This is a genomic window from Kitasatospora sp. NPDC093679, assembly GCF_040683455.1.
GTDB classification, from domain to species: domain Bacteria; phylum Actinomycetota; class Actinomycetes; order Streptomycetales; family Streptomycetaceae; genus Kitasatospora; species Kitasatospora arboriphila.
Genome location: NZ_JBFBDW010000013.1, coordinates 89,582 through 173,238 on the forward strand (window position 1 = coordinate 89,582; position 83,657 = coordinate 173,238).

At 71.6% G+C, this 83,657-nt stretch carries 76 protein-coding genes; 16 read left to right on the plus strand and 60 right to left on the minus strand.

Going from position 1 to position 83,657, the window contains the following annotated elements; all coding sequences use genetic code 11:
* The 3 genes from AB0O09_RS14130 to AB0O09_RS14140 all read left to right on the plus strand — a co-directional run.
* A partial coding sequence (locus AB0O09_RS14130) for a WD40 repeat domain-containing protein (RefSeq protein ID WP_363541888.1) occupies window positions 1–942 on the plus strand: 942 nt, incomplete at its 5' end.
* 621 nt (window positions 943–1,563) lie between these two features.
* On the plus strand, window positions 1,564–3,588 hold the full coding sequence (gene ligA, locus AB0O09_RS14135; RefSeq protein WP_363541890.1) for an NAD-dependent DNA ligase LigA: 2,025 nt from the start codon (window positions 1,564–1,566) through the stop codon (window positions 3,586–3,588).
* A 180-nt stretch (window positions 3,589–3,768) separates the two neighbouring features.
* The gene (locus tag AB0O09_RS14140; RefSeq protein WP_363541891.1) at window positions 3,769–3,969 is read left to right on the plus strand and encodes a hypothetical protein; all 201 of its coding nucleotides are present in this window, start codon (window positions 3,769–3,771) and stop codon (window positions 3,967–3,969) included.
* An 874-nt stretch (window positions 3,970–4,843) separates the two neighbouring features.
* Here the strand turns inward: AB0O09_RS14140 and AB0O09_RS14145 are convergent.
* The 3 genes from AB0O09_RS14145 to AB0O09_RS14155 are packed head-to-tail and all read right to left on the minus strand — an operon-like array spanning window position 4,844 to window position 9,207.
* Window positions 4,844–5,749, minus strand: a complete 906-nt coding sequence (locus AB0O09_RS14145) for a hypothetical protein (protein ID WP_363541892.1) — start codon at window positions 5,747–5,749, stop codon at window positions 4,844–4,846.
* A gap of 15 nt (window positions 5,750–5,764) precedes the next feature.
* Window positions 5,765–6,127: a hypothetical protein gene (locus AB0O09_RS14150; protein WP_363541893.1), complete on the minus strand. Its 363-nt coding sequence runs from the start codon at window positions 6,125–6,127 to the stop codon at window positions 5,765–5,767.
* A gap of 11 nt (window positions 6,128–6,138) precedes the next feature.
* Window positions 6,139–9,207 (minus strand): CHAT domain-containing protein, encoded by a 3,069-nt coding sequence (locus tag AB0O09_RS14155; protein ID WP_363541894.1) that lies wholly within the window; start codon window positions 9,205–9,207, stop codon window positions 6,139–6,141.
* 892 nt (window positions 9,208–10,099) lie between these two features.
* Between AB0O09_RS14155 and AB0O09_RS14160 the strand changes: the two genes are divergently transcribed.
* Window positions 10,100–11,299 carry a ParA family protein gene (locus AB0O09_RS14160; protein ID WP_363541895.1) on the plus strand — a complete coding sequence of 400 codons (1,200 nt, stop codon included), beginning with the start codon at window positions 10,100–10,102 and terminating at the stop codon, window positions 11,297–11,299.
* Window positions 11,296–12,507, plus strand: coding sequence for a ParB/RepB/Spo0J family partition protein (locus AB0O09_RS14165; protein ID WP_363541896.1), 1,212 nt, complete (start codon window positions 11,296–11,298; stop codon window positions 12,505–12,507). Before AB0O09_RS14160 ends, AB0O09_RS14165 begins: the two co-directional genes overlap by 4 nt.
* A 534-nt stretch (window positions 12,508–13,041) precedes the next feature.
* Here AB0O09_RS14165 and AB0O09_RS14170 read toward each other — a convergent pair.
* A complete protein-coding gene (locus AB0O09_RS14170) occupies window positions 13,042–15,417 on the minus strand; it encodes a tetratricopeptide repeat protein (RefSeq protein ID WP_363541897.1) in 2,376 nt (791 codons plus the stop codon).
* Between the two features lie 114 nt (window positions 15,418–15,531).
* Between AB0O09_RS14170 and AB0O09_RS14175 the strand changes: the two genes are divergently transcribed.
* Window positions 15,532–15,732, plus strand: coding sequence for a hypothetical protein (locus AB0O09_RS14175; RefSeq protein ID WP_363541898.1), 201 nt, complete (start codon window positions 15,532–15,534; stop codon window positions 15,730–15,732).
* 340 nt (window positions 15,733–16,072) lie between these two features.
* Window positions 16,073–17,923 carry a DUF2637 domain-containing protein gene (locus AB0O09_RS14180; protein WP_363541899.1) on the plus strand — a complete coding sequence of 617 codons (1,851 nt, stop codon included), beginning with the start codon at window positions 16,073–16,075 and terminating at the stop codon, window positions 17,921–17,923.
* A gap of 79 nt (window positions 17,924–18,002) precedes the next feature.
* Here the strand turns inward: AB0O09_RS14180 and AB0O09_RS14185 are convergent, their stop codons facing one another.
* From AB0O09_RS14185 to AB0O09_RS14245, 13 genes are all read right to left on the minus strand, one after another.
* Entirely contained in the window at window positions 18,003–18,749 is a 747-nt protein-coding gene (locus AB0O09_RS14185; RefSeq protein ID WP_363541900.1) for an A24 family peptidase, read from the minus strand.
* Between the two features lie 81 nt (window positions 18,750–18,830).
* Window positions 18,831–22,208, minus strand: a complete 3,378-nt coding sequence (locus AB0O09_RS14190; protein WP_363541901.1) for a hypothetical protein — start codon at window positions 22,206–22,208, stop codon at window positions 18,831–18,833.
* A 40-nt stretch (window positions 22,209–22,248) separates the two neighbouring features.
* Entirely contained in the window at window positions 22,249–23,226 is a 978-nt protein-coding gene (locus AB0O09_RS14195; protein WP_363541902.1) for a hypothetical protein, read from the minus strand.
* The gene (locus AB0O09_RS14200) at window positions 23,223–23,885 is read right to left on the minus strand and encodes a hypothetical protein (protein WP_363541903.1); all 663 of its coding nucleotides are present in this window, start codon (window positions 23,883–23,885) and stop codon (window positions 23,223–23,225) included. Before AB0O09_RS14200 ends, AB0O09_RS14195 begins: the two co-directional genes overlap by 4 nt.
* A gap of 35 nt (window positions 23,886–23,920) precedes the next feature.
* Window positions 23,921–24,379, minus strand: coding sequence for a pilus assembly protein TadG-related protein (locus AB0O09_RS14205; RefSeq protein ID WP_363541904.1), 459 nt, complete (start codon window positions 24,377–24,379; stop codon window positions 23,921–23,923).
* Complete coding sequence (locus AB0O09_RS14210) at window positions 24,376–24,798, minus strand: TadE/TadG family type IV pilus assembly protein (protein WP_363541906.1); 423 nt, start codon at window positions 24,796–24,798, stop codon at window positions 24,376–24,378. Before AB0O09_RS14210 ends, AB0O09_RS14205 begins: the two co-directional genes overlap by 4 nt.
* A complete protein-coding gene (locus tag AB0O09_RS14215; RefSeq protein ID WP_363541907.1) occupies window positions 24,788–25,213 on the minus strand; it encodes a TadE family protein in 426 nt (141 codons plus the stop codon). The genes AB0O09_RS14210 and AB0O09_RS14215 overlap by 11 nt, the downstream gene beginning before the upstream one ends.
* Before the next feature lie 64 nt (window positions 25,214–25,277).
* A complete protein-coding gene (locus tag AB0O09_RS14220; RefSeq protein WP_363541908.1) occupies window positions 25,278–25,583 on the minus strand; it encodes a hypothetical protein in 306 nt (101 codons plus the stop codon).
* A 47-nt stretch (window positions 25,584–25,630) separates the two neighbouring features.
* A complete protein-coding gene (locus tag AB0O09_RS14225) occupies window positions 25,631–26,539 on the minus strand; it encodes a type II secretion system F family protein (protein WP_363541909.1) in 909 nt (302 codons plus the stop codon).
* A complete protein-coding gene (locus AB0O09_RS14230; protein WP_363541910.1) occupies window positions 26,536–27,408 on the minus strand; it encodes a type II secretion system F family protein in 873 nt (290 codons plus the stop codon). Before AB0O09_RS14230 ends, AB0O09_RS14225 begins: the two co-directional genes overlap by 4 nt.
* Window positions 27,405–28,697, minus strand: coding sequence for an ATPase, T2SS/T4P/T4SS family (locus AB0O09_RS14235; RefSeq protein WP_363541911.1), 1,293 nt, complete (start codon window positions 28,695–28,697; stop codon window positions 27,405–27,407). The genes AB0O09_RS14230 and AB0O09_RS14235 overlap by 4 nt, the downstream gene beginning before the upstream one ends.
* The gene (locus AB0O09_RS14240; RefSeq protein WP_363541912.1) at window positions 28,697–29,503 is read right to left on the minus strand and encodes a hypothetical protein; all 807 of its coding nucleotides are present in this window, start codon (window positions 29,501–29,503) and stop codon (window positions 28,697–28,699) included. The genes AB0O09_RS14235 and AB0O09_RS14240 overlap by 1 nt, the downstream gene beginning before the upstream one ends.
* A gap of 9 nt (window positions 29,504–29,512) precedes the next feature.
* Window positions 29,513–30,124, minus strand: a complete 612-nt coding sequence (locus AB0O09_RS14245; RefSeq protein ID WP_363541913.1) for a hypothetical protein — start codon at window positions 30,122–30,124, stop codon at window positions 29,513–29,515.
* Window positions 30,125–30,685: 561 nt separating this feature from the next.
* On the opposite strand from AB0O09_RS14245, the gene AB0O09_RS14250 reads away from it, so the two are divergent.
* The 4 genes from AB0O09_RS14250 to AB0O09_RS14265 all read left to right on the plus strand — a co-directional run bounded on the left by AB0O09_RS14250 (window position 30,686) and on the right by AB0O09_RS14265 (window position 33,553).
* Complete coding sequence (locus tag AB0O09_RS14250; RefSeq protein ID WP_363541914.1) at window positions 30,686–31,180, plus strand: hypothetical protein; 495 nt, start codon at window positions 30,686–30,688, stop codon at window positions 31,178–31,180.
* 86 nt (window positions 31,181–31,266) lie between these two features.
* Window positions 31,267–31,794: a hypothetical protein gene (locus AB0O09_RS14255; protein ID WP_363541915.1), complete on the plus strand. Its 528-nt coding sequence runs from the start codon at window positions 31,267–31,269 to the stop codon at window positions 31,792–31,794.
* A complete protein-coding gene (locus tag AB0O09_RS14260; protein ID WP_363541916.1) occupies window positions 31,794–32,915 on the plus strand; it encodes an MAB_1171c family putative transporter in 1,122 nt (373 codons plus the stop codon). Before AB0O09_RS14255 ends, AB0O09_RS14260 begins: the two co-directional genes overlap by 1 nt.
* The gene (locus AB0O09_RS14265; protein WP_363541917.1) at window positions 32,912–33,553 is read left to right on the plus strand and encodes a hypothetical protein; all 642 of its coding nucleotides are present in this window, start codon (window positions 32,912–32,914) and stop codon (window positions 33,551–33,553) included. The genes AB0O09_RS14260 and AB0O09_RS14265 overlap by 4 nt, the downstream gene beginning before the upstream one ends.
* 1,609 nt (window positions 33,554–35,162) lie before the next feature.
* On the opposite strand, the gene AB0O09_RS14270 is transcribed toward AB0O09_RS14265, so the two are convergent.
* The 8 genes from AB0O09_RS14270 to AB0O09_RS14305 form a co-directional block, all read right to left on the minus strand.
* A complete protein-coding gene (locus AB0O09_RS14270; RefSeq protein ID WP_363541918.1) occupies window positions 35,163–38,054 on the minus strand; it encodes a type IV secretory system conjugative DNA transfer family protein in 2,892 nt (963 codons plus the stop codon).
* Window positions 38,051–38,449, minus strand: a complete 399-nt coding sequence (locus tag AB0O09_RS14275; protein ID WP_363541919.1) for a hypothetical protein — start codon at window positions 38,447–38,449, stop codon at window positions 38,051–38,053. Before AB0O09_RS14275 ends, AB0O09_RS14270 begins: the two co-directional genes overlap by 4 nt.
* Before the next feature lie 273 nt (window positions 38,450–38,722).
* Window positions 38,723–39,844, minus strand: a complete 1,122-nt coding sequence (locus AB0O09_RS14280) for an NlpC/P60 family protein (protein WP_363541920.1) — start codon at window positions 39,842–39,844, stop codon at window positions 38,723–38,725.
* Entirely contained in the window at window positions 39,841–42,573 is a 2,733-nt protein-coding gene (locus tag AB0O09_RS14285; protein ID WP_363541921.1) for a hypothetical protein, read from the minus strand. The genes AB0O09_RS14280 and AB0O09_RS14285 overlap by 4 nt, the downstream gene beginning before the upstream one ends.
* A gap of 143 nt (window positions 42,574–42,716) precedes the next feature.
* Window positions 42,717–45,308 (minus strand): ATP-binding protein, encoded by a 2,592-nt coding sequence (locus AB0O09_RS14290; RefSeq protein WP_363541923.1) that lies wholly within the window; start codon window positions 45,306–45,308, stop codon window positions 42,717–42,719.
* Entirely contained in the window at window positions 45,308–46,003 is a 696-nt protein-coding gene (locus AB0O09_RS14295) for a hypothetical protein (protein WP_363541924.1), read from the minus strand. Before AB0O09_RS14295 ends, AB0O09_RS14290 begins: the two co-directional genes overlap by 1 nt.
* A complete protein-coding gene (locus tag AB0O09_RS14300) occupies window positions 46,000–46,329 on the minus strand; it encodes a hypothetical protein (protein ID WP_363541925.1) in 330 nt (109 codons plus the stop codon). Before AB0O09_RS14300 ends, AB0O09_RS14295 begins: the two co-directional genes overlap by 4 nt.
* On the minus strand, window positions 46,329–47,471 hold the full coding sequence (locus tag AB0O09_RS14305) for a hypothetical protein (protein ID WP_363541926.1): 1,143 nt from the start codon (window positions 47,469–47,471) through the stop codon (window positions 46,329–46,331). The genes AB0O09_RS14300 and AB0O09_RS14305 overlap by 1 nt, the downstream gene beginning before the upstream one ends.
* 995 nt (window positions 47,472–48,466) lie before the next feature.
* Here AB0O09_RS14305 and AB0O09_RS14310 point away from each other — a divergent pair.
* The 4 genes from AB0O09_RS14310 (at window position 48,467) to AB0O09_RS14325 (ending at window position 52,012) form a co-directional block, all read left to right on the plus strand.
* Window positions 48,467–48,775, plus strand: coding sequence for a hypothetical protein (locus tag AB0O09_RS14310; RefSeq protein WP_363541927.1), 309 nt, complete (start codon window positions 48,467–48,469; stop codon window positions 48,773–48,775).
* A gap of 251 nt (window positions 48,776–49,026) precedes the next feature.
* The gene (locus AB0O09_RS14315; protein WP_363541928.1) at window positions 49,027–49,695 is read left to right on the plus strand and encodes a hypothetical protein; all 669 of its coding nucleotides are present in this window, start codon (window positions 49,027–49,029) and stop codon (window positions 49,693–49,695) included.
* Window positions 49,692–51,398, plus strand: a complete 1,707-nt coding sequence (locus AB0O09_RS14320) for a hypothetical protein (RefSeq protein ID WP_363541929.1) — start codon at window positions 49,692–49,694, stop codon at window positions 51,396–51,398. Before AB0O09_RS14315 ends, AB0O09_RS14320 begins: the two co-directional genes overlap by 4 nt.
* Before the next feature lie 302 nt (window positions 51,399–51,700).
* A complete protein-coding gene (locus AB0O09_RS14325) occupies window positions 51,701–52,012 on the plus strand; it encodes a hypothetical protein (RefSeq protein ID WP_363541930.1) in 312 nt (103 codons plus the stop codon).
* Between the two features lie 128 nt (window positions 52,013–52,140).
* Here the strand turns inward: AB0O09_RS14325 and AB0O09_RS14330 are convergent, their stop codons facing one another.
* From AB0O09_RS14330 to AB0O09_RS14440, 23 genes are all read right to left on the minus strand, one after another.
* Entirely contained in the window at window positions 52,141–52,578 is a 438-nt protein-coding gene (locus AB0O09_RS14330; RefSeq protein WP_363541931.1) for a hypothetical protein, read from the minus strand.
* A 55-nt stretch (window positions 52,579–52,633) separates the two neighbouring features.
* The gene (locus tag AB0O09_RS14335) at window positions 52,634–53,536 is read right to left on the minus strand and encodes a replication-relaxation family protein (RefSeq protein ID WP_363541932.1); all 903 of its coding nucleotides are present in this window, start codon (window positions 53,534–53,536) and stop codon (window positions 52,634–52,636) included.
* A gap of 249 nt (window positions 53,537–53,785) precedes the next feature.
* Window positions 53,786–54,967 (minus strand): winged helix-turn-helix domain-containing protein, encoded by a 1,182-nt coding sequence (locus AB0O09_RS14340; RefSeq protein ID WP_363541933.1) that lies wholly within the window; start codon window positions 54,965–54,967, stop codon window positions 53,786–53,788.
* A gap of 162 nt (window positions 54,968–55,129) precedes the next feature.
* Window positions 55,130–56,539 (minus strand): hypothetical protein, encoded by a 1,410-nt coding sequence (locus AB0O09_RS14345; protein WP_363541934.1) that lies wholly within the window; start codon window positions 56,537–56,539, stop codon window positions 55,130–55,132.
* 102 nt (window positions 56,540–56,641) lie between these two features.
* The gene (locus AB0O09_RS14350; RefSeq protein ID WP_363541936.1) at window positions 56,642–57,457 is read right to left on the minus strand and encodes a hypothetical protein; all 816 of its coding nucleotides are present in this window, start codon (window positions 57,455–57,457) and stop codon (window positions 56,642–56,644) included.
* A 100-nt stretch (window positions 57,458–57,557) separates the two neighbouring features.
* On the minus strand, window positions 57,558–58,598 hold the full coding sequence (locus AB0O09_RS14355; RefSeq protein WP_363541937.1) for a hypothetical protein: 1,041 nt from the start codon (window positions 58,596–58,598) through the stop codon (window positions 57,558–57,560).
* A gap of 148 nt (window positions 58,599–58,746) precedes the next feature.
* Entirely contained in the window at window positions 58,747–59,778 is a 1,032-nt protein-coding gene (locus tag AB0O09_RS14360; RefSeq protein WP_363541938.1) for a phosphoadenosine phosphosulfate reductase, read from the minus strand.
* A gap of 162 nt (window positions 59,779–59,940) precedes the next feature.
* Window positions 59,941–60,978, minus strand: a complete 1,038-nt coding sequence (locus tag AB0O09_RS14365; RefSeq protein ID WP_363541939.1) for a hypothetical protein — start codon at window positions 60,976–60,978, stop codon at window positions 59,941–59,943.
* Window positions 60,979–61,044: 66 nt separating this feature from the next.
* Window positions 61,045–61,176 carry a hypothetical protein gene (locus AB0O09_RS14370; RefSeq protein WP_363541940.1) on the minus strand — a complete coding sequence of 44 codons (132 nt, stop codon included), beginning with the start codon at window positions 61,174–61,176 and terminating at the stop codon, window positions 61,045–61,047.
* Window positions 61,177–61,623: 447 nt separating this feature from the next.
* Window positions 61,624–63,372, minus strand: a complete 1,749-nt coding sequence (locus AB0O09_RS14375) for a ParB N-terminal domain-containing protein (RefSeq protein WP_363541941.1) — start codon at window positions 63,370–63,372, stop codon at window positions 61,624–61,626.
* Window positions 63,373–63,496: 124 nt separating this feature from the next.
* Window positions 63,497–63,961, minus strand: coding sequence for a hypothetical protein (locus tag AB0O09_RS14380; RefSeq protein WP_363541942.1), 465 nt, complete (start codon window positions 63,959–63,961; stop codon window positions 63,497–63,499).
* A gap of 136 nt (window positions 63,962–64,097) precedes the next feature.
* Window positions 64,098–64,370 (minus strand): hypothetical protein, encoded by a 273-nt coding sequence (locus AB0O09_RS14385; RefSeq protein ID WP_363541943.1) that lies wholly within the window; start codon window positions 64,368–64,370, stop codon window positions 64,098–64,100.
* Window positions 64,370–64,714, minus strand: a complete 345-nt coding sequence (locus AB0O09_RS14390; protein ID WP_363541944.1) for a hypothetical protein — start codon at window positions 64,712–64,714, stop codon at window positions 64,370–64,372. Before AB0O09_RS14390 ends, AB0O09_RS14385 begins: the two co-directional genes overlap by 1 nt.
* Before the next feature lie 63 nt (window positions 64,715–64,777).
* The gene (locus AB0O09_RS14395) at window positions 64,778–65,134 is read right to left on the minus strand and encodes a hypothetical protein (protein WP_363541945.1); all 357 of its coding nucleotides are present in this window, start codon (window positions 65,132–65,134) and stop codon (window positions 64,778–64,780) included.
* Window positions 65,135–65,226: 92 nt separating this feature from the next.
* The gene (locus AB0O09_RS14400; protein ID WP_363541946.1) at window positions 65,227–66,000 is read right to left on the minus strand and encodes a hypothetical protein; all 774 of its coding nucleotides are present in this window, start codon (window positions 65,998–66,000) and stop codon (window positions 65,227–65,229) included.
* 213 nt (window positions 66,001–66,213) lie between these two features.
* Window positions 66,214–66,570, minus strand: coding sequence for a GNAT family N-acetyltransferase (locus AB0O09_RS14405; RefSeq protein WP_363541947.1), 357 nt, complete (start codon window positions 66,568–66,570; stop codon window positions 66,214–66,216).
* 120 nt (window positions 66,571–66,690) lie between these two features.
* Window positions 66,691–67,470: a hypothetical protein gene (locus AB0O09_RS14410; protein ID WP_363541949.1), complete on the minus strand. Its 780-nt coding sequence runs from the start codon at window positions 67,468–67,470 to the stop codon at window positions 66,691–66,693.
* A 70-nt stretch (window positions 67,471–67,540) separates the two neighbouring features.
* Window positions 67,541–67,750 (minus strand): hypothetical protein, encoded by a 210-nt coding sequence (locus AB0O09_RS14415; protein ID WP_363541950.1) that lies wholly within the window; start codon window positions 67,748–67,750, stop codon window positions 67,541–67,543.
* An 84-nt stretch (window positions 67,751–67,834) separates the two neighbouring features.
* Window positions 67,835–68,668, minus strand: a complete 834-nt coding sequence (locus AB0O09_RS14420; RefSeq protein ID WP_363541951.1) for a methyltransferase — start codon at window positions 68,666–68,668, stop codon at window positions 67,835–67,837.
* 109 nt (window positions 68,669–68,777) lie between these two features.
* Window positions 68,778–69,299 carry a hypothetical protein gene (locus AB0O09_RS14425; RefSeq protein ID WP_363541952.1) on the minus strand — a complete coding sequence of 174 codons (522 nt, stop codon included), beginning with the start codon at window positions 69,297–69,299 and terminating at the stop codon, window positions 68,778–68,780.
* Between the two features lie 65 nt (window positions 69,300–69,364).
* A complete protein-coding gene (locus tag AB0O09_RS14430) occupies window positions 69,365–70,177 on the minus strand; it encodes a hypothetical protein (protein WP_363541953.1) in 813 nt (270 codons plus the stop codon).
* A 165-nt stretch (window positions 70,178–70,342) separates the two neighbouring features.
* Window positions 70,343–71,125 carry a hypothetical protein gene (locus tag AB0O09_RS14435; RefSeq protein ID WP_363541954.1) on the minus strand — a complete coding sequence of 261 codons (783 nt, stop codon included), beginning with the start codon at window positions 71,123–71,125 and terminating at the stop codon, window positions 70,343–70,345.
* A gap of 110 nt (window positions 71,126–71,235) precedes the next feature.
* Window positions 71,236–71,733, minus strand: coding sequence for a hypothetical protein (locus tag AB0O09_RS14440; RefSeq protein ID WP_363541955.1), 498 nt, complete (start codon window positions 71,731–71,733; stop codon window positions 71,236–71,238).
* Window positions 71,734–71,909: 176 nt separating this feature from the next.
* Here AB0O09_RS14440 and AB0O09_RS14445 point away from each other — a divergent pair, with 176 nt between their 5' ends.
* Complete coding sequence (locus AB0O09_RS14445; protein WP_363541956.1) at window positions 71,910–72,410, plus strand: hypothetical protein; 501 nt, start codon at window positions 71,910–71,912, stop codon at window positions 72,408–72,410.
* A 14-nt stretch (window positions 72,411–72,424) separates the two neighbouring features.
* Here AB0O09_RS14445 and AB0O09_RS14450 read toward each other — a convergent pair whose 3' ends face one another.
* The 12 genes from AB0O09_RS14450 to AB0O09_RS14505 form a co-directional block, all read right to left on the minus strand.
* Window positions 72,425–73,540: a hypothetical protein gene (locus AB0O09_RS14450; protein WP_363541957.1), complete on the minus strand. Its 1,116-nt coding sequence runs from the start codon at window positions 73,538–73,540 to the stop codon at window positions 72,425–72,427.
* A 73-nt stretch (window positions 73,541–73,613) separates the two neighbouring features.
* Entirely contained in the window at window positions 73,614–74,015 is a 402-nt protein-coding gene (locus tag AB0O09_RS14455; RefSeq protein ID WP_363541958.1) for a hypothetical protein, read from the minus strand.
* Window positions 74,016–74,159: 144 nt separating this feature from the next.
* Complete coding sequence (locus AB0O09_RS14460) at window positions 74,160–76,445, minus strand: hypothetical protein (RefSeq protein WP_363541959.1); 2,286 nt, start codon at window positions 76,443–76,445, stop codon at window positions 74,160–74,162.
* Between the two features lie 143 nt (window positions 76,446–76,588).
* Window positions 76,589–76,915 carry a hypothetical protein gene (locus tag AB0O09_RS14465; RefSeq protein WP_363541960.1) on the minus strand — a complete coding sequence of 109 codons (327 nt, stop codon included), beginning with the start codon at window positions 76,913–76,915 and terminating at the stop codon, window positions 76,589–76,591.
* Window positions 76,916–76,995: 80 nt separating this feature from the next.
* The gene (locus AB0O09_RS14470) at window positions 76,996–77,400 is read right to left on the minus strand and encodes a DUF6573 family protein (protein WP_363541962.1); all 405 of its coding nucleotides are present in this window, start codon (window positions 77,398–77,400) and stop codon (window positions 76,996–76,998) included.
* Between the two features lie 131 nt (window positions 77,401–77,531).
* Window positions 77,532–78,248, minus strand: a complete 717-nt coding sequence (locus AB0O09_RS14475; protein WP_363541963.1) for a hypothetical protein — start codon at window positions 78,246–78,248, stop codon at window positions 77,532–77,534.
* Between the two features lie 204 nt (window positions 78,249–78,452).
* Window positions 78,453–79,469 (minus strand): ArdC-like ssDNA-binding domain-containing protein, encoded by a 1,017-nt coding sequence (locus tag AB0O09_RS14480; RefSeq protein ID WP_363541965.1) that lies wholly within the window; start codon window positions 79,467–79,469, stop codon window positions 78,453–78,455.
* 343 nt (window positions 79,470–79,812) lie between these two features.
* Window positions 79,813–80,157: a hypothetical protein gene (locus AB0O09_RS14485; RefSeq protein ID WP_363541966.1), complete on the minus strand. Its 345-nt coding sequence runs from the start codon at window positions 80,155–80,157 to the stop codon at window positions 79,813–79,815.
* A gap of 142 nt (window positions 80,158–80,299) precedes the next feature.
* Complete coding sequence (locus AB0O09_RS14490; protein WP_363541967.1) at window positions 80,300–80,806, minus strand: hypothetical protein; 507 nt, start codon at window positions 80,804–80,806, stop codon at window positions 80,300–80,302.
* A gap of 109 nt (window positions 80,807–80,915) precedes the next feature.
* Window positions 80,916–81,170, minus strand: a complete 255-nt coding sequence (locus AB0O09_RS14495) for a hypothetical protein (protein WP_363541969.1) — start codon at window positions 81,168–81,170, stop codon at window positions 80,916–80,918.
* A 324-nt stretch (window positions 81,171–81,494) separates the two neighbouring features.
* Window positions 81,495–81,824: a hypothetical protein gene (locus AB0O09_RS14500; RefSeq protein WP_363541970.1), complete on the minus strand. Its 330-nt coding sequence runs from the start codon at window positions 81,822–81,824 to the stop codon at window positions 81,495–81,497.
* 58 nt (window positions 81,825–81,882) lie between these two features.
* Window positions 81,883–82,245 carry a hypothetical protein gene (locus tag AB0O09_RS14505; protein ID WP_363541971.1) on the minus strand — a complete coding sequence of 121 codons (363 nt, stop codon included), beginning with the start codon at window positions 82,243–82,245 and terminating at the stop codon, window positions 81,883–81,885.
* Between the last annotated feature and the right edge of the window lie 1,412 nt (window positions 82,246–83,657).

Consider the following 83,657-nt stretch of genomic DNA (forward strand, 5'->3'; position numbering starts at 1 on the left):
CGCCTGCACACCCTCGAAGGCCACACCGACGCGGTGAGGGCGGTGGCGGTGGTGGCCGGGCCAGACGGCCCACTCGCCGTCACCACCAGCGAGGACCGAACCGCCATCGTCTGGAACCCCGCCACCGGCCAGCACCTGCACACTCTGACCGGCCACACCGGTGCAGTGACTGGGATGGCGGTGGTGGCCGGGCCAGACGGCCCACTTGCCGTCACCACCAGCAGCCAATACGCCGTCGTCTGGAACCTCGTCACTGGCCGGCGTCTGCACACTCTGACCGGCCACGCCGGTGCAGTGACTGGGGTGGCGGTGGTGGCCGGGCCAGACGGCCCACTCGCCGTCACCACCAGCGAGGACCGAACCGCCATCGTCTGGAACCCCGTCAGAGGCCGGCGCCTGCGCACCCACAAAAGCGACACCGGTGCAGTGACTGGGGTGGCGGTGGTGGCCGGGCCGGACGGCCCACTCGCCATCACGACTAACTGGAACGCCATCGTTTGGAACCTCGTCACCGGCCAGCACCTGCACACCCTCGCAGGCCACACGCGTAGGGTGACCGGCATAGCGGTGGTGGCCGGACCGGACGGTCCGCTCGCCGTCACCACCAGCGGCGACCGGACCGCCATCGTCTGGAACCCCGCTACCGGCCAGCGCCTGCACACCCTCAAAGGCCACACCGACAAAGTGAGCGCCGTGACGGAGGCGGTGGTGGCCGGGCCGGACGGCCCGCTGGTCGTCACCACCAGCGAGGACCGGACCGCCATCGTCTGGAACCCCACCACCGGCAGAGCGGTCCATCGCTGCCACCTGCCCTACAAGGGAGGACTGGCGGCCGCCTGCGGCCCAGGCCTCCTGTTGACGTACGGCAGCGAAGTCGCCTACTTCGAATGGCCCCGAACCGCCCCCTTCAGGGCAACGAGCTCGATGAAGCCGTTGAAATGACCGCCGGCCGGACCCGTGGGGGGCCCGGCCAGCGGAGGGTGAGTGGGCGGGCGCAGGTTGTCGGGTACGGCCGCGGCGGACGCGGCGTCGCAGGGGGGGGCAGCCCTCTGCCTGGGCGCTGCGCCGCTCCTACTCGTGCTTGGCGACCGTGCACGGACTCGGCCGACAGGGGTAACACAGCCAGGCGGCCAATCAGGCCCCTTCGCGGAACCGCCGACCGAGTCGACGCCCGATCGGCCAACACGGAACCGGAATGGCCAAGCAGCTGAGCCTGCCCAGGCCGCGCGCAGGATGCGCGGTGCAGCACCTGCGCAGGGAGGAGGGTGCGCAAGCCGGCTTCTTGCGCATGCGCAGCCAGCCCCCACACACCGCCCTGCGCATGCGCAAGAGGGGCCAACCATGCGCAGGCCGGTTGCGCAGGCGCCTTGCGCAGGCGTTCAGCCACGCGCACTGGCTCCCCGGTGCCGCACCCGCGCAAGGGTGCGCACGCGCAAGGGGTGACCTTGCGCATGCGCAGCGAAGGCGTCTGCGCATGCCCGTGCTGCATCAGCTCCGCGTCTCGTGCTGCCACTCCCCCGGGCACGTGCGCAGCTGTCGGTACGCACCGACATGATGGTGCGCATGGCACTCGACTCCCCTACCTCCTACGCCGACGCCGTCGCCGCTGCGGTGCAGGCCGCCGCCGCGTACTACACCGACGGCGCTACGCCGCTGGGCGACGACGAGTACGACGCGCTGGTGCGCGACATCGAGGCCTGGGAGCAGGCCCATCCCGACCAGGTGCTGCCCGACTCCCCCACCGGGAAGGTCGCTGGCGGCGCCGTGGTCGGCGATGTTCCGCACAGTGTGCCGATGCTTTCCCTGGACAACGTGTTCTCCGCTGAGGAGCTCGCCGACTGGGCCGCCGGGCTGGAGCGTCGCCTCGGCCGGTCCGTGGACGGCTGGTGTGTGGAGCCGAAGCTGGACGGGCTCGCGGTTGCCGCCCGCTACCAGGCCGGCCGGCTTACCCAGCTGATCACCCGCGGCGACGGCCTCGCCGGGGAGGACATCACCCACGCCGCCGACGCCGTCCTCGGCCTGCCGCAGACCCTCGCCGAGCCGGTCGACGTCGAGCTGCGCGGCGAGGTCCTTCTCACCCAGGAGCAGTTCGACCACGGGAACGAGATCCGCCTCGCCCACGGTGCCGTGCCCTTCGCCCACCCGCGCAGCGGCGCCGCCGGCACCCTGCGCGCGAAGGACCGCCCGTACCGGATCGAGCTGACCTTCTTCGCCTACGGCGCCATCGGCCACCTCGCCGACCTCGGCCACACCGCCCTCCTGGAGCGCCTCGCCCAGCTTGGCGCCAACACCGCCGCCACCACCGCGGCCCACCCGCTGCGCTGCAACAGCATCGACGAGGTGCAGCAGCGCGTCGAAGAGATCGCCGCGCTGCGCGCCGCCCTGCCGTTCGGCATCGACGGCGTCGTCATCAAGGCGGACTCGGCCGCGGACCAGCAGCTGGCCGGCTCCGGCTCGCGCGCACCCCGCTGGGCGATCGCCCGGAAGCTCGCCGCCGTCCACAAGGTCACCCGCCTCCTGGACGTCGAGTGGAACGTCGGCCGCACCGGCGTCATTGCCCCGCGCGCTGTCCTGGAGCCGGTCGTCATCGACGGCGTCACCGTCACCTACGCCACCCTGCACAACCCGGCCGACATCACCCGCCGCGGCCTCATGCTCGGCGACCAGGTCTTCGTCTATCGGGCCGGCGACGTCATTCCTCGCGTCGAAGCTCCCCTCGTCGACGAGCGCACCGGCGACGAGCAGCCGATCGTCTTCCCCGAGGTCTGCCCTCGCTGCGGCGACGCCATCGACACCTCGCAGCAGCGTTGGCGCTGCGTGCGGGGCCGCGGCTGCGAGGCCGTCGCCTCCATCCGCTACGCCGTCGGCCGCGACCAGCTCGACATCGAAGGCCTCGGTGGCACCCGGGCAGTCCAGCTCGTCGAGACCGGCCTGGTCGCCGACGTCGCCGACCTCTTTGCGCTCACCCGCGAGCAGCTCCTGGCCCTCGACCGGATGGGCGCCACCAGCACCGACAAGCTCCTCGCCGCGCTCGAGACCGCCCGGACTCAGCCCCTGAACCGGGTGTTCTGCGCGCTCGGCGTTCGCGGCACCGGCCGGACCATGTCCCGCCGGATCGCCGCCCACTTCGGCTCCATGGCCGCCATCCGCGCCGCCGACGCGGAGGCCTTCGCCGAGGTCGACGGCATCGGCACAGAGAAGGCCCAGGTCATCGTCGCCGAGCTCGCCGAGCTCGCGCCGGTCCTCGACAAGCTCGCCGCGCACGGCGTAGGCACCGAGGAAACTACCCCGGCCCGGGCGGCCGCCAGCACCGGCACTGGCGAGCAGACCGGCCCGCTCGCCGGCCAGGCCGTCGTCGTCACCGGCAGCATGACCGGCTCCCTCGCCGCCCTCTCCCGCAACGAGATGAACGAACTCATCGAGCGCGCCGGCGGCAAGGCGTCCTCCTCGGTCTCCAAGAAAACCACCCTGCTCGTGGCCGGCGAGAAGGCCGGCTCCAAGCGCGCCAAGGCCGAAGAGCTCGGTATCAAGATCCTCACCCCGGAGGACTTTGCCCAGTTCGTCGCGGAGTACCTGCCCGGAGCCTGACGTACGGCACTGAGCCGCGAGGGCAGTGGCCCGGGGTCGCCCAAATTTGGGTGACCCCGGGCCACTGCCGTACAGGGCAGACCATCCCGCAGCTGACACCAACCGCGCGAAGTCGATCACCATGGACGCGATTCCAGACAGGCCACCCCCGGCCAGGACCGGGCGGGACAAAGTGAGCCCATGGGAACTATCACCGCACTGGTCGAGAGCCTGCCAGGCCCCGCCTTCGACGCCTTCCGCTACCCGCACGCCTACGCCCAGGACCTTCTGCGGGAGCGTGAACTCCTGCCCCAGGACCTTCTGCACGCCGCGGAGCAGGAGACCGTGCCCAACTGCGCCCCAGCTCGAAACGGCGACCCGAGTGGCGTCCCGTCCACATGAACCCGCTCCGCAGGTGGCGCGATCAGGAAGGGGAAGACATGGATGCTGTGATCCAGTTGCTCGCCGACAGGTACCTGGACTTCCACTCGATCGCCAAGAGGTAACTACCTGGTACCCGACTGGAACGCGGGGCCAAGCCCTGGGCGGTGCGCGCCTGCCTCGCCCAGGGCGGCTACGCGTCGGCCTCTTCATCAGAAGGGTGTACCCGGTCACGCTGGCATCGGTGCCTGCGGGAGCCCAGCTCCGTGTAAACGCCGTTTACACCGGGCCAGCAGCACAGGGAGGCCAGGCCCTTGGCAAGGTGATCATTCCGGTCCGCGGCGGCGAAGGCGCCAAGTCATCCCCAACCCGTGGGGCGCCTGGCCCTCCCAAGGTGAAGAACCTCGAGGACTTTCGGGCCACCGCCACGCTGCTCGAGAGGTGGCTGAACCGGCGGATGCCGTCCGAGGCGGGACGGTTCGATGTGATCTTTATCGACGGCCCCGGGGACCTCAAGCGCACGAGTGCTGAGTAAACGGCGTTTACATCCGCCAGCCTTGACGATCACGATGCGCCCGGCGGGGAGCGGCTGCGACAGGTGCCGCCCCGGTCTAACTTCGGCGCCGAGTAAACGACGTTTACATCGCCCGCCCGCCCGCCCGCCCGGCTGAGCTGGCGCGGCGGTGACTGCGAACGTGCGCGCTGCAGCACGTTCGTACCCCCAGCTCCCTGGTAGTCATCGGCCCGCATTGAGCTGCCACTCCCCCAGCAGCCACGGGCGTTGTGTCGAATGGCAGGCACTGCAACACGGTCAGGTGGCTGCAGCCCCAAGCTCAAGCAGTGGCGCGGCCTCGCCGGCTCCATACCCGGTCGCGAAGACGATCGAAGGAGACGCCTAGCTACTCTTGCGGGCGATGCGGGTCAGTGCGGTACCCAGTCGGCGGTCCGGGGCCGACTCGGCGGCGTCGGCGTGGAGGGCGTCGAGCAGCGCGCGCAGGTGAAGGTCGACTGTCGCCTCGACCAGCTCGGCGTGCAGCGCCGCGGCGCCCCGGCCGCGCGCCCAGGCACTGAGGCCTACCGCCAAGCCGATCGGCACCGCCGGCCACCACACCACTCCAAGGAGGACGCAGCAGGCGGCCCATGTGCTCCCCTCGACCGCGACACCGAACCGCGCGCGAGACGAGCGAAGCTCGGTCCGAACATCCTTGGGGAGCGTCAGCCACAGCAGCGTCCAGCACGCGGCGAGATCGATGCCGTACTGGTGGTGCAGCCGGCTAGCCGTGCCGGCGAACCGGTCGCCGGTGTAAGTGGGGCGGCTGGGCTCGGCGAGCGCAATGCGGTCGCGCCGGACGGTGAGCTCCTCCAGCTCGCGCTGCAGCTCCGGGCCGCGCTGACGCGGAAGCGCGGTGGCCCGCAACCCATTCACCTGTGCCTGAATGCCGTTCCACCGGCGCCGACGCGCGGTGATCAGCCGCGCCGCGAGCCACCCGGTGAGCACCGGCCAGTCCCCGGTCCAGACCCGCTCGGACGCCTGGGCACAACTGCGGACGAAGGTGCCCACAGTCGCGGAGCCGAGGACGATCGCAGCAAGCGCGGCCAACTGCCCGACCGTGGACCACTCCCCCGCCGCAGCGCTCCACTGGTCAATCCGCACCCGCAGCAAGTGGAGATCAAGTGCGGATCCCTGGCCGAGCACCGCGCCAGCCGTCGCCGCTCCCATGAACAGCAGCCCGGGAACGGCCAACGCCGTGAGCCACTTGTCGGCCAGCTTCTCGCCGATTCCGTCAAGCAGTGATGCCATTCTTCCGGCCCTCCATCAAGCCTCGGTGACGCGCAGCGGCCGGTCGCGCAGCCAGCAGCGGCCGCCGGCGGGGATCGCGCCGCCGGGCTCGCGCACCAGACGCAAGTCGCACCAGCCGTCCGGGCAGCGGTACGCCTCTCCGGTGCTGCGCGGCCGGAGCCCGGGCAGACCTTCGGTCCCATCGCGCATGACCCCGGTGCCCACCAGGACGTGCTGCGGGATGTCGAGCCCTGCCACCGCTTCCTGCACCGGAGTCTCGGCGAGGACGGCGTCCACGGCCGCCCGGAGTTCGGCCGCCCGGCCATCCGCCTCCAGGTCCTCGGTCAGAAAGGACAAGGCCGAGCAGAACCCGGCGCGCCAGGTGCGTTCCTCGTTCATGGATGTCCCTCTCAGGGGCCGATGTGAATGACGGAGGCCCAGTACAGCGGCTCGCGATATCGGGGATGGGTGCGCAGTTCGGCGAGCGCCCGGTGCAGTGCGCGCGCGGCGCCGCGAGTGTCGGGTGAGGCGAGCAGACGGTAGACGGCGCGGGCGAGCAACGGCCCCATGGCATCCTCGACGGTCCACAAGCTCCCGATCACCTGTCGGAAGCCAGAGAGTTGGAACGCCGAGGCAACCGAGACCGACTCGTCGGCCAGGTCCTCGCCGACAGCCGCGCTGTGGCAGGCCGCCAGATAGGCCAACTCGGCGTCGAGCAGCCGCTCGGCGGCGAGCCGGCTGATCGTCAGCTCGCCTCCCTCCAGCAGGAGCCGGCTCCGGGAAGGGTCGGCGCCGTCGCGCACACCGTGGCAGGCCAAGTGGGCGTGCGAGTGGCTGCGGAGCGCGGCCAGCACAGCAGTCGGAGTGGCGTCACCGTTCCGCAGCACCAACCGGGCAGTGGGCAGTTCATCCGTCGCCGCCAGCTCCTCCTCCAACGCGGTGAGTGGCGCATAGCCTTCACCGGCCTGGGCGGCGACCGCGACGAGCGAGGTCAGTTCGACGGAGGGCGCGGTCCTGGCCCGGGCGTGCAACAGCGCACCGAGCGTGGGGACGTAGGAAGAGGCCACCCGATCCTGGGCGTACTCCGCGGGCGCCGGACGTGAATTCAGAATGGCCGCGTGCAGCGGCATCAGGGACAAGAGGCCGGTCGGGCACCACCACATCCGGGGTGCTTCTGCGCCGGGCTCGACCGGGCGGTCGTGGCCGAGCTTTTCGAGTACCGGGCCGACGACGTGCTCGCCGAGCCAGCGCAGTACCCGCTTCACTTCCTGGTCGTGGCGATACCGTTCGGCGCTGCCGATGCCCGGTGCCGCCAACTCGGCAATGGCCGTTCGGAAGGAGTCCGCCCGGCGGCGGACCTCGCCGGGCGTGACGGCTGGCAGCGGCAGGACCTCGACCTCGGTGCCCCGGGCACCCCGCCGCAGCAGCAGGACGTCGGACCGCATCCGGGCGACGTTGACCACTGCGACCGGCCCATATACGCCTGCCTTGCTCAACTGCGCCCACTCCGGCGGCCGGTGGAAATCCTCGAAGCCGTCCAGCCCACGGATCTCCGTCACAATGCGGTCGAACTCGGCCGCCAGCACCCTGCGCTGCTCCGGACCGGCCTGTGACGCGACCAGGGCGGCGCAGACCTGCTCGAAGCGTTGCGCGAGGTCGGAATCGGCCCGGACCAGGTCGTCAAGGCGACCGCGCAGCTGAAGTGCCTGGGCCAGCAGGACGCCGCGCCCCTGCTCCAGGCGGATCAGCGCCTGCCGGGGCCGGCCTGCCGCGATCTCGACGGCCGCCGCGTCGCTGGCCAGGTCATCTGCCTCGCGCAGCCGGCTTTCCTGGGATGCCCGGCCGAGCGTCCGGGCGGTGAGCTTGGGAAACACGTCGTCCAGCGCCACGCCGTAAGCGGTGCTGGCCTCGTCGAGATCACCGAGAAGGGTGGACAACATGGCCCACCGGATGACGGCAAGCAGCCTGGTACGGATGTCCTCTGTGGCTTCCATCGTGGTCGCCCGGCACTGCACGACGGCGTCGGCGAGGTCGGGGCTGGCTCTCCGGTCTAGGCCGCGTAGGGCGAGCAGCTCGCCCAGCTCCAGGCGGGCGAGGTGTGCGTGGGGCCCGGCGCCGGGATCGCCCGCGACCTGGCGGAGAATGGTCTCGGCCAGGTCGACATCCAGGTCGTTCTCTGCGTGCATGCCCCGTCGGCGCAGAGCCACGGCGAGTTTGATCATCATCACTGGCTGGTCAGGCTGCGTGGTCGGGGTGACGGCGACGGCATGCAGGAGGTGGGCCACGGCCTCGTCGATAGTGGCTGGATCCCTGTCTTCGTCGAAGCGCGCGGTCAAGACGGCGGCCAGGTTGGTAAGCCACTGACCGTACGACTGGGAGCCGGCCGTTGCGGCCGTGCAGGCGGCCCGGGTCAAGTTGGTGGCCAACTCCAGGTCGGCCGGGTCGCGCAGGGCGACGAACCGGTCGAGCACGGCGAGGCCCAGGAACGAGTTGGCGGTGGCCCGGGACTCGGCGTTGAGTGGCGCTCCCAGGGCCTCTCTCATCGCGGTGATCGACTCCTTCAGGTTGTCGAGCTCGCCGTCCATCTCGAAGCGCATTCGCAGGACTTGACTCAACTCGATAAGGCGATGTGCACGTTCGATTCCGTCCGCCTCGGCTGCAGCCGCACGCATCTGTTCCGCTACCGGACCGAGCCGGTCCTGCCCACCGTCCTGCATATAGCGGTCGACCTCGCCGTGCACGCCGTTCCGAGGTGCGGCCGGCTCCGCGCTCTCCTCTTGGGCATCGATGAGGGTTGCCAGCATCACTTCCCGGGCTGGATCGTCGATGGGCAGCAGAGCGAGTGCCTTCCGCATGTAGCCCAGGGCGGCTCTCCGCATGTCGGCCGGATCGCCGTGGCCGTTCCGGTCGCCGTCCACGAGCCCGGACAGCACCAGCAGGGCAGAACCGAGGTTGAAGGTGATGTGCGGTTCGGAGATTCCGCCGCTGGACCTCGTCCGGGCTTCACTGAAGATGACGGTAGTCAGGGTGAGCGCCGACTCGTCTTCGGCTTCGGCGCCCGCCTCATACAGCACGTTGCCGACAACGTTCAGGATTTCGTGCGCCGCCACCAGCCGCGGCGGACGTTCGTCGAACATCTCACGGTATGGCTCCGGGATCAGATCAGGACGGACAGCGCGCACGACGGCGAACAGAACTTCGAAAGCCGTCCACTCCCAACTGCCCTCACCGGTCAAGTGCTTGAGCCGGGCAGCGTAGTAGCAGGCTGCGAGGTAGACCGCCTCGATGTCGACGCCCCGAGCGCCCGGCCGTTCAGGCGTCAGCTGCTCCCGTGCTTCGTAAACGATCTTGGCTATATTGCGGTGCGTCTCGATGCTCAGCACCGCCTCCGCCGTGTCTCCGAAGAACGGCAACCCAAGCTCCGGCGCGTCCCACGCCCGCCGGACCATTGCGCGTACTTCAGGACGCAGCGCCGTCATCGGTCCCCCTCTTCGCGTCAGCGATCGCCAGCGTATGGGGGCCTGCACCGTCGACGCGGTCGAATGCTGGAAAGTCCTGACTGGCCGTCAGAGACGTGTTAAAGGCGTCAATGGCGAAGAGGATGCTGCGCGCAAGGCTGGGCCATCGCAGCGGCGGCAAGGTGTCCGCGCTGCAAGCCGGATCACGGTAGGCGCCGTACGAGGCGATCACCGCGACGAGCGGGCAGGAGAATCCGTGGCTGATGTGCTCGGGCGCGGGGCCGAGGCGAAGCCGGATCGCGGGTGGAGCTTCATCTGGGACTCGGATGCCCATATCCCGGACAGCGATGCCGTGGACAGTCAGCAACCGCCGCGGCGGTATCGGCCCGAGTTCTCTATCCCAGCCTGGCCTCGCCGCCGACATCTCTGGAATGGGCCGCCGAGGGGTGCAAGGGAGTGCGACGCCTTTAACCCGACTGTGCTGGACTGTCGCACCGGGGCCGTTGTCGTCCGGGCTTTCTCCTCCGACCGGCATCGAACTGCCGGGCCGACCTGAACGCCGCTCTGCTTCTGTGGAGGGCAGGGTGGCGGCTGTAAGCCCGCGAGGCGTCGCTGCACTGTAGGTTCACCTACTCAAGGGTCGAGCCGACGCCGACAACGCTGCCCACGCGGAGGCGCTCGAGTCCTGCCGGATCGTCTTACGGTGACAGTGCGAGTCGGGCATCGACGACTGAGCCCGCGGCCTTGCTGCGCCGGGTTCATGAGGCGCCAAGGGCAAGACCGTCTTGTTTCTGATGATATGACCGAATTGTGCGGCAAGAAGTAAACGCCGTTTACGCCTCGAAGCGCATCTGAGCCCCAAACACGCCACCCGGATGCTTCCAAAATCATGCGACGCCACTATGGTGACGTCATGGCATCTCCATACTCTGACGGCGCTCGGGAAAAGGTTGCATCCAAGCTTCCGGCCTCCCTCCGCCAGGAACTCAAGACCCGGGCGGCCCAGCTCGGCATCGACATGCAGGACGCAGTCACCGAGGCCGTCGAGCAGTGGCGTGCCCGCCCCGCAAGCAACAACCCCACCATCGACACCGCCGGCGCCGAAAGTTGGAACACCTGGCTCCCCGCCGGCCTGTACGACGCCTTCAAAACCGACTGCACCACCCGGGACATCTCCTTCGTCCAAGGACTTGCCCAGGCCGTCCGCGTCTGGATCGACTCCCACGGCGTGTCCCTCACCGAGCTGACGATCCCCCAGTACACGCGGCGCATCGTGGTCTGCAACCAGAAGGGTGGCGTCGGCAAGACCACCGTCGCCGCCGGCGTCGGCCAGGCCATAGCGCTCGGACTCCCCGGCACCAAGGGCGCCTCCAAGAAGCCCGCCCTGCCCGGACTGCGCACCCTCCTCGTCGACTACGACCCGCAGGGCCACCTCACCTCCCAGCTTGGCGTCAAGCAGGTCCCGCCCGGCGAGGAAAGCCTCGTGACACACATGGTCGAGCGCGACCGCGTCGCCGGATCGCTCCTCGACCAGGTCGTACCCATCGCACCCGACCACTTCGACGGCCGCCTGTTCCTGCTGCCCTCCAGCTTCGACGCCTTCCTGCTGGACTCCCGCCTCGGATCCATCCGGGGCCCCCGCGAGGCCAGCCTCCAGCGCGCCCTCGCTCCCCTCGAGGAGCACTTCGACATCATCGTCATCGACGCGCCGCCCAACCTCGGCCTCGCCATGGACGCCGGCCTCTACTACGGCCACCGCCGCAAGAACGAGCCCAAGGGCGCCTCCGGCGTGCTCATCCCCGTCGAAGCCGAGGACTCCTCCGCCGACGCCTACGCCATGCTCGACAGCCAGATCCGCACAGTCAGCCTCGACTACGAAGTCGAGATCGACCGCCTCGGCCTGGTCGTCAACAAGTTCGACAAGCGCAAGGGCTACGTCGCGACCCACTCCCTCGAGAGCTGGCAGTCCCTCGGCACACCCCCCGTCGTCGCCGTCGTGCCCGACCTCAAGGAGCAGCGGGAGGCCGTCCACGTCAAGCAGCCGCTGCTGATGTACGCACCCACATCCATCCAGGCGCAGCGCATGCGCGAGATCCGAAGGGGGATCGGATGAGCATCGCGAAGAAGCTGGCCGGTGGGGGAGGGGCGTTCGGTGCCCTCGCCCAGGGCGACGCGCGCGGCCATGACGAAGTCGTCGCACGCAGCGAGGCACTCGACGCGACCGGCCGGGTCCGCAGGGCGTCGTCGGCCCCGGTGTCGTCCATCGTCTTCAACCCGCTGAACCCGCGGAAGACCATGGCGCCCGAGACGATCGAGGAACTCGCCGAGAGCCTCAGCCGACAGCAGATCGTCCCGATCACCGTGGTGAGCCGCGGCGCCTTCCTCGACGCACACCCGGACCAGGCCGCGGCGATCGGTGACGCCGACTTCGTCGCGCTGGACGGCAACCGGCGCCTCATGGCAGCCCGCCACGCCGGCCTCCAGACCCTGCGGGTCGACCTCAACGACGAACTCGTCGACAGCGCCTCCGACATGGTCGAAGCCGCCCTCATCGCCAACGCCCACCGCGAGGACGTCTCGCCGCTCGAGGAAGCCCAAGCCATCGAGCAGCTCCTCACCACGGCGTACGACGGCAACCAGGCGGCGGTCGCCCGCAAGCTCGGCAAGTCCCGCGCCTGGGTCGGGCAGCGCCTGGCCCTGCTGCACCTGGCTCCTGAGCTTCAGGAGCAGGCCAGCAGCGGAGAACTCCCGATCGAGGAGGCGCGAAAGATCGGCGCCGAGGCGAGGGCCGGGAAGCTGACTGCCGCCGAGCAGCTTGCGAAGGCCGACGCAGCCAAGGTAGCGGCGCGGGCGAAGGACCAGGCGAAAGCCGCGGCCAAGGCAGGCACCCGGCCTACCGGACTGCCGCACCCTGCAGCACCCGACAACGCGGTACACCCTGCTCCTGCCGGCCAGCAGACCCCCGTCGCGGCACCCGCCGTGCGTCACCCTGCGGAACCCGCTCCTGAAGCCCACGCCCCCGCAGCCAGCAGCACGGTGCCACCGACAGCGACCGGCATCACGTCCGACAGCCTAGGGGCCGCCGCGCAGACGATCCTCGCGACCGCTGTACCCGAGCAGCGCGAAGCCGATCAAACCGGTCAGCCGAGCATCGTGAACGTGACATTCGACCCGTCCGACTTCATCGAGGCAGCGCACACCATCCGCTCCGCGATGGACCTGCGCGAGGCCGTCAACGTCACCTCCGCGCTCCTTGCCCTCCTCCAGCGCGAACCCGGCTTCGGGGAGATCATTCAGGAGATCCGATCGAGGACCTCCTGATACCCGACCGCAGAGGCGGACCGGCACAGGACGGAACGAGGCCTGGGGTGTAAACGGCGTTTACACCCCAGGCCTCGCCTGTGGGCGAACCTTTTGTCCGGGGGAGTGGAGAGGCGCCGCGGACGGCAGCCAGCTGCAGCCGATCTGGGCGTCAGGGACCGGTGCCGGCCGAGGCCGACGGCAGCATTCGAACCTCAGAGAAAATCAGCGAGTTCATCGGAACGCCTCTTCGCCGGATATGACTGCGCGGATCGGTCTGAGCAGCAGCCAACTCATGTTCCCCAGGCGTGATTCTGGCCCGTCGAGGAACTGCCGCAGCGATGGACGGGCGGACCCGTGCCCTCCGCTGCGCCCTTCGGAGTTTGAGCGACGCGGGACCGAAGTCCACATGCATAAGGCAGCCGTGCGGTTTTGTGCACGCAGGGAGCGGTGTTGGAGCAGCGCCGCTCGCCTGATTTTCGGTGACTCTTGCGGCGGCGTCGACCTGTGAAGCCTCCTCGGCGACCGCGGGCGGTCGCGGTCCCGATCCGACGGTCAGGCCCTGGAGGGCCATGGTGATGCCGGGGAGCCGTCCGGATCGAGGCCGTGCGGCCACTTCTCCCACATCGAGAGATAGCGAGAGAGGCAGCCAGCATCTGCGGCTTGCCGCCAGAGGATTGCAGCGCCCTCGACGTCGCCCGCAGCCTCCCTCATAGAGGCCAAGTGGGCCAGCCCACCAGGATGAGCAGCATCGGCGGCCTGCCACGCGTAGGCCTCCGCACCCTTCGGGTCCCCAGCCCGCTCCCGCAATTCCGCCAGCGCATACAGGGCCTCGATGTATCCGGCGTCGACGGCCTGCCGATAGATGTCTGTGGCACCTTCCAGGTCTCCGGCGCGGGCACGCTCTTGTGCACGAGCGAACATGTCGGCGACTGGAAGCGCGCTCTCGGCCTTGAGAAGGATCTTCAAGCCCACCTCGTCGCTGGCGAGGCTTCTGAGGCTCTCCGCGTCCCAGTTGTGCACCAGCCGTTCCAACATGCGGAGCACGTCATCACTGGTGCCCGTATTGGCGGCGTGCCGGTAATGGGCCAGAGCGGCCTCGCGGTCTCCGGCCCTCTCCAGCATCCGCCCGAGTCCCATCACGCCGTCCAAGCAACCGCGGCCAACTGCCTGCTGATAGACGTCTCTCGCTGCCTCGTCATTCCCAGCGTCTTCCAGAAGCTGGCCAAGGACGGCCACGGCGTTGTCGTTGCCGGCCATGAGCGCCTGCCTGTAGAGGGCTTCAGCCCCCTCTACGTCCCCCACCTCGTCGAGCAACCGCCCGAAGCAGATCATCGCGCCAGTGTGACCTGCATCGATTGCCTGACGGTACAGGGCATCGGCAGACTCCCAATCCCCCTCCTCCTCTCGCGCGCAGGCCAAGCTGAACACCGCGCCGATGTGCCCGGTGTCGGCTGCGCGTTGCTGAAGATGATCGGCCCACTGATTGCGGTGCCTCATCCTCGCTGCATGGGCGAGGTTGTCCAGATCGTTGGGACGCGTGAGATGCGCATCGGCGGCGTGCCAGAAGGACGCCGGAGGACACAGCCGACGACGCTCGGTGCGGCCATGCTGCTCCAGAAAGTCCGCCAAGCAGTACGACTGCCCACTCTTCGAATCGACCTTGACCGCTGGTGCGGGGTTTCCCGGGGCACGCCGTACTGGACGGGGATTGGTGCGGTACAGCGGCGCCTGCCTGCCGTGCACCGGGCGTGCAAGATCGGCGAACGCCGCCTCTGCCCAGTCCGCAGTGAGCCGGTCCCAGTCGTACTCGGTGAAGTAGTCCGCGGCGGCCTCAATGAGGAAGTCCTGCGGGAGATGAAGGCCGACTCCGAGACGACGGGCGTCCATCGCCACCTCCAGCAACGCCCGGGCAGCCGGCAGTCCGTGCTCGTATCGACGCAGCAGTTCGGGAGCCCCCGCGAGATCCTGCGCGATCCGCCCGTGCGCACCAGCACGGGCGAGGCTGCTGGCAAGCAACCGGTCACCGCCTCGGGCGAGAGCCTCGGCCACACCCAGAGCTTCACGGTCAAACACGTCGGGAACGCCCACGGTTCGGGCGGTCAGGAGCTCCCGGACCCGGCTGTGCGGATCAGCCGCGTCGGGGCTTGGCAGGCAGGTATATCGGTCGGCATACTCCGGCCACAAAGTACCCAGCACCAGAACAGGTCCCCGGCCAGGCTGAGTCAGGAGCGCGTGGAGTGCGGCCGCAATGCGCTCGCCGAACTGAGGGTCGCCGACGTAGTGCTGAGCCTCGTTGAGCCACACCACCGTGCACGGCGCCACCCGGCCGAGGTCGGCAAGAGCGGCTTCCGCCCGAGCCGGATCGAACGGATGCCACAGTCGCCACCCAGCCGATGCCAGCGGCTGAACAGCCTCCCAGCACGCCCGAGTCTTGCCCGTGGACGAAGACCCGACCAGGACAACCATCCCGCTAGCACCCTCTGCAGCAGCGCCCACCACCTCAGCCAACACCCGGTCGTGAGCACGACGGACATAGCCGGACAACAACGGCACCCGGCGAGCGGCTACGCCTGCCCTGCCGTCGGCCAGCCCGGAGGGATGGACCTCCAGGTCGTGAGGATCCCACTCGGCAATGGGTCGCCCCAAGCCCTCCAGTGCTGGCGCGCGGTTGTCGGCACCGGCCGCGCGGCGGCGAAGCTCCAGCAGCTCCCCGGCTGGGAGACCTAGCACGCGGGCCAGGCCTACCACCGTCTCCGCCGAGGGGGTGGGCCCGCCAGCCCGGAACGCCTCCTGGACCGTGGTGCGGCCCAGATTCGACTGCGCGGCAAGCTGGGACTTGCTCAGCCGCTTGCGTGCCAGCTGATCCTCCAGGCGCTGGCGCAGCTCGGCCAGCGAGTCGTGCCGCCCGTCGTGATCACCCTCTGGCATCCCGCCCCCATTACCTGTTCGCCACTGTTCATCATCGTCCGGCCGAACCATGCCGGACGGCGGATCCGCGAATCTCGGTGCGACAGAACCCGCACCTCCCCAAAGGAGACCGCCGTGACCCGTCTGGCCATCCTGCTGCTCGCCGCCGCAATAGCCGTAGTGGGTGCCTTCCTGGCCGCCGCAGTGGCTGGCGTACTGGCGTACCTCGATGGCGCCTCCTGGCCCGCTGCACTGATGCGGGCCGCAACGGCCTTCGGCGCCACTCTCACACTCGCCGGCGTCCTCGCGGGCGTGCTGTCTCAGCTCCTCCACTGACATCCACTCAGGCTTGGCTGGCCGTCGCGGCCTCGGCCCTTGAGCTTGGACAACCCAGCCTCGCAGCACCGCCCTGACCGGACTCCAGAGCAATCGATTCACAGAACTCCGTGAGGAGATGGTCACCCGGCCACGGTGACCATCTCCTCGAGGCCATCCGCCGAGCCACATAGCGGTCACAACGCACGAGCCCAGAGCAGGTCTGCAGGTTGCCTGCAAGACCGCACACAGAGAGCCGGTGCTGCTCCACGACAAAGGGCATCGGGCAAGTCCCACGCACCTCGTCAGCCGCACGTGAAAAACTCACCACCTGGAGTTTCCGGACGGGGAGGACCACCACGTGAACAGGCCGGCGCTGACCCGCGCGCACTATCTGCTCATCGCCGTCATCGCGCTCGGCGCCGCGGCCATCGCAGCGATCGGCTTCGTCGGCTCCTACCAAGCGGTACGCGACCTCGCCGTGGCCTACGGCTTCGGCCAGTTCGCACCCTTCGTGCCGATCGGCATCGACGCCGGGATCGTCGTCCTGCTCCAGCTCGACCTGCTGCTGGCCTGGATGCGCATCCCCTACCCCTCCCTCCGCCGGTTCGCCTGGGTACTGACCGGCGTGACGATCTACCTCAACGCCAGGACTGCCACAGATCTGACCGGCCTGGTGTTCCACGCCGTGCTTCCGGCGATCTTCGTTGTCATCGTCGAGGCCGCCCGCCACTCCGTCGCCCGGCTCGCCGGCATCAAGGCGGGCCAGCAAGAGATGGAAGGCCTGGGACGGCCGCGCTGGTTCCTGAGCCCGTTCCGGACCTTCGCCCTCTGGCGCCGCAAGACTCTGTGGGGTATCGCGAGCCGCGACGAGGCTCTGCGCCTGGAGCAGCAGCGTCTCATCTACCGGTCCCGGCTTCGGCACTACTTTGGTCGGCGCTGGAAGCGCAGGGCACCGCACGACGCTCTGACTCCGCTCCAGCTCGCCCAGCTCGGCGTCCCCCTGCACCTCACCTACCGGGCAGGCTTCGCGGCCGCTGGGGTCGAGGCCGGCGAGCTTGCCGTCCTGTTCTCGGACCCCGCGGCAGCGCGGGTTCTGGAGCTGGACAGCGGGACTGAGACCGGGCCAGCCGAGCTTGCGGCAGCGGAGGTGCAGTCGACCGAGCTCGAGACGGTGGAAGCGCGGCTGACCGAATCCGTCGCAGCGATGCTGACGCAGCAGCAGTCCGTCCTCGCCGATGCCGTCCGGGACGCCCTGGAGACGATTGCCTCTGCGCAGGCGGCTGCGCAATCACCTGCTGCGCAAGCCTCCCTTGCGCAAGGGACGGCGAGTGCGCAAGACCTCCATGCGCATGCCGGGCCGCAGGATGCGCTTGCGCATGCCGCTGCGCAAGACCCCTTTGCGCAGCCGGGACCCGCTGCGCATGTGCAGACGCTCTATCCGCAGGCCGGCGTTGCGGTCCCCGAGAGCGCCGTTCATGCGCAGACGCCTAGAGCTGCAGCAGCCGTCGGGGCTGCCCCTCAGGCCACCCCCGGGGCTGCCCTGGCTGCAGCGGCCCAGACCCCCGTACCCCAGCTGACGCAGCCGACGGCCGAGATGTATGCGTCCCCGGCGCCGGCCGCGGGGTCCGCTGCCGACATTCACCTGCCTGCTCCGGAAACCGCCACGCTCGCTGAGCAGCCCTCGCTTGCGCACATGCCTTCGGCCTCCGCTCCGTCTGCGCAAGACCTCGCTGCGCAAGCGCCGGTCGTGCTCCCTGAGTCGCCCGCGCAGAACTTCGCCAGGGTGACCGCTGCGCATGCGCAGCCCGACGACGCCCAGACGCATGCGCAGCCGGTTTCGATGTCGGTCCCTCCGGGGGAGCCCGCTGCACAGCAGACCGCTGTGTCCGGCGAGGCGGCGTCTGTTCCGGCTCCCGCAGCCCGAGCATCGGTCTCGGCGGCGGGGCAGAAGCCGACCTGGCAGGTGACGCAAACGACGACCGATGCGAGGATTCCGCAGGGCTGGATGGACGGGTTCGAGGCGTTCGTCTCCGAGCACGCCCGTCATCCGTCTCAGGAGGAGCTGGCCCAGTACCTCTACGGACGGGGGCTGAAGGCGCGCGGGAAGGACGAGCCAGTCAGCGTGGATTCGGTGCGCCGCTACTACGGGCATCTGCAGAACATGTTCCCGGTCGTCGACCCGCAGCAGCTCCAGCTCGCCGGGTCCTGACCAGAGGACGGCAGGTGGCCGGTGCGCGGTACGGCAGACGGTTTACTCCCGGGCCTCGGCTTCCGTGAGGCGGGATTCGTCAGCCGAGGAGCACCGACACGGCGACCGCACCGACTAGCAGCGAGGGCCCGAAGGCGAGCTCCGTCTTGCGGCCGGCGTGTCCGCTGACGATCAGCAGGGCGGCGTGTGCGGCGCCGAGGAGCAGGCCTGCGCAGATGCCCCAGAACACGGCCGGCCAGCTGTGCCAGGCGAGCATCCCGGCCAGCGTCGGGGCGAGCTTGGCGTCGCCCAGACCCATCCCGCCGGTCAGGACGAGGACCAGGAACACCACACCGACGACCCCGGCGGCGGCTGCCGCCCGACCCAGGGCCGCCCACTGGCCGCCCGTTACGGCGGCCGCAGTCAGCAGGACCGCGACGCCGGCCGCGGCCGCGCCGGTCAGCCGGTCGGGCAGCCGCTTCACCGCCACGTCGATCAGGAGCAGCGCGGTGCCGACGACCGCGAGCCACAGCTGGGCGGCGAGCAGCCACCCCGTCGCGCCGCCGGCCACGCAGCCGCCGATAGCCAGGGCGGTGAGTACTTCGGGGACCAGGGCCGGCGGCCCGAGCCGTGCGGACCGGCCGTTCGTGGAGCAGGAGCTGCAGCGCCGGCGGAGCAGCAGATCGGCAGCGGCGCGGCCGCGGAGGAGTGGGCGGCCGCAGTCGGGGCAGGTGGTGCGCGAGCCGGTCTGGACGCTGTAGGCGAAGACCGCAGGCCGGACCAGGAGGACGCCGGCGGCGAGTCCGGCTGCGGCAGCGAGCGCGGTGTCGGTGGGGGAGAGGGACATGGGTCTCCTGGATCGGGTTCGGGAAAGGGTCGGGCCGGGCGGATGGTGGTGCTGTCCGCCCGGCCCGTCGACGGTGCGGGCCTACAGGCCCCGGACGACGGCGCCTCGGCCGGTGGTGAGGCGCTGGATCAGCTGCTCGGTCTCGTCCTGGAGAGCGTCGAACTCCATGGCGTGGACCATCTGGCGGGCCTGGTCGGCTACGTCGCGCACGCCCGCGGCGTTGCCTGCCCGGTGCTCGGTGCGCATCCACGCCCGGTAGAGCACTTCCGCGGCCGGCTCGACACCCAGGCCCGCCGCGATGGCGGCGCGGGCGGCGTCGACGTCCAGCGCGTCGTCCTGCAGGCGCAGGTGCGCGACGGTGTTGGCGACGGTGACGATCTCGCCGACCATCGTCTGCACGAGCGGTGCTGCCCAGGAGTGCCCACTGGCGCCGGTGAACGGCCGGCCCCGCACCACGGCGAGTGCGGCCTCCAGGTCGAGGACTCCGGCGGTGCCGTGCGGCAGGCCCCGCTCGGCGAGGTGCTTGAAGTCCGCGTAGTCGACCGTGACCTCCTCCGAGAGGGTGTACTGCTGGACGCCCTTCGGCTTGGGGCGCAGGTACGGCTCGCCGGTGTTGTCCCGGCCGAGGCGGCCGCGCAGACGGGACATGTGGGTGTCCATGGTGGCCGGGGTCCACGGGCTGACCGGGTCCATGTGGTTGGCGATCGCCCCGTAGTCCCGCTCGCTCTTGAAGATTAGGCAGGCCGCCAGTAGGACCAGGCGCGGCGCGATCGGTGCATCGCCGATCCCGGTGATCCGCATCGGTCCGAGGACCTGCACCTGCGGCGCCGCCGGCCCGGCCCCGGGCGGGACCTCGCCCTCGCGCACCACGCTCACCCGGGCCTGCGGCTTGCGCCGTGCCGGCCGGGCCTCCAGCATCGCCACCCGGGGATCCGCACCCGACTCGGCGGCGTTCGCCGTGTCCGGGCCCGCCGCCTTCTCGGGCTGCTGCTGCCCGTCCTCCGCGGCCGTCGTCCCGGGGGCGGCCGCCTGCGGCACCCTCTCGTCGCCGGGCTTGGCGCTGGCAGCTACGGGGCCGGACTCCCCTACCGCGGGTGCGGCCAGCAGCGACAGGTGCCCGCGACTACCGGCCGGGTGCGGCTTGGTCAGGGCAGCAGGACCGACCTGCGGGTGGTCCGGATCGGGCGCCCCGTCCCACGGCGTCTCGGCTGGGACGGCCGGCTGCACGGCTGTGGCCAGGATGGCGGTGAGCTGCCGGTAGGCCTCGTCCGTCACCCGCTGCAGCACCACCTCGGCCCCGTCCAGGGCTTCCACTGGCTGTGCCTCGGTCACCAGCGAGGCATCGAGGACCTCGGCGTCCGGGAAGAGCTCGCGAGCCCCGCCCGCGGCCGGAAGGACGGCGGCGATCGGCTGCCCGGCGGGCACCTTGCCCATCGTGTCGGCGAACGCGTACAGATCCTGCTGGCTGGGGACACCGGCGCAGACGACCATCCACGGCAGCGGCGCCAGGCCGCCCTCGTGTTCGGCCTGGTGTACCTCGACCAGGACCCGGGCCAGGTCGGTGGTCGCCGCAGCCAGGCTCGGCGTGTACATCACCCGGCATGCCGGGAGCAGCTGCTGCAGCTCCAGGCCGAACCCGGCGGTGAGCACCTCGATGTGATCGGCCCACAGCGCGGTGCCGGCCTCCATCGCGATGCCGCGCGCCACTTCCCGTACCTGTTGCTCGTCGCCGTCCAGCAGGAGGACCTTGTGCAGTGGGAGGTTCGCCATCATCGTGGCGCCGTCGGTGTCGGTGCCGATGGTCGCCAGCCCCGGGTAGGGGGCCGGGACGTCGCGGGCCTCGTCCCTGCCCAGGAGGGTGGCGCGGCTGCCGCGCACTCCCCACCAGCCGTCCGGGCGGTCGGTGAACGGGGCGAGCGGCTCGGCGCTCTCGTGGGCGTCGGTGAGGATCTCGACCCGGTCGGCCTGGACCCGCGCCATGCGGACCGTCGGCAGGGTGCCGGTGTTGTGGGCGGCCATGGTGCGCAGTGCGCGGTCGAGGAGTTCGGCCGCGGCGGGGGAGGCGGTGCGGTCGAGGATCTGCTCGATCGGGGTGGTCTCCTGCGGCATGGCGATCGTCTCGCCGGGGCGGCGTTCGCGCTGCTGGCTGCGGCGCCGGAACGCGATGACGCCGAGTGCACCGGCGCCGAGGAGTGCGGCGATGCCGCCGACGGCCTGCTGGGCGGAGACGGGGGCCTGCGCCTGGTCGCCGGTCTTGGTGGCGGCTGGTGCTGTGGCCGGCGTGCCGGGTGCTTCGGCCGCTGCGGGTGTGGGCGTTGCGGTGGCCGGGGTGGGTGCTGCAGTGGCCGGGGTGTGGGGGGCGGCGGGCGACGGCGCGGCGGGGGAGGGGGTGGCCGCGGCGGGCGGGGGCGCAGGCTCGGTCGTCGGCGCAGGAGCGGTGGGGGCCTGGGTGGTGGGAGGTGCGGCGGCGGCCGGGCCGCTCCCGGGGTCGGGGATGACGATGACGTCGCCGGGGAACAGCTTGTCCGGGTCGGTCAGGTGCCGGCCGCCGGGCTGGACGACGTCCTTCGTTGCGTCCAGCAGCTTCGGGTAGGCGTCGCCGTCGCCGAGCTCCTCCTCCGCGATCTTCGACAGGGTGTCGCCCTGCTCGACGGTGACCGTGTGCTGCCCGGCCGCGGGCCCGGCCTGGGCCGCCGACCCTGTTGGCCGGGCGGTGCCCGGGACGTTCTGGGCATCAGCGGGCAGTCGCAGTTGCCAGCCGGCGCGGACCAGGCCGGCGTCGGTCATCCGGCCGCCGTCCGGCTGCACCCGGTCCTTGTTGAGCTCGAAAATCTCCCCGAACCGCTTGCCGTCGCCGAGGTACCGCTCGGCGATGTCCCACAGCGTCTCGTGATGCGAGCCGGTTGAGGCATGCACCGTGTACACGGGCCCGGACGCCGCGGCCGCCGGCGCGCTCTGAACGGTGCCCGTCTGCGCGGCCGAACCGGGAACGGCGGCGGCCAGCGCGGCGACCTGCGGCACCGGCCCCTGCTGCAGCGGCGCCGCGGACGCGGACGCGGCCTGCCCCACCGTCAGCGCCCCCGCGCCGACCAGCAGCATGGTCGTCACCAGCTTCCGCGCCAGCAGCTGACTGGCGCCCGCCGCCGGCAGCCGCACCGACATGTCGACGCCCGACAGCGCCGCCCGCAGCTCCACGATCACGCAGACCATGAACTGCGCCCACAGCAGCCACACCAGCACCGCGAGGACGTCGATCAGCGTGCCGGTGCCGACGTTCTGCTGCAGGTCGTTCAGCGTCGGCACCGAGGTCGGCAGCGGCCAGCCGATGAAGCGCACCAGCCCGTACGGGATGCCGGCCAGGATGGCGGCCAGCAGGACACCGGCGAGCAGCGCTCCCAGCACGTCCGCGACGGTGCGTTGGCGGGCGCTGCTCGGCGCCTTGATCCTCGTGTTCGCCATGCCGGCCCTTCTCTCCTTCGGTCCTGCCGACGCCCCGGTGCTACCCGGTGACGATCGTTTGGATCTCCTTGACGACGACGTCCTGCGGCACCCCGCCCGTCAGGCCGTTCGGCAGCGGGTTCGCGGGCGCGCCGTACGGGTTGGTCGACGGCGTCCAGGTCACCTTCCACGTCACCTCCGCGGTCAGCGGGTACGTCCCGCCCCGGCTGGAGCGCTGGTAGGTGATGTTGCAGTTGGCTCCGGAGGAGTCGACCTGGTAGCCGGACCCGCTCTTGGTGAAGCTGTAGGTGCAGCTGCGCGGGGAGGCGTCGTCGGTGCCCGCATCGACGTGCAGGGACGTGGGAACCGCTAGGGTGGACGCTGCGATCCTCACGCCCGCGTAGTCGAGCGAGGCCGTCACGGTCACGGGGCTGAGCGGCTGGCCGAACGAGACGTAGGTCGCCAGGTTCACGGTCTGCTTGTCTGCCGCAGGCGAGAGTTTCACCTGCGGCGGAGGGAGCTTCGTGGCCGCGTAGGCGATCTTCGAGAGCATCTGCGGAGTGACGGCGGGGACTCCCGCGGGCGGCCCGGCCGGCGGGACGAAGATGGCGCCCGCGTTCTGTGTGCACTGGTCGGTGACCGGGAGGTCCCACGCTGCCTTCGACTTCACCAGCACCCACCACTGCCCGGCCTTGTCCCGGTTGAAGTTCTCCGCCTTCAGCGCGTCGTACTGCTTCTGCGCGTCGCTCTTGAAAGAGCCCGGCGGCATCGCGGCGAGCAGGTCCTGCCAGTATTGGTCGTACTGATCAGCGGTGAAGTGCGGCTCGTACCAGCAGGCCGGCGGGGTCCAACTGCCACCCACGGACACCAGATGCTTGCCGCCGGCGCCGCTGTCGCTGGCGACGACCGACACCTGCGACTCGATCGACGTCGGCGTGGAGGAGCCGTTCCCGTTGCCCTGGCCGGCCCAGGCCGGGACAGCCGCGGAAGCCACGAGGGCCACCGCGGCCGCACCGGCGAGGGTGCTGCGCCGGCTCATGGCTGGCACCGCCCTGCTCCGTGGACCCACTCGGCGTTGTCGACCTGCCAGTCTCCCTTGGCGTTCTTCTTCGCCGTCAGGTGCCAGGCGACGTAGTCGTCAGCGCTCGGCGAGGTCGTCTTGACCGCGCCGGTCTTCAGGTCCTTGGCGAACGAGGCGGTCTGGTCCTCACAGAGGTCGGCGACGGCGCTGGCCGCGTCGTTGAGGGTGACCTGCGGCTTGAGGAAGTGACTTGTGCCGGTGATGCGGTTCCCGCCGGCCTTGTAGTCGATGATGCTCTTGGAGACGGCGCCGCCGGCCAGGCCGAAGTAGTACCGGACGAGGGCGGGCCGGTCGGTCTTGCCGGTGGCCAGTCCCTCCTCGTAGGCGGTCATGGCGTAGCCGAGGTCGCGCAGGACCTCGTTCTTTGCGGGGTCGGAGGCCGTGAAGCCGTCGAGCTTCACGGTGACGTCGCTCGGGAGGTCGAAGGCCGGGGCCGTCCAGCCGGGTGAGGTGCTTGCGGACGGTGCGCTGGTGCTGGGAGGGGCGCTCTGGGCGCCGGTGATGTCGTCGCTGCCCTTGGAGTTGCCGGAGGCACATCCGGACAGGGCAAGCAGCCCGATGAAGGCGCTAGCGGCGGCGACTCGGGACTGATGCCTGGTCATGTACGTGCTGCGCATGGTGGTTTCTCCCATCCCCTTTGGCATGTATGGGGTCATTGTTCCTGGACGGCCTGGGCGGTGGCGGTGCCCCACACGGTGAGGCTGCCGCCGTGGCTGAGCGCGGACAGGAGCAGGGGCGTGTAGGTGAGGCGGACCCTCACGGTGACTTGGTTGCCTGCGGCGGCCAGGCAGCTGGAGGCGCTGATGTCGTCGCCGCCGAAGCCGGACTCGCGGACGAATGCCTGGACGTTGCCGGTGCAGCCCGTGCTGTCGATGACGACGGTGCCCCCGTTGCGCAGGCCTGCTGCGCTGATGTGGTTGGCGGCGTAGCGGGCGGCTTGTTCGGCGACGTCGGCTGCGCGTTCGCGTTGGTGGATGGCGCGGCCAGTGTCGATGATGAACCCGGCGATGACCATGAAGAGCATCGCGGCGAGGATCAGGGCGAGCGCGCCGGAGCCGCGGTCCGCTCCCCGGAGGTGCAGGCGGGTGCGCAGGGCCCAGAGCGGCGTCATCGAACGACCCTCCGGAACGTGTCCAGCGGCGCGGTCGAGGTTGCCCGGATGTCGCTGCGGATGCTGCCGAGGCCAATCATGCTGAGGCCTTTGACGCGGCAGCTGAGGGTGACGGTGAACATGCCGCTGGGCTCGAATGTGCCGCCGGGCGAGACCTGGAGGTTGCCGCCGGAGCAGATCCCGGCGGCGTCCTTGCTCGCCGTGGTCGTGGCGGCGTTGACCGCCGATGACCAGTCGCGCTGGAGCGCCCCGGCACGGGCGGCGTCGCGGGCGGTGCCGTCCAGGGAGGAGCGGGCCTGGGTGATCTGCCCGAACGCGACCAAGACGAGGACGAGCAGCATCAGGACGGGGGCGATGAGGACCAGCTCAACGGTGGAGATGCCAGCGTCGCGCGGTCGGTTGTGACGGTCAGCCAGCATCGGGGATGAACCTCTCGATCGGGCCGATGGACCGGCTGGTGGTTTTCAGGTGCAGCCACGGGACCACCGCGACGACGTTCGAGGTCACGGCGATGCCGACCTGGTCGCCGTCCTGGACGGGGTTGATGCTGGGGGAGCCGACCAGGGCCGGGCCGAGAGTGTCGATGCGCGTCTGGGAGGTGCTGCGAGCCTGCTCGCGCCAGCCGCCCGGGTTGTCGTCAGCGGTGGCGCGGGCCTTGCGGGCGCCGGCCTGGGCTGCGGCCTCGGTGACCTGGGTGGCGAAGAAGTACATGCCGAACTGGACGATGGTCAGGATCATCAGGAACAGCAGCGGTGTGATGAGCAGGAACTCGACCGCGCTGGCGCCCCGGTCGCCCTGCAGCCGTGTGCGCAGCCGGATCCTGAGCCGTTCCATGTGGTTCCCCCTTCTGTGCCGTCCAGTCGGTGCGGCCCGCCCCCGGCGGGGGCGGGCCGACGGGTCAGTTGCAGCCGCCGTTGTTGGTGGTGTCGGCGCCGGTGATGCAGTTGCCGACGCTGGTCGACTTGGTGGTGACGGCGGCCTTGATGGCGACGACGGCGATGCCGACGACGACGATCACCGCGGCGGTGATGAGGATGAGCTCGACGGCGGTGTAGCCGCCCTCCTCGCGGGCCTTGGCGGCCTGGATGCGGCGGGACAGCGCCTCGACGGCACGGGTCTTGAAGGCCGCGACGGCGAGCAGCGCCATCAGGAGGCGGTCGGCGAGGTCGGTCTTGCCGGTGGGACGGACAGCGATGGTGGACATGCGGTTTTCCCCTCGATCGGTAACAAAAATCCAGGTGGGACGGGTGGTCAGAGGGCCATGACGCGGGTCAGGGCCGGGTAGCCGAGGAAGATCAGGAACCCGAAGCACAGCAGCAGCTGGGCGACAAGCATCGACTGGGACTTCGCGGCGGCCGCGCCCTCGAGTTCGGCGAGTTCGCGCTTACGCAGGGTCTCGGCGCGGGCCTTGAGGGACTGGCGGATCTTTGCGCCGTCCTCGGCGACCAGGGAGACGGTGGCGGACAGGTCGACCAGTTCGGGCATGCCGACCTCTTGGCCGAGCCGGCCCGGCGCCGCCCAGTACGGCAGGCCGGTGAGGCGGGCAGCGTCCAGGGCGCGGCGGATGCGCAGCATCGGCCAGGTGTCGGAGGCTTCCGCGGTCGACTTCAGCGCCTCGGGCAGGCCGGAGCCGCCAGCCAGGTTGAGGTGGACCAGGGTCAGGTAGGTGGAGACGATCCGCTTGAACTCGGCGCGCTTCTTCTTCGCCTCGGAGCGAACCTCGGTGTCGGGGGCGAAGAAGCAGCCCACGATGAACACCAGGGACAGCCACAGCGGGGTGAGCGGGCTGTCGGTGATGCCGATCATCCACAGCACGGCGGCGAGCAGCGGCCCGAGGAGGAATCCGGCCCCGGCGTACAGGACCTTCTGCGCCAGGAACGTCTCCATCGGCTTCTCGAGCAGCGCCAGGTCGGTGCGCAGCGAGGTGAGGGTCCAGCCCTGGGCGGTGTAGAACGCCGCCACCCGGGGGCCGATCTTCGCCAGCGCCCGGTCCTGCGCGGTGACGAGAGCGGGCGGAGCCTGGGCGGCGGGGGTGGAGGCGCGCAGCGCGTCGATCCGGGCCAGGGCCGCGACCGCGCCGACCCGGCGCGGCACCAGGGACCAGACCAGCAGGGCCAGGCCGGCTCCGGCGGTGCCGCCCGCGAGAAGGGTGAGGATCACCGGTAGACCTCCTGCCGGATGAGGAGCCGTTCGGGGGCGGGGACGGCGGACAGCTTGCGCAGCCACATCAGGCCGCCGACGAAGAAGCCCATGACCAGCAGCAGCACGCCCTGGCCCTGCAGGGTCCGGTACGGCTCGACGTAGGCCGGGTTGAAGACCGCCATGCCGATCGGGAAGGCGGTGATGACGCCGATGACGATCTGGACGCTGCGGCGGGTGCCGGAGCGCTGCGCGAGGACGCGGCGACGCATGTCGGCCTCGTCGCGGGCGGTCTCGGCGAGCTCCGACAACACGTCGCGCAAGCCGGGCCCGCGCTGGCGGGCGTTGTCCTTCAACGCGATGATCACCAGGTCCGCGGAGCCGTCGTTCAGGTCGTCGGCGAACGCGTCCAGCGCCACACCGAGCGAGGTCTTGGCGCGCAGCCGGTCCAGCAGGGTGACCAGGTGCGGGCGCAGCGCCGGGTCGGCGGCGCGGGCGGAGGCCTGCACGGCCTGCTCCAGGCCGGCACCGCTGGACATGGTGTCGCGCAGCGACTCCGTCCAGGAGGCCAGGGCCTCGACGCGGGCGAGCGCGGCCTTCTCCTCCTTCGCGCCGCCGAACAGCCGGTCCCAGAACAGCACCAGCAGCACCACGCCGATCGCGGCGACGGGCCAGCGGGTCGCCAGCAGCACCAGGACACCGGCGCCGCCGGCCGCCCAGCCGCGGCGCCGCGCGAACGACACCAGCTGCTGCGCCGTAGTCGGCCCGGTGCGAGGCCTGCGGGGCCAGCCGATGAGGGAGGCGATCAGCAGCGCCAGGCCGCCGCCGGCGGTGAGGCCGGCCAGCAAGGCGAGCAGAAGCTCGGGGGTGAGGACGAGGTTGCCACTCATGTCCACGCCCCGCTCGGGTAGTAGCCGTGCTCGGCGAGGTCGTCCAGGCAGGTGATCGGCGCGCCGGGCAGCAGTTGCCCGAACCGATCGAGCTTGAACACCTCGCTGGACAGCACCCGGCCGTCGAAGCCGTTGATCTCACGGATGCTGACGACCCGCCGCCGGTACTCGCCGCTCTCCCGGTCGCGGACCTGCTTGAGGAAGACCACGAAGTTCACCGCACCGGCGATCAGCATGTGCGAGGCCTCGATCGGCAGCCGCTCCTGCGCCTGCAGCGCGTAGGTGGCGATGCGGTCGAACACCTCCGCGGAGCCGTTCGCGTGGATCGTCGACAGCGACCCATCGTTGCCCTGGCTCATCGCCTGCAGCATGGTGACGATCTCGTCGCCCAACACCTCACCGACGATCACCCGCGACGGGTTCTGCCGCAGCGAGCGGCGCACCAGCTGCGCCATGGAGACGGCGCCCTGGCCCTCCGAGTTGGGGAGGCGTTCTTCCATGACGACGATATCGGGGTGGAGCTCCTCGAACTCGTCCAGGCCGAGTTCCAGCGCCCGCTCGACGGTGATCAGGCGCTCTTCTGGGCCGATGGTGTTTGCCATCGCCCGCAGCAGCGTCGTCTTCCCCGAGTTCGTGGCGCCGGCGATGATGCAATTCTTGCGGGCCCATACGGCCGCGCGCAGGAACTGCCCGACGTCGGCCGGCAGGGTGCCGTTGCCTTCCAGGTCCTCCAGGAACACCTTGCCTAGGCGGGCGCGGCGGATGCTGAGCGCCGGGCGGCGGGTGACGCCCATGACCGCGGAGAGGCGCGAGCCGTCCGGCAGCCGCAGGTCCAGCTCCGGGTTCGCGGTGTCCCAGGACCTCGAGCTCAGCCCGGCCGTCGCGGCCAGGGTCTGCACGAGCTCGATGAGGTCCTCGTCGCCGTCGACGAGAGCGGGCAGGCGCTCCTTGCGACCGCCCGCGTAGGTGACGAAGGTGCGGTCGCCCTGGATGTCGATGTTCTCGATGTCCGGATGCTCCAGCAGCGGCTGCAGCGGACCGGCCCCGAACAGCGACGCGTGGACGGCCTCGGCGAGCGCGGCCTCGTCCTCGGCGCTCGGCACGCCGAGGCCGGCGGCCGCCTGCGCGCGGAAGTGCTCGGTGAGCGTGGTCTGAATGACGGAGCGCGCAAACTGCCGCTCGACATCGGGGGCCATCGCGGGCCGGCCGAGGAACTCGTCGCTGCGGCGCTGTTCGGCCAGCTGCGAGCCGACCTGCCCGCGGAGCTGGCGCACCAGCTGGTGGTCCATCACCGGCTCACCACCTGCGTGACGTTGGCCTGCTCGGTGCTGGCGAGGCGGTAGCGGGAGGCGACCGCGGCGGTGATCTGGCGGGCAGCACGCATCAGCTCGGACTTCTCCACGCGGCCGCCCTTGCGGCCGGCGAGCTGCGCCGCGCCGGAGGTATCCAGCGGCAGGCAGCCGAGGACGAAGGCGGGCAGCTGCTGGCGCAGCAGGAGCTGGTTGACGTCAGCGGTGACCTTGGCGTGTTCGCGCTTCGGGCCGACCAGGAGCACCCCGATCGGCGGGCCGCCGGTCCCGTTCGGGCTCAGCCTGGCGCCGAGCGCGGCGATGCGCTCGCGCAGTGCGGCGATCTCCTCGGTGGTGGTGCGCGCCACGAGCAGGATCAGCGACGCCATCGGCAGCATGTCGACGGGACCGGACTTCGGGCCGATCCGGCCCAGGTCCGCGATGACGTCACTGTCGCCGAGCGCGGCCAGGGACCGGCCGAGCAGCGGCCACATGCCCTGCCAGGCGGTCGCCTGCTCCGGTGAGGCGAGGCCGAGCAGTGTCTCCTGGCCGCCGTTGAGCCGCTGGGTGTGCTCCCACACCACGGCGGGCGGCAGTCCGCGGCGGCCGGCCAGTGCGAGGGAGAGCATGCCGATCCGCGGGTCGAGCGGCTGGCTGGAGTCGGCGGCGTGCCGGTAGACCAGGTCCCCACCGGATTCGTCGACCTCGGCGAGCAGGGAGCGCCGCGGCCACACCGCGGCGATGGCGAGCGCGGTGGTGCTCACCCCGGGTGCGCCCTTGGCGGACGCGACAGCGATCAGAGCCATGGGGCGCCCCTACTTCGGGTCGGCGGCGAGCAGGACCAGCGCGACCTCGCCGGCAGAGGCGGCCTGTGCGACCTGGCCGGCCTTGTCGGCGGGCACCAGGATGTTCAGTGACAGGTTCGAGTTCACCGCGCCGGCTTCCGCCTTGTAGACCTGCCGCACCGTGGCGGAGCTCGTCAGCTCGGTCCCGCTGGATCCCGATGCGGCCGAGGCTCCGGCGGGGTTCTTGGCGGCGTCGCGTCCGACCCACCACACCCGGACCTTGTCGCCCTCGCGCAGCCCCGGCGGGTACTGGCCCGCCTTGAGCGACAGGCCGACGACGGCTTGGTCGGAGGCGACAGAGACCTTGTCGGTCAGCATCGGCCCGGTCAGCAGCGTTCCGGCCGGGATGTCGGTGGCGGCGAAGTAGCGGCTCGTCAACTGGCCGCGCTGGTCCCAGCGGACGAAGGACACCGGTGTGTCCTTGGCGACCTGGATCTCCTCGATCGCCGTCTGTGGGATGTGCTGCCCTGGAGCGACCCGCTGCGTGACCTTAACCGCCGAGACCTTCTCCCCGGCCTGCTGCACCAGCACGGTCGCACCGAGGCCGCCCGCCACGATTAGCAGCGCGGCGAACACCGCCATCCCGGGCCGCCGTTCGCGCACCACCACCGGGAGCCGTTCGCCGCCGGCCGGCTGCCGCGGCCCCGGAGCCGGTCGTGGCCCGGCCTTCCTTGGGTGGCCAACGGGCGTGTTTGACACTGTTTCAACCATTTCGTCTACCCCAACCCGACTTCGTGGCAGCCTGCGTGCGCGCCCGGGTTCCGGGCGGCGTCGCCCAGGCGAAGGCTCCGTGTACAGGGAAAGTGCCGCTGTCCCGCTCCCTTAGCGTCCTAACCAGGCCCGGCGCAGACCGGTTACTCTTGCGCCGGGGTGCGGCCGTAGGAGTAGCAGTCAGGTCGCCGCCTGCAAGGCGGTCGCCGTGGGGAGCGGCGGGACGACAGAGGGGAGGGCCGACACGTGCACGTTCGGGCAGGCGTCTGTCCAGCATGATGCGATCAGCCCCCCGACTGCGATTGATTTTAATCGTCGCTATGGGAAGCTAACCACATGCGGCCAGGCAGCAGTGCTGCTTATGCATTGATTTTGATCAAGTCTTGTCGATCGCCTGGGCGCGTCCCGGTGCAGCGAACGGGTGGATAGCGGATGGAACAGGGGCAAAAGCGGGCAGATCAGATCGCCGCCCGCCTGGACGGCTTGATCAAAGCCGAGAACGATCGACGCGCAGCCAAAGGCGACCAACCGCTGAAGTACGCGGAGATAGCCGAGCGCATCAACACCCGCAGCGGTGAGAAGACCATCTCTGTGGACACCGTCCGCAACCTGCACCTCGGTCGCGGCACCGGAGGCCGTCTGCCCAACCCCACCGTCGCTACCCTGGACGCACTCGGCCTCGCCTTCGGCATCCGCGACGGAGCCCAGTACTTCCTCGCCGACACAACCGAGGCCGTCGACCGCCAACTGGAAGCCGTCCACGACCTCGCGGCCCTCAGTAGCGGAGACAAGGCCGAACTCGTCGGCCTCATGACCCGCGCAGCAGCCCTGTCTCCCGAATCCGTACGCCTGGTCGTCGGACTCGCCGACCGGCTGCGCGCCATCGAAGCGCAGCACAGCACCGGACAGCGCAACGAAGCCGACTGACCGAGTACGGGCGCGCTGCTCCACCGCGGCGCCCGTGATCCTCCCGTTCCTGTCCGTTTCCCGACCGTGCCGGAGCACCCTCACCCATGCCACTGCCCCGCGGGCTTCGCAAGGAGTGCGAGGCAATCCTCGCCAAGCTGCCGATACCCAACCCCTTCTCCGTCGAGGCCTTCGCCGAAGCCCTCGCCCAGCACCGGGAACGCCCCATCGTTCTCGAACCGCTGCCCGAGACACGCGGACCCGACGCGCCGTCAGGCCTGTGGGTGCGACTGCCGTCCGTCGACGTCGTCCTGTTCGAAACCCGCACCAGCCTCCCGCACCAGACCCTCATCAAGCTCCACGAGCTCGGGCACATCGCGGCCGGCCACCAGCCCCAGCTCAGCCCTGACGTACTCACCACGGCCTTCCCCGACGTCGACCCCGAACTGCTCCACCAGCTACTGGCGATGCCCCGGGCCGGCTACAACACCCGCGAGGAGCAGCAGGCCGAACTCATCGCCCTCCTCCTCGCCGACCACCTCGGCACCAGCAGCGGCACCACCCCCCAGGGCAGGAGGCTGACCGAGTCGCTCACCCACCCGGTCCGCGCACGCGGCTGGCGAAAGGCCACCTGATGGACCTGCTCCTGTTCACCGTCATGCCCGCCGCCCTGATCGGCACCGCGCTGTGGCGAATACCCGCAGCCATCCACTCCGGCCGGGCCGCCCGCTCGCTGTGCCTGACCACCGGCCTGCTCGGCCTGTCTCTCCTGTGCACCAACCCGGCCATCAGCGGCCCGATCCACCACATGGTGCCGAACCTGCCCGTCCTCCTGCGCCACCTGCTGACCCTCGCGTCGGCCACCTACCTGCTCGACTACCTCGACGCCGTGCACGCGGACGACGCCCGCAGCCGCCTCAGGCCCGGCCTGCCGCTCCTCGCAGCCTCAGCCGCAGCCATGACCGCGATCTTCTTCCTCCTGCTGCCCCGAGGCGCCACCCCCAAGGCCGACGACGTCATCACGCAGCACCTGGGCGAGATCCGCACCGACCTCTACATGGCGATCACCTACGCCTACCTCGGCCTCGCCATGATCAGCGGCACCCGCACCTTCTGGCACAACCGCCGATCCGTGCCCCGAGGCCTCGCCCGCACCGGCACCACCCTCCTTGCCGCCGGCTGCGCCACGGGCGCCCTCTACACCGCCTGGCGCCTGATCGTCATGACCCTTGCGCACATCGGCGCTCCGGAAACCCCGGCCATTCACCAGGTTGGCGACATCCTCGCCCTCATCACCCTCGTCCTGATCGCCACCGGCCTGACCCTCCCCCCGCTGCGCACGTTCGCGCGCTACTGCCGTGATCAGCGGAATCTGTGGCGCATCCACCCGCTCTGGGCGGACATCGCCGAGCAGTTCCCCCACCTGGTCCTCGGCGAGCGTCCCCGCTCACGCGCACGGGAGCTGTTTACCCTCGGCGACCGCACCATCGACGTCTCCCACGCCGCGTTCACCGTCCGCGACGGCTTCCTCAGCCTCGCTCCCTGGGCCGCACCCGACGCCACCCGCGCCGCCACCGTCGGCGCCGACGCCATGAGCGAAGCCCTATGGGCGAAGGCCGCCCTCACCCGCAAGGCCGGAAACGACAACCCCGCAGTGCCCGACATCGTCCTGCAAGACCAGCAGCTGCGCGGCCCGACCGCCGAGATCCGCTGGGCCGCGCAGGTCGCCACCTACTACAGCAAGGCAACCTCGTGACCACCGACGCCACCAGCACCGACACCACCACCGCCACGGTGTCGAAGACACCGCCCACCGGCGCCCAGCGCTGGGCCCGCCGGCTCACCAACTGGGTCGACCCCGCGAACGTCATCGTCGCGGTCTCCCTCGCCATCGGCTGCGGCTTGTACGGGTGGAAGGGCCTGGGCTGGGCAGTGATCGCCATCGTCTTCGCGGCCGTACTGCCCATGGCCTACATCCTCTACATGCGCGGCGGCGAGACCTGGGCCAACCGCCACCTGACCGACCGGCAGAAGCGCGTCACCGTCCTGCCCGTCATCTGCGTCTCCGTCACCATCGGCCTCGCCCTGGAGATGGCCACCAGCGCCCCCGACCCGCTGATAGCGATGACCACCGCCATGTTCGCCACCATCACCGCGATCTGGCCGATCACCGCACTGGCCAAGTACCAGATCAGCGCACACGTCGCCGTCCTCTCCGGCTCCTTCGCCATGCTCGCCCAGGCCTACCACCCCGCCTGGCTGACCGGCTTCACCCTGGTCGCTGCCCTCGCTTGGGCCCGCGTCACCGTCCGCGAGCACACCATCTCCCAGGTGATCACCGGCGGACTCCTCGGCACCCTCATCGCCGGCGGCGTTTATGCCGCTCTCCAGTAGCAGGCGAGCGGATGCGCGGGAGGCAAAGTGGAAGGTGGGACGAGCACCTTGCGCACCCGCAACGATCGGAAGGTCGTGACCATGCGCAGTGCATGGTCACGGCGCCGCTCGGTGCCCTGCAAATCAATGCCCTAGTAGCGGCCTCTCCAACCAGCCGATTACGAGCAGCGGCACCCTGGCTCCTAAAGGTTACATAATCTCCCGATGCCAAGGGTGGCCCTGGTCCCTAGGAGACCGTCGGGGCGCTGTGCCTGCCTGCCAGAGTGATCGTGCCCGGCGCTCCTCGTCGCTGCTGGCTCCGATTCCTTCAAGGAACGAGCGGACGGTATCCCACCGCGGCTGGCGGCTCCCACGCAGCAACTCGGCGAGTGCCGAACTGCTCGTCCTCTTTCTGGCGACGGCAGCCATGGATTGGAAGGACGGATTGCCCTTCTGCAGGCGCAGTTCCGCGAGATACTCGGCCAACCGGGTTGGCGCTGACACCGTGGCCGGCCGTTCAGCGAGCCCGCCGGAGGTGGTCGCTATCCGCTGAGATTCCACAGGCCGTGCTGGGCGCTCGAAGGGTTCCGCCAGCGCGGCGTCCCGGAGTGCGCACCAGTCGGCTGATGCAATGTCCGGAAGGTACTTCTTCAGTTCTATGAGAATGCGAAGCAGAGTCTCTTCCGAGAGGAAGCCACGACTGCCCTGGGCACCAAGGGCGGCGTGGACCGTCGCCCTGCTCATACCCGTGGCGCGGCTCAAGCCGGGAATGGTGAGGCTGTTGAACTCCTCGGGTGATGCAGCGGCCGCCTTTGCCTCTCGGTGAAGTGCGCGCAGAGCCAGGGTGAAGCGGTCTAACGGGTCGTCTGGGTTGAACTCATTCGGCGTGTACGGCATGCCCCCACCAGCTCATGAAGTCGCAACCAGTCTCGTGAAGTCGCAACCAGTCTCGTGAAGTCTCAATGAGTCTCGGGAAGTCTAGACCTGTCGACTTGCCCGCCGGGAGGCCTTTGACTAATCCAGCGGGGCGGCCACCGCGGGGCTGGTCGTCCGCTGAGGGAAGAGGTGTGCCATGGACAGGCGCTTCGAGAAGGATACCCGCCGTTGGTGGTGGCGGCTCTCGGCTCTGGCGATCGGAGGAATCGTTGTCGGGGCGGGCCGGGAGTTCGGTGTCTGGGCTTTCGACCACTGGATCTGGTGGTGGCTCCAGTGACCAAGGCTGAAGGCTGAGTGACCGACAGGTCGGAGAGCGCGGTGCTCTCCGACCCTACCACCGCCGCACTACTCGGTCATCGGCGTCCTGGCCTACGAAAACATCGCTGAGGCCAGCGAAGGACTGGCCTCCCGTCCCACAGCCCGATGGTGGACGTCCGGTAGTGTGGCTCATGCCGAATGGGAACAAGGTCAGGCACAGTCATGGCCGCACCCTACGTGCCTGCCACGACAGCACAGATGCCCGCCCAGCTTGGTTCATCGCAGAGCTCAAACGCGTTCTGAACAGGGCGAGTTCTGACTTGTCGTAGTTCGCCCTGGCAGCTAAAGCTGTCCAGGGCCACCAGGTGGCCGTTCGGCACCAAGTCAGACCCGACCTCGTAGGTCGGGAGTTGGAGGTGAGCACCGGCAGGACGGCTCACCGCCCCCTGATGGGACCGCCCTGCAGGCCTGTCGGGCATGACCCGGAGCCGGCATCCTCCGGCACTTGCGCGTCAACCTGCTTCACCACGGAGACGCGTTGACCTGCTCCAGACGTCTCCGAATCCTCGTCTCCGGGCTCAGCCTGTTTCTCCTTCTCCGCCTTCTTCTCGCCCAGCTCCTTCGCGACCGTCAGGACAGCCCCGTCCTGCGCGCGTGCCTGATCCCTCAGGTAGCCCACCTCCTTGGATTCCAGAGCCTTGTCGGCTTCGGCGACCATCTCGGCCACTTTGTCCGGTTCGGCCTGGTAGCCCGTGAATACCTCGCTGACCTGGGGGCCCTTGACCAGCAGCGGGCCGATCCGGTTGCCGTCCGCGGTGACTTGGACGTAGTGGTGAAACCGTGGGAGTTCGGTGATTCGCGCCGCGGACACGGCGCCGTTCCATTCCTCGGCCATCGCCCGGGACGCACCTGCCGAGCCCGACGCGGTGCTCACCACACTGCTGTTCTGCATCACCGACTCGCGCGTGGTGGGGCTGACCCGATTGAGCAGCTGCGCCATCACGTGTAGACGCGCCCCGAACTTCCGCAGCTGCTCGGTGATGGCGGCGAACGTTGGCCCGCCGGCCGGGTCCAGGGAGATGAGCTCGTCCGCGAAGACGTGGAATCGCTTGCGCTTGTCCTCATTCAGTTCGCGGCGGGACAGGCCCGCGCGCAGCAGGTCCTGCAGGATCATGCTGACCAGCAGCCGGTCGGACGGCCCGGTGCCCTCCAGGCACAGCCATACGATCTTCCCGCCATCCATGGCCGAGCGGATGTCGTAGGTCCCGCGCGGTGAGCCGAGGAAGGCCCGGGTGACCGGGTTCGCGGCCAGGCGCTCCAGCGGGTTGACCACCGGCCCGATCACCTCGGCCGTGTTGTAGCCGGCGAACGTCGTTGTCCACCAGCGCTGCTGCTCCTCGGGCAGCAGGAACAGCAGGGCGTCCCGCCACGCCTTGTCCGACAGCAGGGCCCGAATCTGCAGCAGAGTTGCCTGCGCGCCGGGCTGTCCGGCCTCGATGGCGAGCGTGTTGTACGTGACCAGGGCCTCGCAGGCCTTGGTGAGGATGGTCAGTGCGCGGGGTGCGGCACTGTCGGTCCAGGCCAGGGCGGTCGCGAGGGCGTCGACGGCGGCGGTGACCACCTTCTGAGAGCTGGCTCCGTTCTCGACGGACAGCGGGTTCCAGCACGGGAGCTTGGCGCCGGGCTGCTCGGCGCGGGCGAGGTCGATCCGCTGCACGCGGCGCGCGAGCGCGGGATGGGCGAGGTAGGGGACGGCGGACTTCCACGAGTCGCCGTGCGGGTCGACGAACAGCACGCCGGCCCCGGCATGGGCGAGCGCGAGCGCCCGCACCAAGGCGAGTTCGGTCTTGCCGTAGTTCGCCTTGCCGACCGCGATGGAGAACAAGAACTCCTCCGACTTGGTGGCCACGAGCCGGCTGCGCCCGTCCAGGGTGACCAGGTGGCCGTGCGGCACCAGATCGGAGCCGACCTCGTAGGTGGGCAGTTCGGAGGCGAGCACCGGCAGGACGGCCTTGCAGGTGGGTGGCTTCAGCAGCCCGGCGAGTTCTCCGACATGCACCCAGTTCTGCTTGCGCGGCGCAACCTGACCCGTGCTCCAGCGGCGGTCGAACGCACCGCGCCGGTGCCAGCTGTCCGCACCCCACGTCCACTTCAGGAAGCGGCCGCCGTCCACAGCGAGCCGGCTGTCCTGCCCGTACACGTCCAGGGCCGCGCTGACCTTCTCCAGCAGCTGCCGGGCCCGGCCCTCCTGCTGGGAGGCGCAGCGCACCAGCAGCTGGATGCGGACCAGGCCGCTGCCAGCGTTCAGGCGGCCCAGGGCGTCGGCGGGGTCGACGGCGCGCGGCCGCGGTGTCGGCAGGACCGCGTTCGGGGCCTTCGCGGTCGGGTCGATGAGCGACAGGAGCTGGTAGCGCAGGGACTCCTGGGCGTCGGCAGCGTCCGCGGCCGCCCGACGGGCCGCCTTGCGGGCGGCAGCGCGGCTCTTCTCGCGGGCCTCGTGCATCAGCTGCAGACGGCGCAGCTTCAGCTGCCAGGTCGGGACGGCCTGGATGTCGAGGAGGACCTCGGCGAGCTCTCCGAGGTCGGTCTGGATGTCGGCGACCGCGTCGATCAGCGGCTGCAGCGGGTCCGGGTCGAGCGGGACCTCGCGCAGGGCCGCGGCCGGGCGGCCGCGCAGGACGAACTCGGCGCGCACCGCGTGCACGCGACCGTCCGGCTCCGGCGCGTCCGGCCTCCCGCTGTCCTGCCCGGCACCCTTGGCCTTCTTCGCCTTCTTCGCGGCGGCCTTGCGGGCCCGGGCCTGCGCCTTCAGCCTCCTCTGCAGCTCCTTGTCCTTCTTGTCCTTTCGGTCCTGGGCGGCCTGCTTGGCGACCGGGTCTGCGGCCGCCGGTGCTTCGGCGACCGTGACCTCCTGGAAGCGGCTTGCGGCCAGCAGGGCCCGGGCCGCGCTCGGTGCCTCGACGCTGTACTCGAGGGGCACGCTGCCATCCGCCCGCAACCGCACCCGCACCCGGCGGGTCGCCCGCGGCGCCCACCACGGTCCCTTACCCGCCGCGCGCAGCAGCAGGACGGTCTGCCGCCAGATGTCCTCCTCGGTGGGGTCGAAGCGGCGGCTGGGCGTGAGCGTGAACCGGGTGCGCAGCGCGAGGGCCCGGCGGGTGAGCACCTGGTGCACGGCAAGAGCCGCGACGGTCGGCGCAGCGAACAGCAGCAGGACCAAGGTGCTGTGCCCGGCCGCCCAGCTCACGGTGTCGACCAGCCAGGTGCCGACGGAGGTGACGGCGTACCAGGCGGATGCGCCGGGAGAGGAGTTGGGGTGCGGTGTCATCGGATCGGCTCCCAGCCGGTGTCGGTGTCGGTGCGGGTGAAGGTGAGGGTGGCGGGGCGGTGGTCGCCGTACTCGCCACTCGGTGAGGTGCCGACCCACAGCAGGCCGACCACGGCCCGCCCGGGCCCGCCTGCGGTGTGGGCGGCGACGGCCTGGATCCGGACGCCGCTGTAGTAGTGGACGGGCCCGGCCCCGCCAGCGCCGGTGGGGAAGTAGGCGGGCCACCGGTCGCGGCCGGCTCCGGTGGTTTCGGCCAGCCACACCTGGCGGGCCAGGGCCGTGAGCTCGCCGGCTTGGTCGGGCGGCAGGTCGCTGGAGTGGGCGCGGGTGAAGGCGGCCTGCAGGTCGGCGTCCCCTTCCGGTCCATCCCCGGCGGCCGCGACGCCGGACGGCATCGGCCCGGAGGTGGGAACGACTGCCGGCGAGGGGCCGGCACCGGTGCCCGCTGCCGTAGGTGCGGAGGCAGGAGGCGAGGGCTGAACAGTCGGCGGGGGTGGGGCGGTCGACTGCACGATTGGGCCGGCGCCGGTGGACGGGCTCGCGCTGGCTGCGGCCGGCCGGGCCGGTGTGCCGGGGACCAGCAGGGCCAGGCCGGTGGCGAGCAGCAGGGCCGCGCCGATGGCCGGGGCGAGAGGGGAGCGCTTTGTCACGAGAGGCCGTCCCTTGGCTCAGGTGAGGACGCGGGCGCCGCCCGCGTAGTCGTAGTTCCAGACCGCGGCCTGCTTCACGACGTCGCCCGGCTTGGGCGCGTTAAGCATCTGGCCGCCGCCGATGTAGAGGCCGACGTGGTAGATCCCGCCGCTGTTGCCGAAGAAGACCATGTCGCCGGGCTGCAGCGCGCCGACGCCGGCCGAGGCGGGGATCCGCTGCCCCACCTGCGCCTGGTCCTCGGCCACCCGCGGCAGCATCACGCCGACCTGCGCGAACGCGTACTGCATCAGCCCGGAGCAGTCGAAGCCCACCACCGTGCGGCCGTCCTGCCCGCCCTTGGAGCAGCAGATCCCGGTCGACTTCCCGTCCGGCCCGCCACCGCCCCACGAGTACGGGACCCCCAGCTGCGAGCGCGCGGCGGCGATCACCCGCTGCGCCTTCTCGGAGGCGCCGCCGATCGCGCCGGAGGCGCCGAGCTGCTCGTACTGGCGCTTCCAGCGCAGGACCTCGTCCACGTACGCGGAGGAGTGGTTGTAGGAGAGGATCGCGGAGTTGAGCTGGCCGGGGTCGCCGAGGTTGCGGCCGTTCCCGCACAGGTACAGCGCCGCGGCCAGCGTCTCGTCGTCGGCGTTGTTCGGGGTCGCGCCGCCGCCCGGGCGGACCCGTGCGGCGTACCCGGCGAAGGTGGAGGGGAGGAACTGCATCGGGCCGACCGCGGCGTCGAACAGGGTATTGCCGTCCCAGCGGCCGCCGTCGGTGTCCGGGATCGCGCTGGTGTTGCCGCCGGCGCCGGAGCCGTCGAGGATCGGCCCGATGATCGGCGGGCTGATCAGGCCGTTGGCCGCGATCTGGTGGCCGTTCGCGTGGTCGGACTCGACCTTGCCGATCCCGGCCAGCAGGGACCAGGTCATGCCCTTGCAGGCGGGCACCATCTGCGGCATCGCGGCCGCGGCCCGCGTGTAGGCGGCCATCATCCGCTGCGGAATCCCGGCGATCGCGCCGACCGGGACCGTGGTCGGACTCGACGCGGAGTTGTTCACGTCGTTGTCGACGATCGCGAGCGCTGGAAGCAGGGCCACGACGCCCAGCAGCATCACTCCGAGGCAGCCCAGCTTCTTGAGCCTCTTCACGCCGGTCACAGGCCGAGCCCCCCGTCCAGGTCTCCGCCGAAGTCCCCGGCACCCGGGTCATCGGCATCGGTACCAGCGCCAGCACGGGGAGTGCCGGTGTCGCCGAGGGAGCGGCGCAGGCGCAGTGCCTCCAGGGAGGTGCCTTCCGGTGCGCGCAGCCGCGGGCTGACCCGCCGCATCACCTCCGGCGGCACCACCGCGGCCGCATCCGGCCCCGGACCGGAGATGATTTCGCCGGTGACCGGGTTGACGACCATCCCGGGCGCATCCTCGACGACCTGCGCGGGCTGCGGCGGCGGCAGGACGCCAGGCCCGAGCGCCGCCCCAAGGTCGGCCGGCCTGGTGTCGCCGCGGCCGGAGCGCACCTCGACCATCGGAGCTGATGCCGCATCACCGGCCTGCAGCTCGGCCTCGCTGGGACCCACCTCGTAGAAGGGGTACTCCGGGCCGCGGCCGCGGGCGTGCTCCCACACGTCGGCGTACGCGGAGTACCCCGCGACTGGGCTCGCGCCGGCGACGTCGGTGTCGATCAGGGCGCTGCCGGACACCAGGTCGACGGCCAGGTGCGCGGCGCTTCCCGCGGCGCGCATCGCATCGACGGCGTCGGGTCCGTACACCTCGCCGAGAACAGCACCCTGGTGCCAGGCATGGTTGTAGGCGTCCTTGACGGTGTTGTAGCCCGCCGTGGTGGCGCTGTAGGCGGCCGGGACGTCCTTGGCCATGTCCTTGGCGCCGGCCGTCCAGTCGGCCGACCAGTCGCGGCGCACGTGGGAGTAGTGCTGCCACTGCCGGCCGGCCCTGCTCCACATCCGATCGCTCGCCCGATTCAGCCGCTCCCAGGCGGCGGGCAGACCGGCGGACAGGTCGAAGCCGAGCTTGCCGACCTGGCCGGCGCGGATCGCGAACCGTCCGGCGCGGGTGTGCAGCAGGGCGTTGTGCACGGTGTGGCCCAGCGGCGTGGTCTCCTGCGACGGGTCGTGCAGGATCTGCCCGGTCTTGCCGTCGACGACCAGCGGCCCCTTGCCGCCGACCGGCTTGCGGCGCCGGGCGAGCTGCTCGGGGGAGAGCGGGCTGCCGACGACCAGGTGGTGCGCGGCCCGGGCCGGCAGCGCCAGCGCCGCGAAACCGCGACGCAGCTCCCCGGCCGCACCGGCCGCCATCGCACCAGCGTTCATCGGCCCCAAGCCCGGGTCGGCGAGCGCGGCCAGGCCCTGCCCGATCCGCGAGCGGCGCAGCAGCGCGGCCTGCATCCCACCCCCGCCACCGCTGCCAGCGCCGAAACCGCCGCCGAACCCTCCGAGGCCGAGTCCGCCGCCGAGACCGACACCTGCGCCCGGGGCGAGGCCGCCCATGGCCTGCGACATCGCCAAGCCCAGGCGGGAGTCGTCGCCGGCCATGGCGGATCCGCCGATCTTGGCGTAGCGCATGCGGGTGGCGAAGCGGTCGCCGACCCGGCCGGCGGCGGCGAAGATCCGGCGGTGGAAGACCAGGACGACGATGGCGAACCCGTCCATGATCAGCAGGCGCTGGATCATGACGGTGCCCTGCGAGTTGGACATGATGCCGTCGGCGCCGAGCGCGAACAGCGGCAGGGCGAGGGAGACGGCGAACTCGGTGACGATGCTGGTCATGAAGACCCCGAGCCACTTCCACAGGGCCGCCCTGTTACCGCCGGGGAGCATCGCCCAGATCATCGCGGCGGACGTCATCGCGGCGGCGATCACGTCGGCGAACTGGCAGCCCAGGTGGACCAGGGCCATGGACAGAACGACGATCGCCACGATCAGCGCGGCGAGGAACACCAGGAAGACGCCGCCCACCCGGTCCCAGTTGGAGTTGACCGCGAAGTTGTAGGCGTCCTTTCCTTCCTGGCCCTTGGACTTCAGCGTCTCCTTCAGCGCGTCCCACGCCTTCTGGTCCTCGGGGCAGAGCTCGTCGGAGCCGAGGATGGGGATGTCGGAGGCCTTGCAGTCGGTGTGGCCGTCGATCCGCCCGTGGATCCAGTCGTCGTGGACGGCGGCGAGGTCGCGGATGTTCTTGTTGTCGGAGTGCGCATCGGGGATCAGGCCGTACTGCAGGAGCTGATAGGGCTGGACGACGAGGGTGCGGGTGAGGATGTTGCGCATCGGGCAGGACGGGTCATCTCTGTCCTCCGCGGAGGCACAGAGCGGGTCGGGCCCGTTCGTGTTGGCCGCCATCTGTCCGACTTCGTGGGCGGCCTGCTGGGTCTGCGCGAGCGGCCCGTCAGGTCCAAGCGTCTGGCGGGGGATCAGCGCCGGCAGAGAGACCAGGGTGGCGAGCAGCAAGGTGAGGACGATCTCGCCCAGGCCGCGGCCGACCTTGCCGCGCATCACCAGGACCAGACCGAACGCGACACCGGCCGCCAGGAAGATGCCCCACAGGCTGAGGTCGTTGGCCATCAGCTGGAAGAAGTCGTAGTGCAGCGAGTTCGCGGTCTCGGTCAGGGTGGAGACGATCGGAAAATTGAAGATCCACTTCACGACCCAGCAGACCAGGCCGACCAGGATCCGCACCAAGGCGAATCCCGCCCCCAGCAGCAGGTTGCACACGTGGCTGCGCAGGTCGGTGATGCCGCCGTTCTCGGACTGCAGGTCGTACCTGTCCAGCGGCACACCCTCGGAGCTCTTGACGTTGAGCGGGGCCAGGACGCCGCCGCGCTCGCTGCCGTCCGCGGCATCGGCGGCGGAGGCACCGGCGATCAGGAACAGCAGCGTCATGCCCACGGTCATCCACGCGGTGCGCCGGCCCGGCCAGTACGCGGCGGCGAACCGGCCGACCGTCCGTGTGGCGCGGGCGGCCGCGTGCCACGCAACCCGAAGACGCTGAGCCTCTTGCCGCAGGGCCGTCGCGGTGGTCGCCTTCATCGCAGGCCTGCCTTCTGGAAGGTCTTGGTGGGCGGGTTCTTCCTGCCGCCGGGGGTGGTGAAGATGGCGCTGTATTTGGGCAGCTGGGGGACGATGACCTTGAGCGTGCCGATGCGGCCGCGGGCGTCGCGCAGGAGCATCTCGCCGGCGCGGGCCTTGTCGCCGTGCGGGGACAGGCCGCTGGTGACGAGCTGGAGCAGGGCCTCGTCGTCGCCGGGCAGGCCGAGGAAGGCAAGTCCTCGCTTGGCCATGGCGTCGTCGGTGGTGCGGGCGAGGACCCGCTGCGGGATGAGGCCCTGGATCGTCTCGCTGCCGAGGTCGAGGGCGTCGTGGCCGCCCATCAGCAGGCCGGCGTTGTGCTTGCGGCCGTCGTGCGCGAGCTCCTTGACCAGGGAGGCGCCCTCGGTGCTGCTGGTCAGCCAGTAGCACTCGTCGGTGACCACCGTGCAGAACCGGCTCCGGTCGGAGAACGCCACGTGCCGGGAGATCGCCGCGATCAGGTAGAGGACGGCCCGGCCGATCAGCGCCTCCAGCGGCTGGGTGCGCAGCACCTCCGGCCTGGCCAGTGCCTCCTTCGGGGGTAGGGTGAGGCCGTTGGTGGTGAAGACGACCAGGTCCGCCTGCAGGCCGGACAGCGACAGCGCGGGCAGCGACGGGTCGAAGACCATCGCGGCGAGCGGCCGGTCCGCGACGGTGTGCAGCAGGTCCAGGACGTCGGCGCCGGCCTCGCCGCGGGCGCCGCCCTCGGTGGAGATCGACCGCAGCTCGGCCAGGACGGCGCCCATGTGCGGGCGGGCGCTGTGGGCGGCGTTCTTCACCGCGCGGGACAGCGCCGCGCCCTGCGCGGACATCGCTTCCAGGTTGCACTGCAGCAGCAGGTAGGACAGGGCCGCGGCCTCGCCGGCCGCCCGCGGCAGGACGCGCAGCGGGTCGATCGACACCTCGGCCTTCGCCGCGTCGATGATCCGGCTCCGGTCGGGGGCGAAGACGTGCGCGAAGTCGGCCCACTCGCGCTGGTTGGTCCGGTCGATGACGATCGCCCGGTGCCCGCGGTCGACCAGGTCGCCGGTGAGCTTCTTCAGCAGCACCGACTTGCCCGACCCGAGATCGCCGAGGACGGCCAGGGATGCGGCCGCGTTGTTCTGCGGGGCCGCGGCCAGGTCCAGCAGCACCGGCCGCACCGTGCCCACGTCCAGGCTCCGGCCGAGCATCGGCCCGGTCGCGTCTCCCAGCTCGCTCGCGGTGAGCGCACCGGACATCGCCCAGTCCTCGGACAGCTGGTACTGCGTCACCTCCCGGGCCCGCAACGCGGGCCCCGCCCCGGGCAGGCCGAGCGCGAACAGCCGCTCCTGGCCGCCGCGCGGCACGATCACCCCGTAGTCCGCGCCGGACAGCCGCGCCTTCAGATCCCGGGCCCGCTCGTCGCACAGCTGCGCGCTCGCGCCCCACACGGTGAGCACGGTGCGGGACTGCACCTCCCGCTCCACGCTGGTGCGGCCGAGGCGGGCTTCCTGCTCGCCGAGGGTCTCTGCGGCGAGCGGGATGGAGTCCGGTGCGCCGGTCGGCCGCGTCGCCCACTGGTCGGCCTGATCCACCAGCTCGGCCTTCTTCTTCGCGATCTGCGCCTTCGCCTTCGCGGAGTCGACCAGCGTCATGTCGACCACCGCGTCGACCGGGTAGGGGAGGATCTCCAGCTGGGCGAGGATGTCGGCGGCCTGCTCGGCCACCGCCTGCGGGATCTCCTCCAGCGCGAGGTGCGTCTGGTAGCCGGTGCCGTCTTCGGTCTCCACCTGCAGCCACAGCTTCGACAGCGCGGTGCCGTCGAACCGGGAGGCCAGCCACCGCCGCAGCCCGCCCCGCCCCTCCGGCGCCGCCTCGGCGTCCGGAGCGGGCTCCATACCGCCCTCCAGCAGCCGGACCTGGCTCAGCGACGCGTAGCTCGGACTGCGCAGCTGGGCGCCGACGATCCGCCCACCGCGGCTGCGGCTGGCCTCGGCGTCGGACAGCAGCGGTTCGGCCTGGCCGCGGTGCACGGCGTGCTGGTGCAGCCACACGATCTCCGCCGGACGGGCCGGACGGATCTCCAGGCCGCCGCCGAACCCGGCCTCGACCTGCCGGGCCACCCCCCGGTACAGCTGCACCTCCGCCAAAGGCACCGGCGCGATCGGCATGCCGGCCTGCTCGCCGAACGTCGCCCACATCGACCCGCGGGCCTGCGAGAGCTGCGCCGCGCGGCCCGGCGCCTGCAGCGGGACCGCCAGCCACAGCGTGCGGCGGTGCATCTCCGCGCCGGCCAGCATCTCGTAGGCGGCCGCGGCGCTCTCCTCCGCGCCCGGGTTCTCGGCCGGGTCGATACCCTCCAGGGTCCGCATCGCGACCTGGCGGGCGTCGACCTGCGCGCACAGGCTGTAGATGCGCACCGCCCCGGACAGCGAGCGGATCAGCGAAGTGACCCGGCCCAGCACGTCCTGGCGCTCCAGCGCGGAGGCGTACCGGGAGCCGACCGGGCTGATCCGCCAAAACGCCCACACGGCGCCGGACGTCGACCACACCAGGTGGCCGGAGATGTGCCTGATCGCAACCCTCATCACTGGTCTCCCATCTCGGTCTGGTTGGCGGCTGCGGCCGCGGCGAGCATCTGCTGAAGGGGGGTGAGTGCCGGAGCACTCGCACCGCCGGGGCCAGCCGCCGTCCGGCGGGGCCGGGCAGGCCGGGTGCCGGACACGACCCGCTCCCCAAGAGAGGCGTCCGAGCGGCGGACTCCGCGCTGCGGGTAGGCCGGCTCCGGACTGGCCGGAGGCGAGAAAGTGGCGGATGCCGCTGCAGGAACGGGGGCGGGCGTCTGCTCGGCGGCCGCGGGGCCCGAACCGACGGCGTCCTCGGCGAAGCCCGGACCGGCGGTGTCCTCGATGAAGAAGGAGCCGGACATCACGACCGGCCGCATCGGCCGCACCGCCCGGCCGGCCATGCGGCCCGCCCGGGGAGCGGTCGCCAGGGACAGAGCGTCCAGGACGACCAGGAACGGGGAACGGCCGCCGATCCGCGAATGCCGCGCGGCCCAGATCGCGAACCCCCACGCCACCACCGGCAGCGGGCCCAGCACCGGCGCCCACCACGTGAACGTCTTGATCAAGGCGAACGCCCCGATCGAGGCGACCGCGAGCTGCGGCGGCGTGTACGGACCCATCGGGATCCGCCAGTCACCCAACTTGCCCAGCACCCACGGGTGCCTGCGGGCCCGGGTGTAGGAACGGCCGATCCTGGGACGCGCGGCGCTGCTCACAGCCGGCCCGTGAACACGACGGGCAGCTCAGCCGGCAGGCGGTGCGCACCCTGGGCCGGGGCCGGGGCGCCCGGGTGGTCGGTGTACTCGCTGTCGAACATGGAGGCGATCGAGGTGCGGTTCGCGTAGATCGACCAGCAGATCACCAGACCGATCAGGCCGCCGATCGCCGCCTTGATGCTCATCTTCCGGACCGCGTGGATGATCACGATCGCGCCGAGCGCGATCATCAGACCCGCGCCGATCCACGTCTTCAGCGTCTCGGCCCACGCGTTGCCGAAGTTCTGCACGGCCCCCGCGAGGATCACCGTGTTCTGAGCGCCCATCACCGCACCCCGTTCGAGGTAGAAGGAGCCGGCTGCGGCGAGGAACTCACACCGGCGGAAGAAGAGGAAGAGGACGAGGAGGAGGTAGCCGGGGCGAGGGCCGCGATCTCCCAGCGGCCGGCCCGGGCCTGCAGACGCAGCGGGTAGGTCAGCGGCCACTCGCCGACCGCATCGGTGGCACGGATCTCGGCCTGCACCTCGAGCACCGTCCCGTCCACCGGAGCGGACGGCACCGCACCGGCCGCCGACAGCGTCTCGACCGTCACCTTCGAGTACGGCGACCCCGGCGCCGGCACCCTCACGCCCGGCGACAGATACCGGGCACTGTCACCCCGACCGGTCAGGTACGCGCTCAGGTAGTCCGTCACCGTCTGCCGGATCGGCCCATCACTGATCGACGCCGAGTACGCCCGCTGCACCGGATCCGCCCCCGGCAACACCGGCGGCGCCGCCACCAGAGCCGGCGCCGCAACCACCGCCAGCGAATCCGGCGCCCCCGCCGACGACCCGGACCGGACCATCTGCACCGGCACCGCGAAGTACCGCACCGTCAACTCACCCGGCTGCGCACTCACACCCGGCTGCGCACCGCGGCCTTGCGCACCGGCTCCGCCTTGCGCAGAGCTCTGCGCAGGGCTTTGCGCAGAACCTTGCGCGGAGCTTTGCGCATCGCCGTCGCCTTGCGCGGCCGACGGGAGGACCATCGTCGCGGCGACGGTCACCTGCCACGTGCGCCCGCCCATCGGCACGCTGCGCACCGCCACGACCTTCTGGACGCTTGCGCGCGCAAGGCCGGTCGGCCGCGGCGCATCGACCGTCGGGGCCATGGCGCGCAGCGCATCGGACGACTGCCCCTCCGGTGTCCCGCGCAGCCAGAGGTCCACGAACTGCTCGGCGTAGCCGGTGGGCGGGGCGATCGTCGGCGGGGCGGTGGCCTGGACGACGGGGGCGCCCTGGGCGATCTGCGGCAGGGCGAGCGACCCGGCCAGGCCCAGCCAGCCAGCGGCCAGGGAGGCCCAGATGCCTGCCCGGGTGGCGGCAGCGCGGTGTTGGGCGCGCCGCAGATCGCCGTCGGAAGCGATCGGAGAAGGGGCCGGCGCGCGGTCGCGCCGGGAGGGGAAGAGTCCCAAGGTCAGCTCCAAGGTCGTCAGCGGATCTGCTGTCGACCCAAGGAACCCCGCACACCTTGACGGATCCCTTGATGATCGAAGCCGCTGCGGTAACGGCTTCATATCGGCCCCTGTCAAAGCTCTGACCTGGGTTTTTCCGTCAGCCATCAAGGAATCCCGAGGGGCCGTCAAGGTACGGAGGGCATACCTTGACGGCCCCAGCGGCGCCCGGGGCGATTCCTTGATGGCCTGCCGGGCCCGGCGCCGATTCCTTGATGGCGAGGGGTCCTGCCAAGGCCGATACCTTGACGGCCGATCCCGCCCTGGCGGGATTCCTTGACGGTCGGGCAGGAACTCCTTGATGGCCGGCCCCGAACTCCTTGATGGCCTGCCAGCGGCTCCCTCCCAGCGCGGGGAACACCCCGACGGCTGGTGCTCGGCGCACCCGGGCGCCCGATCCGAAGCCGGCCGCGGGCCGGTCTCCGAGCCAGGGCGCCCCCGCTGTCCCCCCGATCGGTCGACTGTTCGGGCGCGCAAGCGCAACCCAGGGCCCTCGTGCGCTGCGCATGCCGCCGAAGCCGGCGAGGCCGTGCGCAAGCGCTCGGGAAGACTCGGCGGCGGAGCGCCCCGCCCGATTGCGCATGCGCAAGCCGCCGACGGTGACCCGTGCGCAAGCGCAAAGAGGCTGCGCAAGAGGTGGCCCCGTGCGCATGCGCAAGGCGGCGGAGCAAAGCCCTGCGCAAGCCGCCGAGCCGGTTGCGCATGCGCACGCGAACGTTGACCGGCTGTCCTGTGACAGCGAATCTGGACCGCGTGCCACCGGAGATGGATCGAACCCAGTTCGTGACAGCGGAGATGGACCACCGCTACTCAGGTCGGGGTGGCCGTACTGCTGCTCACCGCCGTCGGCCGATGCGGTGCGAGACCACCGTCAAGGTCCGCAGCCACCTCGCCAAGCAGAGGCAGGCGCCACGTGTCCCGGCGGAGCGACCTTGCCCCGGCCGCCCGCTGAGGGTGATCATTCGCGGATGAGACCAGAAGTACAGGCGTTCGTGGCCGAAGGCCCCCTTCCCGACTGGGATGCCGACGAGGAGGAGATCGGCCGGCGATGCGACCAACTCGAAGCCATCGCCAAACCCGTGACCGGCGAGGAGGCCCGGGCACTGGTCGCCTGCTTCGGTCCGGACGACTGCTACGGCGTCGCCTGGACCCTGCTGCACCTAATCGAGACAGGCCCGAATCCGGTCCTGACCACTGAGCCCGCGCCCGATGCCAACGAGTGGCACCACAGGCTCTGGACCCGCATCGTCAACAGCGGACTCGCCCCGTCAATTTGACGCGCCCGCGCTGACAGTGCGGTGCCTCTGGTGGTCCATCTTCGCTGTCACGAACTGGGTTCGATCCACCTCCGGTGGCACGCGGTCCAAGTTCGCTGTCACAGGTCACCGGCACGGGCATCAAGGTGGGGCAGCCACCTTGATGCGCGGAGTTGTGGAGTCGTTATGAAAGCACTCCTTGATCGTCAAGGGATGCGTCAAGGAGTGCGGGGTTACCTCGGGCGTCGATCACCGTCACCGAGGAGAACCCCATGCAGCTTCCCGCCGTCCTGCTGCCCGGCCTCGGGCTGAGCGTCCCCGTCCGCTTGGCCACCTTGGCCGCCGCCACCTACCTGACCGCCGGCGCCACCTACCTCGCGCTCACCGGGATCAGCAGCCCCCTCGGGCGCGTCCACCGCCGGGACATCGGCACCGGACGCCGGGCCGCCGTCCTTGCCGCCGCCGTCTGGATCGTGGCCGTTCTGCTGTGGCCCGTCCCCCTCGCGTGCCGGACCGCCCGCGCCATCACCGGCCGGCGCCCGCAGCCCGCAGCCCCGGCCCGCAGGGACACGGCGCCCGCGGTGTCGCTCGCTAAGCCGGCCGTCCCGCCGTACTGGTACCGGGCGGAGTACACGGCCGTCCAGGTCGTCCTCGCCGAGGGCCGCACCGTCATCGCCCGCACTTGGGCTGGCGGCCTCGTGGACGACGCGGTGATCGAGTTCGGGCCCGCCCATCCCTGGACCCGCGACGCCTGGGAGCTCCTCGCCCACGTCGTCCGCACCGCCCTCGACCAGATCCCGGAGCAGGCGCCATCGTCGTGGCCCGTGCCCGGTTCTGACCCGTGCCTCTTCCCGGAGCGCCGCACGGTGGTCTTCGACGCCGACCGGGCCGGGGTGTACGTGACCCGCGGCCGCGACCTCGCCCCGGCGGTGGTCCGGTGACCGACTTCCTCACCCGGCTGTCCACGAGCCCGGACGGCCGGCTGGTGTGCACCGGGCTCGACTACATCGAGTTCGACGCCCGGCTTGCCCGCGACGGCTCCTGCCCCACGACCACCAAGGCCGCCTACATGGCCCTCGCCACGTTCGCCGACATCGAGCACCACATGACCCTGACCGCCGAGTCGGTGGCCGGCTGGTCCCAGGAGCTGCGCCACCAGATGCTCCCCTACCGCAAGACCGTCGCCGCCTGCATGGGCCGCTCCCCGAAGACTTTCGACCGGGCGGTGGTGGACCTGGTCGACCGCAGGTTCCTGGTCGTCGAGGGCCAGACCTCGCCCGAGCATCCTGCCGTCGCGGACGCCAGCCTGTACCGGCTGACCGACCGCGAGCGCTGGGCTCGCCAGCTCCTGGAGCGCGCCGCCGACCCGGCACCCACCCCTCTTCTCGGGCCAAACGGGCGGCCGCTGCCCCGCGTCCGCCGGACACCCGGCATCGACTACGTGAAGCTCGACGCCCGCATCGCCCGCACCGAACGTCGCTCGCCGAACTACAAGAGCGTCTACGCGGCCGTCGCCAGCTTCGTGAACATCAACAACCGGGCCATCACCGACCGCCCCCCGACCGTCGCGGAGCTCTGCGCGTGTACCGGCCTCGGACGGACCGCGGTGAACGCCGCACTCGCGCAGATGCGCGGCGACGGCCTGCTCGCGACGCGCGAGAACTACTTCCCCGCCGCGGACGGCGGCGGCCAGGCGGCCAACAGCTACTTCCTCCTCGACGCCCGCCTGTGGCGCCGTCGCGCCGCTGCCCGCGACGACGCCGAACTGGTCACCTTCACCGAGGGGTGTGGTCACCAGCCGAAGGGGGGTGCGGTCACCACGCGAAGGGGGGTGGGGTCACCAGCCGAAGGGGGGTCTGGTCACCACGCGAAGGCCATTAAGAGAAGTAGTGAGAACGGTGGAGACGAGCCCCTTCCGGACGCCCGGAGGGCATCTGCGGGTGGTTTCGCGCGCAAGCCGCGCAGCACACCCGCGGCCTCCAAGCCGAACCGCACCAGCGGCTCCGCCGCGACCGCGAAGAAGCCCCGCATCAAAACGACCCGCACCACCCCCTCCCGCCCCGTCCCGGGAGAGGAAGAAGTCTTCGCCATGGTCGACGCCCTCGGCGCCAGCACCCACCCCGCCGTCCGAGTGCCGCCGCTGCGCCGCGCGGTGCGCGACCTGCTCCGAGCAGGCCGCACTCCGGAGCACGCACTGGCCCGGATCAACGCGGGCTGGTGGCGGGCCGGAGTCCCGGAGCGGATCGCGGCCGGCGAGATCCGACGCCCGGTCGGCTACCTCGCCACCATCCTTAGCGCCCAGGAATGCGAGCGACCCGACTGCGAACGCGGCATCATCCTCGGCACCGGCGACGACTGCCACACCTGCGGCCTGCAGGCCGCCGAGCGGCAGGCCGAGCACGCCCGACAGCACCTGGAGCAGGCCACCGCCGCACCCGACCAGCAGCCGCCGGCACCGAAGCGGCCCACCGGCACGACCCCGCGCCGCACGGCCGCCAAGACCGCGGTCACCTGGCGGTGCGAGGCCCCCGGACCGAACGGCCTCGGAGGCGACCCGTGCGGCCGCCCGGGAACCGGCACCCCACCCGCGCTGCGCATGTGCCCAGACTGCCTCGACCAGCTACGCCAGGCTCTGACGGCGTGAGCACACAAGTGAGTACACATCTCGGTGCACCTCCATACGCAGCCCTGGCCTTGCTCGTTGCGGCAGACTGGAGATCTTTCGGGGAGGGGATCATGAGGAACCGTCGTACCTCAGGAGTGCTCTGCGCACTGGCAGTAGGACTGGCAGGGCTCACAGCCGGGTGTTCAACCAGCCATGAGGGCACCAATGCGGTCGGCGCTCCGCCTTCTGCGTCGGCCCCAGCCGCATCGTCATCCGCGGCTGCAACGGGCAAGCCGTGCCCCAACAGCTCTGATCTTCCCGAGAAGGCCAGGCTGAACTCGGTGGGCAGCGAGGGCGGAGCGCTGTGGGTGAATCTGACCCTAGTGACCTGCAGCGACAACGGACTGACCGAGCAGCACCTCGTATTTACCCCGGCATCGGCATCGAAGCGATACGTACTCGCCGACGCCGCCGCGGTCCAGGTGATCGAGCTTGGCCAGGGCGACGCACTGAAGAAGACGACCATTGCGGCCAAGCAGCTGACCAGCTACCGGCTCATCGACTCGGAGTATTTCGACATCCGGCGAGATGCGAGCGACACAGTGACAGCAATGACGGAGATCCACAGCCGTCCGAGCTGGTCGGCTGGCTGAGCGAGCACCGCAACCGAGCTGCCGACGGCACCAATGCTCTGCCGATCCGTTCCTGCAGCAACAGTGAAGGGCCCCACCTGGTAGCGGTCGGGCCCTTCAGCGTGCGGATGCCGAGATCAGCCGGCCTACTACGGGCCGATCCTGAGGGTGAAGACGCGTCCAAGGATCTCGGCCCAGGCGGCCTCGTTCGAAGCGGGCGGTGCCGTGCGCCAGGACCGGCCGCAGTTGGTGATGGCGTCGGCAACGGCTTGGGCCTGCACCGCGAGGTCGTCGCGCAGATCGGCCTCCTCGTCGGCCGCGGTGATGAGGACGCGGCCGTGCAGGAAGTAGCTGGAGCCGATGTCCAGGCCCCGCCAGACGCTGGCGAGCGCGGTGGCGGTCAGGTTCGGCGGGAGGCTTCGAGCACCGTTGCCGTGGACCCACATCACCGCTTGCGGGTGGTAGACGGCCCGGTCCGCGCTGTTGCTGAGCCGGGTGGTGATGGCGCGGGTGCGGAGGGCGGGGTCGTCGGGGAGGTCGATGGCTTCCATCTGCCCGTTGGGCTCGATCTGCAGGGCGGTGGGCACGGGATGGTCCTTCCTGGGGGAGGCGGGCGGTTGAGGATCTGCACGACCTGATGGATCAGAGGTCGGCCCAGCTGCAGGCGGGCCGATCGGGCTGGGCGAGGGACTTCCACACGGGGGCGGACGGTCCGTGGCTTTCGATGTCGTCGAGGGTGGCGGCGCCGGCCGGGACGCGGCGGAGCAGGTTGACGACGCGGCTGCCTTCGCCGGCGGCGAGCTGGAGGTCGGCGATGCGGTTGCTCATGGTGAGGGCGGAGGCGTCGGCGAGGATGAACAGCAGGCGGGGGAAGACGGGGTAGAAGTCCTGCCAGACCGGCAGGGCGCCCTGGGCCTCGGCCGTTCCGCGGAGCCGGTGCGGGATCGGGGTGTGCTCGTGGAAGCGGGCGTATGCGGTGAGCTTGGAGGTGAGCTGCTCGCTGGTGGTCGTGCAGCGGTCGAGCTCGACGAAGGCGCGCAGGTGGACCCGTCCGGCCGGGGTGTGCAGGGTGTAGTGCATCAGGGCGTCGGCCCGCAGGGCGTCCCGTCGGCGTTCGGAGAGCTGGTGGTGGACTTCGGGGGCCCAGTCCAGTGGTCCGTACTCGTCGCCGCGTCGGCGTGCGTCGGCGAGGAAGGCGAGGTGGGAGCGCAGGACCGCCTGGGTGTGGGGGAGGAGGATCCTGGCCTGGACGTCGCCGAGGTTCTGCGGTGGGCTGTCCCGTCCGTTCATCTCGGGCATCCTGGCCGCGACCGAGCGGCCGGCGTCGGTGAGGAACCAGAGTCGGGCCCGGCGCTCGAGGTTCGTGTGGGCGACCAGGCCCTGCTGCTGTAGGCCTCGCAGCTTGCGGAGGGTGAAGCTGATGCCCGCCTGGGGGGCGGCGAGCAGGCGCAGCTGCTCGGAGGTGGCGCAGCGGTGCTGGAACAGGGAGGACAGGGCGAGGTAGTCGAACTGTCCGACGGGGGCGGGGCGGGTGGCTGTCGGCACGGGGACCTTCCGAGGGCGCGAGGTGGGTGGTCGCCGTACTGAACCCCGCGCTCCTTGATGGATCCCTTGATGCCGGAGCTGGTCCCGAACAACGGCTTGGTAACGGTGTCCGTCAAGGTTCCCCGGCTGAGTGGGCGGATTCCTTGATGCTCCGTCAAGGTGGTGGCGGGTGAGCGTCAAGGTATCCCCCTCTCGCGGCTGTGACCTGCGGATATTCGTGCATCAAGGAGTGGCCCGGGCTGGCGGCTGCTAGTTCGCGCTGCCGCCGAGGGCCTCCTCCGCCTTCTTGCGGTACTTGCGGGCGGTGGGAGCGGAGACGCCGAGGGTCTTGGCGAGCTCGGCGGTGCTGATCTGGGGGTTGTCCGTGATGAGCCGGGTGACCTGCTCGAGCCGCTCGTCCGCAGCGGGCTCGGCCGGCGTTGCGATCGCGGTGTCCTCCGGGGCTGCCGGGGCCGCCGGCATCTGGGGCGGGGTGGTGAGCTTGCTGGCGTCGTTGAGGTAGCGGTTGCCGGCGGTGATGCCGATTCCCATCTGTCGGGCGAACTCCACGCCGGTGATCTCGGGGTTCTCCGCGAGGGCCTGCCAGGCCGCGGCCAGGCGCAGCGCGCGGACGTCCTCGCTGCGCTGGGTGGCGAAGCGGACGGAGTGGACGCATCGCCACGCCGCGGACTCGGACAGGCCGAGCTTGGCGGTGATGGTCTTCACCAGGGACTCCGGGGAGGCGGTCTCGTTGTCCCTGACCAGCTGGACGGCCTGCTCGCGCAGTTCCTCCGAAAGCCGGAAGTCCTCGCCGGACTCGAGCGCCGGCGCGCCCACCACCTGGCGGGAGACCAGGGTCGGGCCGCCGCGGCGCCGGCGCTCCTGCTCGTTCCAGCGGCGCATGGTGGAGCGGTACCAGTGGTCGATGCCGCCGATGGTGCGGTCGGCGTCCGGCAGGCCGGTGGACTTGGAGCCGTAGTAGTACGCCTCCATGGTGTTCTGGGTCGGCCGGCGGTCCTCGGGGATCGAGAGCCGGGCCTCCTCCAGGTCCAGCAGGTCCAGGCCGTCCAGGGTCGCGCGCAGCTGCTCCTCGTTCATGGACTCGAGGTCGTCTGCCGTGAAGCCGTGCTCGAAGCCGATCTCCTGCTCGGCGTCGAGGAACGCGCGGAGGTGGCCGCGGAGCTCGTCCTCGTTGAAGTCGTCGTAGTCGGGCAGGCTGGGGATCCGCTTCGGCGCGGGGGCCGGCTCGCTGCGCTTGCCGCGCTTGCCGGCCAGGTAGTTGTCGATGACGACCTGGGCCTGCTCGGCGTCGAACAGCTCCTTGCGGGCGTCGGGGCGGCTGACCGGGGTGAGGTCGGCGAGCAGCTTCTTGTTGCGGATGGTGCCGACGCTGAGGCCGGCCTTCTGGGCGATGGCGTCGCGGTCGAGGGCGTTCCTGCCGGCGCGGATCATGGGATGCTCCTTCGGGTGGTGCGGCGGTCGGCCGCTTCTCAGCTACAAGAGAATTAATACACTACTTTGCGCACTGTGGCTAGTTGGTTGGTGCGTCCGGGTCCGGCAAGTCGGCTGCCGGGGCGGACTGCACCGCCCCGGCAGCCGGCCCGGTCGGGGGCGCTACATCGTGAACAGGGCGGCTGACGCCCCGCCATCGCGCCCTGCGGCGGCCGGAAGTTGGGCGAGGGCCTCGACCCACACGGTCTCGAAGCCGCTGCGGGCCTTCGACGGTACGGCGGCCGGCGCCGTGACGAACTGCTGCTCCACCGACGGGTAGCCCTCCCCGCGTTCAAGGGTCACCACCCGGTCGAAGCCGAAGGCGTACTCCTCCACCGCGCTCGCGGTGTGCTGCAGGCTGCGCCCCGGCCGGTCGGCGAAGCGCTGCAGCGCGGCGAAGGCCTGGCGGCGGGGCAGGACCCCGATGCGACGCACCGCCCGCCAGGCCTGTCCCTTGCGCTGGTGGTCCAGGCACCGCTCCTCGCGCTTTGTGCAGGACTGGCGCGGCAGCGCCCGGCAGGCCTTGCACCGGACCGGCGTCTTGGCGGCGGCCAGGCATGCTGCGCAGCGCGGGCCGTGCCAGTCCTTGCACCACTGCGAGCGGCCGCGGGCCAGGACGCGGCGGACCTCGTAGACGCTCCAGGGCTCGGAGTCGAGCCGGGCGGCGAGCAGGTCGAGCGCCTCGGTGTTGCCGGCCTTGTGCAGCTCCTGGCGTAGCGAGGATCCGGCGTAGAGGGTGAACAGCGGGTTGAGGGCTTGGGCGACGTACTCGAGCTTCGCGGCCTGTGCGATCTGGTCGGGGAAGCGCTTGGCCCGGGCCATGTGGTCGGGCAGGGAGCCGGCCGACACCGGGTATGGGCACGCCCAGCAGTAGCTCTTGGGGTACGCGACACCGAGGCGTTCCTGCAGGTAGGCGAGGAGCTTCGGCCGGTCCCAGCCCCAGTTGATCAGCGGGTACCAGGGGCGGCGGCCCACCTTGGCGAAGGCTTGGTCGCCGCGGGCGCGGCCGTGTTCGCCGGCCTCGAAGCCGATGATGTGCCGGTACTCGCCTACCAGGTGCTCTTCGAACCAGTAGTCGAGCGGTTCGCCCTTCGCCCGTACCGAGCACAGGCGCGGGCCGCCGTACATCGGCACGGTGCCGGAGAGCTGGAGGTCCTTCAGCAGGCTCCAGTCCCCGCTCGTGTGGATCACCGTGGGGGTGCGGGTGTCGGAGAGGATCTCGATGCCGTCCCGGGCGATCGACGCGCCGCCGCGGGCGATCTGTACGTACCGCACCCGGCGGGCGCGCAGCAGCGGCAGGACGTGCCGCTCGGCGAGGTCGATGCTGTCGGGCCACTCCATGCCGGTGACGGCGGTGATCACGGTCAGGTCGGACAGGTCCGGGCGCAGCCCGTGCGCCACCGGGTCGTCCAGCAGGCGCAGCAGGATGGCGGTCGAGTCGGCTCCTAGGCCCCAGCACAGCACCGTCTGGTCGCAGGGCTCGGGGGCGGGGAAGGCGGACGCGGGGTCGAGCAGGGCGAGCTGGCGGCTCATCAGGACAGGCTCCAGGTGCGGACCGGCATGGACGGTCGTGGCGATGGGGGTCGGGCTCGGCGGGCAGGCCGGCGGTGGCGCTCCGGGCACCTGGCGGCCGGGTCAGCGCAGGCGGTCCAGGGCGGCGAGGATGAGGTCGACGCCGCCGAACAGGGCGAGCTCGACCGCGGCGGCGTCGCTCCCGCTCCCGGTCTCGTCGGCTCGCACCTCGCAGCGGACCGGGCCGTTCTCCCAGAGCAGGACGCTCGTGCGGCCCGGGTGCGAGGCGGTGGCGCCGGGGAAGGCGGAGGCGAGCCGGCGGGCGGCGCGAGCGCGGATGTCGTCGCCGAGCGGGCGGTGCGTGGTCGCACCGGGGGATGCCAGGGCGAGCCGCAGGACGCGCTCGACGAACGGCAGCCGCATCTGGTTCGTGACCAGTCCGGCGCGCAGGGACGCGGGGTCCACGCCGGTCATCACGACGGTCTCGGCGATCTGGAGGGCCAGGTGGCTCGTTCCCTGGGCGACGATGCGCCCGGGCGGAACGGCGCGCAGGTCCCGGGTCAGGGCCTCGGCGGCCGCCTGCCTCTCGGCCGGGGAGAGGCGCTCGGCGGCCTGGTCGTCGAGGCGGGGGAGGAGCTGGCGCACCGCGTCGTTGGCGAGGAACTCGGGCTGGGCCGCGCGGCCGGACCGGGCGAGGACCTCGGCGCCCCGGCCGCGGCGCGGCATGGTGGCGAGGACGGCCCGGCCGACGCCGGCGGCCACGAGGAGCTCGCGGTGGCCGTCGCTGACGGACGCCGTCGGCACGGCGGGCAGGCCGGCGAGGACGATGTGCTCCTCGGGCCGGGCGGTCCAGGTCCGGCCGGGCCGGGAGGGCAGGTGCGCGGCGACGGCGCGGGCCAGGTGCAGCGAGGACGCGATGGCCGCGGTGGTGAGGGTCATGGCAATGGTCTCCTTCGGGGAAGGTCGGGGTGAGGTTCGATCGGCTGCGGGCGGAGCCACCGCCCGCAGCCCGGGTGCCGCCGAGTCGGCGGCCGGACGGTCAGGTCAGGGAGGCGCTGAGCAGGTCCGGGCCCAGCGCGTGGACGTCGAAGGTCATCAGCTGGCGGGGGAGGGGCTGTTCCTTGGGCACGTAGGTCTGTTGGACCAGGCGGCCCACGACGATGACGCGGCGTCCGACGGGGAGCTGGGCGGCGGCCTTCGCACCCTCGCCCCGCACGTTGCAGATCAGCCGTTGCGGGATCACGGGTCCGGCGCCGCTGGGCTCGCCCTTGCGGTCCGGCGCCAGGTAGAACCGGGTCCCGACCTCGCCGCTGCGGCCGGGCACCGACCCGGTCTCCAGGACCCGGCCGGTGAGGGTCTCCAGCCGCGCGGGGTCGGGATCGAGCTGGACCGTGACGGACGCGCCCGGCTCCGGCTCCGCGGTGGCGCCGATGGCGGCCGCGCGGGCCTTGCGCGCCCCCTCGGTGTTGACCGCGACCCGCGCGGCCTCCTCCAGGCCGCGGGCCTCGGCCATCAGCGCCTGCGCCCGGTCACGCCGGTCCGCGAGCGCGGAGTCCTTCGCAGCCCCGGCACACAGGTGGCTGTGCTCGGCCGCGATCTCCAGGTGGGCCAGCTTGGCCACCGAGGCGGCGCCGACCCGGCGCCGCCTGCGGGCGAAGCCCCACTTGCCCTCCTCGCTCTCCAGGACCACCAGCGACAGCGCCGGCCAGCCGGTGTCGTCGAGCGGCCCGAGCAGCACGTCCACCTGGCAGGTCACCCGGGCGTCGTGCAGACCCCGGTAGGGATACGGCGCGCCCTTCACCCGCTCGGCGAGGAAGGCGTAGGCGGTGCTGTTCGTGGGGTTCTCGCCCCGCTCGCGCACCGCGTTCACGTACGCCGCAACGTGCACGAGCTGCCAGGGCGCGGTGCCGAAGTCCGGGGCGGGCACCGCCAGGGTCAGCGGCGCGAGGACGCCGGAGGGCTCGGTGATCTGGAGGTTCAGGACCAGCAGGTCGTTGCTGGTGTCCCTCGGCACGTTGGCCGGGTGGACGGCCTGCGCCTTCGGCGCCCGGGTGGGGGCCGCAACGGTCTCAGCGGGCATCGCATGCTCCTGCGGGAGTGGGTTCGACTGCCGTCCGGAGCCACCGGGCGACTAAGAAAAGAATACATGGAATAGCGCACGATGGCAAGAGGGGGAAGGCCCGAGCCCCCGGGTGCCGGGCCGGCGGTCACCGGCCCGGCACCCGGCCTCAGCGGGACTCCACCACCGGCAGCAGCCGGCGCGGCGGCTGGGCCGCGAGCTCAACGGCCTTGCGGGGCGGGGCCTGCAGAGCCAGCCGAACCTCCGCCTGCAGCCGCCGGAACTCCACCGTGCCGTCCTCGATCACCACCCCCGGCTCGGGCGCGCCGGGCCGCTTCGCCAGCTCGATCAGATCGCTCATCCGCAGGTCCGGCCGGAACGAGTCGCCACGGACCCGCTCCACCAACGCGAACAGCTCCGCCAGCCGCGGCCGGCGCAGCACGCCCAGCATCAGATCGCGCCGGCCGGCCAGAAAGCAGAACTCGCACGAGCACCGCGTGGTGCCGCGGCGGTCCCGCGCCCCCGGAACCGAGTCGTACGTCCAGTGCCACTCCTCGCCCCTGTCCAGGTGCCAGCCCCAGACCGCCTCGGTCGTCCACTCCTTGGCCGGCAGCCACTCGTCGGTGTGCCGCACGCTGTTGGCCAGCACGTTCCGATACGCCGGCCGCGCCGCCCGGTCCCGCGATTCATCCCCCCGGGTCCCGAGCACCTTCAGCCGCCGCACCGGCCGCCCCAGCACGGCGCGCAGCCCCGTGATGACCGGCGTGAACGCGGCCTCCTCCTGCTGCTCCTTGAACGACTTCGTGCAGTACCTGGTCCCAAGCCGCATGAACCGCCCGTACGCCGCCGTGTAGGCCAGCAGGCTCTGCGGCCGCTCCACCCCGTCCGGGCCCTTGGTCGTCTTCGACCGCTCGAGGTGCTGGCCGGCCGCCACCCCGAAGGCGGTGCTCTGCTGCGCCGCGAGCTGGGAGACGCTCGGGAAGGCGCGGCCGTCGAAGTGCACGGAGGGCCACTCCAGCAGGCCGAGGGTGGCGTGGAAGGTCCACACCCGGTCGGCCACGCCCTGCCGGCGGGCCTCCTCCATGACCAGGTGCAGGGCGATCAGCCCGTCCTTACCCCCGGAGAGGTTCACCGTGATGATGTCGTACTGCGTCAGGTCGGGCGCGGGGCCCGAGGTGGTGGTGTGTCCAGCGCTGGGCATGGCTGTCCCTTCGAGGGCGGGCCGTGGGCCCGCGGGTGGATGTGGGGGTGCGGCCGGCGCGCCGATGCGGCCTGCCGCGCTCGCCCGGCGGCCAGCAGACGGGTGGCCGGGGCGTTCCGCCGGGTGGGCGGTGCCAGGGCGGCACCGCCCACGGGGGCGCGGTTACAGGTGCTGGAGTGCTTCGCAGGCCGCGAGGACCGCCTCGTCGACGAACCGGGTGAGCACCGGCAGGTCCTCGGCGAAGCCGTCCTTGCCGCGCCGGATGTCGCCCTGGCGCAGGTCCAGGACGAGATTCCCCTCGCCGTCCTCCGGGTCGCCCGGGTAATGCCACACGTGGACGCCGTGGTACTTGCGCAGCTGGTAGTCGAGCGCGCCGTCCTCGTCGCTGATCCACAGCTGGGAGCCGTCGGGCAGGGTCACATCGACGGCTTCACGCTCGGCCGCGTCCCCGCTGGGGATGCCGCGCTCCAGCAGGGCCGCGCGGATCCGGGCACCGACCGTGCTCTCGCGCCTGTGCCGGTGAACGGCGGCAAGCGCCCCGACGGCTGCGACGCACGCCGCCGTGTCGGCCGACGGGCTCAGCTCCGTGTCGCCCTCGTAGATCACCACCTCGTGGCCCTCGTCCAGACGGGTCGGGAACAGGACGTGGGTGGCCCGCCAGCCCGTGTGCAGGGCGGAGCGGTTGCCCTCGGCGAGGGCCCGGGTGGTGACGCGGATCAGGCCGTACCCGGTCCCGACCTCGACGTATGGGACGCCGTCCACGGTGACCGGCCGGGGGTGCAGGCCAGCGCTCGTGAGGCCGTCGGTGAGCAGCTGCCCGGCGCTGTAGTGCCCGCCCAGCTCCCAGAAGTCGCTGGGCCAGCTCGCCTTGCCGAAGTCGTAGGAGGGCGAGGCGACCTCGGCGTCGAGCGCCGTGATGAGCCGCCGGACACTCTGGGCGCTGCGCCCGGGAGTGATGGACCAGGTGCCGTCGAGCAGCACGGTGTGGTCGTGGGCCTCCAGCTGCCACAGCAGCAGGTCGGTGTCCCAGGCGAGAAGCAGGCGCAGCGCTTCGCGGCCGACCGTGAGCAGTACCTGGGCGGAGTGGCAGGGGCCGCCCATGGCGACGGACTCGGCCGGGACGCCGTGCTCGGTGAGATGGTCGGCGAGCCACCGGGCCCGCTCCTCGTCGGTGCGCAGTGCCTTGATGGGGTGGGGCATGAGTTTCCCTCGCTGGATGCGGGGCCGGGCGGTCGTGTTTGCCCGGCCGGTTGCGGTGACGGGCGGTCAGCTGTGCCGGTCGGACGGCGACCCGGGCGGGTTGCTGTCCGGCGAGCTGGTCCGCTGCGAGGGCAGGGTGATCCGGCGGATGACGGGCTCGTTGTCGTCGTTCCCGGTGTTGTGGGGCTGGTTGTTCACGGATGAGGCTCCTGACGTGCGGTTCGAGTGTCGGGAAGCCATCCCGACAAGAGAAAGAATACATGAAACTGTGCACAGGCTCAAGGGGTGAGGCCTGCTCCGCACCGATCACCCAGGGCACATCCCTCGTTCGCCCGCCCGCCGGCCGATCCTGACGGGCTATACTGGCCATCCTTCGGTTTCCTCCCCGCGGTTCGCCGCGGCGGGACGTGAAGGTTCGATTGGAGCGGCGCCGGGTTAGCCCCCTCCCGTACTTGTACGGGATCCGAAAGGACGGCGCCGCTCTGCGTTTCCTCCAGCCGCCCTGCCCGTGCTTCCGAGCCGGCGCAGTCCTGCAGGCGAGACCCCCGCCCGCCCACCCCGGCAGTCGGCGAGCGGCCCACCCCCAGCTCGGAACGCGTGAGGCCGGGACGGCCATCGCCGTCCCGGCCTCACTGCTCGCAGGGGTTACGCGGCCGAGGACTCGGCCGCCTGGTCGCCCACGTCCTCGGGCTGCACCACCGCGTCCCCGCTCTCGACCTGCGCCTCCTCGGCGCTCACCGCCTCGGGCCGGGCGTCCGGCTCGGCGGCAACGGGCCCCTCGTCGCCGCCCGGCTCGGCGTCCTCGGCCTCGGTGTCGACCTGCGCCTCTCGCGCGGCCTTCCGCTCGGCCTCGCGGGCCTCCCACTCGGCCTTCCGCTCGGCCTCCTGCCGCTCCTTCTCCTCGACGGCCGCCAGCATCTCCTTCTCGATCGCGGAGAGGGTGTAGCCCTCGGCCACCAGGAAGCGCAGCCAGTCGGCGGTGTCCTGGCCCGGGCGGGACCAGTGCTTCTTGCCGCCCATCTGCTTCTCGTAGGCCACGGCAACCTGGGCGAACGGGATGTTCAACTCGCGGCGGGCCTTGCGGAACCGCGCCACCACCTTCGCGAACACGTTGCGCGAGGACGCGGACTCCTTCGGCGCGGCCTCGCTCAGCAGGAACGCGAGGTCGTCGCGCGCATCGGCACCGACGGCGTGGTGGTACCACCAGGGCATGTCGGTCATGACCCGCAGGGTGAGCGTGACGGCGGCGTCCGACAGCTTGGCCGCGACCAGCGCCTTGACGAACTCCTTGCGGACCTGGCGGGCGGCCTCCTCGGCCTTGTTCTTCTTGCCGACCTCGGCCGGGCTCGGCCCCTGCTTGGCCGCCTTCCCCTCGGCAGCCGGCCCGTTGCCCGGGATGCGGTGCCCGTGCTCGCGCCAGTCGGCGCAGGCCCAGATCACCTTCACCTCGCTGCGGCTGTCGTCCAGGATGAACGCGCGCCCGGGGCACTGGGCGTTGTGCTGCTCCTGGTCGAGGTGCTCGCCCTGGTCGTCCCGCAGCTCGGCGACCTTGCGGTGCTTGTCGCCGGGCTGGAGGTAGTACCAGTAATTCGGGACCTCGGTGTAGCCCTCGCCGGTCAGCCGCGCGCGCAGAACCGCCGCCTCGGCGATGGTCTGCTTCTCCGCCTGAAGGCTGGCGAGCGTGTGCTTCCAGTTGCCGTGGTCCTTGGTGCGCCCGCGGCGGTCCTCCTCGCGGGCCTCGGCGAGCGCATCCGCTGCGCCCGGCACGTCCTCCACCTCGGCGAGGTCGGCGAGCTGCTGGAAGTCGAAGTCGTAGGAGACGGCCTCGTCCCGGACCTCCTTGCCCATGGCGGCGACCTTCGGGGCGGCGGCCAGGTCGGCGTCGGTGAGTCCGGCGGCGCGGGCGATCCGGCGCTTCTTGGTCTTCGACAGCGGCAGGAGGGCGATCTGCTGAGTGGCCTTCACCACGTCGGCCGTGGTCATCTGCTGGCGGAGCTGGTTCTCCGCGAGGGACAGGGCGAGGGCCTCGGCGATGGTGTCGTTGTCGGCATCCGCCAGGTCGTCACGGACCATGACCGGGACAGCGCGGACGTCCCGCTTGCGTCCCGCCTCGACCAGCTCGGCCGTGACGGCCTGGGCGGAGAGCATTCGGAGCTGTCCGGCGAGGACGCCGATCTTGCCGTCCGGCAGGGGGCGCCCGATCAAGGCGTCCTCGACTCCCTTCTCTCGCACCGAGGCGATCAGCCCCGGGCTAGGGACCACTTCCTCCTCGCGGACGTTGTACTCGTCCACCACCAGCATGTCCGGATGGACGTACTCCAGGCGGCCGATGTTGGGCAGCAGCAGCCCGTCCGTGGTGCGCTGGACGGCGGCCTTCGTCGTGGTGACGGCCATGGCGATCCCCTCTCCAGGGTGAGACGTGCGGTTCGACTGCCGGGGCAAGCCATCCCCGACAAGAAGAATAATACAAGAAATGGCGCACGATTGCAAGTGGTGTGGCGCCTTCCAGGCCTGCGGACTAGCCGGGCAGCGACCGTACCTCCTGGCCGGCGGTGCCGGACTGCGGGCGGTGGTCGGCGACCATCTCCCAGCGCCGCGCACCAGGCCGGCGACGCAGCAGGGGCCGCCGGCGCCTGGCCGCATCGCGCTGCGCCGTGAGCGCGTCGTCGGCGTAGAGGGTCAGGCCGGCATCCTGCACCGCCCATGCGCAGCGGCCCGAGCGGGCGGACGGCTCGTAGAAGACGGTGGTGCCCTGCACGGTGATGCGCAGCGGGACGGTGGCGCGCGTGCGCGGGCCCTCTACCAGCGCCGGATGCGCCGTGTCGAGGTCGATGCTGACACACAGATGCCCGTCGGCGTCGACGTAGGTGAACACCAGGGCGCCGGCCACGGACAGCGCGGGCAAGGTGCCGGGCCTGTCGCGTCGGTAGGGCAGGAAGCGGGCGGTGCGCAGAAACTTCGTGAGCAGCGCGGGCGAGAGCATGACTCCTCCTTCTCGGGGTGCCGACGCCGGCCGGATGCCGGGGTCGCGCGCGGCGGGCCGCCGGCGTCCCGGCGGTGAACCGGCCGGTTGGCGACCGGCCCGGGCAGCGGGGTGCCCGCCGCCCGACCGCAGCCGGTTACGGTGCGGGCTGGTCGGCCCACTCCCACGTCCCCGGCCCGGTGACCCGGAGCCGGTCGTACGTCTCGGGGCCGCACGGCTCGGCGGGCACCAGGGCGTAGATCTGCCACTCCTCCTCCACGACGGAGGACTTCACCTCCTCGCAGTCCTGGAGCGCGTACACCACGAGCCGCGCCGCCTCCTCGTCGGGCGCCTCGATCACGAACCGGTGCAGCGCCGCGTCACCGTCCCAGTCGATGCCGTCGAACACGACGGCGGTGAACACCGGCATCACGTCACCTCCAGGGCGTCGGTCAGCTGCTGCGCGGCGTGCTGGTGACTGGCGGCGAGAGCGGCCAGCCGCCGGGAGCGCTCATCGTCGGGCTCGGACAGGGCCCGTACGTATGCAGCCTCGGCTTCCCGCCAGCGTGCGGCCGCCAGCTCGCACCGGCGGAACTGGTCCCGGTGCGCCTCCTGCGCGCTCTGCACACTTCCCCACCCGGCTTCCGGCTCTCCGGTCTGCGCAATCGTCAGGGCCAGCCGGTAGGCCGCGTCCTGCGCGGCGCTGGCCCGGGACTGCCAGGACCTCGACTGCTCCGCGGCCATGGTCAACTCGGCCGCCCAGTCCCCTCGCATGGTCTCTCCTCCTGGTGTCGAGGGGCCGCCGCGCGCCGCGGCGGCCCCGTTCGTGCGGGCTGATCAGCTGGCGGTGACGGTCAGGCAGGTCAGGGGGATCCCGGCGGGCAGGCTGTAGGTCTTGACGCCGTCCGGGACGGGGAAGCGCCGCGAGTACTGGGCGCGCAGCTCCTCGGTGGAGTGCTCGTCCAGCTTGAGGTAGGCGACCTTGCCCTGGATGGACTCGACGGTCCCGGAGAGGCCGTTCATGTACTTCGGGGAGAGGTTGCGGGTGGTGGCGGCCGCTCCGACCACCACGGCGGCGGCGCGGATTTCCGCGAGCGCCTTGCGCCGGTCGCGCATGGCGGTGTCGAGCCGCTGGAGGTCGGTGTCGGTGGCTTCGGTCAGGATGAACGTCGTCACGGCGGTGATCGCGGTCACGGGTGTGCCCCTTTCGGTGTGTGCAGGTTCGATCGGCCGGGGGAGGGCCACTCGCCCCGACAGAGAAAACAATACCAGAAAAGCCGCACGATTTAAAGCGTGGGGGAGGCTCCGCCACCCCTCAACGTGTCGGCGACGGCCGCCAGCGCGGACAGGATCCCGCTGAACCGGTGCGGAGTGTTCTCCGGCCAGGGGCCCTCGCCCCGGAGGGCGGCCAGGACGCACGCGTTCCACTCGTGGTACAGCTCCATGAGGGCATCGCAGGCAGGCTCCAGCATCCGGCGATCCGCGAAGTCCAGCCCCGTGGACTCCAGCCAGCCGGCCACGATGCGGGCGCGGGCCTTCGTAGCGCACCCCGCAGCCAGCACGACCGGGATCCTTCCGGGGAGGTGCACACTCCACGGCGCGGGCGCGTACCGAGCCCTCGCGCGGCGCAGCACCAGAACGGATGGGTCGCCCGCCGGGCCGCTCGGAGGCGGCACGGTCGTGCACGGGTGCCGGGCGATAGCGGCCTGCACATCGGAAAGGCTCGCGTAGTGCCCCGCTGCGCCGTGCGCGGTCCGGTCGGCGGCCTCGGCGAGCACTGCGGCCGCCTCGCAGCGGCCGGGCTCGACCAGTAGTGCCCGCGTGGGCCGGGTCAGGGCGCGGACCTGGAGGGACCGGCCTCCCGGCAGGGCGAATTCCGTCGGCCGTCCGTCGGGGTCTGCCGCGGCCACCGTGGCCGGCTGGTAGCCGAACACCTCGACGGCCCGGTCAGCGGCGAGCGGGAGGAGCGATTCCAGGATGGCCAGTTGGCTGCGGACGGCCCGCGGGTTTCCCGATCCGCCTTCGTCGGCGCCGGCCGGCCAGCTGGGATTGGTGTGCATCGTGATCTCACTTTCTGAGGGTCGGCCAGGGCGTCAGTCCGGGGCGGGATCGCCGTCGGACCGGGGCGCTCGGGCGGCCCGCGGTCGCGGGTGAGCGCCTGCAGGGACCTTCTCGGGTGTCGGCGGTGATGGTGGCAGGGGCGGTCGTTCTGATCGGTCGGGTCAGGCGCCGGGTCGGCGGCCCGCCGCTGGGCGGGCCGCCGTGCCGATTGCCTACAGGGAGGCGATCCACGCCTCGCCGTCGGGGAGCAGGACCTCGCTGTGCCGCGGTGCGGTCCACCGGGCGGTGGCGGCCTTGTGCTCGGCGAGGCGCCACAGCGCGGTGGCGATTCCCCGGCGGCGGAACTTTGCCGCGACGCCGATCCACCACACCTCGCCGCCCTCCTGGTCCCACAGCAGGCGACCGATGATCGTGCCGTCCGGCGTGCAGGCGTACACCCCGTGGCACCCCGCGGGGCCGAAGTTCTTCGCGAGGCTCCCGGCGGCGAACTGCTGGCTCCCGTAAAGCCAGGACTCGGACTCGGGGGACTGCGCAGCCGCATCCGTGCGCACAGCGAGCATCAGGGTCATCGGAGTTCCTCTCGGATCGGAAAGGTTCGATCGCCTGCCGGGAGCCACCCGGCCTGGCATAAGAAAGAATACCAGGAAAAGCGCACGATTGGAAGGGTGGAGATCCGCCCTGCGCGGCGATCAGCCCCCCAGAGGATCGGAGAACCGCGGCCGGCCCGGCCTCCCGCTCCGTCGCTCCGCCTCGCTTCGCAGCTTCCCCTGGGCCCGCTGCGCCGCATACAGCGCGGCCCGGGCGGCCTCGGCGAGTTCGCGCACGCGCGCGGCGCTGTAGGCCACGCTCTCCGCCGAACGGGCCACCTCGCCGACCTTGAGGGTGCGGGCGGCCTCGCAGCCGCGGTCGTAGGTGTCGCACGCGGCGAGGAATTCGGCCTTCACGGCCCTGGCCGCCTGGATGGCCGCTTCGGCATGCGACACGGCCTTCGCCAGGATGCGCTGCGCCTCGTCCTGCCCCAGCGGGCCGGCGGCCCGGGCCAGGTCGGTTCGGGCGCGCCGGATGGTGAGGGCGGCCTCCTCCTCGATGCCGCGGGTGGCCTCGTAGTGCTTTTGTGCGCCCCTCAGGGCCTCGTAGGCCCGGGCGCCGGGCCGCTTCACGAGCGGGCGCGGTGCCTGGTCGGCCGTGATGGTCCGGGCGGCCCGCACGGCATCCGCCCGGCCGGTGACGTAGAAGTAGATGCCCCGCGCGATCAGGCGGATCTCCCGGCCGAACAGGTCGAGGCCGGTCTCGTCGCTGAACCTCTCCAGCTCGAAGGCGGTGAAGTTGCTGACCGTGGGGCCGCCGCGTCGGCGCCAGCAGTTGATGACCTGGACGGCGCGCTGCGCGTTGGCCATGGTGATCGGGTGGTCCCGGCCGTTGAGGCGGTATCCCACGATGTTGCCGTTCGGGGTCTTCAGGACGCCCACGGGAACTCTCCTTGGTGTGTGCGTGTGGTGATCGGATGCGGCCGGCTGCCGTGTCGCCGCTCGGGCGGGATCAGTCGGTGACGGCGGGGGCGACGTCGGTGGTGATGGTGTCGGCGTCCACGTCGATGCCGAGGTCGGCGAACCACTGGGTGAGGGCGTCGACGACGTCGCCGCCGTTCCAGCCGCCGCTGTCGTCCTCGATGTGCTCCTTGATGCCGTTGAACAGGTCGACGATCTCGGCGCCCTCGGGGGTCGACGGGTCGAACTTCAGGTTGTGCACGGGGTTTCCCTTCTCGGGGCGGCGCGGGTGCGGCCGCGGCGGGTGGGCCGGGTGGGGGTGCCTGGCCGGCGCCCCCGCCGGCGGTCAGAACAGGCAGAGCTCGGCGTCGCCGCCGGTGGCCGCTGCGGTGGCCGCGGCGGGGCGGGGCGGGGAGGGCTGCGAGGGTGCGGCCGACAGCTCGGTGAAGTCGCACACGACGATCTCGGTCGCCGGGGACGCCCAGCGCCATTCGTCCTGGTAGATCGCCGTGTCGATACCGCAGTTCGGGCCCATGCGGATGCCGGTCGCCTGCTCGAAGCGCAGGCACTCGCTGTCCCGCTCCTCGGTGAAGTGAGGGCGGCCGCTGTAGCGGAAGGGTGCGCTCAGCTGGGGGACGATGAACACGCCCCACTGAGCGATCCGGGAGGCGGCGGCGATGACGTGGTACTCGAACCGGCGGCCCTGGTAGCCGGGCGCGTTGCGGCTGCGCTTGATGCTGCCGAAAGGCGGGTTGCCGATCGCGGTGTCGAACTGTCCGATGTCGCCCGGCAGGTCCAGGACGTCGCCGACGATCCATATCGCCTCGGGCAGCACCTTGCGGCCGACCCGGACGTACTCCGGGTTGCGCTCCACGCACACCAGCTCTCGGGGGCCCTGGCCGTTCCAGCCGCGCAGCAGGTCCCGGCAGCTGAACGCCAGCCGGCCGATGCCGGCGCACAAGTCGACGATCCGATCGCCGCTGACCTCGATGGCGAGGTCCCGGGCGAGCTCGGCCGGGGTGAAGTAGGCGCCGTCGAGCGCGCCGCTCCCCGCGCTTGCGGACTCCTGCCAGTGGTCGAGGACGAACTCCTTCTCCTCCTCGGTCAGGGGCCGCTCCTGGTCGACCAGGGCGGCCGCCTTGCGGTGCAGCTTGGCCTGGTCCTTCGTCAACTTGGGCATGGAGGGTCCTTCCGGTGGAGTGGACGGTTCGACTGCCTGCCGGGAGCCACCCGACCTAACAAAGAAAACAATACAAGAAACAGTGCACTTTTTCAAGGGGTGGGCACGCCTACCGGGCGCCGCGGCGGGGCGCGGGGAAGCCGAACCACCGGCGGAACTCCGCGTCTTCGGCGGCGATCAGAGCGGCGGCCTCCGCCTCGGGAACCTCGAACGCCCGGAACTCGGCCTCCACGGCACGCGCCTCCCGTGCTGCCTCGGCCACTTGGCCGCGGGCCCGGCTGAGGCGCCGCCAGGTGTGCGCGGCCTGCAGGCGGAGCGCCTCGGCGTGCAGCTCCTGCAGCCGCGGCTGCAGCTCGGGACGGTTGAGCAGCACATCGACCAGGGGCAGCAGCCGGGCGGTGGCCTGCTGCTTCGTCCGGTAGCCGGTCGAGTGCGGCGTGACCCAATCGGCCTCGTGACTCCAGCGGCTGGCACCGTCGAGTACGTGCCGGAATACCACCTGTAGGGGCACGCGGTAGAAGACGGCGACGGTGGTCTGCGCGGTGGCCTGGGCGCGTTGGTCCAAAGAGGCGGGGAAGGTGACGGCGGCGGTCGCATTCCGGTAGGGGAGTGGCTCGGTGATCGTGTCCACGGTCTTGTGTTCCTCTCGTATCGGCCGGCCGGGGCTGTGTGCCCCGGCCGGCGGGATCGGGGGTGTCACCTGCGCTGCGCCTCGGCGGCGAGCAGGTGTGGGACGGGGGCGGGGGCCGTGCCGGCGGCAGGCAGTTCCGCGGCCGCGCTGACGACTTCGCCGGGGACGACCTGGCTCGGCGCGGGAAGTTCGGCGCGGGCCTGGCCGACTTCGCGCGGCATGACCCGGCCGGTCAGCACGGGTGGCGCGGCGTTGAGCCGGGCCAGGATCCACGCGGCCAGTTCGGCCGGCACGTCGGTGAGCTTGAGATCCACCCTCTCGCCGCTGTGGCGGACCATGACGGTCCCGCTGGCGTGGGCGAGGGGGCGGCATTCCCGGTCGGTGGCGTAGAACGAACCGCGGGCCGGATCCCAGTCGTAGGGGTGCAGGGCGGGCAGGGCTTCCTGCAGCTGGTCCATGGTGGCCGCGCGGCGCTGGGCGTAGCGCTGTTCCTGCTCGATGTCGGCGAGGGCCTGGCGCATGGTGGGCCGGTAGTCGGGCAGTAGGCGGCGCTGGATCTCGCGGGCGATGGCCGCGGGCGGGCGTGTGTCGGCGACGGTGATTTCGTGGTTGCTGTTGCCCGGCCACCCTGAGGGGGTGCAGCCGGTGATGGTCAGCCGGCTCCGGGCGTGCCCGGTGGTCCGGTGGTGTCCGATCTGGACGCGCCATCCCGCCGGGTGGGACAGCATCACCGACCCGTAGGCGTTCACGGCGGCCTCGTGCCGCCAGCCGGGCCCCTCCTCGCTCGGCTCGGCGTTGAGCGCTGCGGCGACCGCGCGGCCGAGCGCGTCGAACCGCTCGTGCAGGGCCTGCCAGGCGGCGGGAACGTGGTGCTCCACGTGATGCTCCTCGGTGTTGTGATGGGCTGCGCTCTCCGCCGCTTGAGCGCGGCGGAGAGCGCGGTGGTGCGCAACCTGACCGGTCGGCCCGGTGAAAGATGGCATGAGAAAGCGCACGATTTGGGGCGGCGTGCTGCCGATCCGGGGCCGGCGCGGGCTCCGGCCTCAGGCGGCGGTCGCCCGCTGCGCCGCGCGGGCCCGTTTGGCGGTGAGCTGGGCCCGACGCTTGCGCTGCAACTCGCCGAAGCTGTGCGGGCCCTGCCGCTTGCGCAGCGTCGCCATGCCGTTGGCCGGGATGCCCACCAGCGGGTCGCCCAGTACGGCCAGCAGGTCGGATTCGCTCTGGTCGCTGTAGCCGGCCGCCTCCAGCGCCTCGACGGTCGGGAAGACGTCGGCGTGCCGCTGGGTGAGGTCGATCAGGTGGTCCTCGCGGCCGCCGAGACTCGGGCACCACAGGAAGTTGGCCGGCTTGTTGGGCACCACGATCCGGTGGAACCGGGCGATGGCCTTCGTGTAGCAGTAGAACCGCGTCGCCGGGGCCGACCGGGCGATGCGCAGCCACGCCTCGGTGTACTCGTCGGAGAAGAAGTCGCCGGAGTCGTGGATGCGCACCCACGCGCCGACGTAGCGGCGGTGGCGCAGCTCGTGCTTCATCTGCTGCTCCCACTCGCGCGGGGTGTCCAGCACCATCATGAGGTTGCGCAGGTGGGCGGCGGCGACGTTGGGGAAGCGCTTGTAGGAGCTGCCGGGCGCGTAGGCGTAGCAGAGGCGGGCGCAGATGTCGGCCTCCGGGCACGTGTTGTAGGTGCGGCCGTCCGGGAGCCGCCCGGCCCATGCCGGGAGGGTCCAGTTGAAGATGCCGTGCCTGGCGAGATCGCTGTTCTGCGTCAAGCGGGGCCGGGGCGGCGCTCCGGCGGGCATGCCGGGAAGGGAAAGCGGGGTGTCCACGGAATCGCTCCTGAGCGACAAGGGATGACGGCTGGGCGGCGCCCGGCGGGCGCGGGACGTCGTGAATGCCGGGCCGGGGCGGGCGGCGGTCCGCCCGCCCCGGCCGGGTGTCAGGCGCTGGCGGCCGCCTGGACGGCCTCGGCGCGGGCCGCGGCGGCCGGGCACCGCCCGAGCAGGCGGGCCAGCTGGGCGGACAGCGCGTCCTCGTCGCCCTCGTCACGGGCCCGGGAGACCTCGCGGATCGCCTCGGCGGCGTCCTCGGCGGTGACCGGGTGGGCGGCCGGGCACGGGCACGCCGTGCTGAGCGCCGCGGTGATCTCCGCCAGCTTGGCCGTGCGCTGCGCCTCGGGCAGGCACCCCGGGTGGCGGAAGGCGGGCTTGCCGCGGCGCAGGTGGGAGTAGAACTTCAGCCCGTCCCACTGGCCGCACACCAGGCACCTGACGTGCCAGTGGGTGTCCGCGCCGGGGTAGCCGCACAGCGGCTGCCAGCCGCTCGAGGCCAGCTTCGCGACCGCCATGGCGGCGCTGGCGATGTTGCGGGCGGTCGGGGCGAGGTGCGCGGCGAGCGGTGCGGGCAGGGCCTGCCTGTTCTCGGTGCTGGACATCATCGACGTGCCTTCCGGTCGTGATCGGTTCGGTTGCCGTCCGGGAGCCACCCGGCCTGACAAGAAAAAGACTACCAGAAAAGGCGCACGAATGGAAGTGTGGGGAGACTTCCGGCCCTTAAGATCATGAGCGGACCTGGCAGATCGCGCTGGTCCCGTTCGCGATCGGGGGAGTTCGGATGAGGGTACGGAACGGCCTGCTGGCGGCCGCGCTGTTGACGGCGCCGCTGACCGCGTGCGGCAGTGCGGCCGAGCCGCCCTCGGCCGCTGCGCCGACCAAGCTCGAAATCCGCACCAGCACAACTGAGCTGACCGCGCGCCTGCCGAAGTTGGGCCGGATCGTTGAGGCGCACTGGCAGTTCGACCCGCACGACAACTCGGGAGGCCGGGTGCCCGGACCGTCCGACTACTTCATCGATGCGGTGATGCGGCTCCAGCCGGGGACGGTGGCCGGTCTGCTCAAGGATCGGCAGGCCCAAGACATGGTGCTTCCCGGGACCTCCTCGGGACTCGCCGCCTTCCTGCCGAACGGCGCCGTCTGGCAGCACAGCTTGGAGCTCGACCGTGAGCTGGCCCGGGCGTCTTCCGCGACGTTCTGGTTCGATCCGGCGTCCGACAGTGTCTACCTGGCCGCCAACAACCTGTCGGTGCCGGAGACCGCCAGCCCGTCCGCCGGGTGACGGTAGAAGCGTCCTTAGCCCCGCAGCTGAGCCCGGTACTCCTCCGTCAGGGCGCCGCCGCCCGCCTCGAACCGCTCGGCCGCCCGGGCCGCGAACGCCTGGGCGTGCTCGGCCAGGCGGCGGTCGTGGGCCCAGTGCCGCCAGTCCCGCGTCTCGGGAACGGCCACGATCCGGCCCAGCTCCCCGGCCAGATCGGCGATACGCCGCATGTCGGCGGCCGGCTCACGGCTGCTCCCGTCCTCCACCCCGGCCAGCAGGACGAGCGCGCGCTCGGCCGCCGCACACCCCGGCCGCCGCCGCAGGCAAGCCAGCTCGTCGGAGACGTCCAGCAGCCGGCGCGCCGTGTGCTCGGCCGGGAACAGCAGCCGGAACGGCGTCCCCGGCAGGCCTGCCAGCGTCTCGGCGGCCGGGCGGACGAACCGCGCCAGATCCTCCCCGAACAGCACCACACCGAGATCATCCGAGCCGACCGGCTCCATCCGGAACGACACCCGCCCGCCCCGGTGCTCCTCCCGTCCCGTCACCCGCCACACCGGCCCCCACGCCGCCCCGCTGCGCCCGCCCGGCAGGCGCAGCACGTCCAGGCGCTCCAGCGCCCGCCAGTCGCCGCCCGCCACCCACCCGGCCGGCGGCTGCGCGCGCCGCTCCTCCTCCCGTTCCCGCTCCGCCCGGACATCCGCCGTCTGGACGACCGCGTCGGCGGCCTCCCGCCGGGTGCCGTGCCCATCGGGCTGCGCCTGGCCGTCGACCTCCCGCCACCAGGAACGGCCGCTGCGCCACACGACACCGCGCTCTAGACCGTCCACCGATACCGGGTACCGGCCGTCCGGCCGCCGCGCACCGACCGCGGTCCGCGCCCGCCGGCCGGCCAGTGCCGCCGCTTCCCGCTGCGCCCGTTCGCGGTCCCTGCGGGCCAGCTTTCGCCGACGGCGCTCGGCTGCCAGGGCTGTGCGGCGCGGAACGATCTCGGTGCGCAGCTGGTCCCATGCGCCGGGGTGGGCCTGGACGTCTTGCTGGTGGGCTGTCAGGGCGTCGATTTCGGCGCCGATCTGCTCGTCGGTCATCGCGGCCGGGTCGGCGGTGCCGACCGGTGCCGGGCGCAGCGGGCCGGCGGTCGTGGTGCTCTTCACGGTGGGTTCCTCCTGGCGGGTGTGCGGTGGGGGCGGGACGGGCCCGGCGTCGACCGGCCCGTCCCGCCTGGTGTCAGAGCTGGGGGAGGCGCTCGCGCGTCTCGGTGCTCGCGCGCTGCAGCTCGCGGTCGGCGGCGGCCCAGTCGCCGTTGCTCGCCCACCAGGTGGCCCGGATGAGCCGGGCGATCAGCGGGCGCAGGCACGGGCAGAGCCGGCCCGTGCGGTCCGTGGCTCGCTTCGCCGGGGTGCTGTGGCCGCACTCGGGCAGATCCCGCCACAGGGCCAGGACCCGGCCGGGGCCGGTGGACGGGAGGGGGGAGGTTCCCTGGGGCCATGGCGCGGGAACGGCCTCGGCCGCGGCCGTCAGGCGCCGACCGGTGCCGGGGGCGGTGAGTTCCAGCAGGCGGGCGACCGCGGACACGGTGGCGTGGAACTGGCCGGTGTAGCTGGACCTGCTGGGCTGCTCGTCGGACATGCGGGGTCCTTCCTGGTGAACGGTTCGACCTCGGCCGGGAGCCACCCGACCAATAGGGAAAGTTTACAAGAAATAGCGCATGAATTCAATGAGGGTGCACCCGGGGCGGCCAGGACAACGCCCGGCCGCCCCCGGCAGCCAGGCTCAGCCGGTCACCGGCCGACCCGGCCCGTCCGGCTTGCGCAGGACATCGGCCGCGGTGACCAGCTGGCCCAGCGGCGCGGCCGCGCCCTCCAGGGTCTCGCCGGACCGCACGATGACGTCGCGGACGTCGCCCACCGTCGGCCGGACCTTTCCGCCGCGCGGCCCCTGGCGCCGGTCGGCCCACAGCGCATCCGACTGGCTCTTCTCCACGGCGTACCGGCCACCGCCGGCCCGCCACACCAGCCGGAACGCCCACCGGCCCCGACTCGTCGTGCCCACGATGCGCACCACAATGGTCCGCCCCTCGAACAGCGTCTCCCGGTCCATCGCCCACCCGTACTCGGCCGCCAAGATCCACAGCTCCTCCACCGAATCGGGCACCCGGTGGACCGGCGCCCACACCTTGCCCGGCGCGGTCGGCGCCTGCATTCCGCGCCGCGTCGTCGCCCGGGCCGCCTTCCGCTCGCACAGATGCCGGTGCTCGGCCGCCCGCACCCGCTCGGCCTCGGCCTGGCGCTCCTGCTCCTCGGCCCGGCGCTGCAGCTCGACCGCCCGCTCCTGCTCCTCCCGCTCCTTCGCGCGCAGCTGCCGGGCCCGGTCCTCGACCGCCTCCTTCGGCGACGCCGGCGCCATCCGGCCGGAGGGCACGTCCTCGAAGGCCTCCCACCCGGCCGCCTCCCGGCGCACCCGGAACAGCCCCCGGCCCAAGTAGCACGCCACCGTGCCCACGTACCGGCCGCCGCCGTGCGGCTCGGGCTCAACCCACACCGCCCCACCACGACCGAACCGCTCCCGACCGTCCGCGGCACGGCCGGCGGCCTCGGCATCCAACCGGGCCCGCACGTCCCACATGACCTCCCGCGCCTCCGCCTCCGACGCCCCGGCCGCCTGGGCCTGGTCGAACACCCCGCGGGCGACGCGACCCCGCTCCCGCTCGGCCTCCGCCAGCTGCTCCCGGACCTCCCTGCGGGCGTCCTCCCGCACGTCCAGGCAGTGGCGGGCCAGGAACAGCCGACGGACCTCCCAGGCCTCCCTCCGGGCCGCCGTCTTCGTCCACATCTCGACGGCCCGCACGTTCTCGGCCATGTCCAGGGACATCCCCCACCGGCCGCACTCCAGCAGCGACCACACCGCCAGAGCGGCCTTACCGCCCTCGCCCCGGCCACGCCGCGCACCCGGCGCATACAGGGCCGCACCCCGCTGCGCCTCGGCGGCGAGCCGGACGGCGCGCGCCTCGCCCTCCTCACCGCCCCGGGCCCGTGCCACGGCGGCGGCAGCCGAACCGAGCGCGAACAGCGCCCTGTTCACCTCGGCGTCCAGGCGCAGCGACAGGTTGAGCTCCGCCCGCGGCATACGGTGCGGATCCCGCGCGTCCCACCCCTGGTAGTACGTCATGCCCGGTTCGGCGTTCTCCTCCCACCACTCGGCGAACGGGCCGTCGGCGCCGCCGAACGTACCGATCACCTCGCGGGCGAACCTGGCCGGCCCGCCATCCGGGTTCGCCGCCCGCCACGCGGCCTCCTCGGCCACCATGACGGCCGCCTCCTCGGCAACCAGCGGCGCGCACACCTCCTCGGCCTCGTGGGCCAGCAGGACGGCCTCGACCGCGGCCGCGTCCTTCACACAGGCCTCGGCCAGCACCCGGGCGCGCTCGGCGACGTCGAACAGCCGGCGGGCGTCCGCGTCCGCCCCCACCCGGTGGGGCAGCAGAGAGACGCGGTACTCCCGCCGCTCCAACCCGCTGTAGATCGGCAGCGCTGCGCGGTCCGCCGCGTCGGCCCACCCGTTCACGGGCCCGCCGGGCCCCTGCGGGTAACGGACCTGCCGCACCCGACCGCGGGCGACCTGCGCCCGCTCCTTTGCCTCGCGCGCGGTCTTGGCCTGCGCGGCGAGGTCCTCCCGCCACTCCTGGGCGCTGCGCCCGTGCCGGGTGGTGCCGGACGCCTCGGCGGCGGGGTCGACCATGGCCGGTGCCAGGTTGGCGAGCAGCGGGGCGACCTCGGGCCACCCGAACTGGGTGCGGGCCTTCTGGCCGTCGCGCTGCAGGGTGGCGCCTTCCCAGCGGAGCGGGCCCTGGCCGGTGGCGCGCCACGTGCACTCCAGGGCGAGCCGGCCGGTGCCGCGGCCGGCGCGCACGGTGGCGGTGAGCCGGAGGGTGACGGCCTGGGGGGTGATGGTGGGGGTGACGGTCCATCCGCCGGCCTGGGCGCGGGCGGCGAGCCGTTCGGCGTTGCGCGGCATGTCCGAGGCCGCGGCGGGGGCGGGGTCCTGGTGTGCGGTGTTCACGGGGGTTCCTCCGGATCGAAAAGGGTGTGCGGTTCGATGCGGCCGGGAGCCATCCGGCCGGCTGGGGTGGGGCAGTGGTGGCCCCGGCTTTGGCCGGGGCGGTGAGGGGCGGCCGTGGGCGCCCGGTCGGGGCGCCCACCGGGTCAGCCCCAGCAGACGGTCAGGCCAGCCGCGGCGCAGTGCTCGGCGAGGTCCTGGAGCTCGCCGAGCCGCCGGGTGAGGTAGCCCGCTTCGCGGGGCATCGTGATCCACCGGCCGTGCTCGCTTTTGGCGCGGGCGCCGTCGCTGCTCAGCAGCGCCCGGGCCAGCAGCACGCGGCCCAGGAAGCTCGCGGCGTCGTCCTCCCCGCACGGGTCGGCCGCGTCCAGGCCCAGCAGGACCAAGACCTCGGCGGCGTTGCCGTTGGCCATGTTCACCATGGGGTCCTCGTCCTGCGGGGCGAGGGATACGGGCTGGAAGGTGACGGACATGCGGACCTCTTCGGCGTCGTCGGATTTGGGAGCCAGGCAGACTGGGCCGGTCGGCGGGCGCCGACCGGCCCGATGGGCGGTCAGTCCTCGTGCGGGAACATCACGGTGAGCACCGGCTCGCCGTCGTCGTCCGGACCGCAGGCGACCACCAGGCGGGCCGACTTCTCGGCCTCCGGGTCGTCGGCCCGGACGTAGCCGAACTCGAACCCGACCCGGCGGCCCCCGGCCGCGCGCAGGATCGCGTTGTGCGCCATCCACAGCAGCTCGGCCAGCCGCCCCTCCTCCATCGCGCCGCGCGCTTCGGCGTCCTCCGACTCCCAGGACACGCACTCGGCATGCACAGCGGCCGTCACGGCGACGGGGTAGCTCAGCTTCGCCTTCCGCTGCGCCTCCTCCGGGACGGCGACCAGGACACCGTCCCGGAGAGCCAGGGCGCGGGTGTACACGTCGATCGGCGCTCCGAAGATCGCGGTGAGGTCGTTCACGTGGGTTCCTTCCGTGGGGTGCGGTCCGACTGTCTTCCGGGAGCCACCCGGCCTGACAAATGAAAGATTACATGAAATAGCGCACGACTTCAAGGGGGGTGGCCACCTCGTGCGCTGTGACGCGGAAGGCCTCACCGCCGCACGGCTGCAGCGGCGAGGATCCGCCGCACGGTGTTGACGTCCCCTGCACCGCCGACAGGGTCCGCCAGCGTCCGGCGGGCCCTGTCGTACGGGTAGACCCGGGCCCGGGCCCCGAATGCCCGCGCCACGTGGGCGGCGGCCTCGATGAGCTCCCACTCGCTGGGGAACTCCTCGACGGCCGGCAGGCACGGCAGCAGCAGCCACCGCCGACCGTCGGCGGGCACGGACCCGTCCTCCAGGTGCAGCCGCGGCCGGAACCCCCACTGCGCCTCGAACCGCTCCCAGTGGCGCAGCACGTCCGCGCTGGGATGCCCGCTCATGGGTTCGCGCCGGACCTCCGATCCGGGAGTGGTCCGGGCGAACGCGCCGATCCGATGCGGCTTGTCCGACAGAAACCCGAGGTGATCCGTCCCGGGCGGGACGGTCACCGTCCACACCTCGCGCCCGCCGGGCGGGCCCTGGCCGGCGGTGCGCAGCTGCTGATGGTCGGTCACGACCAGGGTGGTGCCTGCCGGGCTCTCCCGGATCCACGCCCTGTCCTCCCGGCACACCCGGAAGTCGGCGCCCGGGCTCCACACCGGCGCCGCGGGCGTGTCCGCGGGGAAGGTGAGCAGCACCGACACGGCGCCGTTGTCGACCCGCCGGCTGCGGGGATTCCAGGTCGAGCGGGCGGCCGCCAGGACCTGCCGCTGCAGAGTGCGCTTCATGGGGTTCTCTCCTCGATCGCTGGTGGCCCCGGGGCTGCCGGGGCGAAGTAGGGCGGTTCCACAGGGCCGCCCGCCCGCGGGACCGGTACCCGCGGGCGGCGGACACCGTCTGGGTGCGCACCGTGCGGCACCTGGTCGGTCCGTCGTGGGTCGGTCGGTTCGGGGTGCCGGGGGCGGGCCGTCCGGCCCGCCCCCGGCGCGGTGTTACGCGGCTGCCAGCGCCTGCTCCTGGGCGGCCGGGACGGGCTGCGCCCCGCCGGTACCCTCGACGCTCTCCAGGAACGTGCGGTAGGCCTTGCGGACCGTCTCGCCGGTCGCGGTCAGCAGCCGCTCGACCTCCTTGGGGTCCTTGCCCGCCCATCCGGCGATGTACGGAGCTGACGTCACCTCGGCGTCGACGCCGTACCGCGCGGCCACCATGTACGCCACCGACTCCGCCTCGACCTCCATCCGACCCCGGTGCTGCCGGTACTCGTCATGGCTGCCCTCCATGTGCCCGCACCCGATGTGCCCGGCGACCTCGTGGGCCAGCGTCACGGCCGCGTGCGCCTGCGGGCTCCGGTCGCTGATCCGGACCGTCATCGATCCCTTGTGAGTCCAGCCGTCCGAACGGCCGGTGTCGTCGACCTCCACCCGGTACCCCTGCCGCTCGACCAGGTCGGCGAGGTCCTCCCACATCTGCGCCGGGGCCTCGCCCTGCACGTCACCGCCGAACTTCGGAACGAACACCGAGGGGGTGATGGTGAACACCGGGCCCTCCTGCCACAGCGGCTCGGTCTGGGAGATGTCGAACACCGGAACGAGCTTGAACCGCAGCCACCGCTTCTCCTCGCCCTGGTCGTTCGTGACGGGCTCGCCGGTCCGCTCGTCGCGGCGCACGCCCGTCATGGGCGCCCAGATCCGGATGGCCTTCTCGCCCTTGCGGACCTGACGGCCGCGCTCCTTCCACTGCTTGAAGCTGCACACCGCGGTCGCCTGCGGGCACTGCATCATGATCGTGATCATGTTGGCGAAGCTGTACCGGCCGATCTCGGTCCCCGCGCGCTGCGCCAGCTTGTCCAGCATCGCGGTCCAGCCCTCCGACGTCGCCAGCTGCAGCACCGCCTCGGTGAGCTGCTGGTGCAAGGCCTCCGTTGCCTGCTCCCGCTCGGCGGCCCTGGCGGCCTTCTCGGCCTGGGCCTTCTTGGACAGGGGGCGGCGGGCGGTGCGCGACTGAGCCATGTTCGATCCTCCGTGGTTCGGGAATGCGGTCCGATTGCCTTCCGGGAGCCACCCGGCCTGACAAAAGAAATACTACACGAAATAGCGCATGATCGGAAGTTGGGCGCAGCGCCAGTGTCGCCGAATTCCCGGCCCTCCGCAGTCAGGAATTGCGCGGCCGCGTGCTCATCTGAATTCCCGGAATACGACGACTGCTCGGCGTTGCGCCGGGGCGGCTTGCGCGGCCGGCTGCGGCGTCCTGCGGGCATCATCTGTGCTTCCGGGACCGGCGGGGAGGGGCGACCGTCGTGCCGGGCGGACAGCGCGGTCCTGGGGCCGGCTGACCGGCCCCAGGACCGCCCGGTCAGCCGCGGAGCGCGGCAAGCTCCTCCAGCAGGCCGTCCTCCCACACGATCGTGCCGATGGGGTCCTCGGCGAACCACGGGAGCTCGGCGACGTCCACGCGCCACACCGCGACCGTCAGCCGGACGGCCTCCGCCTGGTCCTGCCTGCGCCCGTCGTAGTAGTACGGGCGGTCCAGCCGGGCCCGGACGTCCGCGAGAGCTGCGACCAGTTCGGCGCGCGGCGCCAGCGGGCACACCGTGCTGGGCGCAGCCTCGACGCACGTCAGGCAGACCTCATAGGCGGGGGCGCCCCCGGCGTCCGGGGTGCCGGACGACAGGACGGCGAGGATCACGTGACTGGACATGTTGCTTCTCCTCGGGGTTGTGAACGGGTTCGATTGCCTTCCGGGAGCCACCCGGCCCGACATGGGCAATAATACCAGAAACAGCGCATGATTTGCGGCGTGGGGCGGGCTTTCCAAAGCCCGCCCCACGCCCTCTCTGCTGCTAGAACACCGGCGAAACCGACCGCCGCCGGGCGCAGCGCACCGCCACTTCGTCCGTCACCCTGTCACGCAGCAGGTAACGCGGGCCGTCCATGACGCCGGCGCAGCGGCGGCAACCGCATTGCTCAGCCCGGTACTTGCCGTGCAGCTTCGAAAGGCTGCCGCGGTAGGTCACCAGGGTGCCACGTGCAATGACGTCTTCGCCCTTTTTCTGGGCGGCTGCCCCGGTCGGCTCGGCAGGGTTGGCCGGCCGCTCCTGGTCGTCCTCACCCTCGACGGTGGGGCCCATGTCCATCCATCCCACCTGCCAATTGCCTGCGTCGAACGCCACAGATGCCCAGCGGAGCGGGTAGACCGTGGCGGCGAACCCCAATGCGCGGGGCTCCTTCTTTCCGGGGTGCTCTGCCACCGCGACGCACCGGAAGATCACGGCCGTCTCTGGGGCCGTGAAAGGGCTACCCGCAACGTAGGTACGGCCGGGGCGGAAGAACTCGCTGCTGTGCTCCATGGAACTAGTTCCCATCTCTCGGATTGTGAGGTTCGATCGCAGACCGGGAGCCACCCGGTCGCCCTGCCTTAGAACCGCGGTCGGCCTGGTAGCCGCCCCCGGCGCCCTGTCAGGTGCAGTCCAGGCCGCAGCCCGGGCACACCAGGACCTCGTTCACGCCGTCGGAGAGCCACACCCCCTTGTTGCTGAGGTCGGTGCAGACCTCGGGGCTGGCGGCGTCCCAGGGGCCGACCCCCTCCACCACGTAGCGGCCGGGGTGCACCGGGTAGAAGCTGCTCGGGTGGGTGAGCACCTCGACCATCCGGAAGGTGAGGCCGGCCGGGAGAACGGAGATCGGGGCGGGGAGCTCAGCAGCAGTGGTCACTTTCGGATTCCTTCGTTCGGGGTTCGATTGCCTCCGGGAGCCACCCGGCCTGACAAGAGAAATACTACACGAAACAGCGCACAAAATCAAATCGGGAAGCCCTCCTGCGCGGCGTCACACCCAACGGCCGGCCTGGGCGCAGCACACCAATTGGGGCGGAGGGCTGCGCCCTTGCGGGGCCCTGGCGGCCCCCTGCCGCACCCGCCAGGGCCTGGCGGCCCTTCGCTTCGGGCGTGCGCGCGCCTTCCGGCAGCCGCTACGCGGCCGCACAGCGGCCCCCGCCGGGGGCACAGCGCAACCCTGTGCACCCCGGCGGCCCGTCGGTCAGATGGCCGGTGCGGGCACCATGCGCCCCGCCGCGACGGACGGGTGAACGAGCGTCACCGAACGGAACTCGAAGAACTCGTCATAGCCGGTCTTCGCGGTCCATCCGGCAGCCTCGAAAGCGTCGAAGAACGCATCGAGCCCGTTCTCGCGTGCCGCGTGCGGCAGACGGTCGGTCGCCGACACAATCAGGCCGTTCCACCCGTAGGAGATTCGGAAGTTCCACGTGTGCGCGGCCGGGATGCTTTCCAGGGCGGCGGCTACCATCGGGGCGGCGTCAGTAATGATGGCGGCGCGAATTCCAGCAGACATGATTTTCCCTTCGGTCAACTGTGATGTCTTGGGGGTTGGGCGGGGGCGGTCTCTGCCGCCCCCGCCGGGGAATTCGCTACGCGGCGGTGATTCGCAGGAGCCCGGCCTGGATCTCCTTGTACTCGGCCTTTCGGGGCCGGTACGCCTCCGCAATCTGGCGGACCTGGGCGCGGGAGTAGCGGGAAACCGGGCGCATCTCCGGGGCGCGGCCACCCGCGAGGGTTCGGCGGGTCACCTCCCTGACCTCCGGCTCCACCTTGAGACGCTTCGCCACGCTGCGCAGGGCATCGGCGACGCCTCCGGCGGTCTCGCGGTCGGCCCCGGTGGCCAGCGCGTACGTGGCCAGCGAGCGCGGACGGCGCTTGGTGGAGGCGGCCAGGCCGTTCATCCTGCGACGCTTGAGGATGAGTGCCTGGGCCTTGCGGGCGCTGGGGTTCATTCAGTTCCTCCGGATTGTGCGGTCGGTTCGATTGCCTTCCGGGAGCCACCCGGCCTGACAAGAGAAACACTACGCGAAAAGCCGCATGAAAGGAAGTTGGGCAGCCACTTTCCCGGAAAGTCGACCCGTCCATAGCGGTTCTGACTGCAGGTCCGACTGGGGTGCTGCAGACAGTGCCGTATGCGGTCCTGACTGGCGTCACATCACCCCTCGGCCGGCCTGGATTTTCCGCAGGTCAGGACACCCGTCAAGGGCCGCTGAGCCCCCGACAACCCCCTCTGTCTGTCCCTCTCCTGTGGTGCTGGTGGTGTGGTGTGTGCGGTAGGGCGGGAACGGGTCGGACGGCGGCGGTTCTGCGCCTGCGGCGGGCCGTTGTTGTTGGGCGCCCGGCGGTGCCGGTCGCGCGGCGCCCTCGCGCCGGTCCTGGGCGGCAGCCCGGCCGCTGCTCCGCGGCACATGGCAGAGTTCTGGCAGGGGCGCCGGGGCGGCGCCCTGTCGGTTCCTCGCCCGGCACTGGATCGTCCCCGCCGGACCCTTCCCGGCTTGAACGGCGGACCGTCGGGCTGACCTTGCCAGGGGTGCGTAGTCTGCATCCTCGTCGTATTGGTGATGGGCTGTCTGGCGGGGGTGTGGGGTGTCCGGGGCGTGGACGCGGTCGCTGTGGTGGCGGTTGTTTGTTGTGGTGGGTGCTTTGGCCTGGGTGCTGTCCGACGGGCCGCTGTGGCAGCGGGTGGTGGTCGGAGCGTTCTTGCTGGGGGGCGTTGCGGATCTGGTCCTGTGGGGCGTCGAGCGGTACCGGGTACGGCGAGGGGCAGGCCTAAAGCAGGAGTGACTTCAGTCGGCCGAAGGGCGACCGCTCCCCGCTGATCGACGTAGGAATATCCGGCCTGCGATGAAATGACGCGAAGCGAATTTATCAGGCGGCCGGGTGGGGATACGTCCTCTGACGGGATGGGCTGACGGTGGATTTCTGATACCGCCCGGACCCGGTTTTCTCCGGGGCCGGGCGGCTGGTTTTTCGGCCGGATAGGGAGGGGTGCTGCGGCGGGATCACCTGACAGTCCACATTTGATACATACTCGGGAGACCGCCCGGCGCGGCGTGGCGGATCGGGCAGCGCCGGATGGCGAAAAAGCCGGTGATCGACCGGCCCGGCCACCCCAGCCACAAGCGCAGCTCAGCCCCTTGACCGGGGCTCAGCCACCGGGGCCGTCGGAGCGAAGCGGAGCGGCCCGGGAGGGGAGCGAAGCGGACCGACCAGGCCCGGCGAAGCCGGGCCGGCCTGACCGAAGGTCAGGCCGCGGACACGCGGAGCGGGTCCCTACGGGCCTTCGGCCCTCCGTTCGCCACCCGCCTTCGGCGGGTGGGCGGACCGATCGGAAGGGGGGCGGGTGGGGAAAGAGTGTGTTTGC

What these genes read in the sequence shown, in the direction of transcription:
- ligA (WP_363541890.1), top strand. Translation starts at nt 1,564, where the DNA reads ATGGCACTCGACTCCCCTACCTCCTACGCCGACGCCGTCGCCGCTGCG.
- AB0O09_RS14140 (WP_363541891.1), top strand. Translation starts at nt 3,769, where the DNA reads ATGGGAACTATCACCGCACTGGTCGAGAGCCTGCCAGGCCCCGCCTTC.
- AB0O09_RS14145 (WP_363541892.1), bottom strand. Translation starts at nt 5,749, where the DNA reads ATGGCATCACTGCTTGACGGAATCGGCGAGAAGCTGGCCGACAAGTGG.
- AB0O09_RS14150 (WP_363541893.1), bottom strand. Translation starts at nt 6,127, where the DNA reads ATGAACGAGGAACGCACCTGGCGCGCCGGGTTCTGCTCGGCCTTGTCC.
- AB0O09_RS14155 (WP_363541894.1), bottom strand. Translation starts at nt 9,207, where the DNA reads ATGACGGCGCTGCGTCCTGAAGTACGCGCAATGGTCCGGCGGGCGTGG.
- AB0O09_RS14160 (WP_363541895.1), top strand. Translation starts at nt 10,100, where the DNA reads ATGGCATCTCCATACTCTGACGGCGCTCGGGAAAAGGTTGCATCCAAG.
- AB0O09_RS14165 (WP_363541896.1), top strand. Translation starts at nt 11,296, where the DNA reads ATGAGCATCGCGAAGAAGCTGGCCGGTGGGGGAGGGGCGTTCGGTGCC.
- AB0O09_RS14170 (WP_363541897.1), bottom strand. Translation starts at nt 15,417, where the DNA reads ATGCCAGAGGGTGATCACGACGGGCGGCACGACTCGCTGGCCGAGCTG.
- AB0O09_RS14185 (WP_363541900.1), bottom strand. Translation starts at nt 18,749, where the DNA reads ATGTCCCTCTCCCCCACCGACACCGCGCTCGCTGCCGCAGCCGGACTC.
- AB0O09_RS14190 (WP_363541901.1), bottom strand. Translation starts at nt 22,208, where the DNA reads ATGGCGAACACGAGGATCAAGGCGCCGAGCAGCGCCCGCCAACGCACC.
- AB0O09_RS14195 (WP_363541902.1), bottom strand. Translation starts at nt 23,226, where the DNA reads ATGAGCCGGCGCAGCACCCTCGCCGGTGCGGCCGCGGTGGCCCTCGTG.
- AB0O09_RS14200 (WP_363541903.1), bottom strand. Translation starts at nt 23,885, where the DNA reads ATGCGCAGCACGTACATGACCAGGCATCAGTCCCGAGTCGCCGCCGCT.
- AB0O09_RS14205 (WP_363541904.1), bottom strand. Translation starts at nt 24,379, where the DNA reads ATGACGCCGCTCTGGGCCCTGCGCACCCGCCTGCACCTCCGGGGAGCG.
- AB0O09_RS14210 (WP_363541906.1), bottom strand. Translation starts at nt 24,798, where the DNA reads ATGCTGGCTGACCGTCACAACCGACCGCGCGACGCTGGCATCTCCACC.
- AB0O09_RS14215 (WP_363541907.1), bottom strand. Translation starts at nt 25,213, where the DNA reads ATGGAACGGCTCAGGATCCGGCTGCGCACACGGCTGCAGGGCGACCGG.
- AB0O09_RS14220 (WP_363541908.1), bottom strand. Translation starts at nt 25,583, where the DNA reads ATGTCCACCATCGCTGTCCGTCCCACCGGCAAGACCGACCTCGCCGAC.
- AB0O09_RS14230 (WP_363541910.1), bottom strand. Translation starts at nt 27,408, where the DNA reads ATGAGTGGCAACCTCGTCCTCACCCCCGAGCTTCTGCTCGCCTTGCTG.
- AB0O09_RS14235 (WP_363541911.1), bottom strand. Translation starts at nt 28,697, where the DNA reads ATGGACCACCAGCTGGTGCGCCAGCTCCGCGGGCAGGTCGGCTCGCAG.
- AB0O09_RS14240 (WP_363541912.1), bottom strand. Translation starts at nt 29,503, where the DNA reads ATGGCTCTGATCGCTGTCGCGTCCGCCAAGGGCGCACCCGGGGTGAGC.
- AB0O09_RS14245 (WP_363541913.1), bottom strand. Translation starts at nt 30,124, where the DNA reads ATGGCGGTGTTCGCCGCGCTGCTAATCGTGGCGGGCGGCCTCGGTGCG.
- AB0O09_RS14250 (WP_363541914.1), top strand. Translation starts at nt 30,686, where the DNA reads ATGGAACAGGGGCAAAAGCGGGCAGATCAGATCGCCGCCCGCCTGGAC.
- AB0O09_RS14255 (WP_363541915.1), top strand. Translation starts at nt 31,267, where the DNA reads ATGCCACTGCCCCGCGGGCTTCGCAAGGAGTGCGAGGCAATCCTCGCC.
- AB0O09_RS14260 (WP_363541916.1), top strand. Translation starts at nt 31,794, where the DNA reads ATGGACCTGCTCCTGTTCACCGTCATGCCCGCCGCCCTGATCGGCACC.
- AB0O09_RS14270 (WP_363541918.1), bottom strand. Translation starts at nt 38,054, where the DNA reads ATGACACCGCACCCCAACTCCTCTCCCGGCGCATCCGCCTGGTACGCC.
- AB0O09_RS14275 (WP_363541919.1), bottom strand. Translation starts at nt 38,449, where the DNA reads ATGCCGTCCGGCGTCGCGGCCGCCGGGGATGGACCGGAAGGGGACGCC.
- AB0O09_RS14285 (WP_363541921.1), bottom strand. Translation starts at nt 42,573, where the DNA reads ATGACGCTGCTGTTCCTGATCGCCGGTGCCTCCGCCGCCGATGCCGCG.
- AB0O09_RS14290 (WP_363541923.1), bottom strand. Translation starts at nt 45,308, where the DNA reads ATGAGGGTTGCGATCAGGCACATCTCCGGCCACCTGGTGTGGTCGACG.
- AB0O09_RS14300 (WP_363541925.1), bottom strand. Translation starts at nt 46,329, where the DNA reads ATGGGCGCTCAGAACACGGTGATCCTCGCGGGGGCCGTGCAGAACTTC.
- AB0O09_RS14310 (WP_363541927.1), top strand. Translation starts at nt 48,467, where the DNA reads ATGAGACCAGAAGTACAGGCGTTCGTGGCCGAAGGCCCCCTTCCCGAC.
- AB0O09_RS14315 (WP_363541928.1), top strand. Translation starts at nt 49,027, where the DNA reads ATGCAGCTTCCCGCCGTCCTGCTGCCCGGCCTCGGGCTGAGCGTCCCC.
- AB0O09_RS14340 (WP_363541933.1), bottom strand. Translation starts at nt 54,967, where the DNA reads ATGATCCGCGCCGGCAGGAACGCCCTCGACCGCGACGCCATCGCCCAG.
- AB0O09_RS14345 (WP_363541934.1), bottom strand. Translation starts at nt 56,539, where the DNA reads ATGAGCCGCCAGCTCGCCCTGCTCGACCCCGCGTCCGCCTTCCCCGCC.
- AB0O09_RS14350 (WP_363541936.1), bottom strand. Translation starts at nt 57,457, where the DNA reads ATGACCCTCACCACCGCGGCCATCGCGTCCTCGCTGCACCTGGCCCGC.
- AB0O09_RS14355 (WP_363541937.1), bottom strand. Translation starts at nt 58,598, where the DNA reads ATGCCCGCTGAGACCGTTGCGGCCCCCACCCGGGCGCCGAAGGCGCAG.
- AB0O09_RS14360 (WP_363541938.1), bottom strand. Translation starts at nt 59,778, where the DNA reads ATGCCCAGCGCTGGACACACCACCACCTCGGGCCCCGCGCCCGACCTG.
- AB0O09_RS14365 (WP_363541939.1), bottom strand. Translation starts at nt 60,978, where the DNA reads ATGCCCCACCCCATCAAGGCACTGCGCACCGACGAGGAGCGGGCCCGG.
- AB0O09_RS14375 (WP_363541941.1), bottom strand. Translation starts at nt 63,372, where the DNA reads ATGGCCGTCACCACGACGAAGGCCGCCGTCCAGCGCACCACGGACGGG.
- AB0O09_RS14380 (WP_363541942.1), bottom strand. Translation starts at nt 63,961, where the DNA reads ATGCTCTCGCCCGCGCTGCTCACGAAGTTTCTGCGCACCGCCCGCTTC.
- AB0O09_RS14385 (WP_363541943.1), bottom strand. Translation starts at nt 64,370, where the DNA reads ATGCCGGTGTTCACCGCCGTCGTGTTCGACGGCATCGACTGGGACGGT.
- AB0O09_RS14390 (WP_363541944.1), bottom strand. Translation starts at nt 64,714, where the DNA reads ATGCGAGGGGACTGGGCGGCCGAGTTGACCATGGCCGCGGAGCAGTCG.
- AB0O09_RS14400 (WP_363541946.1), bottom strand. Translation starts at nt 66,000, where the DNA reads ATGCACACCAATCCCAGCTGGCCGGCCGGCGCCGACGAAGGCGGATCG.
- AB0O09_RS14405 (WP_363541947.1), bottom strand. Translation starts at nt 66,570, where the DNA reads ATGACCCTGATGCTCGCTGTGCGCACGGATGCGGCTGCGCAGTCCCCC.
- AB0O09_RS14420 (WP_363541951.1), bottom strand. Translation starts at nt 68,668, where the DNA reads ATGCCCAAGTTGACGAAGGACCAGGCCAAGCTGCACCGCAAGGCGGCC.
- AB0O09_RS14440 (WP_363541955.1), bottom strand. Translation starts at nt 71,733, where the DNA reads ATGATGTCCAGCACCGAGAACAGGCAGGCCCTGCCCGCACCGCTCGCC.
- AB0O09_RS14445 (WP_363541956.1), top strand. Translation starts at nt 71,910, where the DNA reads ATGAGGGTACGGAACGGCCTGCTGGCGGCCGCGCTGTTGACGGCGCCG.
- AB0O09_RS14455 (WP_363541958.1), bottom strand. Translation starts at nt 74,015, where the DNA reads ATGTCCGACGAGCAGCCCAGCAGGTCCAGCTACACCGGCCAGTTCCAC.
- AB0O09_RS14465 (WP_363541960.1), bottom strand. Translation starts at nt 76,915, where the DNA reads ATGTCCGTCACCTTCCAGCCCGTATCCCTCGCCCCGCAGGACGAGGAC.
- AB0O09_RS14475 (WP_363541963.1), bottom strand. Translation starts at nt 78,248, where the DNA reads ATGAAGCGCACTCTGCAGCGGCAGGTCCTGGCGGCCGCCCGCTCGACC.
- AB0O09_RS14480 (WP_363541965.1), bottom strand. Translation starts at nt 79,469, where the DNA reads ATGGCTCAGTCGCGCACCGCCCGCCGCCCCCTGTCCAAGAAGGCCCAG.
- AB0O09_RS14485 (WP_363541966.1), bottom strand. Translation starts at nt 80,157, where the DNA reads ATGTCCAGTCACGTGATCCTCGCCGTCCTGTCGTCCGGCACCCCGGAC.
- AB0O09_RS14490 (WP_363541967.1), bottom strand. Translation starts at nt 80,806, where the DNA reads ATGGAGCACAGCAGCGAGTTCTTCCGCCCCGGCCGTACCTACGTTGCG.
- AB0O09_RS14505 (WP_363541971.1), bottom strand. Translation starts at nt 82,245, where the DNA reads ATGAACCCCAGCGCCCGCAAGGCCCAGGCACTCATCCTCAAGCGTCGC.